This is a genomic window from Paraburkholderia phytofirmans OLGA172 (assembly GCF_001634365.1).
Taxonomy (GTDB): domain Bacteria; phylum Pseudomonadota; class Gammaproteobacteria; order Burkholderiales; family Burkholderiaceae; genus Paraburkholderia.
Genome location: NZ_CP014580.1, coordinates 1 through 113719 on the forward strand (window position 1 = coordinate 1; position 113719 = coordinate 113719).

The 113719-nt window shown below is 60.2% G+C and carries 104 protein-coding genes and 15 pseudogenes (1 of these 119 cut by a window edge); 57 read left to right on the forward strand and 62 right to left on the reverse strand.

Annotated elements, in window-relative coordinates; genetic code table 11:
* Positions 1 to 745: 745 nt before the first annotated feature.
* A complete protein-coding gene (locus AYM40_RS35565; protein WP_063500918.1) occupies positions 746 to 1720 on the reverse strand; it encodes a ParB/RepB/Spo0J family partition protein in 975 nt (324 codons plus the stop codon).
* Positions 1717 to 2934 carry an AAA family ATPase gene (locus tag AYM40_RS35570; protein WP_063500919.1) on the reverse strand — a complete coding sequence of 406 codons (1218 nt, stop codon included), beginning with the start codon at positions 2932 to 2934 and terminating at the stop codon, positions 1717 to 1719. Before AYM40_RS35570 ends, AYM40_RS35565 begins: the two co-directional genes overlap by 4 nt.
* Positions 2935 to 4252: 1318 nt before the next feature.
* On the opposite strand from AYM40_RS35570, the gene AYM40_RS35575 reads away from it, so the two are divergent.
* The 3 genes from AYM40_RS35575 (at position 4253) to AYM40_RS35585 (ending at position 6864) form a co-directional block, all read left to right on the forward strand.
* Positions 4253 to 5749, forward strand: coding sequence for a replication initiation protein (locus tag AYM40_RS35575; protein ID WP_063500920.1), 1497 nt, complete (start codon positions 4253 to 4255; stop codon positions 5747 to 5749).
* A 198-nt stretch (positions 5750 to 5947) separates the two neighbouring features.
* Positions 5948 to 6388 (forward strand): antitoxin Xre-like helix-turn-helix domain-containing protein, encoded by a 441-nt coding sequence (gene parS, locus AYM40_RS35580; RefSeq protein WP_063500921.1) that lies wholly within the window; start codon positions 5948 to 5950, stop codon positions 6386 to 6388.
* Positions 6388 to 6864 carry an RES family NAD+ phosphorylase gene (locus tag AYM40_RS35585; RefSeq protein WP_063500922.1) on the forward strand — a complete coding sequence of 159 codons (477 nt, stop codon included), beginning with the start codon at positions 6388 to 6390 and terminating at the stop codon, positions 6862 to 6864. Before parS ends, AYM40_RS35585 begins: the two co-directional genes overlap by 1 nt.
* A gap of 213 nt (positions 6865 to 7077) precedes the next feature.
* Here the strand turns inward: AYM40_RS35585 and AYM40_RS35590 are convergent, their stop codons facing one another.
* Positions 7078 to 7611: a hypothetical protein gene (locus AYM40_RS35590; RefSeq protein WP_063500923.1), complete on the reverse strand. Its 534-nt coding sequence runs from the start codon at positions 7609 to 7611 to the stop codon at positions 7078 to 7080.
* 141 nt (positions 7612 to 7752) lie between these two features.
* Positions 7753 to 8107: pseudogene (locus AYM40_RS35595) on the reverse strand (ISKra4 family transposase); the annotation flags it as partial.
* 83 nt (positions 8108 to 8190) lie between these two features.
* Here AYM40_RS35595 and tnpA (AYM40_RS35600) point away from each other — a divergent pair.
* The 3 genes from tnpA (AYM40_RS35600) to tnpC (AYM40_RS35610) all read left to right on the forward strand — a co-directional run bounded on the left by tnpA (AYM40_RS35600) (position 8191) and on the right by tnpC (AYM40_RS35610) (position 10715).
* Positions 8191 to 8685, forward strand: coding sequence for an IS66-like element accessory protein TnpA (gene tnpA, locus AYM40_RS35600; protein ID WP_063496046.1), 495 nt, complete (start codon positions 8191 to 8193; stop codon positions 8683 to 8685).
* Positions 8666 to 9016 carry an IS66 family insertion sequence element accessory protein TnpB gene (tnpB, locus tag AYM40_RS35605; RefSeq protein ID WP_063496045.1) on the forward strand — a complete coding sequence of 117 codons (351 nt, stop codon included), beginning with the start codon at positions 8666 to 8668 and terminating at the stop codon, positions 9014 to 9016. The genes tnpA (AYM40_RS35600) and tnpB (AYM40_RS35605) overlap by 20 nt, the downstream gene beginning before the upstream one ends.
* Positions 9017 to 9113: 97 nt before the next feature.
* Positions 9114 to 10715, forward strand: coding sequence for an IS66 family transposase (tnpC, locus tag AYM40_RS35610; protein WP_063500925.1), 1602 nt, complete (start codon positions 9114 to 9116; stop codon positions 10713 to 10715).
* 8 nt (positions 10716 to 10723) lie between these two features.
* Here tnpC (AYM40_RS35610) and AYM40_RS35615 read toward each other — a convergent pair.
* The 4 genes and pseudogenes from AYM40_RS35615 to AYM40_RS39665 form a co-directional block, all read right to left on the reverse strand.
* Positions 10724 to 12109: pseudogene (locus AYM40_RS35615) on the reverse strand (ABC1 kinase family protein); the annotation flags it as partial.
* A complete protein-coding gene (locus AYM40_RS35620) occupies positions 12091 to 13620 on the reverse strand; it encodes a glycosyl hydrolase family 65 protein (protein WP_082855537.1) in 1530 nt (509 codons plus the stop codon). The gene AYM40_RS35620 and the pseudogene AYM40_RS35615, both read right to left, overlap by 19 nt.
* Complete coding sequence (locus AYM40_RS35625; RefSeq protein WP_181448483.1) at positions 13617 to 13994, reverse strand: HAD family hydrolase; 378 nt, start codon at positions 13992 to 13994, stop codon at positions 13617 to 13619. The genes AYM40_RS35620 and AYM40_RS35625 overlap by 4 nt, the downstream gene beginning before the upstream one ends.
* A complete protein-coding gene (locus AYM40_RS39665) occupies positions 13933 to 14343 on the reverse strand; it encodes a transposase (RefSeq protein ID WP_082855538.1) in 411 nt (136 codons plus the stop codon). Before AYM40_RS39665 ends, AYM40_RS35625 begins: the two co-directional genes overlap by 62 nt.
* 435 nt (positions 14344 to 14778) lie before the next feature.
* On the opposite strand from AYM40_RS39665, the gene AYM40_RS35630 reads away from it, so the two are divergent.
* On the forward strand, positions 14779 to 15765 hold the full coding sequence (locus AYM40_RS35630) for a Crp/Fnr family transcriptional regulator (RefSeq protein ID WP_236721146.1): 987 nt from the start codon (positions 14779 to 14781) through the stop codon (positions 15763 to 15765).
* A 125-nt stretch (positions 15766 to 15890) separates the two neighbouring features.
* Here the strand turns inward: AYM40_RS35630 and AYM40_RS35635 are convergent, their stop codons facing one another.
* Together AYM40_RS35635 and AYM40_RS41680 are read right to left on the reverse strand one after the other, a co-directional pair.
* Positions 15891 to 16127: a hypothetical protein gene (locus AYM40_RS35635; RefSeq protein WP_063500927.1), complete on the reverse strand. Its 237-nt coding sequence runs from the start codon at positions 16125 to 16127 to the stop codon at positions 15891 to 15893.
* A gap of 239 nt (positions 16128 to 16366) precedes the next feature.
* Positions 16367 to 16528, reverse strand: a complete 162-nt coding sequence (locus AYM40_RS41680; protein WP_158515386.1) for a hypothetical protein — start codon at positions 16526 to 16528, stop codon at positions 16367 to 16369.
* A 190-nt stretch (positions 16529 to 16718) separates the two neighbouring features.
* Here AYM40_RS41680 and AYM40_RS35640 point away from each other — a divergent pair, with 190 nt between their 5' ends.
* A complete protein-coding gene (locus AYM40_RS35640; RefSeq protein WP_063500928.1) occupies positions 16719 to 18461 on the forward strand; it encodes an IS1634 family transposase in 1743 nt (580 codons plus the stop codon).
* 128 nt (positions 18462 to 18589) lie between these two features.
* Here the strand turns inward: AYM40_RS35640 and AYM40_RS35645 are convergent.
* From AYM40_RS35645 to AYM40_RS35675, 7 genes and pseudogenes are all read right to left on the reverse strand, one after another.
* Positions 18590 to 19003: pseudogene (locus AYM40_RS35645) on the reverse strand (methyl-accepting chemotaxis protein); the annotation flags it as partial.
* Positions 19000 to 20346, reverse strand: coding sequence for an IS4 family transposase (locus tag AYM40_RS35650; RefSeq protein ID WP_063495219.1), 1347 nt, complete (start codon positions 20344 to 20346; stop codon positions 19000 to 19002). The pseudogene AYM40_RS35645 and the gene AYM40_RS35650, both read right to left, overlap by 4 nt.
* Positions 20347 to 20454: 108 nt before the next feature.
* Positions 20455 to 20790: pseudogene (locus AYM40_RS35655) on the reverse strand (methyl-accepting chemotaxis protein); the annotation flags it as partial.
* Positions 20791 to 20865: 75 nt separating this feature from the next.
* Positions 20866 to 22446, reverse strand: coding sequence for an IS66 family transposase (gene tnpC / locus AYM40_RS35660; RefSeq protein WP_063500454.1), 1581 nt, complete (start codon positions 22444 to 22446; stop codon positions 20866 to 20868).
* A gap of 31 nt (positions 22447 to 22477) precedes the next feature.
* The gene (gene tnpB, locus AYM40_RS35665) at positions 22478 to 22831 is read right to left on the reverse strand and encodes an IS66 family insertion sequence element accessory protein TnpB (protein WP_063494893.1); all 354 of its coding nucleotides are present in this window, start codon (positions 22829 to 22831) and stop codon (positions 22478 to 22480) included.
* Complete coding sequence (locus AYM40_RS35670) at positions 22813 to 23322, reverse strand: transposase (protein ID WP_063494892.1); 510 nt, start codon at positions 23320 to 23322, stop codon at positions 22813 to 22815. Before AYM40_RS35670 ends, tnpB (AYM40_RS35665) begins: the two co-directional genes overlap by 19 nt.
* An 84-nt stretch (positions 23323 to 23406) precedes the next feature.
* A pseudogene (locus AYM40_RS35675) lies at positions 23407 to 24228 on the reverse strand (PAS domain-containing protein); the annotation flags it as partial.
* A 418-nt stretch (positions 24229 to 24646) separates the two neighbouring features.
* On the opposite strand from AYM40_RS35675, the pseudogene AYM40_RS43100 reads away from it, so the two are divergent.
* Positions 24647 to 24817: pseudogene (locus AYM40_RS43100) on the forward strand (carboxylesterase); the annotation flags it as partial.
* Positions 24818 to 24922: 105 nt separating this feature from the next.
* Here the strand turns inward: AYM40_RS43100 and AYM40_RS41080 are convergent.
* The 3 genes and pseudogenes from AYM40_RS41080 to AYM40_RS35685 form a co-directional block, all read right to left on the reverse strand.
* The gene (locus AYM40_RS41080; RefSeq protein WP_063500931.1) at positions 24923 to 25456 is read right to left on the reverse strand and encodes a hypothetical protein; all 534 of its coding nucleotides are present in this window, start codon (positions 25454 to 25456) and stop codon (positions 24923 to 24925) included.
* Positions 25456 to 25590: a hypothetical protein gene (locus AYM40_RS43360; RefSeq protein WP_256390508.1), complete on the reverse strand. Its 135-nt coding sequence runs from the start codon at positions 25588 to 25590 to the stop codon at positions 25456 to 25458. The genes AYM40_RS41080 and AYM40_RS43360 overlap by 1 nt, the downstream gene beginning before the upstream one ends.
* A gap of 199 nt (positions 25591 to 25789) precedes the next feature.
* A pseudogene (locus tag AYM40_RS35685) lies at positions 25790 to 26674 on the reverse strand (TIGR00730 family Rossman fold protein).
* A 256-nt stretch (positions 26675 to 26930) separates the two neighbouring features.
* Between AYM40_RS35685 and ftsH the strand changes: the two are divergent.
* From ftsH to AYM40_RS42060, 5 genes and pseudogenes are all read left to right on the forward strand, one after another.
* Positions 26931 to 28832 (forward strand): ATP-dependent zinc metalloprotease FtsH, encoded by a 1902-nt coding sequence (ftsH, locus tag AYM40_RS35690; protein ID WP_082855541.1) that lies wholly within the window; start codon positions 26931 to 26933, stop codon positions 28830 to 28832.
* Between the two features lie 362 nt (positions 28833 to 29194).
* Positions 29195 to 29815 (forward strand): LemA family protein, encoded by a 621-nt coding sequence (locus AYM40_RS35695; protein ID WP_063500932.1) that lies wholly within the window; start codon positions 29195 to 29197, stop codon positions 29813 to 29815.
* A gap of 20 nt (positions 29816 to 29835) precedes the next feature.
* Positions 29836 to 30671, forward strand: a pseudogene (locus tag AYM40_RS35700) (TPM domain-containing protein).
* 2 nt (positions 30672 to 30673) lie between these two features.
* On the forward strand, positions 30674 to 31171 hold the full coding sequence (locus AYM40_RS35705; protein WP_082855542.1) for a TPM domain-containing protein: 498 nt from the start codon (positions 30674 to 30676) through the stop codon (positions 31169 to 31171).
* A gap of 169 nt (positions 31172 to 31340) precedes the next feature.
* The gene (locus AYM40_RS42060; RefSeq protein ID WP_181448481.1) at positions 31341 to 31511 is read left to right on the forward strand and encodes a hypothetical protein; all 171 of its coding nucleotides are present in this window, start codon (positions 31341 to 31343) and stop codon (positions 31509 to 31511) included.
* Between the two features lie 65 nt (positions 31512 to 31576).
* On the opposite strand, the gene AYM40_RS41685 is transcribed toward AYM40_RS42060, so the two are convergent.
* The 3 genes from AYM40_RS41685 to AYM40_RS35715 are packed head-to-tail and all read right to left on the reverse strand — an operon-like array spanning position 31577 to position 34575.
* Positions 31577 to 31732, reverse strand: a complete 156-nt coding sequence (locus AYM40_RS41685; protein WP_158515387.1) for a hypothetical protein — start codon at positions 31730 to 31732, stop codon at positions 31577 to 31579.
* Positions 31733 to 31742: 10 nt separating this feature from the next.
* Entirely contained in the window at positions 31743 to 33038 is a 1296-nt protein-coding gene (locus AYM40_RS35710; RefSeq protein WP_236720939.1) for an IS4 family transposase, read from the reverse strand.
* A gap of 4 nt (positions 33039 to 33042) precedes the next feature.
* Complete coding sequence (locus AYM40_RS35715) at positions 33043 to 34575, reverse strand: phytoene desaturase family protein (RefSeq protein ID WP_063500933.1); 1533 nt, start codon at positions 34573 to 34575, stop codon at positions 33043 to 33045.
* A 266-nt stretch (positions 34576 to 34841) separates the two neighbouring features.
* On the opposite strand from AYM40_RS35715, the gene AYM40_RS35720 reads away from it, so the two are divergent.
* The 4 genes from AYM40_RS35720 to AYM40_RS35735 all read left to right on the forward strand — a co-directional run bounded on the left by AYM40_RS35720 (position 34842) and on the right by AYM40_RS35735 (position 39319).
* Positions 34842 to 36575, forward strand: coding sequence for an ABC transporter permease (locus tag AYM40_RS35720; RefSeq protein WP_063501104.1), 1734 nt, complete (start codon positions 34842 to 34844; stop codon positions 36573 to 36575).
* A gap of 10 nt (positions 36576 to 36585) precedes the next feature.
* Positions 36586 to 37905 (forward strand): nitrate/sulfonate/bicarbonate ABC transporter ATP-binding protein, encoded by a 1320-nt coding sequence (locus AYM40_RS35725; RefSeq protein ID WP_063500934.1) that lies wholly within the window; start codon positions 36586 to 36588, stop codon positions 37903 to 37905.
* A 3-nt stretch (positions 37906 to 37908) separates the two neighbouring features.
* Positions 37909 to 38598 (forward strand): VIT1/CCC1 transporter family protein, encoded by a 690-nt coding sequence (locus AYM40_RS35730; protein ID WP_063500935.1) that lies wholly within the window; start codon positions 37909 to 37911, stop codon positions 38596 to 38598.
* A 235-nt stretch (positions 38599 to 38833) separates the two neighbouring features.
* On the forward strand, positions 38834 to 39319 hold the full coding sequence (locus AYM40_RS35735; protein WP_063501105.1) for a universal stress protein: 486 nt from the start codon (positions 38834 to 38836) through the stop codon (positions 39317 to 39319).
* 145 nt (positions 39320 to 39464) lie between these two features.
* On the opposite strand, the gene AYM40_RS35740 is transcribed toward AYM40_RS35735, so the two are convergent.
* The 6 genes from AYM40_RS35740 to AYM40_RS35765 all read right to left on the reverse strand — a co-directional run bounded on the left by AYM40_RS35740 (position 39465) and on the right by AYM40_RS35765 (position 45935).
* A complete protein-coding gene (locus AYM40_RS35740) occupies positions 39465 to 40115 on the reverse strand; it encodes a BON domain-containing protein (RefSeq protein WP_063500936.1) in 651 nt (216 codons plus the stop codon).
* 202 nt (positions 40116 to 40317) lie between these two features.
* Positions 40318 to 41250: a 1-phosphofructokinase family hexose kinase gene (locus AYM40_RS35745; RefSeq protein WP_063500937.1), complete on the reverse strand. Its 933-nt coding sequence runs from the start codon at positions 41248 to 41250 to the stop codon at positions 40318 to 40320.
* A 40-nt stretch (positions 41251 to 41290) separates the two neighbouring features.
* Positions 41291 to 43696, reverse strand: a complete 2406-nt coding sequence (gene ppsA / locus AYM40_RS35750; RefSeq protein WP_063500938.1) for a phosphoenolpyruvate synthase — start codon at positions 43694 to 43696, stop codon at positions 41291 to 41293.
* A 167-nt stretch (positions 43697 to 43863) separates the two neighbouring features.
* Positions 43864 to 44331: a hypothetical protein gene (locus tag AYM40_RS35755; protein WP_063501106.1), complete on the reverse strand. Its 468-nt coding sequence runs from the start codon at positions 44329 to 44331 to the stop codon at positions 43864 to 43866.
* Between the two features lie 305 nt (positions 44332 to 44636).
* On the reverse strand, positions 44637 to 45653 hold the full coding sequence (locus AYM40_RS35760; protein WP_063500939.1) for a transporter: 1017 nt from the start codon (positions 45651 to 45653) through the stop codon (positions 44637 to 44639).
* Positions 45654 to 45935 (reverse strand): ChaB family protein, encoded by a 282-nt coding sequence (locus AYM40_RS35765; RefSeq protein ID WP_335341246.1) that lies wholly within the window; start codon positions 45933 to 45935, stop codon positions 45654 to 45656. It abuts the gene before it with no gap.
* Positions 45936 to 46379: 444 nt separating this feature from the next.
* On the opposite strand from AYM40_RS35765, the gene AYM40_RS35770 reads away from it, so the two are divergent.
* Entirely contained in the window at positions 46380 to 47372 is a 993-nt protein-coding gene (locus tag AYM40_RS35770) for a hypothetical protein (protein ID WP_063500941.1), read from the forward strand.
* A gap of 112 nt (positions 47373 to 47484) precedes the next feature.
* Here the strand turns inward: AYM40_RS35770 and AYM40_RS35775 are convergent, their stop codons facing one another.
* Positions 47485 to 48075, reverse strand: coding sequence for a hypothetical protein (locus AYM40_RS35775; protein WP_063501107.1), 591 nt, complete (start codon positions 48073 to 48075; stop codon positions 47485 to 47487).
* Between the two features lie 304 nt (positions 48076 to 48379).
* Between AYM40_RS35775 and AYM40_RS43955 the strand changes: the two genes are divergently transcribed.
* From AYM40_RS43955 to AYM40_RS35785, 3 genes are read left to right on the forward strand one after another with little or no spacing between them, the layout of a single operon-like run.
* The gene (locus tag AYM40_RS43955; protein WP_420488531.1) at positions 48380 to 48823 is read left to right on the forward strand and encodes a universal stress protein; all 444 of its coding nucleotides are present in this window, start codon (positions 48380 to 48382) and stop codon (positions 48821 to 48823) included.
* A complete protein-coding gene (locus AYM40_RS35780) occupies positions 48790 to 49356 on the forward strand; it encodes a DnaJ C-terminal domain-containing protein (protein WP_420488532.1) in 567 nt (188 codons plus the stop codon). The genes AYM40_RS43955 and AYM40_RS35780 overlap by 34 nt, the downstream gene beginning before the upstream one ends.
* Positions 49353 to 49682, forward strand: coding sequence for a chaperone modulator CbpM (locus AYM40_RS35785; protein ID WP_063500942.1), 330 nt, complete (start codon positions 49353 to 49355; stop codon positions 49680 to 49682). Before AYM40_RS35780 ends, AYM40_RS35785 begins: the two co-directional genes overlap by 4 nt.
* A gap of 134 nt (positions 49683 to 49816) precedes the next feature.
* On the opposite strand, the gene AYM40_RS35790 is transcribed toward AYM40_RS35785, so the two are convergent.
* Positions 49817 to 50140, reverse strand: a complete 324-nt coding sequence (locus AYM40_RS35790; RefSeq protein WP_063500943.1) for a hypothetical protein — start codon at positions 50138 to 50140, stop codon at positions 49817 to 49819.
* 82 nt (positions 50141 to 50222) lie between these two features.
* On the opposite strand from AYM40_RS35790, the gene AYM40_RS35795 reads away from it, so the two are divergent.
* Complete coding sequence (locus tag AYM40_RS35795) at positions 50223 to 50942, forward strand: IS6 family transposase (protein WP_063500944.1); 720 nt, start codon at positions 50223 to 50225, stop codon at positions 50940 to 50942.
* 26 nt (positions 50943 to 50968) lie between these two features.
* On the opposite strand, the pseudogene AYM40_RS35800 reads toward AYM40_RS35795, so the two are convergent.
* Together AYM40_RS35800 and AYM40_RS35805 are read right to left on the reverse strand one after the other, a co-directional pair.
* Positions 50969 to 53683: pseudogene (locus tag AYM40_RS35800) on the reverse strand (SNF2-related protein); the annotation flags it as partial.
* 35 nt (positions 53684 to 53718) lie between these two features.
* The gene (locus AYM40_RS35805; RefSeq protein ID WP_063500945.1) at positions 53719 to 54897 is read right to left on the reverse strand and encodes a tyrosine-type recombinase/integrase; all 1179 of its coding nucleotides are present in this window, start codon (positions 54895 to 54897) and stop codon (positions 53719 to 53721) included.
* A 181-nt stretch (positions 54898 to 55078) separates the two neighbouring features.
* Here AYM40_RS35805 and AYM40_RS35810 point away from each other — a divergent pair, with 181 nt between their 5' ends.
* The 3 genes and pseudogenes from AYM40_RS35810 to AYM40_RS39685 form a co-directional block, all read left to right on the forward strand.
* Entirely contained in the window at positions 55079 to 56023 is a 945-nt protein-coding gene (locus AYM40_RS35810) for a DNA-binding protein (protein ID WP_035486548.1), read from the forward strand.
* 73 nt (positions 56024 to 56096) lie between these two features.
* A pseudogene (locus AYM40_RS35815) lies at positions 56097 to 59176 on the forward strand (Tn3 family transposase).
* A gap of 119 nt (positions 59177 to 59295) precedes the next feature.
* A pseudogene (locus tag AYM40_RS39685) lies at positions 59296 to 59886 on the forward strand (IS21 family transposase); the annotation flags it as partial.
* A gap of 73 nt (positions 59887 to 59959) precedes the next feature.
* Here AYM40_RS39685 and AYM40_RS35825 read toward each other — a convergent pair.
* The 3 genes from AYM40_RS35825 to AYM40_RS35835 are packed head-to-tail and all read right to left on the reverse strand — an operon-like array spanning position 59960 to position 63127.
* Positions 59960 to 60955, reverse strand: coding sequence for a tyrosine-type recombinase/integrase (locus AYM40_RS35825; protein WP_063500947.1), 996 nt, complete (start codon positions 60953 to 60955; stop codon positions 59960 to 59962).
* Positions 60948 to 61889: a tyrosine-type recombinase/integrase gene (locus AYM40_RS35830; protein WP_063500948.1), complete on the reverse strand. Its 942-nt coding sequence runs from the start codon at positions 61887 to 61889 to the stop codon at positions 60948 to 60950. The genes AYM40_RS35825 and AYM40_RS35830 overlap by 8 nt, the downstream gene beginning before the upstream one ends.
* Positions 61886 to 63127 carry a tyrosine-type recombinase/integrase gene (locus AYM40_RS35835; RefSeq protein WP_063500949.1) on the reverse strand — a complete coding sequence of 414 codons (1242 nt, stop codon included), beginning with the start codon at positions 63125 to 63127 and terminating at the stop codon, positions 61886 to 61888. Before AYM40_RS35835 ends, AYM40_RS35830 begins: the two co-directional genes overlap by 4 nt.
* 145 nt (positions 63128 to 63272) lie before the next feature.
* Between AYM40_RS35835 and AYM40_RS35840 the strand changes: the two are divergent.
* The 6 genes and pseudogenes from AYM40_RS35840 to AYM40_RS35865 form a co-directional block, all read left to right on the forward strand.
* Positions 63273 to 64061 (forward strand): annotated as a pseudogene (locus AYM40_RS35840) (Mu transposase domain-containing protein); the annotation flags it as partial.
* Positions 64058 to 64876, forward strand: a complete 819-nt coding sequence (gene istB, locus AYM40_RS35845; protein WP_063500950.1) for an IS21-like element helper ATPase IstB — start codon at positions 64058 to 64060, stop codon at positions 64874 to 64876. The pseudogene AYM40_RS35840 and the gene istB, both read left to right, overlap by 4 nt.
* 59 nt (positions 64877 to 64935) lie before the next feature.
* Positions 64936 to 65262, forward strand: coding sequence for a tyrosine-type recombinase/integrase (locus AYM40_RS35850; protein WP_082855543.1), 327 nt, complete (start codon positions 64936 to 64938; stop codon positions 65260 to 65262).
* Complete coding sequence (locus tag AYM40_RS35855; RefSeq protein WP_063500951.1) at positions 65259 to 66167, forward strand: tyrosine-type recombinase/integrase; 909 nt, start codon at positions 65259 to 65261, stop codon at positions 66165 to 66167. Before AYM40_RS35850 ends, AYM40_RS35855 begins: the two co-directional genes overlap by 4 nt.
* On the forward strand, positions 66164 to 67153 hold the full coding sequence (locus AYM40_RS35860; RefSeq protein WP_063500952.1) for a tyrosine-type recombinase/integrase: 990 nt from the start codon (positions 66164 to 66166) through the stop codon (positions 67151 to 67153). Before AYM40_RS35855 ends, AYM40_RS35860 begins: the two co-directional genes overlap by 4 nt.
* 104 nt (positions 67154 to 67257) lie before the next feature.
* A pseudogene (locus AYM40_RS35865) lies at positions 67258 to 68271 on the forward strand (IS91 family transposase); the annotation flags it as partial.
* A gap of 1000 nt (positions 68272 to 69271) precedes the next feature.
* Here the strand turns inward: AYM40_RS35865 and AYM40_RS35870 are convergent.
* The 7 genes from AYM40_RS35870 to AYM40_RS35900 all read right to left on the reverse strand — a co-directional run bounded on the left by AYM40_RS35870 (position 69272) and on the right by AYM40_RS35900 (position 75592).
* On the reverse strand, positions 69272 to 69655 hold the full coding sequence (locus tag AYM40_RS35870; RefSeq protein WP_063500953.1) for a hypothetical protein: 384 nt from the start codon (positions 69653 to 69655) through the stop codon (positions 69272 to 69274).
* Positions 69656 to 69845: 190 nt separating this feature from the next.
* Positions 69846 to 71072 carry a hypothetical protein gene (locus tag AYM40_RS35875; protein WP_063500954.1) on the reverse strand — a complete coding sequence of 409 codons (1227 nt, stop codon included), beginning with the start codon at positions 71070 to 71072 and terminating at the stop codon, positions 69846 to 69848.
* Between the two features lie 16 nt (positions 71073 to 71088).
* Positions 71089 to 71961 (reverse strand): hypothetical protein, encoded by an 873-nt coding sequence (locus AYM40_RS35880; RefSeq protein WP_063500955.1) that lies wholly within the window; start codon positions 71959 to 71961, stop codon positions 71089 to 71091.
* A 274-nt stretch (positions 71962 to 72235) separates the two neighbouring features.
* A complete protein-coding gene (locus AYM40_RS35885) occupies positions 72236 to 73396 on the reverse strand; it encodes a PDDEXK nuclease domain-containing protein (RefSeq protein ID WP_063500956.1) in 1161 nt (386 codons plus the stop codon).
* Between the two features lie 230 nt (positions 73397 to 73626).
* The gene (locus AYM40_RS35890) at positions 73627 to 74073 is read right to left on the reverse strand and encodes an SET domain-containing protein (protein WP_063500957.1); all 447 of its coding nucleotides are present in this window, start codon (positions 74071 to 74073) and stop codon (positions 73627 to 73629) included.
* A 73-nt stretch (positions 74074 to 74146) separates the two neighbouring features.
* Entirely contained in the window at positions 74147 to 74500 is a 354-nt protein-coding gene (locus AYM40_RS35895; protein WP_063501108.1) for a hypothetical protein, read from the reverse strand.
* A gap of 48 nt (positions 74501 to 74548) precedes the next feature.
* On the reverse strand, positions 74549 to 75592 hold the full coding sequence (locus AYM40_RS35900; protein ID WP_063500958.1) for a DNA-binding protein: 1044 nt from the start codon (positions 75590 to 75592) through the stop codon (positions 74549 to 74551).
* Between the two features lie 170 nt (positions 75593 to 75762).
* Here AYM40_RS35900 and AYM40_RS35905 point away from each other — a divergent pair, with 170 nt between their 5' ends.
* A complete protein-coding gene (locus tag AYM40_RS35905) occupies positions 75763 to 76938 on the forward strand; it encodes a tyrosine-type recombinase/integrase (RefSeq protein WP_046564501.1) in 1176 nt (391 codons plus the stop codon).
* A gap of 365 nt (positions 76939 to 77303) precedes the next feature.
* Here the strand turns inward: AYM40_RS35905 and AYM40_RS35910 are convergent, their stop codons facing one another.
* Positions 77304 to 77849, reverse strand: a complete 546-nt coding sequence (locus tag AYM40_RS35910) for an arsinothricin resistance N-acetyltransferase ArsN1 family B (RefSeq protein ID WP_052719587.1) — start codon at positions 77847 to 77849, stop codon at positions 77304 to 77306.
* A gap of 186 nt (positions 77850 to 78035) precedes the next feature.
* Between AYM40_RS35910 and AYM40_RS35915 the strand changes: the two genes are divergently transcribed.
* From AYM40_RS35915 to AYM40_RS35955, 9 genes are all read left to right on the forward strand, one after another.
* Complete coding sequence (locus tag AYM40_RS35915) at positions 78036 to 78368, forward strand: ArsR/SmtB family transcription factor (protein WP_046564505.1); 333 nt, start codon at positions 78036 to 78038, stop codon at positions 78366 to 78368.
* Positions 78365 to 78805, forward strand: coding sequence for an ArsI/CadI family heavy metal resistance metalloenzyme (locus AYM40_RS35920; protein ID WP_046564507.1), 441 nt, complete (start codon positions 78365 to 78367; stop codon positions 78803 to 78805). The genes AYM40_RS35915 and AYM40_RS35920 overlap by 4 nt, the downstream gene beginning before the upstream one ends.
* A gap of 27 nt (positions 78806 to 78832) precedes the next feature.
* Complete coding sequence (locus tag AYM40_RS35925; protein ID WP_046564509.1) at positions 78833 to 79354, forward strand: arsenate reductase ArsC; 522 nt, start codon at positions 78833 to 78835, stop codon at positions 79352 to 79354.
* Entirely contained in the window at positions 79341 to 80426 is a 1086-nt protein-coding gene (arsB, locus tag AYM40_RS35930; protein ID WP_063500959.1) for an ACR3 family arsenite efflux transporter, read from the forward strand. The genes AYM40_RS35925 and arsB overlap by 14 nt, the downstream gene beginning before the upstream one ends.
* On the forward strand, positions 80423 to 80845 hold the full coding sequence (gene arsC / locus AYM40_RS35935; protein WP_063500960.1) for an arsenate reductase (glutaredoxin): 423 nt from the start codon (positions 80423 to 80425) through the stop codon (positions 80843 to 80845). Before arsB ends, arsC begins: the two co-directional genes overlap by 4 nt.
* Entirely contained in the window at positions 80845 to 81609 is a 765-nt protein-coding gene (gene arsH, locus AYM40_RS35940) for an arsenical resistance protein ArsH (protein WP_063500961.1), read from the forward strand. The genes arsC and arsH overlap by 1 nt, the downstream gene beginning before the upstream one ends.
* On the forward strand, positions 81578 to 82843 hold the full coding sequence (locus tag AYM40_RS35945) for an MFS transporter (protein ID WP_046564520.1): 1266 nt from the start codon (positions 81578 to 81580) through the stop codon (positions 82841 to 82843). Before arsH ends, AYM40_RS35945 begins: the two co-directional genes overlap by 32 nt.
* A complete protein-coding gene (gene arsN2, locus AYM40_RS35950) occupies positions 82827 to 83333 on the forward strand; it encodes an arsenic resistance N-acetyltransferase ArsN2 (protein ID WP_236721147.1) in 507 nt (168 codons plus the stop codon). The genes AYM40_RS35945 and arsN2 overlap by 17 nt, the downstream gene beginning before the upstream one ends.
* Before the next feature lie 380 nt (positions 83334 to 83713).
* A complete protein-coding gene (locus AYM40_RS35955; RefSeq protein WP_046564524.1) occupies positions 83714 to 84664 on the forward strand; it encodes a universal stress protein in 951 nt (316 codons plus the stop codon).
* A gap of 75 nt (positions 84665 to 84739) precedes the next feature.
* Here the strand turns inward: AYM40_RS35955 and AYM40_RS35960 are convergent, their stop codons facing one another.
* Positions 84740 to 86113: an ATP-binding protein gene (locus AYM40_RS35960; protein WP_082855545.1), complete on the reverse strand. Its 1374-nt coding sequence runs from the start codon at positions 86111 to 86113 to the stop codon at positions 84740 to 84742.
* A complete protein-coding gene (locus tag AYM40_RS35965) occupies positions 86110 to 86772 on the reverse strand; it encodes a response regulator transcription factor (RefSeq protein ID WP_007182765.1) in 663 nt (220 codons plus the stop codon). The genes AYM40_RS35960 and AYM40_RS35965 overlap by 4 nt, the downstream gene beginning before the upstream one ends.
* Positions 86773 to 86987: 215 nt before the next feature.
* Between AYM40_RS35965 and AYM40_RS35970 the strand changes: the two genes are divergently transcribed.
* From AYM40_RS35970 to AYM40_RS43960, 3 genes are all read left to right on the forward strand, one after another.
* The gene (locus AYM40_RS35970; protein WP_035518752.1) at positions 86988 to 87257 is read left to right on the forward strand and encodes a PepSY domain-containing protein; all 270 of its coding nucleotides are present in this window, start codon (positions 86988 to 86990) and stop codon (positions 87255 to 87257) included.
* Complete coding sequence (locus tag AYM40_RS35975; RefSeq protein WP_063500963.1) at positions 87254 to 87805, forward strand: cytochrome b/b6 domain-containing protein; 552 nt, start codon at positions 87254 to 87256, stop codon at positions 87803 to 87805. Before AYM40_RS35970 ends, AYM40_RS35975 begins: the two co-directional genes overlap by 4 nt.
* A 330-nt stretch (positions 87806 to 88135) precedes the next feature.
* Positions 88136 to 88336, forward strand: a complete 201-nt coding sequence (locus AYM40_RS43960; protein WP_408352776.1) for a LuxR C-terminal-related transcriptional regulator — start codon at positions 88136 to 88138, stop codon at positions 88334 to 88336.
* Between the two features lie 119 nt (positions 88337 to 88455).
* Here the strand turns inward: AYM40_RS43960 and AYM40_RS35980 are convergent, their stop codons facing one another.
* Positions 88456 to 88785 (reverse strand): hypothetical protein, encoded by a 330-nt coding sequence (locus AYM40_RS35980; RefSeq protein WP_063500964.1) that lies wholly within the window; start codon positions 88783 to 88785, stop codon positions 88456 to 88458.
* Positions 88786 to 89313: 528 nt separating this feature from the next.
* On the opposite strand from AYM40_RS35980, the gene AYM40_RS35985 reads away from it, so the two are divergent.
* Both AYM40_RS35985 and AYM40_RS35990 read left to right on the forward strand, forming a co-directional pair.
* Positions 89314 to 90336, forward strand: coding sequence for a universal stress protein (locus tag AYM40_RS35985; protein WP_063500965.1), 1023 nt, complete (start codon positions 89314 to 89316; stop codon positions 90334 to 90336).
* A 115-nt stretch (positions 90337 to 90451) separates the two neighbouring features.
* On the forward strand, positions 90452 to 91345 hold the full coding sequence (locus tag AYM40_RS35990) for a universal stress protein (RefSeq protein WP_063500966.1): 894 nt from the start codon (positions 90452 to 90454) through the stop codon (positions 91343 to 91345).
* A 74-nt stretch (positions 91346 to 91419) separates the two neighbouring features.
* Here the strand turns inward: AYM40_RS35990 and AYM40_RS35995 are convergent, their stop codons facing one another.
* The 3 genes from AYM40_RS35995 to AYM40_RS36005 form a co-directional block, all read right to left on the reverse strand.
* Complete coding sequence (locus AYM40_RS35995; RefSeq protein ID WP_082094238.1) at positions 91420 to 92040, reverse strand: hypothetical protein; 621 nt, start codon at positions 92038 to 92040, stop codon at positions 91420 to 91422.
* A 35-nt stretch (positions 92041 to 92075) separates the two neighbouring features.
* Complete coding sequence (locus AYM40_RS36000; RefSeq protein WP_236721151.1) at positions 92076 to 94505, reverse strand: cation-translocating P-type ATPase; 2430 nt, start codon at positions 94503 to 94505, stop codon at positions 92076 to 92078.
* Positions 94506 to 94630: 125 nt separating this feature from the next.
* On the reverse strand, positions 94631 to 95104 hold the full coding sequence (locus AYM40_RS36005) for a hypothetical protein (RefSeq protein WP_063500967.1): 474 nt from the start codon (positions 95102 to 95104) through the stop codon (positions 94631 to 94633).
* Between the two features lie 264 nt (positions 95105 to 95368).
* On the opposite strand from AYM40_RS36005, the gene AYM40_RS36010 reads away from it, so the two are divergent.
* Positions 95369 to 95845, forward strand: coding sequence for a CreA family protein (locus AYM40_RS36010; RefSeq protein ID WP_046564543.1), 477 nt, complete (start codon positions 95369 to 95371; stop codon positions 95843 to 95845).
* A 36-nt stretch (positions 95846 to 95881) separates the two neighbouring features.
* On the opposite strand, the gene AYM40_RS36015 is transcribed toward AYM40_RS36010, so the two are convergent.
* Positions 95882 to 96373, reverse strand: a complete 492-nt coding sequence (locus AYM40_RS36015) for a hypothetical protein (RefSeq protein ID WP_148662447.1) — start codon at positions 96371 to 96373, stop codon at positions 95882 to 95884.
* Positions 96374 to 96867: 494 nt separating this feature from the next.
* On the opposite strand from AYM40_RS36015, the gene AYM40_RS36020 reads away from it, so the two are divergent.
* The 3 genes from AYM40_RS36020 to AYM40_RS36030 all read left to right on the forward strand — a co-directional run bounded on the left by AYM40_RS36020 (position 96868) and on the right by AYM40_RS36030 (position 99336).
* A complete protein-coding gene (locus AYM40_RS36020; RefSeq protein ID WP_052719530.1) occupies positions 96868 to 97293 on the forward strand; it encodes a hypothetical protein in 426 nt (141 codons plus the stop codon).
* An 18-nt stretch (positions 97294 to 97311) separates the two neighbouring features.
* On the forward strand, positions 97312 to 98181 hold the full coding sequence (locus AYM40_RS36025; RefSeq protein ID WP_046564545.1) for an ADP-polyphosphate phosphotransferase: 870 nt from the start codon (positions 97312 to 97314) through the stop codon (positions 98179 to 98181).
* Positions 98182 to 98352: 171 nt separating this feature from the next.
* Positions 98353 to 99336 carry a patatin-like phospholipase family protein gene (locus AYM40_RS36030; RefSeq protein ID WP_063500970.1) on the forward strand — a complete coding sequence of 328 codons (984 nt, stop codon included), beginning with the start codon at positions 98353 to 98355 and terminating at the stop codon, positions 99334 to 99336.
* A gap of 148 nt (positions 99337 to 99484) precedes the next feature.
* Here AYM40_RS36030 and AYM40_RS36035 read toward each other — a convergent pair whose 3' ends face one another.
* Positions 99485 to 101233, reverse strand: a complete 1749-nt coding sequence (locus AYM40_RS36035) for a SulP family inorganic anion transporter (RefSeq protein WP_063500971.1) — start codon at positions 101231 to 101233, stop codon at positions 99485 to 99487.
* A 389-nt stretch (positions 101234 to 101622) separates the two neighbouring features.
* Here AYM40_RS36035 and arsD point away from each other — a divergent pair, with 389 nt between their 5' ends.
* Both arsD and arsA read left to right on the forward strand, forming a co-directional pair.
* Complete coding sequence (arsD, locus tag AYM40_RS36040; protein ID WP_046564547.1) at positions 101623 to 101988, forward strand: arsenite efflux transporter metallochaperone ArsD; 366 nt, start codon at positions 101623 to 101625, stop codon at positions 101986 to 101988.
* A gap of 13 nt (positions 101989 to 102001) precedes the next feature.
* On the forward strand, positions 102002 to 103756 hold the full coding sequence (gene arsA, locus AYM40_RS36045; RefSeq protein ID WP_046564548.1) for an arsenical pump-driving ATPase: 1755 nt from the start codon (positions 102002 to 102004) through the stop codon (positions 103754 to 103756).
* Positions 103757 to 103792: 36 nt separating this feature from the next.
* Here the strand turns inward: arsA and AYM40_RS36050 are convergent, their stop codons facing one another.
* On the reverse strand, positions 103793 to 104653 hold the full coding sequence (locus tag AYM40_RS36050) for an MBL fold metallo-hydrolase (protein ID WP_063500972.1): 861 nt from the start codon (positions 104651 to 104653) through the stop codon (positions 103793 to 103795).
* Positions 104654 to 104739: 86 nt separating this feature from the next.
* On the opposite strand from AYM40_RS36050, the gene AYM40_RS36055 reads away from it, so the two are divergent.
* The 4 genes from AYM40_RS36055 to AYM40_RS36070 are packed head-to-tail and all read left to right on the forward strand — an operon-like array spanning position 104740 to position 106219.
* Positions 104740 to 105057, forward strand: coding sequence for an ArsR/SmtB family transcription factor (locus AYM40_RS36055; protein WP_046564553.1), 318 nt, complete (start codon positions 104740 to 104742; stop codon positions 105055 to 105057).
* A 12-nt stretch (positions 105058 to 105069) separates the two neighbouring features.
* Complete coding sequence (locus tag AYM40_RS36060; RefSeq protein ID WP_046564555.1) at positions 105070 to 105504, forward strand: YeeE/YedE family protein; 435 nt, start codon at positions 105070 to 105072, stop codon at positions 105502 to 105504.
* 1 nt (position 105505) lies between these two features.
* The gene (locus AYM40_RS36065) at positions 105506 to 105937 is read left to right on the forward strand and encodes a YeeE/YedE family protein (RefSeq protein ID WP_046564556.1); all 432 of its coding nucleotides are present in this window, start codon (positions 105506 to 105508) and stop codon (positions 105935 to 105937) included.
* 30 nt (positions 105938 to 105967) lie between these two features.
* On the forward strand, positions 105968 to 106219 hold the full coding sequence (locus tag AYM40_RS36070; RefSeq protein WP_063500973.1) for a hypothetical protein: 252 nt from the start codon (positions 105968 to 105970) through the stop codon (positions 106217 to 106219).
* 2 nt (positions 106220 to 106221) lie between these two features.
* Here the strand turns inward: AYM40_RS36070 and AYM40_RS36075 are convergent.
* From AYM40_RS36075 to ltrA (AYM40_RS36110), 9 genes and pseudogenes are all read right to left on the reverse strand, one after another.
* A pseudogene (locus tag AYM40_RS36075) lies at positions 106222 to 106878 on the reverse strand (transposase); the annotation flags it as partial.
* 68 nt (positions 106879 to 106946) lie between these two features.
* A complete protein-coding gene (gene ltrA / locus AYM40_RS36080) occupies positions 106947 to 108464 on the reverse strand; it encodes a group II intron reverse transcriptase/maturase (protein ID WP_063500974.1) in 1518 nt (505 codons plus the stop codon).
* A 509-nt stretch (positions 108465 to 108973) separates the two neighbouring features.
* Positions 108974 to 110575 (reverse strand): IS66 family transposase, encoded by a 1602-nt coding sequence (gene tnpC, locus AYM40_RS36085; RefSeq protein WP_063496044.1) that lies wholly within the window; start codon positions 110573 to 110575, stop codon positions 108974 to 108976.
* 97 nt (positions 110576 to 110672) lie between these two features.
* Complete coding sequence (tnpB, locus tag AYM40_RS36090; protein ID WP_063496045.1) at positions 110673 to 111023, reverse strand: IS66 family insertion sequence element accessory protein TnpB; 351 nt, start codon at positions 111021 to 111023, stop codon at positions 110673 to 110675.
* Positions 111004 to 111498 (reverse strand): IS66-like element accessory protein TnpA, encoded by a 495-nt coding sequence (gene tnpA, locus AYM40_RS36095; protein WP_063496046.1) that lies wholly within the window; start codon positions 111496 to 111498, stop codon positions 111004 to 111006. Before tnpA (AYM40_RS36095) ends, tnpB (AYM40_RS36090) begins: the two co-directional genes overlap by 20 nt.
* 261 nt (positions 111499 to 111759) lie before the next feature.
* On the reverse strand, positions 111760 to 112242 hold the full coding sequence (locus AYM40_RS36100; protein WP_082855547.1) for a helix-turn-helix domain-containing protein: 483 nt from the start codon (positions 112240 to 112242) through the stop codon (positions 111760 to 111762).
* Positions 112239 to 112538 carry a hypothetical protein gene (locus tag AYM40_RS43965; protein WP_236721148.1) on the reverse strand — a complete coding sequence of 100 codons (300 nt, stop codon included), beginning with the start codon at positions 112536 to 112538 and terminating at the stop codon, positions 112239 to 112241. Before AYM40_RS43965 ends, AYM40_RS36100 begins: the two co-directional genes overlap by 4 nt.
* A 66-nt stretch (positions 112539 to 112604) precedes the next feature.
* Positions 112605 to 112739: pseudogene (locus AYM40_RS43970) on the reverse strand (transposase); the annotation flags it as partial.
* 103 nt (positions 112740 to 112842) lie between these two features.
* Positions 112843 to 113719, reverse strand: partial view of a group II intron reverse transcriptase/maturase gene (ltrA, locus tag AYM40_RS36110; protein ID WP_063500976.1) — the 3' portion only. The gene runs 431 nt beyond the window's last position; only the last 877 of its 1308 coding nucleotides appear in the window; its start codon lies off the right edge, out of view — the gene reads right to left on this strand; the stop codon is at positions 112843 to 112845.

Here is a 113719-nt window from a genome sequence, read left to right on the forward strand (position 1 = left end):
GATGACTGAAATCGTCGGTGCTTCGCAAGAGCGCACGGAGGCCGCCAGGTGACGTCGCGACGAGAGGAAGAAGGGAAGCTCTAATGCGACGCTTCGTCAGCGCTCGGAGATATCAACGCTTCGCTATCCGAGTCACGACGTTCACGCCCGTCCGTTCCACAGAGACCGGGGCGCATACGTGAAATGTCATGACCTATAAAACGATAAAAAGGCCCGGCAGCCGCTACTGCGCCAACAGTCCTCGCTAGAGTTCCTGCGCACGCGACCACTGGTGAGCACATCAAGGAGCACTTCGAACACATCCTCGTGACGCTCGTAGCATTGCTGACCACCGCAGTTTGCTTCGTTGCAATCGGACTGGTCGGAGCTGGCCTTTGCTTCCGCATGCACTGGGCGCAAATCCACTTCACGTGAGCGCCCGGGTGTTTGGGGTAGGTCACGGTGATTAGGCTATCTCTGCGTCTGCGCTAGCGCCTCAACACACGCGCAATTCTAAACAGCCGGGATTCAGCTTGGCTGTTTTGTTTGCGCGCCGACAGTAGTTTGAGAGTGTCAGTAATACTGACACTCCAGCTATTCACCGGAGATCCGCGCAGCACGGCGCTTGGGCGAGCCGCGCAGAAGTGAAACTGCGGGCCGTCCGGTTTGGAGGCTGTGTCAGTATTACTGACACCAACCCTAGCCTCTACTGGGTACAAAAAAGCCCGCTCGAGGCGGGCTCATCTATGGCAGCTACGCCGGATCGTCAGCGAGGCTCACCCTTGTACAGATCACTTATGAGTTGCCGGATTCGAGTCTCTTGCGCCTCGGTCAACGACGCGGTTTTGATTTTGACCGTGAAGTTGTTGACGTCCTTGGTTATGCTTCCAGCTTGGTCCTTGCCAGCGAAAAACTTCTCAATGAGACGCTCCCGAGCCGCCGTCCCGGTCGCGCGGCGTGTGACCATGGCGACAATTGCCGGAGCGAATTTGCCTTGGGCCAACTCGCCTTTCACCACGTCGGGCCACAGTTCTCTCGCTGCCAATTCAGCGTCCGCCCCGTGCTTCTTGAGAGCAGACACAACCTCCTCAGCGGCGTTGCAGCCGAGAAGACCAGGCTGCAAATCGAGGTCATTCTTGATGAAGTCAGGCAAATTTTGAAACGCGAGAAACTGGTACAGGCCCGTGCGCGACAGGCCCAGTGATTCCGCCAACCGCTTTCGGCTCGGAAACTCAGTCTCCGACTGCCGGATGGAGATGGCAACCTCATAGTCAGACAGGTCATCCCGTCCCAGATTCTCGACAAGCGCCAAGACAATCATGTCTTGGTCGGAGCATTCGATCACTACTGTCTTGATGTTCTCAAGCCCGAGCATCTTATGTGACCGCCAGCGGCGTTCCCCGGCGACAATCTGGTACGCCGACTCGACGCGCCGAACAACGATGGGCTGCATGAGCCCCACTTCGCGAATCGATTCCGCCAGCTCAGACAGTTTGGCTTCGTTGAAAACTCGCCGCGGCTGCCAGGGGTTTGGGACGATGGCGGAAACAGGCAATTGCGACGACGTGCCGGTCGACTCGAGTTCCTGCACCCTCAATTGCGCGGCCGCCAATGCCCCGGCCATACCCGGCGCAGTCTCTGTGCGACTCGCGCGCCGGCCAACGTCGGGGGTTCTTTCCGCCGTCGAGCGAAGACCGGCGGTCTTGGCCAGCATCTGGTCACGAATATTGCCGTTGCTCATTGTGCTGGCCTCCATTGTTGGACGAACATGTCATCGACCCATCGGCAGTAGTCGACGAGCGGCTGTCTTACCCGCGCCAAGGACTTGGCCTGGCTGTGTGAGCTGCTGATATCAAATACGGTAGTGAACGCAAGCGCGCCCGAACTCATCACGGAACTAGCTGGAACCTCGAACTGGGACAGCCAGTGCCGGTAAGCGCCCTGCGCCCAGGTGCGCACGACAGGAGCCGCGGAAGTGGTGCTGTAATTCACACGCGTCAGCAAGACGGACACGAAGTCATACTTTTTGTTGGATTCGTATTTGATAAAGGACTTGGCAACGTCGGAGAAAAGCCGCCAGAACGAAAGTGAGCTGAAAAAGTCGAGATTCTCCGGGACCATAGGCATCACCATCGCGTCCGCGGCTAACAGGGCATTCAGATTCAGGTATGAAAGAGAAGGCGACGTGTCCAGAATGATGTAGTCGTAGTGCTTGCGCAAAGGCGCAAGCCCGTCGCGCAGCACCTGCCAGAATTTGAAGCCAGGAATCTTCATCTGCATTGCTGGGAGGTGATACTCCGCACCGACCAGTTCAGTATGAGCAGGGATGATGTCTAGCCCATCCCAATAAGTCTTCTGCACTTTCGCCAGCAGGCCGCCCTCTACCTTCTGGTCATAGATATAAGGGAGTACCGTGTCGTCAGGAAAGACTTCCTTCTCGGCATACAAGCCACACAGCTCCGAAAGGGAAGCTTGGGGGTCGAGGTCAACTACGGCAACCTTTCTTCCGCGCAAGCTCAGCCCTTGGGCAAGACACATAGCTGACGTCGTTTTGGCCGAACCGCCCTTGAGCTGCGAGGTAACGACCACTTTGCCCTCGAAGTCACTCGGACCAACTACCAGCGGCGTCTGGTAAATGTCCGATACCTTCTGTACCCAGTTTCGAGCTTCAACCAATGTGAACAGCCGACTACGACTTCGGCCAGTGCCTGTCGACTGCCCCTCCGGCAAGACACCGTCCCCCTTCGTTGCAAGGTATTGCACTTGCTGCCGCGTCAACCCACACAGCTCGGCGACTTCTCCCGTAGTGAACACGGGCGCTTCCTTGCGCGGGCGCGGCGCTAGTATCTGGTCTCGTAATTCAGTTGCATAATCGGTGACGACGTCCGCGAAATCGGAGATTTCCTCAAGCGTCACGGTTCGGTCTATCGGCATGGGTTGACTGACATTGGCCATTTCTGAGTTTTCCCTGGAAATTGAAGCTAAACGGAGAATACAGGAAAAACGCAAAAACATGCTTGTTTCATCGCCTGAATTCTGAAGAGTCGCGCGTAAGCCACTGTTTTCTATATATTCAATCGCCCAGTCCCAGCGCGGACAGAAGATGAGTCTCCGCCATTGCAGGTACAAAATCTCTCACCTTTGACGAGCTACACGAGCCGAGGTGAGCATATTCCGGTCGAGGTACTAAGAAACGAAGTAATCGGGCTGCTGCCGCAGTTGGGAAAAATCAGACATGTCGAGGCAGAAAGGCGGGCCTGCGGCACGAGAATCGCGTCTCCGCACCGTGTCCATCTCACCTTCGCCTTCACTAACCACGAACCAGAGCTAAAGGTGAAAGATTGTGTACCTGGTTTGCCTAGTTGCCCATGCACCAGCATATTGGGCACAAAGTTTCTCATCCTACCGAGGCACGGAGGCTCGCCACGGAAGCGCATTTCCATTGGCCATCGGCGGCCCAATGAATAGGTGGGAGATTTTGTACCGTGAGTTCCTTGTGCAATCTCAAAGCCAGACCACGCGTACAAAATCTCTCACCTTTCGAAGAGCAACTGCAGCTAGTGTAGTGTTCCACGCTGATAGAAATATATGAAACCTAGCATTCATACGGGTTTCGAGGCGATTTTAAGTTCCGTCGAGAGCCTAACCCTACAGTAGGTCCGAGCAGCCGCTGTGTTGACTGTTCCGGCCTGACTGGCAGCTTGATGACCGCTGCTTTTGTGCCGCGAATTCGGTGCGGCCAATTAGCAATCACCGGTCGTATCTTGCCGAAGCGCCTGTCCGCGACCATCGGCGTCATGCCCTTTCAATAGCGCGATGAACTGGTCACCCGTTTGTAGGTTGTTTTATAAAAAAACGAACCTACAAACAAACAGGGAAGATCGGGATCCTTTAAAATCAACAGGTTAACACGTGTAGGGTGAGAGTTGATGTGTCAAAGGTGAGAGATAATGTACCTCTTAGGTGAGAAATCCGAAGGGTAAAAAGTGAGACTCCGTGGACCCGAAGGTGAGAGAAGGTGCCATAGCCGGTCCAGAGGTGAGAGATTTGACGGCAGGTCTGTGGATAAGCGGGCGGAATCCCGGACGCGCAGAGGTTTGGGCGCACGTGTCTGAGTTGGCGGTGAGACTTGTTGTACCGAAGGTGAGAGATGTTGTACCCGCGGTCGTCGACGGCGCGAAAGGTGAGACGCATCCATTGACATCTCACCTTTATATGCTTAAAGTCTGCTGAAATTTTGGCTTAAGAATAGCTGCATCTTCAGGGAACAGGCATGGCCAGCAGCATCGAACGGCGAGTGACCCCGCTTCAATATGCGCTTGACCTTTTCGTCGAAATGGCGCCGACACGCGGGTCTATCAATGAGGCCGTCTCTGACAAGGATATCGGCTATCAAAAGAACCGGGTCTTTGCCCGCATTATTGGCCTCGGTCTATCCGCTAGGCGTTTCGTTGACGCCGCCTACTTTATCGTCGCGCAGGAACCTGAAATCCAGGAAGCCTACGATGTCACCCTCAGCTTTTTCAAATGGCTGATGCGCTATGACAGTAAAAACAAGAAGCATTTTTCCAGCGTCATTCGTAGCGTCAAATCTTCCATGCTCGAAGTGACAAGCGCGCCAGTCTTGTCGGTCGATTCGGCTGGACGGATGGTGGAAGAGTCCGTTGAAAGCAGTGAGGAAAAGGGCAGGGCAGTCGATGATGAGGCGGATGACCACGACTTGGTGGTCGAGAATGAGGATGGCGACTGGCTTGAGCTGATAGGCCGCGTCAGTGTCAGAAATGGTCGGATTCGATTCAGGGTGCCGGTTGAGCTGCAACGCCTCATCAAGGACCCCGAGAACTCTTACTGGACTAGCCTGTTAATCACCTCGAGATTTACGCTTATCTATGCGCGCGCAATCTACGACCATGTCCTGCCATTTGTTCCGAACGCGGTAACGGAGTGGCTACCGCTGGACCTCGTTAGAAACCTGCCCGGAAAGTCATGGGCAAACAACGCTGAATTCAAATACTTCAAGCGTGATTACCTAGAGCCAGCCGTGAGCCAAATCAACGAGCTGTCTGACATCGAGCTGTCGTATGAAACCCGGGTAGGGACGCCGGGTTCGCGAAAGAAAGACCAGATTCGCTTCAGGCTCAAGCGCAAGGAGGCAGCTGTGGCCTCCAAGGCGGATATGCTCAATTCGGTAGCGCTTTTCATGACGCTGCAGAACGAATTCGCGCTGTCCGAAAAGCAGTTTGAGACAATCGCGCAGAACCGGGCAATGTGGACCGATGAGCGCATTCAACAGGCCATCGAATACACCCGGTGGAGAATCCGACAGGGCGACAAGATTAAAACGGCTGCGGGGTACATGATGAAAGCCCTTTCGGACAACTACCGAGTGTCCGAAGCCGATAAGCAGGTTGAGTTAATTCAGGCTCAACTGGTTGACGCGGCGACGGTTCAACAGGAGTCCAATTCCGACATTCAAAAAGCGGTAGCCGCCAATTTGGCGGCAGCTAATGCCGCAGCCGAACAGCGTCGACACGAAGAGATTCGCCTCGCGCGCGAATACTTTGACACGGCAGACAAGAAGAAACGGGAGGACCTTGTCCGCAAGTTTGTCGCATCGAGCACTATGGGGCTCCGGGCGATTGAACGTCAGATGCTTAAACCTGCCCAGGTAACAGAGGCGAACATCCTGACCTTTCCGGATATCGCCAACACGTTTGGCTCCTTTGTTGCCGGCGAACTTAGAAAGGCCGCGCGCGGGCAACGCAAGTAGGTGCACTTCCTCCATCTCGGGTACAACATCGCGTTCAAATTACAAACACGTTCATCGCACAACCCCCCAAGGGGTTTTGGCGCGATCTCTCGCTGAAAGTAGTCGGCAGTCCCGCCCGGACCGGCGATGCCCCGGCAGCAACTACCGCCTCTGCCATTTTGGTATAAAATAGATGCCAAATGGCAGGAGGTGAAACGAATGAACGTCATCGAGAAGGTATCAGCCGATTCATTACTGGGAGGGCGGTCGGTATTTCCGCGTTCTCCCCGATCCGGCCTTGAATGGGTGGAGGTCGTCCGCCACGGCATTTCGTCGCGGGCGCTGGACGCGATGCTCAAATCCGTCGGACTTTCGCAAGCTGAACTGGCGCAGGCGCTCGATATCCCGGAGCGTACTTTGGCGCGTCGCAAGCGGGAAGGGGTGTTGAGCCGTGAGGAGTCGGCCAAGCTGCTGCGACTCGCGCGTGTCGCCGCGCGCGCTGCCGAGGTGTTTGATGATCTCGACCTGGCACTCGCCTGGCTTAAGATGCCGGTTGCTGCCCTGGAAGACGCCACGCCGCTGAGTCTTGTCGATACCGACATTGGCACCGATAGCGTGATGGATACGCTAGGACGCATCGAGCATGGCGTGTTTGCGTGATGTTCACGGCATGGCGGGTGGTGACTGAACGATATGCGGATACTGCTTTTTCTGGGGAAGGAGCGCGATTGTACGGTGGCCGGTGGAACCCCAAAGGCGTCGCGATGGTGTATACGGCGCAGACGCAATCGCTCGCGCTGCTCGAGATGTTGGTCCAGGATTCACCGCTGCGCGCCCGCTATGTGATGATTCCGGCCAGTATCCCGGAGAAAATCGTCGAACGTATCGATCCCGCCAGTTTGCCTCGCGACTGGCGGGACATTTCAGCGCGGGCCGAACTGCAGCAACTTGGATCGGCGTGGGAGCGGAAGCGAACCAGCGCCGTGCTGGCTGTTCCCAGTGCGGTCGTTCCTGCAGAATCCAATTATTTGCTCAATCCCAATCATCCGGACTTCGCGCTCGTCCTGGTTGGAGCGCGTGATGAGTGGTTGACCGACCCTCGGTTATTGCGGCGCGCTGCTGCGAAGGGATCGTGACGAGCATTTCGTGTGGCAGTGGCAAGCGGACGATGGCGTGTGATCAACCAACCCGCCGGCCATGCTTCGTGGGGTGCCGCCATTCAAGGTGCCTGTGTGTTGTCAAAACCGGTTACGTCATGCGTTCAGGGACGTCGCCAGAAGGAGCACCACTGGCGGAACCGGTCCTGCAGGTTCTTGAGCTGGCTCGTGCCGATCCTGTCAGTGGGTGGATTATTTTTCGTTACGGTCACGGTCGACGTAACGGTTAAATGCGGCTTCGTCGTCGTAAAGTGACCTCGAAAACGTGTCGTCGGCCCAGTCGATCAGGCGCTCGATCACCGCGCGCCGGGACAGGCCGAAGTGCGCGACCAGCCGCTCCAGCGCGAAAAACTGGGTGCCAGTCATCGTCAGGTTCAGACGCCGCTCGCCAGAATCGGCGGCTTCCTGACGCGGAAGCCGTCCGAGGACTGTCGCCACGTCAGAAGGAGCTTGGGCAGACGGCTTCGCCCGTGACACAGTCTCAAGCTCGCGCCGCGCCTGTACCGGTTCCCCACGCAGCTGCTCGCACTCCCGCACCAGGGCGTCATGGGCGTCGGCAGGCGGAGGGGTATTTTTCGTTACCGTAACGGATTTTGTGCGCGCGCCATGTCGGGCTCGCCACGCTGCCTGACGCTCGGCGTTCGACATCGCATCCGGTTTCCGTGGCCGGCCACGGCCACGCTTTTCCGTGGTGCCGGTTACCTTGTCGTTTGCCGGTGAAGGCATGATCCATCCTGGTGCGGTCGACCACGTCTATTTTACGTTATTCATAACGATAAATGCAGTATTTCGTTACGCGTAACGTAAATGTGCACAAGCTGCCTTGCACGGCATTAGGAGAGCGCGTCATTCCGGGGGCTGAAACTTCTATGCCGCCTCCTTTAGCGCCGCAGGTTCTTCCGGTCTCATTCCGGGAAACCAGCGGACGAAGGTTTTCCGCAGATCGTCGTTCAGGACCTGCACACGGGTTTTGCAGCAGCAAATGCGCGCCGCGCTGGGTCCAACGCATCTGCTGCTTTTTCACAAAGCGCTTGCTGACCACATAGTTCACGGTCGACTCGACAAACGCCGTGGAAATCGTCTCATCATGCCGGTAGCGGTCCCCGTAGTTCGGAATGAACGCCTGGTTGGCCCCGATATAGGTGCGGAATTCCCGTGCTGCCTTCTCCAGTTTCTTCCTGTTTGGCGGGTTCTCTTCCCGCATCTCCAGATCGTCGTCCAGGGTAAGCGATCGTTCATTGACGCCCTATCGCCACGCGCCCGGAGAGGCGACGATAGTGTCCACTTAAATCGGAGGTGGACACTATGGCAGCAGACAGCAGCGATCTGAACGAGCGCCTGGTAGCAGGCTTTGAGCGAGGCGGGCGCCGCCGGCGCTTCGATCCACAGGCCAAGCGTGAACTGGTACAGGCGTGCTTGCAGCCTGGCGTATCGGTTGCAAGGATGGCGCTGGAGCACAAGTTGAATGCGAACCTGCTGCGCAAATGGATCAGCCAGCATCAGCAGGAGCAAGGCGGGCACGTTGCGACGACCGTGACAGGAAGCGCGATGCCGGCGTTTGTGCCGGTCGTCGCGGTGGACCGAATCGAGAGCGTCCACACGAAGCCTGAGCATGTCACGCTCGCGCCGACGCGCCCAGAGCCTGACCGTGCATTGCCATACACGCCGGCGCCATCGAGACTGATGGCGGAGTTGCCCAACGGCATCACGCTCAGGCTCGAGTGTGCCGGACAGGACGCGACGCTGGTGTCGGTGATGATCGAAACGCTGGGGCGCTGCGATGTTCCGGCTCGACGCTGACCTGAAGGTGTACGTCCATCGCGACGCCGTGGATTTCCGCAAGAGCATCACGGGTCTGTCGGCCCTGGTTGAGCAGGCGCTGGGACTCGATCCGTTCGCCCGGGCCGTCTATGTGTTTCGCAACCGGCGGGCCGATCGCATCAAGTTACTCATGTGGGAGCGCAACGGCTTCTGGCTCATGTTGAAGCGCCTCGAGGCTGACCGTTTTATATGGCCACGCGAAGCGGCCGTACTTGAGCTGACGGTAGAGCAACTTCATTGGCTTCTTGAGGGCATCGACCTGGCGGCGATACGCAAGCATCCGGCGCGGCACTATGCCCGTGTCAGCTGATGGCGTTCGCTGGGGTGTAGCTCAGACGCGACAGAGGACGGCGACGTTACAAATTTACGTAAACCCACGGCGCCTCGGGATTCGCTATGGTTACGCCATGACACGCGCTTCTGTTCAACCCGCTTCGATCACCGCCGAGGAACTCGCCGCGCTCATCGCCGAGCGCGATGCGGTGCTTGCTGAACGCGACGCGTTGCGTGGCGAACTGCGGGTAACGAAGGTCGAGCGCGATCTTCTGAAGGAGCAGCTCAAGGCGTTCGAGCGCCGGCTGTTCGGGGCGAAGAGCGAGGCACGCAGCGCGGATCAGCGTGACCTGTTCCTGAACGAGGCGGAAGCGCTGGCGCCGACGGCGGCGACGCTCCCGGCTCAGGAAGACGAAGTCGACAGCACGCCGGTGGCCGGCCACCGGCGCAAGAAGTCCGGACGCAAGCCGCTCGATCCGGCCTTGCCGCGCGAGGTGATCCGCTACGAACTCTCTGAAGAGGAGCGCATCTGCCCGCACGACGGCAGCGTGCGGGTGGAGATCGGCGTCGAGGTCAGCGAGCAGCTCGACATCATTCCGCAGCAGGTGCGGGTGATCCGTCATGAGCGCGTGAAGTATGCGTGCCCGAGCTGTGATCAAGGCATGAAGGTCACGCCGGCGCGCTCGCGCATCATCCCGAAGGGGTTGTTCACTGAAGCGGCGCTGGCGTGGTTCGTCATCTCGAAGTTCGTGGACGGCTTGCCGCTGTATCGAATCGCTGCACTGCTGCGGCGCTTCGGCGGCGATATCTCGCGCAATACGCTGGCAGCCAGCGTGGTGCGCCTGGGCGAAGCGGTGCAGCCCGTCATCAACCTGATGCGTGATCATCTGCTGGACAGCGAGATCGTGTTTGGCGACGAGACCACGGTGCAGGTTCTCAAGGAGCCCGGACGGGCCCCGCAGACGAAGAGTTACATGTGGGCGCAAATGAACGGCAGCGGGCCGCCGGTGCGGCTGTTCAGTTATGCGCCCGGGCGCAGCAAACAGCTGGGAGCGGACCTGTGGGTCGGCATGCGCCGTGGCGCCGTGCTGATGACCGATGGCTATGAGCCGTATAACGCGATCGCCAGCGCGAACGAACTCGTGCATTTAGGATGCTGGGCCCATTGCCGCCGCTACTTCGTAGAAGCCGAGGCGGTCTTGCCCAAAGAGGCGCGTGGCCGTCATCAACCCGCGACGCAGTTCATCCATCTGATTGGCAAGCTGTACGCGGCGGAGTCGCGTGCCAGCGAAAAACCGCATCGGCGGGCGCGGCTGCGCCGACGCTATAGCCGCGCGGTGCTCGCGCAAATCAAAGCGTTACTGGATCATCACCTCGAGACGACTGCACCCAAGGGCTTGCTGGGCAAGGCGTTGAATTACCTGGCCGGGCAGTGGCCCAAGCTGAACCGCTATGTCGAGAACGAAGCGTGGCCCATCGACAATAACCCTTGCGAAAATTCAATCCGACCCTTCACGGTAGGCCGCCGCTCCTGGCTCTTCGCGGACACGGTGGGCGGGGCGAAAGCGAGTGCCAACCTCTATTCGCTCGTTGAGTCGTGCAAGGCCAATCGCGTCGACATCTACCGCTACCTGACTGATCTGTTCAAGGCGCTGCCCTACGCAAAGAGCGCCGACGACTACGAGGCGCTGCTACCCTGGAAGCTGGGCAAGCGGGAGCACGAAAAAAACGTCTAGGTCAAGTCTGCGGGAGGGACGTGCTTCGCTGATCGCTTACCAAGCACCGGCAGGAGTTCCTGAGCCATATCGAACTCCGGGTCGAGCTCACGCCCCATGCCCTCCAGACTGATGAAGGCCTTGACCAGCAACGCGAGATCGGCGGGTAGCGTCAAGTGGTGTTGGCGCAAGATCGCGAGGAGGTCGGACAGCATGGCGGCGAGGTGGAGTTGTTTGAGCAGCGCGCGGCGATAACGGTCGACGAACGCGTCAACGTCCTGTACCAGTTCGGCCTCGTCGGCCACGCTCTCGCCAGTCCAGTCAAGCAACACATCCACAACCTGTCGGGGCTGATTCTTGAATACACCTAAAAGCAGGCTCAGCAACTGATCGCGGCGCTCTTCGGTAAGGTGGCCGACCATCCCGAAATCGATGAAGGCAATGCGGTTATCCGGTAGATAGAAAACATTGCCGGGATGCGGATCGGCGTGAAACAGACCGTCGTCGACGATCATTTTCAGCACGGCGCACGCTCCGCGCCGGGCGAGGAGCTTGCGATCCAGCCCGGCCTCTTCAACAGCATGTAGATCGCTGCCGGGGATGCCTTCAATGCGGTCTTGCACGCAGACCCGCTCGGTGGTCCATGGCCAGTAAATGCGCGGGATGACAATCACCGACTGCGCGGCTGGGGTTGACCCCGCCGCCATAGTCGCTGGTGTATCGTCGTCGGTGTAGCCCGCAAAGTTTTCGGCGATGTGCTCGGCGTTGTGGCACTCTTCGGCGAGGTCAAGTTCGCGTCGCAGCGACAGGGAGAACCGCCGCACCACTTCGTGCGGGCGGAAGGCGCGCAGCTCGGGGCTTTGCGCTTCGGCGATCTCGCTTGCGCGCGCCAGGAGGCGCAAATCGGCCTCGACGACAGGGCGGATGCCCGGGCGACGAACCTTGACCACGACGGGTGTGCCGTCCTGGAGACTGGCGCTATAAACCTGCGCAATCGATGCTGCGGCGAGCGGCTGTGGATCGAATCTGGCGAAGACCGTCTCAGGTGACGCGCCCAGATCCTCGATGAGTTGCTGATGAACTGCGTCCCACGGCGACGGCGGGGCGTGGTCTCGGAGCTTGCTGAATTCGGCGATCCACTCCGGTTCGAACAGATCGACCCGGGTCGCAAGAACCTGGCCGAGTTTGACAAAGGTCGGCCCGAGATCTTCGAGCGCCCGCCGCACCCGTTCGGGCGGCGGCATGTGCGCGTAGGCCAGGGTGTCGCGCCAATGCAGAACGCGACCAGCCTGCTCGAGTGCATCGGCCAGCCCGACCCGGCGTACCATGTCGCCAAAGCCGTAACGCACGAGGATAGCAGCGATATCGTGCAGACGCCCCAGATCGCGCACGGAGCTCATCGCTTCCCAGAGCATAAGCGGTCCTGTTTGCCATCGTTGAATCCGGAGGCATTGTGGTGAGTTCGGCTTCTTGCGACATGGAGCGTCGTTGCACGGTCTAGCTGGAATTCCTTGCCTCTGACGGTAAGCTTCGTTGGCTCTCCCGCTTCGAGCGTCGCTTCGAGATTTTCCGTGCCCCTCGCCATGCGGATCCTGATGTGGCGGCCGCGCCACTGCAGGCGGAACGCAAGGCTCTCCCAGGCCGCCGGCAAGTGTGGGTCCAGGCACAGACTGTCACTGCGAAGCGATAGTCCGGCAAAGCCGAAAACCACCATCGACCAGATGCCAGCCAAACCTGCAATGTGCACGCCGCCCTCCAGGGCCGCATGACTATCCGAGAGATCGATGACCGACGTCTCACGGAAGTAATCCAGTGCGGCTTCGGTATCACCCAGCCTGGCCGCAACGATCCCATGCATGGGGCGGCTTAGCGAACTGCCATGGCCGCATCGCGGCGCGTAGTAGTGGAAGTTCTGCGCCGCCGATTCGCGAGAGAACTCATCTGGCAGCAGCGCCAGCAGCGCTACGACGTCGGCCTGTTTGACCACCTGGGCTTTTTGCGTGCGCTCCCGGCCAAGCACCACATCGATCGGCACCGAGCGTCCGGCATAGTGGGCGAGGTCGATATCTTCGAGTGAAAAAAAGCCTGCAAACTGCTCAGTCAGTCCGGTCTCGAGGTCGACGCCGGTCGCTATCGTGTCGGCGACGATGCGCCATTGCTCCAGTTCGTCATCGTGCAACCCGAGGCGAGCCGCCAGGCCTTCCCAGTGCTCCGGCCAGCGGACGCGCAGCAACGCGACCACCTCTAGCGCGCGCCGGATATTCCAGCGTGCCATGACATTGGTGAAGGCGTTGTCGTCGATCGACTCGTGATATTCGTCGGGGCCGATGACACCGCGGATATGGCAGTGACCGTCCTCCTCCGCCTGCACCCGGCTTGACCAGAAGCGGGCGGTCTCAAGCAGGATCTCGGCGCCGGCGTCGCGCAGAAAAACCTCGTCTGCGGTGGCCTGCCAGTATTGCCAGACCGCGTAGGCGATGTCCGCGCTGATGTGCTGTTCCTGTTTTCCAGACTTCACTTCGACGACCGTGCGGTCCGGCCTGACCCCGTGCGAGGGTGTTGTCTCAGCGCCGGTGTCGGCCGACTCCCACGCGTAAAGGGCACCATGCCAGCCCATTGCGGACGCCTTTGCTCGCGCTCCGTCGAGCGTGTGGAACCGGTACATAAGCAGCGCGCGCGCCGCTTTCGGCCACGTCAGGATGTAGAACGGCAGCAGGTAGATTTCGGTGTCCCAGAATACATGTCCGCGATAATCGTCGCCCGTCAGCGCCCGTGCGCCAATCGAGACGTGCTCGTCGTCCGGATTGGCCGCGCCATTCAGGTGGTAGAGCGCGAAGCGAATGGCCTGTTCCGCACCCGGATCACCCTCGATTTCGACGTCGCTGCAGTGCCAACGTCTTGCCCAGGCGGCCTCGTGGGCGCTCACGACACCGGGCTCGGCTTGCCGTGTCGCAGATCACGACCGCAGACATTGGCGCTGAAGGCGTCAAACAGGCTGCCCCCATCGTCGAGGCGAATACGCCGTAACATAGTGTTGGCGTTTTTCGAGGATGATGCGACCGCGATCGGCCAGCCCAGCGCCGTCACCGCCTTGACGAAGCGCAGCGCGTCGGGGAAAGCAGTAACGGCCCCTGCGTCGATTAACGCCTCCAGGTGGTGCTGCTTGCATTCAGCATAGGCAGCGGCCTGCTGTTCGGCATTGGGCACGCACAATGCGCGCAGGGCCGCCAGTGCGCCGCTAAGCCGCGGCTTGCCCGCAACCTGGGACTGATAGATCGCGCAGCTCTGGAGCGTTTGCACGTGCGCTGCTCGCGGTGCCGGCCGAGCAGAACTGGGCGCGCCACTGGACCAGGTGATGGGCAAACAGACCCCGTTCACGGCACCACGCGTTCAGTGCCTCGTCGCTCAGCCCATGGCTCTGCTGCAAGGCCAGCAGGCGCTCTTCCAAAGACCAGTCTTCCGGGCGCCGTGCATCGACTGGCCCCGGGTTGCGGTTTGCGGCGTTAGACACGCGGATCCACTTCCTCAAGGTTAATACGTTCATGTTCAGTTCCGAGGCAACCGTTCCTACGGACCGGTTGCCTCGTTGCAGGACCTTTGCCAGCGCCTGCTCCCTGAATTCGACAGAATACGTCTGTTTCGCATTCAACCTGCACCTCTGAGTTCTTCAAATTAAGAAAATTCAGAGGCGACATCTAGTGTGACGCAGGGGGGGGTGCAATAACCGAATACCTGACGGACAAATTCGACTTGATGTGCTGCGAATTGATCGTCATCGATCGAACCCGAGGCAACAACTGAAGGCTTGTCGACGGTCAACGTATGGGGCAGCCGCACGTACGGTGTGAACTCGCTCAAGCGAAGGCTCCGCTAACAGCTTGAATGTAATATAGAAAGGCGCGCGAACGACCCTCATGCAGCGATCGCATGCTGTGTGCTATAACAGTTGGCTTGGCCTTACACGCTGATTCGAGCGTTTGTATTCGCGGCAGTATTTCATACCGCCTTATCGACGTCAAATGTATTTGACATACCTTTTCGTCCTTCCTGAATGACATTCGATTGGCATGCGCTGTACGACGACGTGAAGCGGCTCGGAGAGTTTGGCAGCGATGCACAACTGGCGGAGAGCCTCGGGCTGACACGCGCCCAGATTTCGGCATGGCGCACGGGCAAGAGCGATCTGGGAACGCTCGCGAAACTCAAGATCCTTGACGCGCTCGGGCACGACACGTTGCGCACGGCAGTGCTGAGTCTGTTGCCCGAGCAGAATCGGGACGAACTTGAAAGGCTGCATATCAATTTGACCGAGAGGGTGTTACGCGGTATGCAGGCACAGGCTCGTGCGACGGACGTGCCTGGCGATGGGCTACGGGCTCGGGATGAGAACCAGTTGCTTGCTGGCCTCCCCGCCGAGGAGTGGGCGCGCATCGTGCCGCATCTCACTCCCGTTTCCATGCCGCTGGGGACGGTGTTGCACGAGCCGGGCGACCGCCTGACGCACTTGTATTTACCCACCACAGCAATTATTTCCACGCTGCATGTGACGGATAGCGGCGGGTTGGCAGAGACGGCGGTCATCGGCAAGGATGGGTTACTTGGCATAACCTTCTTTATGGGGGCGGATACCGCGTCGAATCGTGCCGTGGTCCAGAGCGCGGGCGAGGCTTACCAGCTGAACGCGCAGTTCGCCATGGAAGAGTTTGCACGCGGCGGCTACGTGCAGCGGATTTTCCTGCGCTATGCGCAAGCGCTGATTACCCAGATGGCCCGGACTGCCGTGTGCAATCGGCATCATTCGTTCACTCAGCGATTTTGTCGATGGCTGATGCTGAGTCTTGATCGCCTTGAGGCCAGTGAGCTGCACGTGACACAGGAATTGATCGCGAACATGCTGGGCGTGCGTCGGACGAAGGTGGCAGAGATCGCGAAGCAGCTCGAGGATACCGGCGCGATCCGTTACAACAATGGACGGATCCGAGTCGTCGACCGCGCTGCGCTGGAACTTCAGGCCTGCGACTGTTACGCCGTCATCCAGAGCGAATCTGAACAGCTTTTTCGCAACCTGTGAGGAAGCGCGGCTTGCCATGAGACGTGCGTGACACGGGTTGTTCTAGCAAGCGCGGATCAGCGGGTCATGAACGGCTGAAAAGGGTGATCGGAAAAGACGGCGTTCCGTTTTAGTGCGGCCGGTTTCTAATCGAACGCGGTTTCCCTGGTGATCTCCCTGATTTCGAGCCGACCCTTGAGGGCTGTCCCGTCGGCATACGCGTCCGCCTCCGTTTCTCTCAAGAGTCGGCACTGCAACACATCGTTAAACACTGAGCCGTCCGCAGCAATTGTAACCACTTCCACATAGCCACGAAACGCGCGTCGTTCCAGTTGGTGGGCTCCGGCGGAAACGACACGGTAGATGACACGTAAAGTCTCCATCTTTTTTGCTCTCTCGGTTAAGCGGTAAAGGAGAGGCGGATCCCCTGTCGCCACGGACGTCTGAATTGCAGTTAATCTCCAGACAATAGGTGCATGATGGTCAAACAGCGGCGCCATGGCCCATTTGACGCGCTTTGGAATGGCGAACGTTGAGCCCGATCAACTGATCGCGTCGCCGATTTCAAGCTCGGACTGTGCGTTGAGCCTTCCTTAACTCCATGTACCGTTCGACATTTGCATTAAGCGATATAAATGTCGCGGCAGATCAATTCGCCAATAGAGCGAACCTCGGAATGAGTCTTCAGCGCGCAGTTGTCTTGCCTTGCGCATGCCTGATCGATCGAGCGTGATCCGCGCAGGTTGACGCACGCCGTCACATCGCCATGCAATGTATCTTCCATAGCAGGTCTTTTGAGGCGGGGAATTGGAAGGGTGGCGATGCCACCTTTCACTAATCCGAACTTTGACTTCTCAAATAGCCGGAATCCGCATCAGCGCTGGGTTTCGGCCATTTTTTGGGACTATCGTGTAGCCATGTAAAATAGCATTTATATATTGCTTTTTTGCGAAATTCTGCTTGAATGTGTGTTCATGTATATCGAACACGTCCCCAACCGCAACTCGCCGCCCGCGATCCTGCTGCGTGAGTCCTATCGCGACGGCAACACGGTCAAAAAGCGCACCCTCGCCAATCTCTCGTCGCTGCCCGCCGAGGTCATCGAAGGACTGAAGGTCCTGCTGCGCGGCGGCGTCGCGGTGTCGTGCGCCGATGAGGCCTTCGTGATCGAGCGCAGCCTGCCACACGGACACGTGGCCGCCGTGCTCGGCGCGGCGCGCGCCTGCGGCGCCGAGCAGTGGTTTGCGTCGGCGCCTGCCGCGCTGCGTTCGGTGGTGATGGCGTTGCTGGTGGCGCGGGTCGTCTCGCCTGCTTCCAAGCTCGCCACGCATCGCATGCTGTGCGAGCAGACCGCGACCCACTCGCTGTCGCGGCTGTTGAAGCTGGGGGAAGTCGACCTGGAGCAGGTCTATGCGGCGCTCGACTGGCTGGGAGAAGCTCAGGAAGGCATCGAGAAGCGGCTTGCCCGGCAGCATCTGAGTGGCAGTACGCTGGTGCTCTATGACCTCACCTCCACGTGGGTGACCGGACGCTGCTGCGAGCTTGCCGCCCACGGCTACAGTCGTGATGGCAAGCGCGACGATCCGCAGATCGTGTTCGGTCTGGTTTGTACTCCTGAGGGCTGTCCGGTGGCGGTCGAAGTCTTCGCCGGCAACACCGCCGATCCGGCGACCGTAGCGTCGCAGGTGGACAAGCTCAAGAACCACTATGGCATCGAGAAGCTCGCCTGGGTGGGCGACCGGGGCATGCTCACGCAGGCGCGCATCGACACGGTATTGCGCCCGGCCGGACTGGACTGGGTGAGCAGCCTGCGCGCGCCGCAGATGGCCGCGCTCGCCCATGAGAGGGGGCCCTTCCAGCCGTCGCTGTTTGATGAACGCAACCTGCTCGAAGTAACCAGTGAGGCGTTCCCCGGCGAACGGCTCATTGTGTGCCGCAATCCGCTGCTGGCCGAGGAACGGACCCGCAAGCGCGAGGCCTTGCTGCAGGCCACCGAAGCTGAGCTGATGAAGATCGTCGAAGCGACCACGCGCGCCCGCAACCGCCTCAAGGGTACCGAGGCAATTGCCTTGCGCGTGGGCCGCATCATCGATCACTTCAGGATGGCCAAGCACTTCGAGCTGAGCATCACCGACTCGAGCTTTAGCTGGGAGCGCAAGGCCGGGCAGATCAAAGAGGAGGCCGCCCTCGATGGCCTGTATGTGGTGCGCACCAGTGTGCCGGCGGCGGATCTGTCAGCCGAGGCAGCCGTGTCGGCCTACAAGGGCATGGCGGTCGTGGAGCGGGCCTTCCGTTCGCTCAAGACGGTCGATCTACAGGTGCGACCCGTGTTCCACTGGAACGCCGGGCGCGTGCGCGCGCACGTCTTTCTGTGCATGCTCGCTTACTACGTCGAGTGGCACATGCGCGAGAAGTTAAAGCCAATGCTGTTTGACGATGAATATGTCGAGCAGGCACGTGCTACCCGCGCGTCGCCAGTGGCCAAGGCGCGACGTTCAGACCAGGCGAAAGCCAAGGACGCCACCCGGCTTGGCGAGGACGGCTTGCCGGTCCATAGCTTCCGCACCTTGCTCGATGATCTGGCCACGCTCGCGTACAACGTCTGTCACACACCCCTGAACCCGCAAGCGAAGATCGTCATGATCACGCGGCCGACGCCCGTTCAGGAAAAGGCCTTCCGCCTGCTCAACGTCAGCCCCGTCGCCTGTACCCAGTAATCGCCTCGCTCACGCGCGCATAACCGTGAGAAATCAAAGCATTATGCGCGCCGCGCGCTCAAAGTTCGGACTAATGCGATCAGTCCTAGGGACGAACTTCCCGAGCCACACAAGTTTCGACAGTCGTGTCAGCGGAATACGCTCACTGCCTCCACCAGGCGAGTCGCCTGCTGCTTCAGGCTTTCCGAAGCAGCGGTGCTCTGCTCAACGAGAGCGGCGTTCTGTTGCGTGATGTGATCGAGGTCCCCTACGGCCCGATCGACCTGTGCAACGCCACTGCTCTGTTCTTCAGTTGCCGAACTGATTTCGGCGATCAGGTCCGATACCCGTTTCACCTGCGCAACGATATCGTCCATCGTCTTGCCGGCGTCATCGACCAGTCTGGAACCTGACTCGACCTTTTCGACGCTCGCGCCGATCAGATTCTTAATCTCCTTGGCCGCGTTGGCACTACGCTGTGCCAACGCCCGGACCTCACCAGCAACGACGGCAAAACCGCGCCCCTGATCGCCAGCGCGCGCAGCCTCAACGCATCTCGTTATACAGAAGTGTCGTAGCCGTCGCGCAAGATCTGGATGGTGCTCACAGCATCCATGACTCGCTGCATGCCAATCCACAACGTCTTCGCGCCCGGTTCACCATCGCTCTTGCGCCCGAGGAATCCACCCAGTGACGCGATCATCCGTATCATCTGGTTCAGTGTCGGTGGTTTTTTCGGACGCGCCTTCTTGCAGAGCACGTGAGCACCATGTATCTCGTCAGCCGCGAAGAATAGCGACGCGTTTAGCTCCGGACACGTTCTGCCCACACGCATGAGCCGTGCAATACGCCACGATACGACCATGTACAGCGCAAGTGCCTTCTCTACCCGTTCCATCTGCGAGAGCTGCAGCGCCTCAACCCGGCAGGCGTTCTTCAGGACATTGAAGAACATTTCTATTTCCCATCTCGCGCGGTACCAGTCGATGAGTTCGATGAGCGCATCCGCATCACCCGCTTCGCGGTTGGTCACAAGACGCCAGATGACTGGCTTTACGCCCGCTGGCGCATCCACCTCATACGCCTCGACGCAGGTGAGCGTGACGCTGACGCGACCGGGCAGCGTAATGCGCTGGCTGCGCAGTTCCTGCTTCACTTCACGTGCCTTCTGGCCACTGCGCCCGGGCAGCACGAAACTGATACGGCCGAGCACGTTACCCGCGTGCACCTTGTCCCACAGCTTTTCTTCGTCCTTCAAGGCACGGTTGTGCTGCGAGCGGATCAGCCAGTCCGCCGGTTCACCCAATTCCTGCGCACGCTGCATGAGCGCCGCGATGTCGCCTTCACGATCGGCCACATACACCAGCCGCGCGTCTGGCAGGGCCCGTGCCTGTTCGGCCACGATCTCATAGCTTTCGATCCACCGCGCACTTTCCCTGACTCCGCCACGCCTGCCGTTTGCATCGCGTGACTCGCGCGCCCACATCCAGGCATTCATCACACCCAGCGGCTCCCGATCCGGTGTCACCGCATAAGTCGCGTGAAGATACATGCCCACCTGTGCTTCATAACTGAGTGGGCCGGCCCCTTCGATGTCCTGACCGTTAAAGTTCAGCTCTGTCGTATCGGCAATGCACAGCACCACCGGCAACGCTCCCATGCGCGCCGTGGTGCGATCCCAATGCGGCTGCATCATGTCGCGCCAGTCGATGCGCTCATTGCCTAGAAAGCGATATGCTGCCATCGTCTCGGCCCAGCCTTCGCACGCGCCCGGAATGCTGGCCGTGGGCCGGCTGGCAAACCGTTTGATCAGTTCCTTCGCGCGCCGGTCTCGCCGTGGATCGCCCAAATCCAGAGTCTCAAATTCTTCGTCCACCCATGCTCCCGCGTCGTTTCGGATCTTCATGCTGAAAATCCGAGAGTAAACGCGAAATCCGCATTGTTAACAACCCCCTTCCGGCTACTTTGCTATCCAACATCGTCTCCGGAACTGTCGATTTGTGTATAACGAGATGGCCTCAACGGCCGCATTGAGCGCGAGAATGTTCGTCTGGAATGCGATTCCGTCGATCACACCAATGATGTCTGCAATCTTTCTCGAACTCTCCGTGATCTCGTTCATCGTGTTGACGACTTCCGATACTGCCTGCCCGCCTTTGGCTGCCGCGTGGCTCGCCGTGCCCGAAAGTTGATTCGCCTCGACGGCAGTCTCCGCGTTGCTCTTCACGGTGGCGGTCATCTGGGTCATTGATGCAGCTGTCTGCTGGACGCTCGTGGCAGCCTGCTCAGTGCGAACGCTAAGGTCGTGGTTGCCCTGCGCAATCTCGTTGCTGGCCGTCTGCACATTGATCGTAAGCGATCCATTAGCGCCGTCCCTCTGAGTAGTGGACGAGCGTGGTGTTTGTGAAGTAGATTTGGCGGCGGATCAGCGCAGGGAGAGTGGCATTTTCCAGGGCATCAAGGCGTCGTAATCATCAACGGTCTTTGCCAGGGGGAGCCGTTCAAACAGCCAGGTCAGATAGCGGTACGGATCGATACCATTGGCTTTCGCCGTTTCAACAAGAGAATACAGATTGGCGCTCGCGTTAGCGCCGTCAACGGTATCCGAGAAGAGCCAGCCACGGCGTCCCAGGCAGAAGGGGCGAATGGAATTTTCACAGGCGTTGTTTGAGATTGGCCAGTCACCGTTTTCGATGTAACGAACCAGCTTCGGCCACTGCTCACGCAGATATGTCAGCGCCTTGCCAAGCAGACTCTGCGGCAGCACGCCAGGAGACTGCTTGATCATGAGATCCTTGATGACCGCGAGTACGTGGGCACTATAGCGCTGCCGTAGGCGCAGACGCCGGTCAGCACTCCACGTTTGACTGCGTGCCTCGGCGGCAAACAACTTGCCAAACAGCTTGATGAAGCGTGTTGCGAGCAGATCTGGCGTACGTGCAGCCTTGGGGACGTTTTCTTCTGCTTTGACGAAGTAACGGCGCGCGTGAACAACACAGCCAAGATGCACAAGCTTGTATCGCTCGGCGATACCGTTGTATGGCTCGTAGCCATCTGTCATCAGTACTGCGCCCTCCCGCACACCTGTGAACAACTTGTCGGCCAGTTTCGCACCACGCCCCGGCGTATAGGTAAAGCAACGGATCGGGATTCCCGTGCCCGTCATCTGTGACCACAGATAGCTCTTCGTCTGTGGCTTTCGTCCTTTCTCCTTGAGCACCTGGAAGGTCGTCTCATCGCACAGGATCACCTCGGCATCAAGCAGCGCGTCGCGCATCAGGTTGATCACTGGTTGGGCCGCCAGGCCGACGCGAACCATGCTGGCTGCGATCGTGTTGGATGAGATATCACCGCCGAAGCGACGCAGCAGTCCAGCCTGGCGGTACAGCGGCATACCGAACTGGTATTTGCCGGCCGCGATCCACGCGAGTGCCGATTCGGTCAGTAACCCCCGGGGGATGATGCGCAGCGGCGCCGGCGTGACCTTGATGCCCAGATCACAGCACGGGCAGGCATACTTGACCCGCTGATGCTGGATCACGCGGACCTGTTCCGGAATCACGTCGAGCTGCTCGCTGATTTCAACGCCGAACTCCACCAGCGCATGGCCGTCGTTGCTGCAGAAACGCTCGGCTTCCGGAAGTTCGTGCCGGCGAATCTCACGGGGCAGATTGGGATCAAGCGGCTTGCGGTGACCACGTTTTTTGCGTGTGTGCTCCGCGACCTTCGTCCCGGGAGTCTCTTCCTGGGCAGGTGTCGCATTCGCACCAAGCGCTTCGGCCTCGTTGAACAATCCAAACTGTTCGGAGTCCCGTGCTTCGCTCTTTGCTCCAAACAGATCACGCCGGTAAGCACGCAGCCGTTCCTCGGCCAGGTCGCGCTCCGCAGTCATCAGACGCAGCATGCTGCGGGTTTCTTCATGCGCGCGCTCCAGGGTGGCGTACGCCTCCCGCATGGCGAGTAACGCATTGAGTTCGTCGGCGGAGATCGTGATCTGGGCAGGCATGCCGGGTTAGACCAGCATGCCTGACGCGCGTTCAGCTCACGCGCAGATATTCCCGCCTTGGATGGCGATGGATGGTGGTAATGTCGTCGCCGTCGAGCAGCGCGTGCAGCAGATCGGTTGTCAAGGTCACGACTTCGGTCTTGTTGCCGGGCCAGATGAAGTGCTCTGCCTCAAGTCGCTTCGTCATAAGCCAGAACCCGCTGCCATCCCAGCCGAGGATCTTGATGCGGTCGCGACGCCGGTTCCCGAAGATGTAAAGAGAGGAGTCCATTGGATTGAGTCGCATGGCCTGCTCGACGAGGATCGAGAGACTGTTCATGCCGTAGCGGAAATCAACCGGATCGCGGTGGAGGTAAACTTTCAGGCTTACGTCGAACCGGAACATGGCAGCCTCCCCAGCATCTGTACGACGGTGGTCAACTCATCAATGCTTGCCTTGCCGAGGTCGAACTCAACGCCGTTGGACAGGCGCACGTGTAACGAGAGCGTCATCGCCAACGCTGGTGCCATTGGCAACGGCGCCGGCATGACCGGCACAAAGGCGCCGGGAGGTTGCTCTGTCACCGGGTGCCTCTGCGAATTGACAATCTCAACCGGTACACTGTCGATGACTTGCCCAGCACTCAGTCCATGCGGTTCGTCGGCGCCGCTATCCTGCGGCGCCTGCGTGAGTGCCTTCTCGCGCGCCATCAGGTACTTGGTGATCCACTTGCGCAGCAGATTTGCGTTAAGCCCGTGCTCCTGCGCAACACGGGCAACGGATACGCCGGGCTGCAAGGCTGCCTCGATGAGCGCGCGCTTTCCTTTTTCGTCGTAGCGCCTGCGCCCATCGCGGCTCTGGAACACGACTCTCAACTCAGGATTATTGTCAGCCATAGGTGTCCACCTCAATGTTAGGTGGACACCTATGCTCCTCGCTCAGAGCGTCAGTTGGTAGACGCCGAAGATGGATCGCTTACCATTGATCACCTGTTCGCTGACATCGTCGATCAGCCAGCGGAACATCAAGCCAAGCTGACTGATCGTGCGCAGCGTCATGCCGATCTCGTCAACGCGATTCATGTGGACGGCCTTCTGGCTTTCGCCAGACGCGACACGCAAGGCCTGTTCGCGCACCTGCTCGAGCGGTCGCGAAATTTGTGCTTCCAGCCAGAGCGACGCGAACATAGAAACTGCGGCGCTCACGCCCGCAAAACCCGCGAGTGCGACACCCTTCAGTCCCAGCAGCCACGCAGCCAGAGCGACCGTCGGTGCGACCGACAGTAAGGCCGAACGGATCCTCGAGCGCACCGGCATGGTCTGAAACACCGAGGTCCAACCCATCAGGCCGGTCCGGACAATCAGCCCCTTGTGGAAGCGACGGTTGCCAGCTTTGCCTTCGCGGAAATCCCGGTAAAGCGCCTCTGCCGCTGCGATCTCCTCGCGTGAGGCCTTGGTTCGCACTGACATGTAGCCTGCCGGCTGTCCGTTGCGTACCACCGGCGTCGCGTTGGCACGAACCCAGTAGTGATCGCCATTCTTGCGCCGGTTCTTGACCAGTGCGGTCCACGGCTCGCCCCCTTTGAGCGTCGACCACATGTCGGCAAACGCCTCTTTAGGCATGTCCGGATGCCGCACGACGTTGTGAGGTTGACCTTGAATTTCTTCGTGGGAAAAACCGCTGACCTGCATGAATGCGGCGTTGGCATAGGTGACGTAACTCTCTGTGTCGGTGGTCGACATCAGTGTCGCGTTGTCAGGGAACTCGAATTCCTGCTGGGTGACGGGTTGGTTGTTACGCATATTGTGGCCCTCGGAAGGCGGGTCGGATGTTCGACTCCGGTTTAGTGCATTGCCAGAGCGTCAAATATATTTGACACTCTGGCAATCTCCACGCAATATCGGCAAATATTGAGAAACCTCTAGGGATGCCCTGGGTAAACATGTATTACGCACGTCTGTTTAAGAGCTGCCGCAGCCCCGGCGTTATCTACAGATGTCTGCTCAGACAGCTTGAGTTTTGTCCTCAGCCACTATCGAAACATTCGCGGATAGCGAGTGATGGGATTTGGGGCTGCACACTTTCATCGCGGACTCGCGAACGCTCGTCGTCCCGCATCATCCGCTGCGGTCGGCGGTGCACAGTCGGTAAGATGAACGACAGCTTCTCGGCAGCGCTGAGACGTTAGAAGAAGCTCACTGGAGGGCAAATCGGGGTCGCTATGCAGAGGTTAGTACAGACGACGATGTGTTACCGATCGAGTTAGGGGAGGCCGCGTGCGACTTTGCGATTGCGCGAGGTTGCAAGGTCGACTGGAGCGCGTATCCGATGCCGCATTCAGTGTGCGAGGAGGAGATATCGGCGCTGCGCGCGTCGCTCGGTGCGCGCCTGAAGCGTCCCGCAGAGGGGCTTTCTATAGGACACAGGCGGCTCCCGTGCGTCCGAGCAGATGAAGAGCGTCTACACTTCGCGACGGCCGCCAATCTGGACAGAACGTCAGGGCAGACGCACCGGATAACGGTGTCGCGCGCGGGCCAGCAGATACGAGGTGCGGGGTAGGGCAAGCGCGACGGCTTCGCAGGAAAAGGGTGGCACACCGCCTTGCGAAGGCGCGTACCGGCGTGTTCGGTGCAGCGGATCCGGCTGCCGTTCGCGACGATTGCGAACCCGCGTTGGCTTTGGCACAGCTTTCGCACGCTGCGAATAGTGCGGACGCTGCAGATGAATGATGTCGACGAGCGTGCCGGGTATGTTTGCCGTCCGGTCGTTGCGTGTCATGTGCTCGATCAATCCCAGCAGGCTTACCGCTTTGCGCAGGCACGCGGCACTGAGCCTGCCGCTCGACAGCGGGGGCAGATCATCGATGATAGCGGCGGCATGACGGATTTCGACCCGGCAAGCGCGCGCCGTGTCGTCGAGTACGATCAGCACGTCATACAGCCTCGCGTGGTGACGTGCGTGCCGGTAACGGAAACAGAAGCGAGTGACGGCGGACTGACGGCCACGCAGCCGTGCTATCGGCGTAAGCATCACACGCCACCGCTATAACGGTCCGGCGGAATACTGCCGAAGAACGATGCGGTGTCCGGCTCCGGTATGCCCACCACCATGCAACCGGTGGCCCGCAGCAGCGATGCACGAAAGACCCGCGACTTGGCCGACACAGTTCGCCTCCAGATAGATAAAACGCCTCACGGCATGCACGAGCGCCCGGTACTGACCGGCAGCATGGGCCTCACTGGGCCGGGCCGCACGCGGCGGCCTGCACTGATTCGATAGCGAGCAAGCTTCACAAGGTTTGTATTCCACACCCCTGCGCGCCATGAAGCGTTGATATCAGTCAATCCGTTCCGCGCGCGGCCGCTATGCCTGACCACTCGCCCGTTCGTACCAGTGCTCAATGATTTGCCAGATCTGTGAAGCGGTTTCCGCAACGCAGAACAGGTCCGCATCGCTCGCGGCGATCATGCCCTCGTCGATAAGAAACTGGACGTCGAAGGCCTGGCGCCAGAAGCGCTCCCCCACGAGCAGCACGGGAAGCGGCTTGATCTTGCCTGTCTGCAGGAGCGTCAACACCTCGAACAGTTCATCGCAGGTGCCGTAGCCGCCCGGGAAAAAGACTGCAGCCTTCGCCCGCTCGAGCAGATGCAGCTTGCGGATCGCAAAATAGTGAAAGCGAAAACAGAGATCCGGGCTCAGGTACGGATTCGGCAACTGCTCGTGGGGCAGCGAGATGTTGAAGCCGACGCTCGCCGCGCCGGCTTCGAACGCGCCGCGATTGGCCGCCTCCATGATGCCTGGCCCACCACCTGTGACGACAGTCAGCTTCGGCAGCGTGGACGACGCCTGCGCGCCTCCGATGAGACGGCCAAGCTCGCAGGCGACCGTGTTTTACGCGCTCTTTTCGAGAAGGCGCTGCGCGAGTGCGACCTCGCGCCTGCCGACCGGATCGCCGGGGGCGGCGTCTAGCGCGCGCTGTGCCGCCTCAAGCCGTTGCTGCGCCGCGCCGGGTTCGATGAGGCGCGTGCTTCCGTAGACGACGACGGTGTGGTCGATCTGGTGACGCTGCAGCAGTTCTTCAGCCTTCCAGTAATCCAGTTGCAGGCGCACGCCGCACATTTCGGGGCGCTGCAGGAAAGCAAGATCTTCATCAGCCTGCTGGTAGCTCGGGCTTTCGACCAGGCGCTGAACCCGGAGGTCGGTGCGAGGCGTGGACGGCAGCGATGCGACAGCGGGTTGTTCAGTCATGAAAAGCTCCGTATGGAGGAAGAGGCGTTGTCCCCGTATTCCAACCAGCTTCATGATTGACGCGCGCCGGGTGCACTTCATGATCCACATCAAATGCGATCGAAAGTCAGAGCGCAGACCTGACAATTGTGGCACGACGCCCACGTCCTGGCTTGCTGCGGGCGTGGCGGTGCGCCGGGCGCCAGCTTGATCTGGATCATGAAGCGCGCTGCGGGCACCCCTATTCTGACCACATTAACGGTCGACGCTGAAAGCAATGAACAACAAATCCAACTTAACCGGCGTTTGGTTCACGGTCGGCATGATGCTGCTGTTCGTGGCGCAGATCTTCCTGTTCCGTGAGCCATCTGAGACGATCGCCTACAGCGATTTTCACCGGCTGCTGGTCGCGCGGCAGCTGGACAATCTGGAGATCGGCCCCGCACAGATTACCGGTAGCGTCCGGATGCCCGGCGCTGCGCCCTTGCTGCCTGCGTCCGCCGCCAGCGACCTCGCTGCCAGTGGCGCGCCGTGGCGTTTTTCCACCGTGCGCGTCACCGACGATCATCTGATCGACGATCTGGCGAACTCGGGTATCCGCTATATGGGCGTTGCGGACAGTACGTGGCTCGTCACGCTGCTTGGCTGGCTCGTGCCCGTGTTCGTGCTCGTCGCCGTCTGGAGCGTCTTCATGCGGCGCGCGGGCGGTGGTCTGCGTGACTTCGGCGGGATTGGCAAGAGCAAGGCCAAGCTATACGCGCAGCAGGACACCGACGTCACGTTCGACGATATCGCCGGCATCGACGAAGCGAAAGCCGAGCTGAAACAGATCGTCGAATTCCTGCGCAACTCGGAGCGCTATCGGCGCCTCGGCGGCAAAATTCCGAAGGGTGTGCTGATCGTCGGCGCTCCCGGCACCGGCAAAACGTTGCTCGCGAAAGCTGTCGCGGGCGAAGCGGGCGTGCCGTTTTTTTCCATTAGCGGCTCGGCGTTTGTCGAAATGTTCGTCGGGGTCGGTGCTGCGCGCGTGCGGGACCTGTTCGAACAGGCGCAGCAGAAGGCGCCGTGCATCGTCTTCATCGACGAACTCGATGCGCTCGGCAAGGTGCGCGGTGCGGGTGTGACTTCCGGCAACGACGAACGCGAGCAGACGCTCAACCAACTGCTGGTTGAAATGGACGGCTTTCAGCCGAATTCAGGCGTGATCATTCTGGCGGCCACCAATCGTCCGGAGATTCTCGACCCAGCCTTGCTGCGCCCCGGGCGCTTCGACCGGCACATTGCAATCGACCGTCCGGACCTCAACGGGCGCAGGCAGATTCTGCAGGTCCATGTCAAACACGTGACGCTCGCTGCGGACGTCGATCTGGGCGAACTCGCATCGCGGATGCCAGGTTTTGTCGGCGCGGATCTCGCCAACGTGGTCAACGAAGCCGCGCTGCATGCGGCCGAACTCGACAAGCCGGCCATCTCCATGACCGATTTCGACGAAGCGATTGACCGTGCGATGACCGGCGCGGAGCGCAGAAGCCGCGTCATGAACGAGCAGGAGAAGATCACGATCGCTTACCACGAAGCGGGTCACGCGCTGGTCGCGCAGAGCCGGGCCCATTGCGATCCCGTCAAGAAAGTATCGATCATTCCGCGCGGTATAGCAGCGCTCGGCTACACGCAGCAGGTGCCGACCGAAGACCGCTACGTGCTGCGCGAGAGCGAGTTGCTGGACCGGCTGGACGCGTATCTCGGCGGACGTGTGGCGGAGGAGATCGTGTTCGGCGACGTCTCGACCGGCGCGGAGAATGATCTGGATCGGGCGACCGCGCTGGTGCGGCATATGGTGACACGTTGTGGCATGAGTGCGGCTCTCGGGCTCGCTACGTTCGATGGCAGCAGTCCCGATCCCGGCTATTTCCCGCCGGTAGGTCGCGGCGAGCACTACAGCGAAAGCACGGCGAAGCTCGTTGATGACGAAATCCGGCGCGTGCTTGCTGCGGCGCACGAACGGGTCAGGCGCACGCTGGGTGACAGGCGCACGCAGCTCGATCGCATTGCGAAGCGGCTGCTCGAATGCGAAGTACTCGATCAGCAGACCTTACTCGGGTTGATCGCGGGCGACGGCGCGCCAGCACCGGGCACGCAACACCGTGCCCCCGACGCGGCCATCGCGTCGAACGGCTAGTCGAACGGCGAGTCGGGCCACGCAGCGCCGCTTTCCCTTCCCAACACGTCAGCACGGGCCATGGGTGGCTTGAATACATTGGCGATATCCAGACCGCCTTCGCCGCCCTCCTGTTGAACACCCTGCGCAAGCAGTGCCGTTCCGTAAAGAGATTGTCCTTTCGTTCTGACGCGGCGAGTGCACGGTAGTGCGCCCGAACGGATTTTCGCCTGACGGGTCACTTGATTTGGGTCAACGTACACCGGGTCCTTGCGCGTAGTCTGAAGTTGCCAGCGTCGGCGACGCAAGGACGCCGTTGTGGTCCACCGCGGTCCTCGTCAGAGGCGTACTCGGGGCAGTTTTCAGAAGAACAGGAAGGTTCAATGCGCACCCTATGTCTAGCATTGCTTGCGGTCATCGTGTTATCCGTCTCCGGATGCGGTTACAACGCTATCCAGACTCAGGATGAGCAGGTGAAGGCGAGCTGGTCGGAGGTACTCAACCAGTACCAGCGTCGTGCCGACCTCGTGCCGAATCTCGTGAACACCGTGAAGGGCTACGCGAGCCAGGAGCGAGAAGTGTTCACGAGCGTGACCGAGGCGCGTGCCCGGGTCGGTTCCGTGCAGGCGACTCCGGCGCTCATCAACGACCCGCAGGCATTCGCCAACTTCGAAGCGGCCCAGGCACAGTTGTCGTCTTCGCTATCGCGACTCCTCGTCGTCTCTGAGAATTACCCGCAGCTGAAGTCCGATGCCAACTTTCGCGACTTGCAAGCGCAGCTCGAAGGAACCGAAAACCGCATCACGGTGGCGCGTAACCGCTATATTAAGGCAGTGCAAGACTACAACACGACCGTTCGGTCATTCCCGTCCAATCTCACTGCAAGCCTGTTCGGCTACAAGGAAAAGCCTAATTTCTCGGTGTCGGACGAGGCGGCGATCGCGCGTCCTCCACAGGTCGATTTCAGCACGGCCCCCACGCCGGCCAGTGGAGCCGCCAATTGAACATCCTCAAACCCGCCAGCATGCTGCTGCTCGCCGTCCTCGCATTCTTGCCGTACGGTGCCGGCGCGGAGGTGGCGATTCCCGCATTGACCGCGCATGTCACCGACGAGACGGCTACGCTCACCAGCGAACAGCGCGCGGCGTTAGAACGGACATTGCAGGCGTTCGAGGCGAAAAAGGGCAGCCAGATCTCCGTACTCATTGTGCCCACGACCCAGCCGGAAACTATCGAACAGTATTCGATCCGCGTCGTTGAGCAATGGAAGCTGGGACGCAAGCGCGTTGACGACGGCGTGCTGGTGATCGTCGCAAAGGACGACCGGACGCTGCGTATCGAAGTCGGCTACGGGCTCGAAGGAGCGCTTACCGACGCAACCAGTAACCGCATCATCGACGAGACGATTGTTCCACGGTTCCAGCAGGGTGATTTTTACGGCGGTGTGGCGGCCGGCGTCGACAGCATCATGCACGTCGTCGATGGCGAACCTTTGCCGCCTCCGCAGCAGCATGCAGGTAGCGCGTCCGGGCAACTCGCGCGCTATTTACCGATTCTTTTCGTGCTCACCCTGGTGGCGGGCGGCGTGTTTCGCGCGGTACTGGGGCGCTTGCCCGGTTCAGTGGTGACGGCGGAGCCGTCGCGGCCGTCGCGTGGCTGTTGTCGGGCACACTGTTCATCGCCGTCGTGGCAGGCGCGATCGCGCTCGCTTTCACGTTGCTCGGCAGCGGTCTTGGCGCCTATGCCGGAGGCCTCGCTATCGGCGGCCCGCCGGGCAGATTCGGCAGCGGCGCCGGACGCACGATCTTCCGGGGCGGTGGCGGCGGATTTGGCGGCGGTGGCGCATCGGGCAGGTGGTAGCCATGAATCTCCAACGCATCATCAGACATCTGTTCGTGACACGCTGGCATGTGAATCGTGCGTTTCCGCCGCAGACGCTGCGTGCCATCGAGCACGCCATCAAGCAAAGCCATCGCGCGCACATCGGGCAGATCCGGTTTGCGGTTGAAGGCGCGCTTACCGATTACGGCTTTATCTGCAGGGATGTCGGAGAGAGAACGTGCGATCGATGTCTTTTCCGAACTGCGGGTCTGGGATACCGAACACAACAACGGGGTACTCGTCTATCTTTGCTGGCTGATCATGACGTGGAAATCGTTGCGGATCGCGGGGTGCATGCCAAGGTGAGGTCCGGCGAGTGGGAAGCCATTTGCCGGCAGATGGAGGCTGATTTCGGGATCGGCAAGTATCAGGCCGGCATACTCCGCGGTGTCGAGGAGATCACGGCCTTGCTCGCAAGACATTTTCCGGCCCAGCAGGAAAGGCTCAACGAGTTGCCGAGCAAACCGGCTGTGCTTTGAGCGGTTCCCAGCCGATGCCAACGTCGAAGATGATCAGGCTTACCAGATAAAAGATTTTTGCCGCATGCGTCTACCGTGAAGACCATCACGGCAGCGTCACACACGCAACGATTCCCCTACGGGGGCACGTTGATCCGGAAGTCCCCCACCAACCCTGCAAGGAAGAGCCATGAGTGCCACTACTGTCAGCAAACTACTTTCTGAATTTGACGACCTTGCCTCAAAAAGCGATGACGTTAACGTTCAGGCCCTGATTCGAGCAATGAAGCTTCATGCCGAACTCACGAATCTGCGTCTCGGCGCATTGGAACAAGCGATGCTTGCCTTACTGAAAAAGTGAGGAATACGGCAAGTTGAGAGCGTGAGCGCAGGGTGGTTCCGCGGCCACGCCTTACCCCGGTCGCCCTAGCTGCCGAAGCGCCTGAGCAGCGCCGGCTCGATGACGGCCGCCGACATCAGACCGCCCATGAAGGCCCCGGCGACGCCGGGCCCTGTCAGGTCCTGGCCGGCAAGCAGCAAGCCGTGGACGGGTGTGCGCACCCGTAATGCCGGGGTGGTCAAACGCATCTCGTTATACAGAAGTGTCGTAGCCGTCGCGCAAGATCTGGATGGTGCTCACAGCATCCATGACTCGCTGCATGCCAATCCACAACGTCTTCGCGCCCGGTTCACCATCGCTCTTGCGCCCGAGGAATCCACCCAGTGACGCGATCATCCGTATCATCTGGTTCAGTGTCGGTGGTTTTTTCGGACGCGCCTTCTTGCAGAGCACGTGAGCACCATGTATCTCGTCAGCCGCGAAGAATAGCGACGCGTTTAGCTCCGGACACGTTCTGCCCACACGCATGAGCCGTGCAATACGCCACGATACGACCATGTACAGCGCAAGTGCCTTCTCTACCCGTTCCATCTGCGAGAGCTGCAGCGCCTCAACCCGGCAGGCGTTCTTCAGGACATTGAAGAACATTTCTATTTCCCATCTCGCGCGGTACCAGTCGATGAGTTCGATGAGCGCATCCGCATCACCCGCTTCGCGGTTGGTCACAAGACGCCAGATGACTGGCTTTACGCCCGCTGGCGCATCCACCTCATACGCCTCGACGCAGGTGAGCGTGACGCTGACGCGACCGGGCAGCGTAATGCGCTGGCTGCGCAGTTCCTGCTTCACTTCACGTGCCTTCTGGCCACTGCGCCCGGGCAGCACGAAACTGATACGGCCGAGCACGTTACCCGCGTGCACCTTGTCCCACAGCTTTTCTTCGTCCTTCAAGGCACGGTTGTGCTGCGAGCGGATCAGCCAGTCCGCCGGTTCACCCAATTCCTGCGCACGCTGCATGAGCGCCGCGATGTCGCCTTCACGATCGGCCACATACACCAGCCGCGCGTCTGGCAGGGCCCGTGCCTGTTCGGCCACGATCTCATAGCTTTCGATCCACCGCGCACTTTCCCTGACTCCGCCACGCCTGCCGTTTGCATCGCGTGACTCGCGCGCCCACATCCAGGCATTCATCACACCCAGCGGCTCCCGATCCGGTGTCACCGCATAAGTCGCGTGAAGATACATGCCCACCTGTGCTTCATAACTGAGTGGGCCGGCCCCTTCGATGTCCTGACCGTTAAAGTTCAGCTCTGTCGTATCGGCAATGCACAGCACCACCGGCAACGCTCCCATGCGCGCCGTGGTGCGATCCCAATGCGGCTGCATCATGTCGCGCCAGTCGATGCGCTCATTGCCTAGAAAGCGATATGCTGCCATCGTCTCGGCCCAGCCTTCGCACGCGCCCGGAATGCTGGCCGTGGGCCGGCTGGCAAACCGTTTGATCAGTTCCTTCGCGCGCCGGTCTCGCCGTGGATCGCCCAAATCCAGAGTCTCAAATTCTTCGTCCACCCATGCTCCCGCGTCGTTTCGGATCTTCATGCTGAAAATCCGAGAGTAAACGCGAAATCCGCATTGTTAACAACCCCCTTCCGGCTACTTTGCTATCCAACATCGTCTCCGGAACTGTCGATTTGTGTATAACGAGATGGGTCAAACGGGCTGCCGTCATCTCAAGTCCATACATGGCGCCACCTGGCGAGCGCAAGTAGCGTTGCTGCGTCAAGGGCGTCGACAGCTCATGGAAGCGGATCAGTGGTGCGAGAGCCGGGAAGTGTCTGCAGAACCGTGCCAGCAGCCGTTTTTCGATTCGTCCCTTCAGCTCGAGGTACTGCTCGGAGCGCCTCCCGTCTGCCGTATCCAGCCACGGGGCGAAAGCGCGTGCATCGCACAGTGCAATCACCTCGGCCGTCGGCTTACCGGTCCAAGTTCGGTCTTTCATTGAGGGGAATGACACGAACAACCCCGGCGGGTCATCTTCTTCCACGTTGTGCCACACCCGCCCAATGTCTTCACTTTCGTAGATCCAAACATTGGCACCGGATGCGCCCGCCGCAGCGATATCGCCGTCGAGGCCGACGTACAGCGCCAGGTGCGCGAGGCCCGGGCGCAACCCGCGCAGCGTTTCCTGCCATGCGGGTGCCGTGGCGGCGTCGAGGCAGGATACGGTGTTGGCGATTCCCATCGCCGATATCACGTGGCTCGCGTGCTCAGTCCGGCGCGTGCCGCCTTGGCTAAACGCCACACCAGCCACATGGCCGCCGGTCACGAGGATGTGTTCTACGGCGGCCCCCAGTTGCACCTCGCCACCGGACGCTTCAACAACCGGAACGAGCGTGTGCCCGATGCGGGTCGGACCACCTACCGGATAGTACGCACCGGCATTGTATGAACCGGTAACCAGCGCGTGCTCGAGCATCGGCGCGCTGTCGGGGGGCGCGCCGTAGTCGCCCCAGCGGGCGCCAAGCACCGCACGCAGTTGCGGATCGGGCACTGCGGCCAACGTGCTGGCAAGCGTGCGTTGCGCCCAGTGCTCGACTTCGTCGCCGTGAATCAGGTGCATTCCCCAGGCGAGCCACTGAGGCATGCCGCACATCGCGAACCTCGCAAAGGCCGAATGCAGCGCGGCCTCGCACGCGGCGAACCAGCGCCCGATCGCCTCGTGCTGCGCCGGGAAGCGCGCGAGCAGAGCCTCGCGGTAACGCTCTTTCGGATACAGGATGCCAAACTCGATACCAGGCAGCCGGACGATGTCGTAGGGATTGCCGCAGGAGACGAATCGCAGTGCACCATCGGTCAGCCACGCAAGGATCCGGCCGATCTGCCCGCTTGAGCCTGCGATGTCGCCGACGCCGCCAATGTAGTGCACACCTGTAGCGAAGGTCCAGTCTTCCCGCGTAAAGGTCTGGGTGAGGCCGCCGGCCACGCTGTGCTGCTCGAGCACGAGCACGCGCCGCCCCTGACGGGCGAGCGCCGCCGCGGCGCCGAGGCCGCTAATACCGGAACCGATCACAATCACATCCCACATGACATCACCCTCCGTCCTGTCGCACTCGCACTCGCACCGCTCGCGCAGCGGGCCGCATGAATGACATCAAAGCGCACCGCATCGCAGCGCGCTTGATACATGTCAACGATTTGCTCCAGTAGCACGGTATTTGTCAGCGCCTTGACACACGGCCTGTCAACACTGGGGCTATCCACCCGAGTACTGGGCATCGCATGATGCAGGTCAAACGGGATGTGCCCGATTCGGACACGATAGTCAGGGTACCTATCAAATGGGGAAGCACCGTGGAGCACCACGCCGAGGTTCTGCAAGGGGGAAGATGGCACCAGCACGGTCCGAGCTGGCAGGATCTTGCCGCGGTGCTGCTGGTGTTGGGCATGGTGATCCTGATGGGTGTGGGCGTGCGGCAGATGGTGGCCCCGCTTGTGGTCGCTCATCAGCCTGGCATCTCGCTCTCGCCGGCCGCGCTGCCGCTTTACACGCTGCGAACCATCACGCGGATGCTGGCCGCGCTTGTCGCATCGTTGATCTTTACGTTCACGTACGCGACGCTCGCCGCCAAGAGCCGTCGGGCCGAAATGGTCCTGATACCGTTTCTGGACGTCCTGCAATCGGTGCCTATTCTGGGCTACCTATCCTTTACGGTGGTGTTCTTCGTCTCGCTGTTTCCCGGCAATGTACTGGGCCCGGAACTCGCGGCGATCTTCGCCATCTTCACAAGCCAGGCCTGGAACATGGCGTTCAGTTTCTATCAGTCGCTCAAGACGATCCCGATCGGCCTCGACGAAGCGAGCCGCAGCTTCCGTTTGTCCGCGTGGCAGCGCTTCTGGCGGCTCGAAGTGCCGTTCGCGATGCCGGGGCTGATCTGGAACATGATGATGTCGATGTCGGGAGGCTGGTTTTTTGTCGTAGCCGCAGAAGCGATCTCCGTCGGCAACCTGCAGATCGCGCTTCCGGGTGTGGGATCGTATGTCGCAACGGCGATCCAGCAGCGCAGCCTCGCTGCAGTGGGATGGGCGATCCTCGCGATGACCATTGCTATCGTCCTGTACGATCAACTGCTGTTCAGGCCGATGGTTGCCTGGGCCGACAAGTTCCGCCCCGAGGATACCGCCGCGCAAACCGTGCCGCGAAGCTGGGTGCTCGATCTGTTTCGCCGCTCGAGGGTCGCCGCTCGCCTTTCCGGCCCAGTTGGAGCCAGGTTGCAGAGGGCGGCACGCGCGAGGCTGGTGTTGCCGCATGCCGTTCATCTGACCCGCTGGTCCGCGCCTCGCCGCGTGGCGGACGCGCTCTGGCTCGTTGTCATCCTCGCGGGCGTCGCCTACGCTGCGTGGCGGCTCGCAGGATTCGCCCGCGGCTCGCTCTCGTGGGCCGATTTCCGGATCGTTGTGAGCAACGGGGGGATTACCCTCGCGCGCGTCGCGTTCCTCGTGCTGCTCGCCTCTGTAGTCTGGGTGCCGATCGGCGTGGCAGTCGGCTTGCGGCCGCGCTTGACCGCCCGGGTCCAGCCGGTTGCGCAGTTTCTGGCCGCCTTCCCGGCCAACCTTCTGTTTCCGGTGTTCGTTTATTTCATCGTGCGCTTCGGTCTCGCACCCCGGATCTGGCTCGTTCCCTTGATGATTCTGGGCACCCAGTGGTACATCCTGTTCAACGTCATTGCCGGTGCGAGTGCGTTTCCGAGCGACTTGCGGGAAGCGGCCACGAGTTTTCGCGTGCGTCCATGGCGCTGGTGGCGCGACGTCATGCTGCCTGGCATCTTCCCTTACTACGTGACCGGCGCGATCACCGCATCGGGCGGCGCATGGAATGCGAGCATCGTCTCCGAGGTGGTCAGCTGGGGGCCGACGAGGCTGAACGCCGGCGGCCTCGGCGCTTACATCGCCCAGATGACGGCCGCTGGGGACTTTCCCCGTATCGGACTCGGTATCGCTGTGATGTCAGTGCTCGTCATCGCCATCAACCGCCTGGTATGGCGGCCGCTGTACGCCTTTGCAGAACGCCGCACACGGCTTGATTGAGGGGCAATCCATGGACAGAATCGCGCCTGCCGTCATCCACGCACCGACCATTGCGTTCGACAAGGTCTGCATGGCCTTTGCAAGACCTTCTGGCGGTCCGCTGCCGGTGTTGTCGAATATCGACCTGGCCGTGGGCGAAGGTGAGATTCTCGGCTTGCTTGGACGCTCGGGGTCGGGCAAGTCCACCCTCCTGCGCATCGCCGCCGGGCTGATCAAGCCGACCTCGGGGCAGGCGCTCTACCGCGGGGTGCCGTTGACGGGTCCATCGGAGGGCATCGCCGTCGTGTTCCAGACGTTCGCGCTCTATCCGTGGCTCAACGTGCTCGAGAATGTGGAGTTCGGCCTCGACGCACTCAAGCTGTCGCACGATGAAGTGCGCCGCCGCGCGATGGCGGCGATCGACCTGATCGGGCTCGACGGTTTCCAGTCCGCATTCCCTCGCGAACTCTCCGGCGGCATGCGCCAGCGGGTTGGCTTCGCCCGGGCCATTGTCAGCGAGCCGACGCTGCTGCTGATGGACGAACCGTTTTCAGCGCTGGACGTGCTGACGGCCGAAACCTTGCGCACCGATTTCCTCGATCTCTGGACCGAACATCAACTCTCCACCCAGGCTGTGCTGATGGTGACGCACAACATCGAGGAGGCGGTCATGATGTGCGATCGCATTCTGGTGCTGGGTGCGAATCCCGGTCACATTGCGGCTGAAATTCAGGTGCCGTTGCCGCAGCCGCGCAACCGGCTCGACGCGTCGTTTCTCGCAATCGTCAACGAAATCTATTCGATCCTGACCTCGCGCATGGCCGAAGCGATCGACAGGCAAAGCCAGATCCACGGAGGCCTCGCGCTGCATTTACCTGATGTATCGATCAACAGGATCGGCGGATTCATCGAGAACCTTGCTTCATCCGCGTTTGGCGGCCAGGCAGAACTGGCGAAGATCGCCGCTCCGCTTGGCCTGAAAAGCGGCGATGTGTTTCCGATTGCGGTGGCCTTGCAAATCCTGGAGTTTGTCGACGTCAAGGCCGGCGCGATCAAGCTCACGCCGGCCGGCCGCGTGTTCGCGCACAGCGAAATGGATGAACGCAAGCGGCTTTTCAAGGAACACCTGCTTCGCTTCGTGCCGCTTGTCGCCCATATTCATCAGGTACTCGACGAGCGTGAGGCGCACCGCGCACCGCGGGAACGCTTCGAACTCGAGCTTCAGGATCATCTGAACCGGAACGACGCCGACAACACGCTGCGCATCGCAATCGACTGGGGACGTTACGCGGAACTCTTCACCTACGACGACCGCACACGAACGTTCGGCCGCGACGAGGCAAAGGGATAGACGATCGTGTATCCCCATACCCATCGTACGCATCGTTCCGGCTGGCTTCGCGCCGCTGTGCTCGGGGCCAATGACGGCGTGCTGTCCATGTCGGGGCTGATGGTCGGCGTGGCCGCGGCGCAGACGCAGCCACACGGCGTTCTGGTGTCAGGCGTGGCGGGCCTCGTCGCGGGGATGCTGTCGATGGCCGCAGGCGAATATGTTTCCGTCAGTTCGCAGGCCGATGTCGAGCGTGCCGACCTCGAAGTCGAGCAACTGTCCCTGCGAAACGAGTTCCAGAAAGAGCAGGCTGAACTGGCGGGCATCTATGTGCGGCGCGGCCTCGACCCGGAGCTCGCGCAACGTGTGGCTGTGCAACTGATGGCCTTCGACGCGCTCGGCGCCCATGCGCGCGACGATATCGGTATATCGGATGCGACGACGGCGCGACCCATCGTTGCGGCAATCACCTCGGCGTTGAGCTTCGCGAGCGGTGGCGCCGTGCCGCTGCTTGCCGCGACCCTGGCGAAGCGTGCGGCGCTCATACCGGTGGTTGCCGCTGTGTCTCTGCTTCTGCTGGCGCTGGTGGGCGCCCTCGCTGCACACATTGGCGGCGCGCGTATCGTACCGGGCATGCTGCGGGTGCTCGCATGGGGTGCGATCGCGATGAGTGTCACAGGCTTCGCGGGCACGCTGTTCGGTGCGCTCGCGTGAGAACGGCGCGCATCGGGCGACGCTTGCGCGCGCAGCGCTTCATAGGGACTCGGCATTGACCTGCGTCAACAGGGCGGCCGCGGCATTGCATAGTCTGAGGCGTAGGGGTGACGGCGTGGCCGGAACCCGCATCCGGGATGCGGACGTGATGACTCAGGGTGTGGTTTCCGTCGACGAAACCACACCGTTGAGCGAGCTGGCGAACGGAATACAAGCTTCGGGGGAACGGAACATCATGTATCACAAGATTCTGTTAGCGGTAGACGGAAGCGACGCGTCGAAACGAGCCGGAGAAGAGGCATTCCGGATCGCGGCGTTGGCGCGCGCTCGCGTGCACGCCTTATACGTCGTCAGCAAATGGGGGCTCGCGCCGTATGCCGGCTACTATGAACCGGAAGCGCTCGGCACAGTGCTGCGAGAAGACGGCCGGCTAGCGTTGGAAGCGGTGCGCGCGGCGATGGCCGAACGGGGGATCGCGGGCGATATCGAAATCGACGAAACACAGAATGCCGCCGACGATATCCCGAGCTGTCTCGAACGGTGCATTCAGCGGCAACACATCGATCTCGTCGTGATGGGAACACACGGCCGGCGCGGCGCGAGCAGGATCGTGCTGGGTAGCGTGGCCGAGGGTTTGCTGCGCATGTCGACCTGTCCTGTGTTGCTTGTGCGCTCGCCCCGAAACGAGACTGCGCAGGGCGGGCAGGGCACCCACGGTTAAGCCAGGCCCACGGAAGAAGGACGGGTCGCGGCAGGTCGCCGCTGCTCGCGGCGTTGCAACGTTCGGGCGCCTCCTCCCGATGACGAACCTGCCATTTTGGACGGCGGGGCGTTGTCAGAAACAGCTCGTATGCATGACGCGATCTTCAGTTGACGCTCAGTTCATCCACCACCCACCGCACGCCTTTGGCTGCCCACGCCACGCCGCATGCTGCCCGCTTTTCCGCCAATGAATCGACGGTTCCGGTCAACCTGACGACGCCATCGTGCACATTCACGTTGACGCGCGCCGACTCGCGCTGCGCCCGCCGCGCCAGCGCCTTGGCGATCTGCGTGTGGATATCGGTGGCAACTTCAGCGCCGCGCACGGTGATCTGATTGGACAGGCCAACCACACCGCGCATGCGGCTCACCGTCGTTTCGGCCGCCTGGCGTTGATAGCCATGGTCAACTTCCCCGCTGAGCGTGATGCAGCCGTGCTCCACGACAACGTGTATCACGTTCTCCGGTACGCCGTCCTGCCATTTCAAAGTCGACATGACCGCCTGGGCCAGCTCTTCGTCCGTGTGCTTCGAAGGCGAGGGCAGCCGCACGACGAGTTCCAGCACAACCGCGCGGCTGTCAGCCACACGTTGTGTGGCTTTCTGCGCGGCGAGTTTCTGCGCATAGCTCGAAACCGAGCCTTCGAGCGTCACGACACGACCGTGAACGGTTACGGTGACATTGCGGGCGTCGACGGCGGAATCCCACAGCAACTCCTGCTCGACGTCATGTTTGAGCGCCTCATCCGACTTCATCTCTTTCTCCTCTGGCAACGCATCCCGCAACCCTGCGCGATGCACAGCTTATGGGGTCGCGCAGCGCGTGCTAAATGTCTTGATACTGGTCAAGCACGTGCCGTATACCCCTGCGCGAAGGCTCTGTAGTCGACTACCGCTCTCATCTGACCGGGCGGATGATCGGACATGCTGCCGGGTCGTGCGGGAGTGGGTGGACATCTCAGCGGCTCTGCACTTCACGATACAGCCGTTCGACGTCGGCCCGCTTGCAAAGCGCCGTACCGGCACTCAACAGTGTCGCCGATGCGGCAGCCACGCCATAGTGAAAAGCCTCATCGAGACTGGCATCACGGTGGAGCGCCCAGACCATCGCAGCCACAAAGCTGTCGCCCGCCCCAATGGAGCTGGACACCTGCACGGGGAGCCCCATTGCCCGCAGGAAGCGCTCGGCCGTCACCAGCACTGCGCCTCGTTCGCCGAGCGTCAGGGCCACAATCTGTGCGCGCCCGTCGCGGACGATTTCCTCTGCTGCGGCAAGCCATTCAGGCTCGCTGTCAAGGGGCTGACCGGTCAGGGACCGCAGCTCATTCAGGCTCGGCTTGACGAGCCACACGCCTGCGTCGAGTGCGGCGGCGAGCGCGGGGCCCGAGGTGTCCAGAACGACACGTGTACCGGGCGCGCAAGTCGAGCGCGCGATCCGCGCATAGCTATCGACTGGCGCGCCGGGGGGCAAGCTGCCACTCATCACCAGATAGCGCGGGGGCGCCCCCAATGCATTGATCTGGTCGATGCACCTTTGGAGGTCGCCTTCCGCGACGGTGGGCCCCGGCATCACGAAGCGGTACTCCCGGCCGGTCGACGTCTCATGAACCGAAAAATTTTCGCGTGTTTCGCCGGTGATCTCGACGCCCTGGCTGGCTACATGTTCCGCATCGAGCAGTTGCTGCAGCACCTGACCTGTTGCGCCTCCGTGGAGATAGAGCGCCACGCAGTCGCCCCCCAGCCGTTGCACCACGCGCGCCACGTTGATCCCGCCGCCGCCGGGATCGCGCTGCGCGGCGCTGCATCTGAGCTTGCGCGTGTCGATGATCTGCTCGACAGACGTTGCCACGTCTACCGCGGGATTCAGCGTTACCGTCACAATTTCTGTCATGATCGTTCCTGTTGTGGGCCTGCGGCGAAACGGGCATCGCCTACTCAGCGATGTCGGAAAGTACAGTCTGTTCAGCGGTCGCAACGCGGCGCTTGACCGCGATGAAACTGTCAGGACTCACCGACATCGAATCGATGCCGCATTCCACGAGAAAGCCGGCGAACTCTGGTTGGTCGCTCGGCGCCTGTCCGCATAAGCCGACATCGGCGCCGACCTTGTGCGCCTGGGTGATGATGCTCTGAATCATCCACCGCACGGCGTCGTCCTGTTCGTCGAACAGTTCGGCGAGTTCCGCCGAGTCACGATCTACACCGAGAGTCAACTGCGTCAGGTCGTTGCTGCCGATCGAGAAGCCATCGAATCGCTGTGCGAACGCCTTGGCCAAAATGACGTTGGAGGGGATTTCGCACATGACGTAGACCTCCAGCCCAGCTTCGCCGCGCCGGATGCCGTTCTCGGCCATCACTTCGAGTACCCGGTCGGCTTCCTTCGTCGAGCGGCAGAACGGAATCATGACGACGACGTTCCTGAAACCCATCTCGTTGCGCAGACGTTGAATCGCCCGGCACTCGAGCGCAAATCCTTCCCGGTAGCGCGGCGAGTAATAGCGCGACGCGCCCCGGAATCCGAGCATCGGATTGTTTTCCTTCGGCTCGAATTCGCTGCCGCCTATCAGATTCGCGTACTCGTTGGTCTTGAAGTCGCTCATGCGGACGACGACGGGGTGAGGGTACTGAACCACCGCAAGCCGCCCCAATCCACGCGCGAGCCGATCCACGAAATACTCGGTCCGATCCTCGTACCCGGCGGTCAACTCGTCGATGGTGCGCTTCGCAGCGTCATCCTTGAGGGAGTCGTACCGTACAAGCGCCATCGGATGGATCTTGATATGGTTACTGACGACGAATTCCATCCGCGCGAGCCCGACGCCGTCGGCGGGAAGCCGCCACCAGCGTAAGGCTGCCGCTGGGTTCGCGAGGTTCAACATGACCTTGGTGCGGGTCGTGGGAATACTGTCAAAGTCGATGTCCTCGACTTCGTAGTCGGCAATGCCTTCGTAGACAAAACCCTCGCGACCTTCCGCGCAGCAGACGGTCACCTCCTGCTCGTTGTGGAGGAGGTGAGTGGCCCTGGTCGCCCCCACGATGGCCGGCAAGCCTAGCTCACGGCTCACGATCGCCGCGTGCGAGGTGCGCCCGCCGTGGTCGGTGACGATGGCAGAGGCGCGCCTCATGATGGGCACCCAGTCGGGGTCTGTCGTGCGCGTGACCAGAATGGCGCCGTCGACGAAGCGCCCCATTTCGCTCGGATTTTCGATGACGCAGACCCTGCCGCTCGCCACCGCTTCGCCGATGCTGACCCCGGCCAGCAGCTGGCGACCCTTTTTCTTGATGTGATAGGTCTTCACCGCACTTGCTTCGCGCCGTGACTGAACCGTTTCCGGCCGCGCCTGCACGACGAACATCTCGTTGGTCTGGCCGTCCTTGGCCCATTCGATGTCCATCGGCTGCCCGTAATGGCGCTCGATGACACAGGCCCAGCGTGACAAGGCCAGGATTTCCTCGTCGCTCAGAACGAAGGCAGCGCGCTCCGCCTTCGAGGTCGGGACATTCCTGGTCGGCTGCCCGCTATCGCTCGTGTAGAGCATCTTGAGGGCTTTCTCGCCGCGCTTCTTGCCGATGATCGGCGACAGGGACGGGTCGGACAGCAGCGGCTTGAATACCTCATATTCGTCGGGGTCGACCGCGCCCTGAACGACGTTTTCCCCGAGGCCCCAGGCCGCGTTGATCAGGACTACCTTGTCGAAGCCCGTCTCGGTGTCGATGGAGAACATCACGCCGGCGCCACTGAGGTCCGACCGGACCATGCGCTGCACGCCAACGGATAACGCCACTTTCAGGTGATCGAAACCTTTCGCCTGCCGGTAACTGATTGCTCGGTCCGTGAAAAGCGACGCGTAGCAGCGCCGGCACGCATCGAGCAAGGCTCGCCCACCTCTGATGTTGAGAAAGGTTTCCTGTTGCCCGGCAAAGCTCGCGTCCGGCAGATCCTCGGCCGTCGCACTCGAGCGCACCGCAACGTCCATTTCATGCTGTGCGGTGCGGCGGTTCAATTCGTCGTAAGCGGCACGAATGGCTTGCGCAGTCTCCTCTGGCCAATCGCCGCGCAGGATGGCACGACGAATGGATTCTCCCGCTTCGGCCAGAGAAAGCTTGCCGTCCGCGAATTCACCGAGCGCAGAGGAGACGGTCTTTTGCAATCCATTCGCGTCGATGAATTGCCGGTAAGCATCGGCTGTGACGGCGAAGCCCGGCGGAACCTTTACACCCTGTCTCGAGAGGTTGGCCACCATCTCGCCGAGCGATGCATTCTTGCCACCGACCCGAGGGACGTCGGCACGCCTCAGTTCCTCGAACCAGACAACCTGTGAAGTGTCATTGGGCATTTGATGCTCCTCTACAGTGGTGGTGCGCCGGAACCTGCCCACTGAGGGGGCAGCGTGCCGCTTCGAACGTTGCAAGCAGTGCGAATCTGCGGTCAGCTAGTCGAGAGCGAAACCGGCCGGGGCGCCTGAAGCCGGTTCGTCGGCGGGAACGTCGCCCGCACGTGCTTTCAAATGCTGATGTAGCCGTGGAACGTCCACGGAAGCCTCATTTGGGAGGGCGGCTGGCTTTCTTCGGCTATGTCCATGCTTAACCCGAAAAAGCCCGGGCTGCCGTCCGACGAAAAGACCGGCACGAAAGAAAAGACCCCGTTGATTGTGACCAGAAAGTCGGGGTTAAAACGAGACGGTGCGTAAATCGTCACTTCACGAAAGAACTGCGGTTCCCCCTCGGGCAATCCAGCAGCTGACATCGTGAGTGGCTGCACAGCATCGTAGTGAGCCGGTAGCTCATAGCGCCGATTTCCCGCTTCAACCAGGTGTGCTGGCGTCAAGGCGAGTTGCACGCCTGGATAGGGGAGAACGTATGCCGGTTGTGCGACCGGGCCATCGGGTCCCAAAACAAGGGGCGGGTGAGCCCACAAACTCAGAGTCAGCGGACTGGTGCGCTGCGCAAAATATTCTGCTAGCCAGTTCATGTCAACCTCCTGGTAGTGCATCGTTTCAACAACGCGCACGCTGTGCCTGCACGACGTTCAGAAGTAGTGCAAACACGTCATTCCCGAAAGGCGGACGAATTCTCAGTGGGCCCGGATTAAAGGGCCTGCGCGATAGTCGATCATTCCGCCTCTCGATGTCTCCGCGTAGTCTTGTCTAGCGTTATTTCAATATATGTGATTGCTTTTGCTGCCAGTTGATGTGCATCAATCCCGCTGGGACTACGGCTGAGACAGATAGGTGCGCCGCAAACCAGGCACTGGCCGGTGATCTGGGCGTGACGATTTCAATCACGTCGCGGGCGGAAAATCAGCCAGGCGGCAACACAGGTCAGCAGCACAGCAATCAGCGCGACGATCCAGAATCCGTGGTTGTCGTATTTCAAGGGCAAGCCGCCTATATTCATGCCCAACAAACCGGAGATCAGGTTGACCGGTAACGCGATAACCGTGACAGCGGTGAGGATCAGCACGCTGCGGTTAGTGTGCTCGGCGACCCGGTCGGCGATTTCCTCTTCGAGCAACTTGATACGCTCCTGGAGTCCGGCCATGTCCCGCAATGTCAGGGAAAACTCCTCTGCGGATTGTCTGAGCGATTGCGCGTCTTCTTCCAGCACCCAGTTCGGCGGTCGGCTGACGAGGCGGAAAAGCGCGGCGGGTTCAGGTGCCAGCAGACGGCGCAGGCGCACCAGATCGCGGCGAATGCCGCCGAGGCTCGACCGGGTTGGCAGTCTGCCGGCGAGCAGCGTTTCATCCACGTCGTTGGCGGCCTGCGCTGCCGTGCGAACAATGCTGATAAGTACATCGGCCTGTTCCTGCAACAGATGGATCAGGAGAGCCATCGGGCTGCGGAAGGTTTCCCCCGCCTCGACCGCCTGTCTTAACTGGCTGACTGAACGCAGCGGGGAACTGCGCACGCTAATGAGACAACGTACGCCGACGTTCACCCACAACGTCGCGACCTTGAGCGGCTTCTTCCGCTCAAGGTCGTACTCGACATCGTTAAGGACGGCGATGAGGGTCTGGTAGACGTGCGTAATTCGTGTCGAGCGAGAGCCTTCCCTAAGGGTATCGCCAAACGCTTCGGGTAGTTGCACATGTTGCAGTGGCCAACCCTGCAGCACGGTAGGGATGTCGTGAAAATGCAGCCAGATGAATTCCGCACTGCCTTCGTCACGATGCTTTAACCATTCGACGGCTGTGTTCGCGTCGATCTCGCGGCCCACGCCGTTCCCCGAGAACAGATAGCCACGGTCCAAAGGGAAATGATCAGTGTTTTGCACCGACAGAAGTTCGGTGGCCATTCAATCCTCCATCTTGCCGGGGCGCGGGTCGCGCGGCATCCATGTATCGGCTTGTTTGACGTGTGAGCGCTTAACCGCCGTCCATGCAATCCGATGAGCGATTTCTTCCTGACGTGACTCTCCGGCATGCGCTGAATAGGCCACGTTGAACGCGTTGCGATAGATATCCTGCGCATGCCCGGGAAGATGATTGCGTAAGGGCGCAGGCAGATCGGCATTGAAATAGTAGGGCATCGGCGTGCGGGGAAAGGCAGGGTATCCCCGATGCGGGTTGAGGTACAACCAGACTAGGTTTAGCGCAGAGGCTAGGGATTGACATGTATCAACCTCCAGAGATCGGTCCGCCCGGCTAACATCCACTGTGCACGCGAGATTCGTTCATCATCCAGTCGAAGTCGCTGGTGCGGTATCTGCTTGACATGGGTCAAGAGCCTGGGCCTTGAGCGGGCTATCGTGCAGGGAGACATGCACCGCAGGCAGGATCGGAATCTAAGGAGACTACGGTGACGAACTCGACGAACCGTAGTTTGCTCCTGGTTGCGTTCGCCGTATGACCTGCGCTTTGGAATCGGTCACGCCCGGCGCGGCCGGTCGGGGAAGGGCGACGTGCTCAATTCCCGATCGCTCGCAGAACTGCGGCCATTGCTGGCGCGCACGCTCAGCGTCGCGGAATCGACCTGACACAGCCACGGTGTGGCGACCCCAATTCGTAATCGGTGAAAGTGCATGAAGCATTTCGATGTGTTCAACGGTGACGCCGACGGAATCTGCGCGCTGCACCAATTGCGTCTCGCTAAGCCATTGCGGTCCTTGCTGATCACGGGTGTTAAGCGCGACGTGACGCTCCTCAGCCGCGTTCCCATCAGACGGGGCATATCGGTGACGGTATTGGACATCTCTCTCGAAACCAATCGAACCGCGTTGCTTGCATTGCTTGAGCATGGCGTCAAGGTTGAATACTTCGATCATCACTTTGCCGGCGTGATTCCCGAACATTCTGACCTGAGCACGTACATCGAGACGACACCCGATATCTGCACGAGCATGCTCGTGGACCGTCATCTGGGAGGACAGCACCGTCTCTGGGCTATTGTTGGTGCCTATGGCGACAACCTCGCGCACGCGGCACAAACACTTGCCGCTAGCAGCAGGCTCCAACCTGGCCAGGTCGAACAACTGCGTGAACTGGGAGAAGCGATCAATTACAACGCCTATGGAGACTGTGAGGCGGACCTCCTGATCCCACCTGCGAGACTTTACGAAACGCTGCGCGCTTATGCCGACCCATTCCAGTTCGTGGAGAATGAGCCGATTGTGCGGGCGCTGTGCGACGCAAGAAGGCACGACATGGAACTGGCGCTGGGACAGTATCCCACTGCTGTCCTCTCTGGCGGGTCAATGTATGTGTTGCCCAATGAGGGATGGGCTCGAAGGGTGCGGGGCAGTTTCTCCAACTTTCTGGCGAGAATATCACCTGATCGTGCTCATGCCGTCCTTACCGTGGATGTGCAGGGCGACTATATGGTGAGCGTGCGTGCGCCGCTCGCCAATCCTTACGGCGCGGACGAGTTATGCAGACGGTTCGCAAGTGGCAGCGGCCGGGTCGGCGCGGCCGGCATTGGTCGGCTTCCGCATGATCGCCTGAGGGACTTCATGCACGCGTTCGACCAAGCCTTTGACGGAGGCGTTGCCGTGACCGGCGACACGCCGCCATCCTGACTGCGTGTCCGTCCACTCGACTACATGGCCGGAGGCGCTCTCAAGCTCATTCGGCGTGGTAAGTTGCCCACCAGGCTGCAAAGGCAAGCGGACAGCCTCCCGGACTACGCCGTCAGTCGTTCTGCTTGCGCAGGGCATCGCGAAACTGCTTGAGGCGGGCCTGATATTGCTCTGACTCGCCATAGAGCAGGAAGCGCTGGTACCTCGCGTGCGTGCCGAGCACCTTGTGAGCGTGCTTGATGGGGCACCAGTACTGTTCGGTGCGTGCGGCGATCTCGGTCGCGTAGGCGATGAGCCCGTTGGCATATTCGCAGTACGCGCAGTGGAATCTTTCCATAACGTTCAGGTATCGCAATTGCCATCGGTCCATCACGATGTAGTCGGCTCGCCTGACTTTCACCATGCCGTAGATCGGAAAGCAGATCGTCTGGTAAACGGATAGGCAGATGTCGAGAAATGCAAGTGGGATGATCAGCCCGTAGATGAACGGCGCCGCCACAAAGTTCAGCGGCGCGCTGTCAAGAAGCCACCGGCCGATGCTGGTTTTCGACTCCTGATGAAGCTTTCTGACCGCCGCGTCGAACTCGACCCGTTTGCCGCTCACCCGATAGAAGAGCCTGGTTTCCTTTTGATGCAACTCGGCTCTCAGATCATCTTCCAGTGTGCTGATCTGATTCAGAATATGCTGGATTTTCTTATCCACATCGACTCCGCCGAAGTGAAGAAACTGCATGTGTTGCCGGCTGTGCGTCGCTCAGCCTGCTTCCGGTCGATCTTCAGGAACGGCGGGTAACCGAGCACTTGACCGCGACTCTAATCTATTGCCCCCCGCCAACCACCGGTTGATCCAGGTCAACCCCACAGTCATACGCGCGCGACTACCGCCATAATTGGCACGGAAGGTACGATAACCCCACGAAGCGCTCAGCATCACCGATCTCGCTCAGGCGCAGCTTCATGCCGTCCATCCCCTGGCCGCAGCAAGTAAGGCGACGGCCGAACGCGGCATGTCGGTTGACACTGAAATCGACGAAACAGAACGGGCGGCGGAGGACCTCCCGAGTCGCCTGCGGCGCTGCGTGCGACGTGAGGGTGGCAACCTTGTCGTGATGGGCACGCAAGGCAGACGTGGCGTGGGCACGGTCGTGCTTGGCAGCGTCGCCGACCGGTTCCTGCGCATGCCGACTTGCCCAGTCATGCTGATCCGATCCGAGACAGGCCTGTCACAGCGGCCTACGACCGCATGGGCAGCGAGCGGCGCAATGGCCAGGACTTCCAGCCGCCGCCGAACTGGGACGAGGGCTTCGAATTCCGCGGCGCGGGGCAACGAGGCCGGCGAACAAGCCGATTTCCACGATCTCTTCGAGAAGATATTCGGCGGCGCGCGTGGCGCGCATCCGCGCATCGGCCTTTCGATGTGCGCGGCGAAGACCATCACGCGAAGGTACTGATTGATCTCGAAGATTCCTATCGCGGCGCCCAGCGCTCGATTTCGCTGCAAATGCCGGTGATCGATGAACGAGGCCATGTTTCGCTAGAAACGCGTACGCTCGATGTATCCATTCCAAAGGGGATTCGCGCGGGGCAGCACCTGCGGCTGAGCGGGCAGGGAGCCGCAGGCGCCACGCCCGGAACTGCCGGCGACCTCTACCTGGAAATCGCCTTTCGGGAACACCCGCGCTTTCGCGTGGACGGGCGCGACGTCTCGCTCGAATTGCCGGTGGCGCCGTGGGAAGCGGGCCTCGGCGCGCAGGTTACCGTGCCGACGCCTGACGGTTCGGTCGAGATGACGGTGCCAGCCGATTCTGCCGGCGGCAGACGCTTGCGGCTCAAAGGCAAGGGCATTCCAGGCAAGCCGCCTGGCGATCTGTATGTGATTCTGAACATCGTGCTGCCGCCGGCGGATAGCGACGCTGCGAAGGCTGCTTACGATGCGATGCGGCAGGCGTTCAACTTCAATCCTCGCGCGCACTTCTATCGGTGATCATCGTGAAAGAGACGAGTAAAACGACCTATTTGCAAGGGCAGATTGTCGACGAGAACGTCGAGTTCACCTTGGTTGAATTGAGCCGGGTGAGCGGGGCATCGGAGGAGGAATTGACGCTCTGGGTGTCGGAGGGCGTGTTTGAGCCACGAGGCGAGCGACCGCAGGAGTGGCGCTTCAGCGGCGCGGCGCTGCGGCGCGTCCGGACCGCACAGCGGCTGGCACACGATTTTCAGATCAACCCTCCCGGAGTCGCGCTAGCCCTCGATCTGCTCGACGAGATCGACGCATTGCGCGCGCGCGTGAAGCGCCCTCGTGGAAACTAGGCGAGCCTGTGCGTGATGTTCTGCTGCACGGCGACCGCCGGGGCCGATCCGAATGATCCGGGCATCAGTCCTGCAAACGCGGAGCTCTGAATCTGAAGTTCGACGCAGCTATTCAGGACAATTGCCTGTGTTTCCTACCTCTGAGCAAGTTGGGTCGATTGGGCCGCGAAGGCGTCGTTGATAACCAGGTTATACGTTACCTCGCTGAATCCGGGATTATCATCCAGCAGTTTTCTCTCCAGGGTTTCGCAATCAGGACGCTTGTCGAGTGCTGCCGAGACATATGCCCGTGCGTCCTGGTTCAGACGGCTGACACGCGCTATCGCCTCGTCTATTTGTTGCAGGGTCTGGTTCGGGTAGATCTCCGAAACAATGATCGCCCCGGAGGATGATGAAGATCCCAGCGGTGTGTCGACGAGGCTATGGTTATAGCGCTCGACACGAAAGACACCATCCATGAACTCTCCCTCTGAGGCTCTGGTGCAAATAGCGTGGTCGAAACGGTTACAGTCTCGGGCCGAACGAGTTTGAGAGCCGACGATGAGTAAGTTTAAGGGTCTGGAGGAGTTGTTCGCGGGGCGCCACTTTGATCGCGAGGTGATCATCCTGTGTGTTCGCTGGTACCTGCGCTACAAGCTCAGCCTGCGAGATCTGGTGGAAATGATGGCCGAGCGAGGACTGTCGCTGGCGCACACCACGATCTTGCGTTGGGTGAAGCGCTATTCGCCCGAATTCGTCAAACGCTGGAACCGTTTTGGCACGCCCACCGGTCAGTCCTGGCGTGTCGATGAGACGTATATCAAACTGCGTGGCCAATGGGTCTACCTTTATCGCGCGGTGGATCGGGCAGGCCAGACAGTAGACTTCATGCTCCGCGCCAAACGCGACGTGGCCGCAGCAAAAGCATTTTTCAAGAAGGCCATCAAGCATCAGGGCCAGCCCCCGAAAACCATCACTCTCGATGGCTCCGCGGCTTCGCATCGCGCGATTCGTGAGATGAAGGAAGACGGCGTGCTTCCCGAAGACACCAACGTCCGGTCCTCGAAGTACCTGAACAACCAAGTCGAGCAAGACCATCGCAACATCAAGTCAAGGACGAACGTCATGCTTGGTTTCAAGCAATTTAAGAACGCCACGATCACGCTTGCGGGCGTTGAATTGATGCATCGCATTCGCAAAGGACAATTTAGCCTCACCCAACTGCGCGTCAAGGATATCACTGTGCCTGCGGTTTGGAATGCGGTCCTCTCGGCTCAGTGAGGCATCCTATCAAAACCATCTTGCTCGACAACCTCCGCTATTTGCACCAGAGCCCGCGCGAGTCCCTTTGCGGTGACGGCGGCACGAACCTTTTCGTGCATCGCGGCGCGTACGGTCTCATACAGGTCGCGCTGCGCGCCTTCGAGTTCGACGGTGCGCACGATGATCGTTTTCGGCGGCAGTTCGGTGGCGACCTCGTCCTTGCGCCGTCGCAGCATGAAGGGACGAATGCGCCGCGCGAGCAGATCGCGACGCACGGTGTCGCCGCCTTTTTCAATGGGCGTGCGCCAGCGCTGCGTGAAATCCTTGTGGGCGCCGAGGAAACCGGGCAACAGGAAGTCGAACTGGGCCCACAGTTCGCCGAGATGGTTCTCGAGCGGTGTGCCAGTCAGGCACAGGCGGTGCCGGGCACGTAGTTCGCGGATCGTGGTGGCGGCCTTGGTGGCGGCATTCTTGACGTACTGGGCTTCGTCGAGGATCAGCAGGTGGTACTCGTGTTCGGCGAGCGCTGACTGGTCGCGCCACAGCAGCGGGTAGGTCGTGAGAATCAGGTCGTGTTTGCGGATCTGGTCAAAGCGCTCGTGGCGCTGCGGGCCGTGCAGATCGAGCACGCGCAGCTCCGGTGTGAAGCGTTGCGCTTCCTCACGCCAGTTGTGCATCAGTGTCGTCGGCACAACGATCAGCGCGGGCCGGTCGAGCCGGCCGGCTTCCTTTTCGGTCAGGATGTGAGCGAGGGTTTGAACCGTTTTGCCAAGTCCCATGTCATCGGCAAGCACGCCCGACAGGCTGTGTTCACGCAGGAACTGCATCCAGCTGAGCCCCTGGCGCTGATAGGTACGCAATTCGGCTTGCAGTCCTCGCGGCACCGGCGTTTCACCCACACCGGGTCCCGCCATCAGGCGCTGCGCAAGCTGCCGGATCGATGCGTCTCCATGAAACTGCCAGCGGCCGGTCCGGTCGAGCGCATCGAGCCGGGCGGCATCCAACTGCGAAATGCGCAGGCCGCCTTCACCGAGTGAATCGAACAGATCGATAAGCACGCGCACAACGGGTTTGAGCCGGTCGGCACGCAGGCGCAGCCGTTCATTGCGGTCGGTCTTCAGATCGACCGGTTCATCGTCGGCAATGGCGTCAAGTCCACCCGACAGCCAGCGGGAGTCGCGCCGGAACAGATCTGCCAGCAGTGGTTCGAGGCGAACCCTCCGGTCGTTGACCGTGATCCCCATCTCGACATCGAACCAGCCGTCACCGGCCTGATGGAGCGCACCGTCGATCGCCTCGATCTCGATGACATTGTGGCGAAACACTTCGGTCATCGCTACCTGCCAGCCGTTTTCGCGTAACCGGGGCAGAGCCTGCTTCATGAAGACGGCCCAGTCTTCGGCATCGTTGGGCCCTAGCATGCCATCCGGAAATGGACGTGGGCCATGGACACGACTGGCTGGAATTTTTCGCAGCCCGGCCTTGTGCAGCTCTGCCAGACGGCGCTGCTCGATATCGAGAGACCGTTTGATCTGCATCACTTCGCCGCTGGCGGTTCGCACGAGTGTGGTGTTGCTTTGCGCGTCGATGTTGACCCCCGTATAATCGAAGCTGACGGTGGCAAAATCGAGCATGTTGGGTGTGTCGGACATCCAGCCCGATCCGTAGGTCGGCAACGTGTTGAGCGACAATGCGGGTACCGGGGTGGTGTCGATGACGCGCACGGCCGATACGTTGTGCGCAGGCGGCAAGGGCAAATCGGGTGCAACTTCGCGCAGCACGTTACCGACCAGTGCGGCTTCGTCGAGCGAAATCGATGGCATCGCCAGGTACTCCGCGAGATCTTCAGCGGGCCACGGCATGTCTACTGTCCCGGCTTCTCCCGAATGAGGGTCCACGTACCAGCAGGGCTGCGTTGTCGTCAACAGCATCGTTGCGGGTGGCTCAGTCTGCAGTACCGGTCGCACACGTGTGTCGGGCTGCGATCGCCAGGCGATCTGTCCGCGGCGCGAAGGCCCGGGATGCAGTACACATGGCGTCCCGGAATGCATGGTGCTCGCGCCCGGCGAGGCAAATGCACGCCCTGTGGCGATAAGTTTTTCCAGGATTGCCGCGCCGGTTGTGCCTTGCAGTCCAAAGCTGCTCGTGTACTCGCGGGAGCGGTCCAGCCACAGCCCTCGCAGGATAGGCAGATCATCTTCGGCAACAAACTTCGGCGGCTTGACGAGCGCGTTCTCCACGTTCTGCCACGCGTCGTCGAGTGAGCGGATCGTGCCGTCGGCACTTACCCTTGCCTTGTAGAGGAAGATTTCCGGATATCCGCGATACGATCCGGCAATCACGTAGGCAAGCGCATGCGTGGCCCTGGCGATCGCGGGCTTCTTGCCTCTGGGAGGTTTGGCCGTGCGTTTCGCCCGAAAGCCTTCGAGCCACGTCACCAGTTCGGGGCGCACGCCGGTGGCGGGCTGCGTCGGGATCAACTCAAGACCCGCGATCAGGAGCGCAGCCACGTGCTTGCAGTCGACGCCGACCGGGCACGTGCATTCGCCTTCAACCCACATGTCGCGATGATCGTCAATATCGTGAAAATGCACACACACGTCATACGGACGGGTCCTTGTGCCTTGCACCTGGCCACTCAGGGTGTCGGCGCTTCGCCAGCGCAGCTCGGAGACGGCGTGGGCGTACTCGCGTGCCTTGGCGAGCGTGTGGGGACCTAACCAGTCCGTGAGTTGCTTGCGATTATAGGAGACAGACATGCTGATGGATTCGGGTTGACGACGCGAGGGGCATTTTACGCGGGCCGGTTGCCGGGTGGCCCGCTCGTTTCCTGCGCGGACGGCACGTGAGTCGTCTGTGCATGGCGGCGATCATCTTCGGCATGCAGATAGATGCCGGTCGTCTCGATCGACGCATGCCGCAGGTTTTTCTGGATGAAGCGCAGGTCGGTGCCGGCGTCCGCCTGATGCGAGGCCGCGCTGTGGCGCAGCCAGTGGGTCGAGGCGCGACGTAGCGTGGTGGCGCCAATTGAATCGATTGCATCGAGCGCGTCAGCGGCACGACGAAAGACGTCCCTGACGATCAGGTAGATCGCCGCGGGTGTCAGATGCCGCGCATCGTCGCCGGCGATGCTCATCACGGCAGGACCGGTCTCGCTCGCGGCCGGTACCGGCGACAGGCCGTGAAAGGCGCGATAGCGCGCAAAGTCGGCCATCAACGCATCGCCAACCGGTACCTCGCCCTCGGCGCCGCCTTTGCCGATGACGTGCAACCACCATTTGCCGCGGCGCTGATAGAAGTCGGCCGCCTTCGCGTGGGCGGCTTCCGAGACACGCAGCGCGGTGTGATACAGCAGGCGGATCAGCCAGCGGCTGCGCTCGTAGTGCTGCTCGTCGCGTTCGGTCAGACGCGGCCACTGCTCGACGCTCGCGAGCACGTGGTCCCACAGCGCGTGCTCGAGATAGCGCTCGACGCGGCGGGACCGCCTGGCTGAAGTCGTACGCCCACGGCGCAGCGCGAGCGGATTGCCGGCCAGATAGCCGGCGCTCACGAGGTACGTCATCAGGCCCGACAGGATGCCCAATGCCTGATGCTGGCTGCGCTCCGACAGCGGCCCCTCGAACAGCCGCCTCGTGCGTCCGCGGCGCGGCCGTTCCGGATCGGCCCAGTCGCCGGTCGGTGCAGCCAGGAAGCGCTCGTAGAACAGGAAGTCCTCGCGCGTGAGACTCGACAGCGGCTTGCCCAGCGTCTGGGTGGCCCACAGCAGCAGGCGTATCGCCTCCTTGCGGTAGCTGCGCAGCGTATGCGGCGACGCGCTGTATTCGGCAAGCCACAGGCGCACCGCTTCGACGTCGGTGTCGGCGGCGATCTGCCTGTGTCCACCGCTCGCGCGATTGGTGCCGAGGCTGCCGTCGAGCGCGGCCGGCAGCACGATAGCGAGAACAGGTTCGGTGGGCGCGACGGCAAGGTTCATGGTGTGACGCGTTCGGGAATCAGGTTTTCGCAGCGTACAGCGAAATAACTTGCGATTATGCGGATTATCATAAATTTCAAACCGATATCATTATGCTTATACCGTTATACAGTAATATACGATTCGATTTTCTCTCCAAACCCATCCACTTCGACCGATTTCACCGGTTAAAACGCATCCTATGAGCCGCATCAGCGATACCCGTTTCCGTACCCGCGAAGCCGCCGCCCGCCTCGTGGCCGCCGGTCGGCTCCCGCATGAGCTCACCGTCGACCTGATCTACGCCGAGATCCGGCAAGGCAGCCGCACCACGATCAACGACGAACTCAAGCTGTGGAAGGACGAGCAGGCGCGCATCGATGCACTGAGCGCTGCGCTGCCGCCGACGGTTGCGAACGCGATGCTGTCGGTCTGGGCGCTCGCGGTCGAACATGGCGAACAGGTCTTCGCCCAGCGCGGCGAAGAGCTCGAGACCGAAGCGACGGCCGCGGCGATACGCGCCGAGTCCCTGGTGACGGCCAACGCAGGTCTTCAGGCCGAAACGCACACGCTGCGCGTCCAGCTTGAGGATCAGCAGACACGTCTTGCCTCGGCCCTGGCCGATCTTGCCCGCGCCCAGGCCGAGCGCGATGCCGCCACCCGGCAGAGCGAAGCCGCCACGATCGAGCGCGATACCCTGCGTGCGCAATCGGAGCAGGCACTGCGCGATGCGCAGTCCGCGCATGCGCGCGAACTCGAAGGACTGCTGGCGGCCCGCACCGAACACGAATCCACCTTGCGGGCGGAAGTCGACCAGGCAACCACCCGGCTCGAAAGCGTCCAAAAGCGCGTGATGATGCAGGCCGATGAAGCACGCGAAGCGCAGCGTCGCGCCGAAGCTGCGCTGTCAAAGACCCAGCAGCGCAACGAACAGCTCGTCGGTGACGTCCAGCGCCTGTCAGCCGAGGCCGCCGAGCAGCGGCGGCTCGCCGAGCGGCACGACAAGCAGCTCGCCAGCGTCATGGATGAAGCACGCGAGCTGCGGCGGGAGCGTGATGCGCTCGCCCAGCAGGTCGCGTCGCTACAAGGTCAGATCAAGACGCACACCAATCCTTCGTCAACGCGCCCGACGAAACGGCCGCGCTAGACTCCAAGGATCACTTCAGCGTAGCTGTGCGCCGCGGAATGCCCAAACATCAAAGAACAAATACACGCTTCCCATGGCAGCCAATTCGCATCGCCTGTCGATCCTGACACGCCACGAAATCGACGAACTGTACGCACTTCCACACTTTACCGACGAGGAGAGGCGCGCCTACTTTGAACTGGGCGAGGCCGAGCAACAGCTCGTTCAATCACGCACGACTTCGGTCGCCGCGTACCTGACATTGCAGCTCGGCTATTTCAAGGCAAAGCAGCAGTTCTTCGAATACGACCAGGATGCCATCCAGGACGATTTGCGGTACATCCTGTGCCGACACTTCCTGGATAAGGGGGCGGCCTCCATCAGTCCGCCTTCGACGCCAACCCGGCGCCTACTGCAGCACAGCATCCTCGATCTGTTTGGCTTCCAACTCTGCGACAGCGCCGCAAAAGCCGAGCTCGAGCGTCGCGCGCAACGCCTCGCCATGCTCTCCACGCAGCCTATCTTCATTCTACGAGAGACCCTCCAGTACCTGAAGCAGCAGCGCATCGTTGTGCCCATTTACACGTTTCTGCAAGACATGATCGGACGTGTCGTGAGTGCGGAGCGCCGGCGCGTCTCGAACCTGCTCAGCGATGCACTCACCACGGAGATCTCACAGCAGCTCGATGCAATGCTGTGCGCCGATGAATCGATGTACCGGATCAGCATCCTCAAGCACGAGTCAAAAGACTTCAGCTACAAGGAACTTCGTCAGGAATCGGGGCGTAGGGAATTCTTCGCGCCGGTGCATGAGTTCGCCAGGCACTTTCTCGAGACCACCGGAATTTCCACGGAAAGCGGCCGGTATTACGCGTCGCTCGTGAAGTTCTACACGGTGTACAAGCTGCAACGCATGCCAGTCGCCATCACGCGCCTGTACCTGCTGTGTTTTGCCTACTACCGGTTTCGCCAGATCAACGACAATCTGATCGAGGCCTTCATTTATCTGGTCGACCAGTATGAGCAGTCGGCCCGCCAGGCCGCTGAGGAGGCCGCGCAAAGCGCGCTCACCGACGCCAGCACCCATCTGAAGGCCGCCGGCCAGGTTCTCCATCTCTTTGTCGACGACTCGATCCCACGCAACGCGTCGTTCGCCAGCGTCAGGAAAAAAGCCTTCGCACTGCTCCCGCCCGAACGTTTCGAGCCGGTCTCCAACTACATGCGCAACGTCACGTTCGACAAGGTCAGCTTCGAATGGTCGCACTACACTGCGTTGTCGGCCGTTATCAAACGCAATGTCCGCCATCTGTTTGCCGGCCTCGAGTTCGCCGGCCGCGTCGAGGACGCGCCGTTGCTGGAGGCTGTCGCTTTCCTACAGGAGCTGTTCGGCAATGGTAAATCGCCCCGGCAGAGCAAGCCGTCCGCGTTTCCCACCGCGTTCATTCCGAAGAACCTGCAGCCCCACCTGTATCGCACTGAGGTCGGAAAAAAGAAACAGCTCGACGTCGATCGCTACGAATTTCTCGTCTATCGCCTCCTTCGTAACGCGCTCGAGGCGGGCGATGTGTTCAGTAATGACAGCACCGAGTTTCGCCGCTTCGAGGACGATCTGATCAGCGACGCGCGCTGGCAGCACAAGGACGATATCCTGCGCGAGATCGGTTTGCCGGTCCTGCTTGCGCCAATCGAAGAAACCCTCGCCACCTTGCACGACGACATCGAGGCTCAACTCAAGCTCGTCAACCACCACATCGAGCACCGCGACAACCCGCATATCAAGGTGCGCCAGCAGGGCAGCAAGCGTCGCTGGGGCCTGGTGTATCCGGACCCCGACGAGTCAGTCAACCATTCGTTCTACGGCCAGAGTTGCCCGGGATCGACGTCGCGAGGCTGTTATGGTTCGTCTCTGAACGCACCGGTTTCCTGAAGACGTTTACCCACGTGCTCGACCGCTATGTTAAACACGACGCCGACCCACGCGAAATCCTCGCCTGCGTAGTCGCCATGGGCACCAACATGGGGTTGCGGAAAATGGCCGAGGTGTCAGGCATCAGCTACGCTTCGCTCGCGAGCACCGCGCGCAACTATCTGCGCCCCGAAACCCTGCATGCCGCCAATGACGCGATTAGCAACGCGACCTCAGGCTTGCCGGCGTTCCATCTGTTCGACATCGGCGACCAGATCCATTCGAGCAGCGACGGTCAACGCTTCGAAACCCAGATCGACACCTTCAACGCACGGCACTCGCCCAAGTATTTCGGCCTCGACAAGGGCATCAGCGCCTGCACCGTCATCGCCAACCATGTGCCGATCAACATGAAAGTCATCGGCGCGCACGAGCACGAGAGCCATTACGTGTTCGACCTGCTCTACAACAATACGTCCGACATCCGACCGCAGGTCCATTCCACCGACACGCACGGCACCAACCAGGTGAACTTCTGGACCCTGTATACGTTCGACTATCAGTTTGCGCCGCGTTATCGCGATCTGCACAAGAAAATCGGCAGCCTCGTCGGCCAGCATCCACCGGGCCACTATGGAAACTGGGTGATCAAACCCTCGCGCAAGGCCTACGACGAGCTGATCGTCCGGGAATGGCCCAACGTCCAGCGCATCATGGTCTCGCTCGCACAAAAGGATGTCACGCAAGCCACGATCGTGAGGAAGCTCAGCAGCTACGTGCGTCAGAACCAGACAAAAAAGGCGCTCTGGGAACTCGACAACCTGTGCCGTACGCGCTATATCCTCCGGTTCATCAATGACGTCAACCTGCGTCAGGCCGTGCAGAAGGCCCTGAACCGCGGCGAAGCGTACCACCGCTTGCGTCGTGCGATCGCGTACGTCAACGGCGGCAAGCTGCGCGTCCATACCGAGGCCGAACAGCAACTCTGGAACGAGTGTTCACGCCTGATCGCCAACGCGATCATCCACCACAACACAGCGCTCCTTTCACGTGTGCACGAGCAGAAGCGTGCCGCAGGCGACCACGCCGCGATGGAACTGATCGCCAGCATGTCGCCCGTCGCCTGGCAGCATGTCAACCTGTTCGGCTCGTTCGAATTTGGCCCAGCGGGTACCCCCATCGACATCGACGTGCTCGCCGCGTATTACGACGATCCGGCGTATTGGGCCAAGGTACTGGAAGCCGCGTCTGAACCCGACGAGCGCTGAATTACTGCGGCGAAAATCCCTCAGTCCAGCGCGTTTCCCGCGCTAATACGCCTCTGAAAACCACGCCTGGAAAGGGTTTGGTGAAGATCTTCAGTTTTCGGGGGATGGGCAAAAATAGCCAACGTCAATGGCGCACGCGCGCCAATCCGTTCGCTGATGTTTGGGATAGCGAAGTCGTGCCATTACTACGCAGTTTCCCGAAACTCAAAGCGGTCACCTTGCTGCGCAAACTGCAGGAAGACCATTCTGGTCGCTTCCCCGACGGAATGCGGCGCACGCTGGAGCGGCATGTCAGCCAGTGGCGTGCGCTCGAAGGGCCCAGCAAGGAAGTGTTCTTCCCCCAGACGTATCAGCCCGGCGTACGGGGCCTGTCCGACTTCACGCATATGGAGAAACTGGGTGTGACGATCGCCGGCGTCGCGTTCGGACACATGCTCTATCACTTTGTGCTGGCGTTCTCGCGCTGGGAGTACGCCAGCGTCGTTGATAGCGGAGAGAGCTTCCAGGCTCTTGCGGCAGGTTTGCAGAACGCTCTATGGCAGGCGGGGGGCTGCCCGAGCGAACACCGCTCTGACAGCCTGTCGGCCGCCTTTAAGAATCTTCAGGAAAAAGAAGACTTCACGGTTCGCTATAAGGCGTTGCTTGAGCATTATGGGATGGAAGGCACGCGCAACAATCGAGGCCTGGGCCACGAGTATGGTGTGGTAAAAAAAATGTGCTGGTCGATAACCAACGAGGCGAAGGCAGCGTCTTTGCGGAAATCGAACAGCACATATTATTCGGCTACAGGGTGCGGAGGAAGGCCATCAGGTCGGGCTGATCACGCCATTGTTTTTGTACTTCGGCATTGCCTTGCACTTCGCATGTCGCCAGCGCCCGCGCCTTTGTTTCCAGGTTGATCTCGGCATAGATGTTGGTCGTCTCCAACGACACGTGCCCAAGCCAGCCGCGTATCGTATTGATGTCGACACCGGCCTGCAGTAGTAGCGAAGCGGTTGTATGCCGAATCACATGTGGGTGCACATTCTTGCCGGCGAGTGACGGCGCGCTGGCTGCAGCACGAATAGCGCAGCGCTTCACCAGAGCATGAATGCCGGAGCGCGTCATCGTCTGGTGGAAGCGGTTGAGGAACACAGGTTCGGCGGCGGCCCTGCCTTCAGTCTGTGAGCGCAACGCCTCGATTGTGGATTTCCAGAGCGGGCAGCGGCGATGTTTGTTCCCCTTGCCGACGATGCTGGCCGAACGCGTGTGCCAGTCAATGTCGCCAATCCTGAGCTGCGCGGCTTCGCTTGCACGCGCTCCTGAATTAAACATGAAGAGCAGTAACGCATGTTCGCGCTGCCCCTGTGCTGTATTCATGTCAGAGGCTGCGAGCAGGGCGTCCATTTCCTGCCTGCTAAGGTAGCTGATCTCCGGCCGACTGGTTCTCTTGACGGGAATCAGATGAATCTGTGCCCACCATTCGACGTATTCCGGTGCATGTTCGCCGATGAAACGAGCCAGCGCATGGATGCCGCCGAGCCGCTGATTTCGTGTGCTGACCATACAGTGGCGCTGTTCTTCCATGTGCGTCAGGAACAGGCGGACCATTTGCGCGGAGAGATCATCAACGCTCAGGCGGTCGATCCGTTTGTCGACCTTGGCGGCCAGATACGGAAGCAACAGCATGAGCATGTCGCGGTAACTTTTTTGCGTATTGATTGCAAGGTTACGTTCGCCCACCAGATACTCGATCAGGAACCGCCGGATCCACGGACCCAGCAGAGATGAGTTATTCATGATGCACCTCAAGGAAGTAAGTTTCAAAGCGCGTGCCCGCTTCATTCAGCAACTCGGGCGTCAGAGTGAGGTAGCGCTGGGTGCTCGCGAGATCGATGTGGCCGAGATAGGTGGCCAGTTGCGGTAACAACAGTTGCAACTCCACGCCACCGCGATACCAGGCGATTAGCCGGTGCACTGCGCCTGAGTGCCGCAAATCATGCAGCCTCGGCTGGCAGGACGCACCGCCTTCGCGTTGGATGTTTGCCAGGGCGCGCTGTCGCTGAAAGGCCTTGCACACAGCTTTCTGGGTCACAGGGCGACCATCGCGGAAACAGAAGAACGGCGCAGCCGGTGCCTGCCCAAATCTCTGGTTGCGTTGCCGGGCATAGGTTCGCATCGCACTATTCAGATCTGCGCCTAGCGGAACCAGCCTCGATTTATAGAATTTGCTCTCGTGCACATGCAGGACGGCTTCGTCGAGATTGACGTCCTGCATGGTTAGCCGCAAGGCTTCGCCATGGCGCAGGCAAGCGCCATACAGAATCAGAATGAGTGCACGCAAAACATATGCATCCAGCAGACCGTATGGACTGCATGCCGCCGGAGCCACGTCGAGCAGGCGCTTTAATTCCTGCTGCGAATAGATATAGGGTATCAGCGGTGGCGGCAATTCCGGACTGTAGGGAGAAAGTGGAGAAGCCGAGACATGCCCACGCGAGAGGGCAAAACGAAACAGGCAGTCAAGTACCGACCTTCTCTTGCGCCAATGGTTAGTCAGCGGCCTGTTGCCAGTCAGGAAGTCATGTACATGCCTGAGCGTGACCGACGTCACATCAATGTTGCCATCAACCCGGCGGCAGAATGAGGCAAGCGTGGCCGCTTCGGAATCAAAGCGCATGCCCAACGCCCGTTTGTGGCTCACGTATTGGGCGACAACTTCGGAGAGCGTCATAGCAAACTCCCCAGATCGATTTCGGCCACACGCCTCAGTCCGCTCAGGTCAACCTTCGCATAGGTTCTCGTCGACGAAGCGCTGCGATGGCCGAGATGATCGCCGATCTCCTTCAGGGCAAAACCAGCATCGAGTAAGTGCCGGGCATTGGCATGCCTCAGGCAATGTGCGCCACGCCGCGGGATGTCGATGCCAAGCACTGCGAGACGCGATCGGACAATGTCGCTTACGCGCGCAGGTGACAACGGTCGGATCGGCGCCTCAACCGACAGGAACAGCTCACGATGAGCGCTTCGTGGACGCGCCTCCTTCAGGTAACGCAGAATGGCATTCCCAACTGTTGCCACCAGCGGATATTGCTGTGTGCAACGCTGCTTGGGACGATGGACATGAAGGATCTCGCCGCACCAGTCTATATCCTCCAGACGGAGCAGTACCACCTCGCCGCGCCTCAGTCCGTAGACAACCAGCAGCATGATCATCGCACGGTTGCGTAGATCGATCGCACTGTCGCCGACAAAACTGGCGACGAATCTTTGCACGTCATCCCAATCTGGCCCGAGCGGCAAACCCTCCTCCCTATACACCACGGGTGCTTCAATGCCGCACGCAACGTCGGTAGCCCAGCCTTGTCCTTCTGCATACCGGAAGAAATTGCGCAGCGTGCTCGCAAGCGCGTGCAATGACACTCTGGACCAGCCATGGTTGCCCTGGTACGCGAGGTAGGTGTCGACGTCGTGGATAGTGAGAGCATCAATTGCCCTGTCAGGGCGGCAGACCATCGCCAGAAAATGACCGATCTCATCACGACAGTTTGAAATCGTAGCAGGAGAGAGTCCTCGCTGGTCGCGCATGAAATCGACGTAGTGTTCGACATAGCGAACAAATGGTTCTCTCGTGGGATGCCGTTCCTCCAGACGCCCCAGAAAACACAGCCAGGCCGTGGCGGTATGGATGAACAGAAGCCGCGAGCTGCGGGACTCGTTCGTGCGCTCACTTCGAACGAGACGAATCCGGTGGTCAACCGCAAACGCGATTTCCTCGTGCGTTATTAACCGCGGGCGGGACAGATCCATGCTCTGCGAAAAAACCAGCAGGACCCACGCGATCTTGCGGATCGACTTAGGCGGATAACCCAGTTCCTGACAATGTACGAGGAAGCGTTTCCTGGATTCCACGCAGGGCGCGAGCGTGTGGGCAGCAAGAACATGCGGACGCGTAAAGAGAGTCTCAAACATGATATTCCCCCAATGTGGATCAGTGGAATATCAGTATCAGCCTGAAATTATGTCGCCATGGACGCGTCAACCTGACAGGCAATACAGGGTCATTAAGAGGCACCGCGACATTTTTTTTACCACACCATACTCATTTTTATGGGCTCGAGCCCATAACAACGAGAACGGCAGTGTCGAATCCTCGCATCGATGGCTGAAGGAAGCGGTCGATCAGGCCTTGTTACTGCGCGGTCATCGGGATTTCGACGACCGGCCAGCCTATGACGAATTTGTGCGCAGTGTGGTGATGCGCCGCAACCGGCGCAATGCCGCCGCATTCCAGGTCGAGCGTGAGTACCTGCGGGATCTGCCTGAGCACCGTACCACCGACTTCGTCGAGGACGAGGCGCGCGTGACGCGCTGTGGCACTTTTACGGTGGACAACAGCCTCTACAGCGCACCGTCACGCCTGATCGGACATCGCCTGAAGGTGCGGCTCTATAACGATCGGCTTGACTGCTATCTGTCTGGCGCGCTGGTACACAGCACGGCGCGCGTCACACGCACGAGCAAAGGCCGCGGACGCGCCATTGACTACCGGCATTTTATTGAGTCGCTCAAACGCAAACCTCAGGCCTTCAGGGGCCTCGTGTTTCGTGACGATCTGTTTCCGCGCGAAGCTTACCGCCGGACATGGGAACGCCTGGATCAAGCGCTGAGCCCGCGCAACGCCTGCAAGGCCATGGTGGGCCTGCTCGATCTGGCCGGGAACCACGGCGTGGAGGCTCAACTGGCAGAACGGCTCGACGCCTTGCTCGCGCTCGGGAATCTGCCCGATCTGAAGGCGCTCTTCGACGAATTCGCGCCGCGTGAGGCCGAATGTCCCGTTGTGTCGGTCGAGATGCCGGACGCCTCGATCTACGACGCGTTGCTTGATGAAGAGGTGTTCGCATGAGCGCACCAACTTACGACATCGGCCGCATGGGACTGATGCTCAATGAACTGCGTCTGCCAACGATTGGTCGGCTGTGGTCTGACTTCGCCCAGCGCTCGGATAAAGAAGGCTGGCAAGCCTCGCAACTGTTGGGCGTATTGTTCGAGCATGAACTGGCTGAACGGGCGAAACGCAGACTGGAACGTCATCGTGTCGAATCACAATTGGACCCGACCAAGACTCTTGCCACGTTCGACTTCAGTGTCGTGCCCATGGTATCGAAGGCACACGTCATGGCGCTGGCCACCGGCGATGCGTGGCTCGAGAAGGGCGCCACGATCCTCCTGTTTGGGCCACCTGGCGGGGGCAAGAGCCATCTTGGAAGCGCCATCGGACACGCGCTGATCGATGCAGGGTACCGCGTTCTATGCACGCGGACCAGTGACTTGGTGCAGAAACTTCAGGCTGCGCGAAAGAGTCTGCAATTGCCCTCGGCACTCGCCAAACTCGACCGCTTCGATCTGATCATCCTGGACGATCTGTCCTACGTCAGGAAGGACCAGGCTGAAACCAGCGTGCTGTTCGAGTTGATAGCTGAAAGGTATGAGCGCAAAAGTCTTCTCATAACGGCAAATCAGCCGTTCTCGGGCTGGCATAACGTCTTCCCGGACCCCGGCATGACGGTGGCCGCCATAGACAGGCTTGTTCATCACTCGACGATCTTCGAGTTGAATGTCGAAAGCTATCGGCGCCGCAACGCCAGCGACAAACAGAAAGAGCGGCGGCGTCAACTACCAACCGACGACCACAACGGAGCGACAACTATAGCCAATTGACAGCGACAATTACCCCCGTCGACCGGCCATCGTAGTTGTCGCGCAACCGGACATCGTAGTTGACGATATCCACGCGACCTCGAGTTGCCTGCAGCGACCACGTCTTTGTTCGAAACATCGCCCCCTTCAAGCCGTTTATCTCAGGCGATTGCATATCGTCGGTAGTGAAGCGTGCACTAAAACGGGCCGGGGTGAGTTCGCCCGCCAAAGGCGCACATCTGCTGCGCCACACAGCGGCGACCGAGATGTTGCGTCATGGGCTTCCCCTCGACCAGATTGGCCAGGTCCTGAGGCATCGCGGCATCGATACCACGGCCTATTACGCCAAGGTCGACGTCGCGCTGCTCAGGCAAATCGCGCAGCCATGGCCGGAGGTGATGAAATGATGCCGGCCGTGGAGTCCTATCTTGCCGCGCGGCGTGCCGCCGGCTTCAAATTACTGAACGCAGACTATCTGTTGCGCAGCTTCGCGTGCTTTGCCGTCAAGCGCGGTGAAACGCACGTTCGCGCGCAAACCGCAATCGACTGGGCCGCCGAGGCTGCGTCGGTGGCCCAGCGTGACGCGAGGCTAAAGACCGTGTGTCGGTTCGCCCGGTATCTGCGTACCGAAGATCAAACCCATGAGCTGCCGCCCGCCCGGTACTTTGGCTACCGAAAGACACGCCGTGTCCCGTTCATCTACTCGCGCGCCGACATCGAGCGCCTGGTCAACGCAGCCTTGCAATCGGGTCCTCGCGATACGTTGCAACCACAGACGTATGCGACATTAATCGCCCTGCTGTCCGCCACCGGCATGCGGATCTCTGAGGCCCTGAACCTGCGGCGTGCCGACATTACCCCCGAAGGATTACTCATACGAAAGAGCAAATTCCAGAAGAGCCGTCTGGTTCCACTGCACGAGACGGCGGCGGAGGGTTTGCAGAGGTACTTGACCCTGCGGCGGCGGGCCCGTCCGGGTGACGACCATGTGTTCGTTGATGACGATGGGCGCCCGCTCAGATATACGGTCGCTTATTGGATGTTCCAGAAGCTGCTGAAGATCGCCGGCATCGGCACCACCCACAACGGTCACCGTCCCCGCCTACATGAGCTCAGGCACACGTTCGCCGTCAGGGCACTGGAGGTGAGCCCGGAAGGGCGGGACCGTGTTGGGCGGCACATGCTGGCCCTTGCGACCTACATGGGTCACGTCAACATCAACGCCACCTATTGGTATCTGGAGGCAACTCCCGAGCTTCTGCATGACATTGCTGTTGCCGCAGAAGGGTTTCTCACTGGAGAACAGAAATGATCCCGATCGCGCCGCACATTGTGGCATTTCTTCGTCAAAACCTTGCTCATGAGAGAGGCGCTAGCCAACACACCTGCGACTCCTATGCTTGCACCTTCCAGCTCCTGTTCGAGTTTGCCGCCGGGAGACTCAGGATGACGCCGTCGTCGCTAGCGCTGGAGCAGCTCGATGCGAGACTGATCAGCGACTTCCTGGAATATCTGGAAGATACGCGCCAGAACTCGCCCGGGACTCGCAATGTCCGGTTGGCTGCAATCAGGTCCTTCTTCCACTTCCTTGAGTATCGCGAGCCCGCGATACTCGAACAGGCGCGACGAATCCTGGGCATTCCCTACAAGAAAACTGATTCACGGTTAGTGCCGTATCTGGGCGAGGAAGAGGTTCAGGCCCTGCTCGATGCGCCCGATCCGTCAACGCGCGAGGGGATCCGGGACCGGGCGATGCTGCATCTGGCCATCTGCGCTGGACTGCGTGTATCGGAACTGACGGGTTTGCAAGCCGCCGACGTTGTGTTCCCGTCGATGAGCATCCGTGTTCACGGCAAGGGTCGGCGGGAGCGCGCATTGCCCCTGTGGAAAACGACTGCTAATGCATTGCGTGCCTGGATAGCGGTACGGGGAGCTGTTGCAGTACCGGAATTGTTCGTCAATGCTCGCGGTGAAGCAATGAGTCGCTGGGGTTTCGCGTATATCCTTAAATGCCATGCTGAGACAGCTCGTCATACGTGTCCCTCGCTATCGAAGAAGCAGGTATCACCACATGTATTGAGGCATACCTGCGCAATGATAGTACTACGAAGCACTCAGGATATCCGGAAAGTGTCCTTATGGCTCGGGCATAGCGATCTGGCGACCACTGAAATCTACACTCGCGCTGACCCAACTGAGAAGCTCGAAGCCCTCAATGCGATCGTCCCACCACATTTGCGCAGGGGTTCGTTTCGGCCGTCCGACAAGGTAATCGCCATGCTCAGGGCCAAGCTTTAATGGAGAGTTAAACGGGCGCGTAGTCCGCTCCGCGCTCGCTCCGAGACATCTTCTCCCCATATGGAACCACTTCCCATAAGGCAGGTAACGGAGTGCACTCCGTTACGTGCCGGAATCGCCACTGTCCCAGGTGCCAGTCGCTAGCCCGTGCACAATGGCTTGACGACCGTCAGGCCGATCTGCTGCCGGTACCGTACTTCCACGTGGTGTTCACGGTGCCGCAGGAGATCGCTGCGATCGCCTACCAGAACAAGGCGGTGGTCTACGACATCCTCTTTCAGGCCACTGCCGAAACACTGCAGACCATCGCTGCTGATCCGAAACACCTCGGCGCTGGCATCGGCTTCATCGCGATCCTCCATACCTGGGGCCAGAACCTGCTCCACCATCCTCACCTGCATTGCGTGGTCCCGGGCGGCGGTCTGGCGCCGGACCACTCACGCTGGATTGCCTGCCGTCCTGGTTTCTTCCTGCCGGTGCGCGTGCTATCACGCCTGTTCCGGCGTCTGTTCCTCGAGCGGCTGAGGCGTGCCTTTGACACTGGGCGCCTGCGGTTCTTCAACTCCCTCGCGCCCCTGCAGCACGTCCAGGCATTCGCCCGCTATCTGGATGGCCCGCGACGCGCGGAATGGGTGGTGTACGCGAAGGAACCGTTCGGCGGCCCGCAGCAGGTACTCGACTACCTCGGGCGTTACACGCATCGCGTCGCCATCTCGAACAATCGCCTGATCGATATCACTGATGGACAGGTCACGTTCCACTGGAAGGACTACCGCCATGAATCCGCACAGCGCGTGATGCAGCTCGATGCGCCGGAGTTCATCCGCCGCTTCCTGCTTCACGTGCTGCCGCGCGGACTGCAGCGTATCCGTCACTACGGATTCCTCAGCAACCGGCGCCGCGAAACCGGACTCGCCGAATGCCGGCGGCTGCTCGACGTCATACCACCGCGCGCGACTGCCACTGATGAGATCAGCCAGGACTATCGTGACCACTACGCCAGACTCACCGGTCGATCCCTGCGTGACTGTCCAGCGTGTGCGCGCGGACACATGGTATGCATCGAACTACTACCGCATCACGCCCGGCCGCGGGCACCTCCCGCTGGTGTGCCGTGACGTCCGCGCCTTCACGCTCCGCGCACCTGTCCGGACAACCGTTCGCCCGGTTGCGGCAGCGCTTTGGCCACGCCGCGGCGATCACGGTGCCACTGCGCACATCGTACCGTCCGTCACGATCGTACAAGCGTCCTCGCAACCTTCACACGCAGCAGCGGCACGTCTTCCACGACGCATCCAGCACCGCCATCTGCAACATCACGGTCATCACCCTGATTCAATGCCCATAGCCGCTGACGCCGGCGGAGCGGTTTAGCTCAAAGAATTTTTAGCGAAGCGGACGCGGATTTCGCGCCGTGCCTGCGCGCATCCCCGTGCGCCGCTTCCGCTCCGCTAAAAATCCTCTGCCTTATCAGCATTGCATTTAATGGGCTAAAATGGGGGCAGGGCGCACCGCGCCCCGCTGGCTATGGCCTTTCCGTCGCCGGCATCCCCATGGTAACGAGGCGTGAATGTCGCAAGTGCCGGTCGATGTACGTCAGCTGCTCAGAGCCACGGCGTCAAGCCTCTGGGCCACCGTGCAGTGAAGTGGAAGTAGAAGCGTTTTGGAAGTAAAAGTAGAAGCAGCCTGGGCGCAAGTGGTCCACGTCGCCCACCCAGATGGTCATCAGGTCCGTTCCGTTCGTACCCTATTCACCGCCCCGTGCGCAGAGTTCCGGCAACTTTTCGCTCGATCCGTCATCGCTACGTTGCGGCCCCGCCGGTGGAACCGCTCTGTTCGTTTTTCTTTCCCGCCGCGCGCTGCGCCGCCGTTCCGCACGCTTCACGACGTCCTCCAGAGATTGAACGTGTTCTGGCGTAGTACGACCAAAGCGCTTGTGATAACAATGCGCGATAAATTCCGAGAGGGGGCGCTTCCACGGTTCCTGCTGCCCGTTAGCCAGTGACCCGAATTTTCGGGGATTCAATCCCAGTTCGCGCGCCATCTGTATATGAGCATGGCTCAATCTGAAACGCTGCCTCGCTTCAAACCACGGCTGAAGTTTCGATGGTATCGGCATCAGTGTTCACCTTTGCGCCAGCTTGCGGCGGTCAACCGCTCCACCGCCGCGTAATAACGCGCCTGCGAAGTCGCAGCATCGTCGTTCTGATCCGTCTTCAGAATATCAAACAGATGCTCTGCGACGACTGAGCCGATCGCGTGAACCGCGTCGTGTCGCGCAAGCCCTTCTTTCCCGAGGCGATCCATCGCCCGGACCACGGGTTCAAGATTCAGGGCGATCTGGTTTTCGACGATCGCATGTAGCGCAGCGTGTGCCGCGACGTTGGGAAGCTTGATCCGGGCAACGCGGTGATACATTTCGACGAGAGCAATTCGCTCCTGCTCATCGAGTTCGAGCCACGATTCAGGTTCGGGTGCGCACCCGGGGTTGTACTCTTTCATGATGCTAGTCCTGTACTAATTCTGCCTGCCGTAAAACTACCGTCTACAGCTGCGTTGCGCTTCAGTCCGGTCATCGGCGGCATAAACGGGCACCCGTCCCACACGACCCGGGGCGACCCGTTGACGACAACACGCCGGGCCGCGGGCCGTTCGGGAACCGTCCATCCCGCGACCTGGATGCATCGCGACGTCATGCCGACAGATGATGCGCCAGCACCGTGGCGACGAACGAATGCCCCAGAATGGCCGCAAACTGGTCCCGCAGACGCCTGTTGAGCTGGTCTCGTTCCATGCCAGTGGCAAAGGCCGCATCCGCCAGCGCATCGTAAGCATCCAGCACATCGCTCCCCGTGATTTCGTAACCGAAGCCTGCGGCCATCCAGTGCAACGCCGCTGTGCCACAGGCCATCGCGAATGCAGGCTTGCACTGCGCGAAAGCGCGTGTGGCCCGCGTCAGGGTTCGCGGGTCGGTGGGGCCGCGCATCGCGAGCGACGCCGCCAGATCGAACATGCCGGCGTCCTTCGCAGCGGCGAACCATTTCCCCTCCGCGCCGGGACTGCTCGCGACCAGATCGTGGAGGATGCTGTCGGGACTCCTGCCCGGATATTTTTTCGCGATGGCACGGAACGTTGCGAGATGCGTGGTGGCCTGATTGGCCTCGATCGCATAGCGCCGATAGGCCTCGTCCATCATGCCCGACGACAGAAGGATCGCTTCGCATTTGCGGGCGATGGCGGCAGTGGGCGCATTCAGCCCCCTCGACGCTTCCGCGTAACGCAGTGCTTCAGCCGAACGATTTAATGCGATCAGTGCATCCACCCCGTACTGGCGATACCCCCACCAGTTCAGGCGCGCGCCATTCACGAGAGCAAGCAGTTCCTCATGGCGCCGGGCGGCATTCAGCGCGGTGAGGCAGGCGGTGGTACCCGCGAAATGCTCGCCCAGACCTTCAGCGCCCATCACGCGCGCTGTTATTGGCAACAACCGGTCCGCCCATGCGGACGCGATGGCAGGCGACGTACACAGGTCGCCCCAGCGATCGCCCAGCTGTTCGATATACGGCATCGGGTCGTCCTGGAGCGCGTCAAACAGCCGATCCAGCCAACGCATCCGGACCGGAGCAGGCACGTCCGCCCCGGCGATAACCGGCACAAGCGCATCGATTGCGCGATTCACGGCGGTGCCAATTGCCCCCGAAGAACTGTCTACGTGTTCAAGCGCCGGCGAAAGCTTTTCGAGCAGGGCGACCGCGCCGTCCGCAGCGAGAACAGGATCGGCGCGGGCGATCTGCCGGATTTCGATCAGGGCCTCCTTCAGACGCTGGATCGGCAACGCGGATTTCCAGCCGAAGGCGCCACGCCGGAACCGCGTGGCGAAAGCCCACTTGTGAGCGGTGTGAGAGGTTGTGAGTGTCATGCTCCGGGCTAGCAGCTCAGCGCGTCTTCATGTAGGCCGCGTACAGCGCCGCGTTGAGCGCCTGCAGTTCACGGCGGGTTTCCAGCAGTTCGTGATGCCGGCCCTGTCGCTCCAGGCTGAGTAACTCGAGCATCACCTTCGCCGCCCGCTCGGGCGCGTTGCGTCGCGAAGGCTCTGCCTGTTTGAGCAGCGGCGCGAGGCCGGCCTTTTCCGTGAGTACCCACGCCGGAAACCATGCGAGATCGTCAATGTCGCCGGCGCCGTCGAACGACGTATCGAAGTTGCGCCGCAACGTATTGACGCACGCGTCGCCAAGCCGGCTCAAAAGCTGGTCAAACCGGGATGGAGAAAGCCACGCAAGCTCCACCAGCAATCGCCAGGCCGCGTCCAGGCCATCGAGTCGGTAACGTGCCTCCGTCATCCAGCAAAGCGGCGCTGGAATCCGTCGCCAGGACGCGATGCGCGATACCGCATCGGACGCCTCGGCCCACCGCGCAGCAAGCAGGAAGAGCGGTGCCGCGTGCGCATCCGCGTGGTCCGCACGGAAAGGCAGCGCAGAGGCGCGCCCGGCCAGTTCTGCCCAGAGCGACGCGAGCCAGGTCGCCCCGCTCTGCCCCGGGAACGCACGCGCGACTGCGGGCTGGACTTCGTGAGATAGTGCCTGGCGAGCCTGCAGGGCGGCTTCGTGACGGTCAAACGGTACCGTCGATCGACCCTCGAGAGCATTGACGATCGACCCGAAATACACCTGGGCGACATCGTCCGGATACTCGTTCTCAAGGGCCTGTAGCGCGCGCCGCGCGCCCGCGGCATCGTACTGCTGCAATGCTGACAGGACGTCATTGCGCAGCATCACGTCGCGGCTGTCGTTGAAAATGTCGAGCTGCATCCGTCGGATTCAGAACAGTTGGCTGGTCGGATTGACGAGATTATTCCATTTGACCGTGCGTCTCAATTTCCTGTCGTGCTCATCGACTGACTCGACGATTGCGCGCCGACCGCTCGCGTCGGCGACCGCACGCACCGTGTCATGCTCTGGCTCCCATCTTGTACAGCTCGCCGAACCGCCAAGGAGATGTATTTCCGCACACAGATTGCCACAGTAACAAGCAGTCAGTCTCTGAATGGTTGTTGATGCTTAACCGGGCGTGATGCAATCCCTGTCACGACAGTTGACCGTCTGAACCGTCAGCGCCCTCTTCCGACCGATGTTGGGCCTCCCATGCACGTCGGGTTCTGGCCAGTTCTTCGGCGAGGAGTTTTTCATCCGGCAGGACCATATGGTACTCAGCCGCCAGCACTTTGTTTGGCAACCCTTCTAATGCATAACGCGCCACCGCGGCATTCGTTCGCGCACACAGGATCAGCCCAACGGGCGGGTTCTCTCCTGGCAGCGTCCAGTGCTCGCGCGCGTAATTACAGTACATGTGCATCTGACCCACGTCGGCGTGATTGAGCTCCGTGAGCTTGAGATCGACGATAACAAGGCATCGCAGACGCCGATGAAAGAACAGAAGATCTACCCGGAACCAGCTTTCACCAATCCGAAGGCGACGCTGGCGGCCCACGAACGTAAAATCACCACCCAACTCAAGAAGGAAGTCTTCGAGCCGATGGACCAATGCCTCCTCCAGTTGACTTTCTGAATATTCGTCCTTGAGATCCAGGAACTCAAGAACGTAAGGATCCTTGATGGCCTCCTCTGCGGTCACAAGGTCGCCCGGTTGCGCCTTGCCCGCCTTCTGTAGCATTGCCGGCCTGTTCTTCGACAGCATCGCACGGGTGTGAAACTGGCTGCTGATCTGCCGATCCAATTGTCGCACGCTCCAGCCGCCACGAAGCGCTTCGGCTTCGTAAAACGCTCTTTCTTCAACTGAGCGGGTTCGCCGCATGAGGTGGACGTAATGCGTCCAGGACAGCTGGAATGTGGTCGCGAGCTGGTCGAGATCGAAATTCCGAATCGCCGATTCGGAATTTGCCGGATGGCCTGAGGGCGCGGATTTCCGAATCAGTGATCCGGAAATCGCGGCTGGCGGGTAGGTCTGGTAGAACATCCTCATCAACTCCAGGTTGTCAACCCCAAACCCCCGCCCGAAGCGGGCTGTCAGGTCGACCGACAACCGCTCTAAAAGGGTCTGACCGTAGGCCGCACGCCCCTCCCCGCCCTGTCTGAATTCGACAATACGACGACCAATCTCCCAGTAGGTAGCCGTCATCAGTGCGTTGACACTTCGGGCCGCAGCACGACGACCGTGTTCCAGAAGCGCAACGATGTCGCCATGTATGCCACTGTAATCGGCACCGCTTAATGCGATATCAGTCATTTGTACTGTCAACAGGTAGCTTCAGCGTTAATGAGTTCACGGTGGACATTACCTACCATGGTGCTGCGCTGACCGCACTCAGTCCATCAATGAAAATCCATGTTGGCAACCGATCGGCTCGAAATCGCCCACTCGAGCCCTTAGCGCCACGTTGCCGATCCTTCCGATGCATATGAAGTAGGACCGGCATTGCGACCAGCGCCCGGCTGCGGTCGACGAGTCGACGCATGTTAACCGCTCGCCGGGGCCAGCATCGAACCGGTGCACCGCTTCGTCCCACAGCGGCAGGCATAGTCAGCGATCAGTTCGGGAGTCGTCTCTTCATCAATAGTGAGTCCATAGACGATAGAAAGCTCGTCGCCCGGCATCACGTCTCTGAGCGTTTCGATGAAAACCCGCCCCCGCTCGTCCTCGATCGCCTCACAGTTCGGCTGGCAGGAGTGGTTCAGCCAGCGGGCGCTGTTGCCGCCGACGCTGCCGTCGATCACGCGCCCGTCAGCCAGTCCAAAAATGAAGGTGTGGCCGGGCACTCCCGATCGCCGGTACCGGGCAGAGGCCCGTCGCCACGACGTCACCTCACCGCGATATTCGAAGATCCGCTGGCCGGCTGGAATCGCCCGTAGCGCGAAGACACCTCGCCCATGAACCGATGATTTTCTGACCGTTACGCGCCGCACGTCGAAACTCCTGATCCGTTGAAGGCTGCGAGCATAGCGAGTAGCGCGTTGCGCGGCAACCGCGACGGTCGTGTCAGAACAACCGGGTCTGCCTGGGATCGCGTGGAGGGGGTCGGGATACGTCAATCCGGCTGGTTTGCCGGCGCTTACCGTGCCTGGCTCCGACCCGCTGTAGCCGTGCCAGCATCAGGCATTCCACTGCCCCATCGTTGAAGCGCAATTCGAAGACGCCGGTTTCGCCGGACCGACACCGCGCCGTTGGGCGGAACGACAGGCGCAGCCCCCGCCGTTTCGCCCGGCCCATCATCTGCGTGCGACTCATGCCGTGCCAGCAATCCGAGATGAAACGCGACACGGTCCCGGGCAGGGACTCATGCGCGACGCCCTGCGGAAGCGTCAGTCCGGCGAGCAGGTAGATATCAGCCATGCAGCCCATTTCCCTGGTGGCGGATTACTCGGTGTTGTTACCCTGTGTTTATACCGTTTTCTTGCGACGCGTTGCTGGTTTGGCGGTCGGCACGGCGCGGGACGAACGGGTCGGACGTGGTGCCTTCCGGGCTCCGGCCGAGGCGGCCAAAGCAGCCGACGGCCGGGTTTCCCGCGCGCGCGTTTCCGCTTCCCGCAGCGTCATCATCTCTGCCTGCAGCCGCAGGCTCTCCGCCTGAACAGCATCCAGCCGCCCCTGCAGCACGCCCGCCTGATGACGCGCGTCGCCCAGTTGCGCCTGCATGGTTTCAGACGCACGCCGGTGGTCGTCGTCCTTCCGGTCCGCCCGGCGTGTGGCGTCGTCGAGCTCCTTCTGCAGCTTCGTTGCGGTATTCCGCTCGCGGTCAATCTCCAGCAGGGCGCGCTTCTCGGATGCACGAAGCCGCTCCTCCGCGCGTTCGGCCGCTTCCCGCTGCTTTGCCAGCTCGCGCGCAAAACCTTCCCTTGCCTCCACCAGCTCGCGATCGCGCGCGGCCAGCCCCGCCCGCATCCGTTCAAGCTCTGCCTCGAGCGCTTTCCGCTGTGCATGACCTTCGGCCTGGGCCTTGTCCAGTTCGCGGATCTCAACCTGCGCGGCCAGCAGCGCGGCGGTGCGCTGCTCAAGCGCGGTCTCGGTGCGACCCAGCTCATCGCGGGCGGCAACGACCGACTGCTGTGCCTCGACCTGCTGCGCCTCGAGTTCGGCGCGCAGCGCGTCGAGCGCCGCCTCCGCTGACGCGGTCGCGCGTGTCCAGAGGGTGGCCACTAGCTCGCCCGCGGCCGCACCGAGATCGGTGGGCAGGTCGGGATGGTCGATCCGTACCCGGCTCTTCTCGCGCAGTTCCGCCCAGAACTCGCCGAGCACGGCGGTCGGCGTGCCCATGCTGCCGCGCCGGACCAGCTGATAGAGCCGGTTCGCGGTTGGCGTGATGCCGTGCCGGAAAAACAGCAGCGCGCAGACCTCGCGATACAGCTCGCGGGTCTTCGGAAATGCCCCCTTCAGGCGCTCGATTTCGGCGGCCAGCGCTGCGTCGGGGGACAGGACGTCACTCATGAGGTTTTTCGCTGATGAATTTTCGTAAATATTACTACATAAACCGCCTACTTTCCAACGCCGCCCTGCTAGGATTTTGACATTAATCCTATAATGTTGAAATTCAATAGCGGGAGTGCGACAATCGCCACGCGACACCCCGAACACCGCCCGCACCGGTCCCGATGCCCATGAAAACCGCCCTGATCGCACCGCGCCCGCTCGATGTGCTCGAACTGCCCGCCGATCTCGACGGTCGCGACGGCACCAACCGCGCGCGCGGCCACTCGCAGATCGCCGCATGCGACGACCTGGCTGCAGTGCGCGCGTGGCTCGCGCGGGTCGCCGACAAGAAAACGACCTTCGAGAATTACCGCAAGGAAGCTGAACGGCTGCTGCTGTGGGCAATCGTGCAACTGGGCAAACCGCTGTCGTCACTCACGCACGAGGACCTGCAGCTATTCCGGCAATTCCTGAATGCCCCACAGCCGCACGCGCGTTGGGTCGCCGACGATGGACGCAAATATCCGCGCCACGATCCGCGGTGGCGACCGTTCTACAGAACGCTCGGGCCGAGCAGCCAGTACCAGGCGATGGTGATCATCAACGCACTGTTCGCGTGGCTGGTCGAAGCCGGCTATCTGGCGGGTAACCCGTTGTCGCTGTCGCGCCAGCGCGCGCGCCGCTCAAAGCCACGCATCACACGCTATCTCGACCGCGAGCTGTGGCAGGAAGTGAAGCTGTATATCGATAGCTTGCCGAAGGACACGCCGCGCGAACGGGAGCGCTACCTCCGTGCACGGTGGCTGTTCACGCTGTTCTATCTCGGCGGCCTGCGCATCTCCGAGGTCAGCGGCAACACGATGGGATGTTTCTTCTGCCGGCGCGATGCCGACGGTCACGAGCGCTGGTGGCTCGAAGTGCTCGGCAAGGGCGACAAGGAAGGGCTCGTGCCCGCCTCCGCGGAAATGATGGTCGAACTCGGACGCTACCGGCGCGAGCGCGGCCTGTCCGCCCTGCCCTCCCGCCATGAGGACACGCCGCTCGTGCTGCCGCTGGGAAAATCCATGAAGCCGCTAACGCGCGCCGCGCTCCACACGATCGTCAAGGGCATCTTTGCCGGTGCAGCCGAACGCCTCCGACTGCGCGGCGACGGCTTCGCTGGCCAGCCGGATCTGCTCGACCAGGCCTCCGCACACTGGCTGCGCCATACGGCAGGCTCGCACATGGCCGACGGCGGCGCCGATCTGCGGACAGTTCGCGACAACCTGCGTCACGCGTCGCTGACGAGCACCAACCCCTACCTTCACACGCCGGACGAAGAGCGACACCGTGAAACCGAGGAAAAGCACCGCATCGACTGGTAAGGTCTCGCCCGCCCCCCCCCCACCGACCTCCCGAGGCCACGCTGTTTGTTGCAGAATACCCCGTCCAGAGTCCCTCCGTTCTTGCCGATTGTCGCGTTCAACCGCTCGTGAGCGAGGGTGCGCCGATGCAGCGTATCTGGCTCCAAGGTTAGGTACGGGGTGAATTGCGCGTGTTCATTATTTTGGTTGTTCTTGCTCGTGAAAACCCAGAGATCCCCTGGCGCAGCGTCAGATACCGAAATTCTCGTCCGTAGTCAGGACAAGGGATATAAGCCGTTCCCAGATTCGTCGCATATGCTCACGAGCGCCGAACGATCGTCCAGTATCACGCCAGACAGTCTCCCACCGTTATCCAATCGAAGCATTCAGAAGTTGCCGGTTGCGCCGAAAGCTCTCGGCGCGACAGGTTCACTCGCATAAGAACGCAGCGTCTTTTGCCACCAACCGACATCTCGCCATGCACCGAGCTTGAATCCGACCTTTTCATAGACACCGATATGCTTGAATCCAACTGCTTCATGCAGCGCGATACTCGCGGCGTTGGGTAGCGCGATGCCTGCGAACGCCTGCGCGTAGCCCAGCTCCGTTAGCTCCGCCAGCAAGGCTTCGTACAGTCCGCGACCAACACCTCGCCCCCGACTGGCAGCGCGGACATAGACTGTCGTATCGACCGACCATTGGTAGGCCTGCCTCTCACGATGCGCGCCGGCATAGGCGTAACCATTCACCAGACCCGCATCATCGAGACTGACTAGCCATGGGAGCCGTCGCAATGTCGCGATCAATCGCCGCTGCATCTCGTCCGCTGTCGGTGGTTCAAGTTCGAAAGAGATGGCGGTGCCTGTGACTACTGGGGCGTAAATCGCTGAAATGGCCTCAGCATCGTCAGGCGTCGCGAGGCGTAGTCGCATGAGAGCCTCCATGTCTGATGGGTAGAAAGGAACTGATTCTGTAGCGCCAATTATCGGACGTACATTCCGTGTCCTGCCCTGCCGAACCTCCGCGCAACGGAGGCGGCACGTTGTCGCCCCGTAGCGCTCCACCCATCAATTCAATAATACTTGAAATGTTAAAATGAATGATCTATTGTTCAGGGCATGGACTCAAACCTCGTTGTACGCGCCCTTAGCGCGCTCGCCCACGAATCGCGCCTCGCGATCTTTCGTGCCCTGGTCGTGGCCGGTCCAAACGGTATGGCCGCCGGTGAAATCGCACAGCAGTTGGAGCTTTCCCCTTCAAGCCTGTCGTTTCATCTGAAGGATCTGTCACATGCAGACCTGGTGAAGCCGCGACAGCAGGGGCGTTTCATTATCTACACGGCGAATTTCGATGCCATGACGGGCCTGATCAGTTTCCTGACGGAGAACTGCTGCGCGGGAGCAACCTGCGCCGCGAGCGATCTCCCCAACTGCTGCGGAGACACACCATGAAGCGTATGCACATCCATGTCGCTGTCGAAAATCTAAGCGACAGTATTCGGTTCTATAGCGCGATGTTCGGCAACGCCGAGCCCACTGTTCTCAAGACCGATTACTGCAAATGGGAACTGACAGACCCCGCGGTGAATTTCGCGATTTCGCAGCGTGGTGCAAAACCAGGTATTGATCACGTCGGCATTCAGGTCGAAACCGATGCGGAGTTGGCAGAGATGAATGCGCGATTCGCGACGGCGCAACTGCCGGTTGCAGCGCAAACCGGCACGACGTGCTGCTATGCCAGGTCGGACAAGGCGTGGACCATTGATCCGCAGGGCGTCGCCTGGGAAACGTTTCGAACACTCGAAACCGCGCCGGTCTACGGTCACTCGCGCGACCAATCACAATCACATCCGCAATCGTCGGCTGCATGCTGCACGCCGGCTAATTGATCCTATCGTGACTTTCCGGAGCCGCCCGTGAGCGACAAACCTTACTCGATTCTCATTCTCTGCACGGGCAACAGCGCGCGCAGCATCATGGCCGAAGCGCTTTTCAACGTACTTGGGAAGGGCAAATTTCAGGCGTATAGCGCCGGCAGTCATCCATCCGAGACGGTGAATCCGTTCGCCATTGAACGCTGTGAAGCGCTGGGTTACGACACAGCGGAACTGCGCAGCAAGAGCTGGGACGAGTTCGCGACGCCTGCCGCTCCACACATGGATTTCGTCATCACGGTCTGCGACCAGGCTGCGGGTGAAGTCTGTCCAATCTGGCCTGGCCACCCGATGACGGCACATTGGGGTTTCGAGGACCCGGCGGCTTTCGCGGGTAGCGACGACGAGAAACGCAAGGTATTCAGCAAGGTCTATCGGCAGATCATGAACCGGGTGAGCCAGTTCGTGAATCTGCCTCTGCATGTGCTGGACCGAAATGCGATTCAGCGCGAAATGCGCGCGATCGGTGACAAGCCCCCAGAGGAATCAAATGAGCAGCACTGATACAGCGATCGGCACGGCACGGCCGGCAATCGGATTTTTCGAGCGTTATCTGACGGTCTGGGTCGCCCTCTGCATCGTAGGCGGCATCCTGGTCGGGCAACTCCTGCCCCAGCTCTTCCAGGCGATCGGCCGGATGGAAGTGGCGCACGTCAATCTTCCTGTCGGTGTGCTGATCTGGGTGATGATCATTCCGATGCTGATCAAGATCGATTTCGGCGCGATGACCCAGGTCAGGAACCAGTGGCGCGGCATCGGCGTTACGCTGTTCGTGAACTGGCTCGTCAAGCCCTTCTCCATGGCGTTGCTGGGCTGGATCTTCATCCGTCATGTGTTTGCGTCGTGGCTTCCCGCCGACCAGCTCGACAGCTATATTGCCGGCCTGATCCTGCTGGCCGCGGCCCCCTGTACGGCCATGGTGTTCGTGTGGTCACAACTCTGCAAAGGCGATCCGTATTTCACGCTCTCTCAGGTGGCGCTGAATGACTCCATCATGATCGTGGCATTCGCGCCCCTTGTAGCGCTCCTGCTCGGGCTGTCCGCGATTACGGTGCCGTGGGATACGTTGATCATTTCGGTTGGGTTATACATCGTCATTCCCGTCATCCTTGCCCAATTGCTGCGCCGACACCTGCTGGCCAGAGGAGAAGCGCATTTCCGGCAGGCGGTCGTACATCTCGGCCCGTACTCGATCAGCGCGCTGCTCGCGACACTCGTCCTGCTGTTTGCCTTTCAGGGACAGGCAATCGTCAAGGAGCCGCTCGTTATCGCCATGCTCGCGGTGCCGATCCTGATACAGGTGTTCTTCAATTCCGGCCTCGCTTACCTGTTGAATCGCAGGCTCGGCGTTGCGCACTGTGTAGCTGGGCCGTCGAGTTTGATCGGTGCCAGCAATTTCTTTGAACTGGCGGTTGCGACGGCAATCAGTCTGTTCGGGTTCCATTCTGGTGCAGCGCTGGCCACAGTGGTTGGCGTGCTGATTGAAGTGCCGGTGATGCTGTTCGTCGTCGGCATCGTCAACCGCTCCCAGCACTGGTACGAAACGAAACACAGCATAGAGGGGCGGCAATTATGAGCGTCACGATTTATCACAACCCCGACTGCGGTACGTCGCGCAATACGCTGGCAATGATCCGCAATGCCGGAATCGAGCCGGAAATTGTCGAGTATCTGAGGACTCCGCCTGATCGGGAGACATTGAAGGAACTGATTGCTCGAGCTGGCCTGACGGTACGCGCCTCGCTGCGTGAAAAGGGCACGCCTTACGCCGAGCTTGGTCTGGGCGATACGTCCCTGACTGATGCGCAGTTGCTTGATGCCATGATGGAGCATCCGATCCTGATTAACCGCCCGCTGGTCGTGACACCGCTTGGCGTCCGCCTGTGCCGGCCGTCCGAACTCGTACTCGACATCCTGCCTGCCGGGCAGAAGGGCTCATTCAAGAAAGAGGATGGGGAGCAGGTTGTCGATAGCGAAGGGAGGAGACTTCTCTAATGACGCAGGACACGCCTAACGTCAGCGCCCCGCATCTCGACTCGCCTGACCTGAAGAAGCTCGAACCGCGTGCAGTTTCGCAGCACGCGCCGCGAATCCTGTTGCTCTACGGTTCGTTGCGTCCTACGTCGTACAGCCGACTTCTCACGCTCGAAGCCGAACGCATCCTGCGCCATTTCGGCGCGGAAACGCGTGTCTTCGATCCGCACGGCCTGCCGCTTGTTGACAGCGTGCCGGCCGACCATCCGAAGGTGGTCGAACTACGGAAACTCTCGGAGTGGTCGGAAGGGCATGTCTGGTGCAGCCCGGAACGTCACGGAACCTTGACGGCAGTATTCAAGAACCAGATCGACTGGCTACCACTGGAAAGCGGCGGCGTTCGCCCCACGCAAGGCCGCACGCTCGCGGTAATGCAGGTGTGCGGTGGATCGCAATCGTTCAACGCGGTGAACGCGCTGCGCATTCTCGGCCGGTGGATGCGTATGGTGACCATCCCGAATCAGTCTTCGGTGGCGAAGGCCTGGCAGGAGTTCGACGCAAACGGTCGGATGAAACCCTCGGCATATTACGATCGCGTCGTGGACGTGATGGAAGAACTGTACAAGTTCACGCTGCTGGTACGTGACCGCTCGGACTACCTGACAGATCGTTACAGTGAACGGAAAGAAGCGCACCCGGAGCTTGCAACGACACTGGCGGCCGCCGCCATGAACCAGGAAGCGGTGACCGCCAATGCAGACACCGACGACAGCGAAACGGAGTGACGGGCGCAACAATGGTCGCGACACTATCGCAACGTGGGCGCTCGCAGTTGCGCAACTCGTTTCCTGGGGATCGATCTATTACGCGTTTTCACTCTTTGTCGTGCCCATGGAAGGAGCGATGGGATGGAGCCGGACGGCGACGAACGCAGCGCTCTCAGTCGGTCTGTTGATTTCAGGTTTGGCGGCGTATCCGGTCGGAAAGTGGATCGACCACGGCCACGGCCGGCGTGTCATGGTCTGCGGGACCCTGTTGGCCGTAGCGATGCTGACGTTGTGGTCGCAGGCACATAGCCTCGTGACACTGTTCGTCGTCTGGATCGGCCTCGGTGTCGCAATGGCCGCGACGCTTTACGATCCGGTTTTCGCGGTAATCACACGAGACTTTCCAGGCAGCTTTCGCACAAAGATTACATTGGTCACGTTGGTGGCCGGCTTCGCCAGTACCGTCTTTATCCCCCTGACACAGGTTCTGATCGACTTGCTCCAGTGGCGAGACGCGCTGCTCGCGCTTGCCGGATTCAATCTGGCAATCTGTCTACCCATACATGTTTTCGCAATCGGTCGTGATGCGCCCCGCGAAGACGATCGGGACTACAAGGCCGCGCTGAAGGCGACCAACGCAGCGGCAACCGGGCGCGCTTTACGGACGCCGACATTCTGGGCGCTTGCGGTCTGTTTCACGGCCTACTATGCGACATTTGCGGCGCTGACCTTCCACCTGGTCCCGCTTATGGCGGAGCGGCGAGTGTCGCCAGCACTGATCCTGATGACAATGGCTGTGATCGGTCCGGCTCAGGTGCTTGCGCGCGTGCTGTGGTTCACGATCGGCCGCAATGTTCGTCCGTCGATTGTCGGCATCGTTATTACAACAGCGTTTCCCGCGTCGGTTGTTGTTCTCATGTGCGCAGGCACGTCGCCTGCGTTGCTGATCCTGTTTGCGGTCGTCTACGGTGGCGCAAACGGCATGATGACGATCCTGCGCGGGACGATTGTGCAGGACGTGATGTGGACGGAAGGCTATGGAGCCGTGAGCGGACTGCTATCGATGCCCTCGAACATTGCCAAGGGGATCGCACCGATTTCAGCCGCGGCGATCTGGACGGTCGGCAGCAATTATGTGCCTGTCGAATGGACCGTTCTGTTGGTGTCGCTGATTTCGGCTGCCGCGTTCATTCTCGCCATACGCTTCGCCTCCGGCAAAAATTTTGGCGAACATCATGCCAGTTTCGAGTGAGCATACTGCCATGCAGATAAGAAACGCCAACGAAGCCGACCTCGGTACGATCCGAAACCTGTTGAACGCGAACGATCTACCTGTTGAAGATGTCTCGACGACGCTCATCAAAGGATTCCTCGTTGCCGAAGACGCAAGCGGAACTGTTGTCGGTAGCGGCGGCCTTGAACAGATTGGTTCGAGTGTGCTTTTACGATCGCTAGCCCTCGCGCCAGAATGGCGCGGGACAGGCGTCGCAAGGAAGCTGGTCGAACTGCTTGAAGACAACGCACGCTCACTCGGTCAGCAGGATGTCTGGCTGCTAACAACGACTGCTGAACGCTTTTTTGAGCGAGCCGGCTATGAGCGGGTAAACCGTGATGAGGTCTCCAGCGACGTGCGGTTGTGCACGCAGTTCGCGGTCCTGTGTCCGTCAACCGCCCTTTGCATGCGAAAGAGGCTCCTACCGAGATCCTCACCAACTGTGGTCGAACCGCCGGTATCGAGCTGATTTCCGCCACGCGACATCTGTTCATCAACGGCCCCTTTTTACATCTGCGCCAATCCCGGTCCAACGACAAACTTCCGTAGTCGACCTGTTGCGGCCGCCCGGGGGGCTATGCCCGCTGACCGCTGCTGTCATTGAAACGAACGGCCACCAACGGAGGCGCCTGTTTTGATGCGCTCGACGCAATCTAATGAACGCTGGTCAATGTCGTCACGGTAGGCCGATGTGAGCCAATTTGGTCCCAGATTGCGTTGGATAGCTTCGATTTCGCCACTTCTGCCGCATCAAACATCGCCTTGATCACGATCAAATCGCGACGACAAGGACGATACACACTGCAATCTCGTCGTCGTGGACAATGGATTTGATATCGAGGCGGAATTGTGAGTACCTCATACACCAGTCAGAATGCTCCGTCAGGAATCGATCGTATATTGGTCGCGGTGGATTTGTCACCTGCCTCACTGCGAGCAGCGGAGTTCGTTCGAAACATAGCGCGAGCTACTGCGCACATTCGCCTCGTGAGTGTCGCCGACAATCCTCGGGCGCTTAGTCCCATGCCTCCGAAGGCGAGTGCCGAACTGTATGCCGCGCGGGCTGAGCTTTTGCGTGACGCAGCGGATGCACTCGTTCAGGCAAAGCACGTCTTCGCGGGTTGTGATTTTCGCCTCGAAGAGGATGTAGTCGACCTTTCGAAGCACGGTGGCGATATCGCCACGGCATTGATCGATGCTGCCGACGACTGGCATGCCGATCTTCTGGTCGTCGGCGCACGTCAGCATCATGGACTACTGCGCTGGGTCGAAGGCACGGTGTCCAAGCCACTGGCAACACACTCCCGATGCTCGCTCCTGATCGTGCCGCCTTCCCACGAGGAAAAGTTGGCGCGCCCCCCGCAACGGGTTCTGATCGCGATCGACGGAAGCGCGCCGTCGTTCGAGGCTTTGAGGTACGGCATGCGGTTTGCGAAGCCGGAAGTCAACATGCGGGCGGTCTATGTCGTCGATCGCGCGGTGCGTCTGACGGATTTTGTACCCATTCATGTGCTTGAAGACGCGTTTGTCGAAGAGGGCAAAGCGGCGCTTGCCACAGCGGCGGAAGTATTTGCGGGTTCGTCCTGTCACTGCGATACCGCACTCATCAGTACCAAGCAGACAGGAGACGACATCGCCCACGCGATCGTTCGCGAGGCAAGTCACTGGAATGCTGACCTTCTGGTCATGGGCACGCATGGCCGACGTGGAGTAGCGCGATGGCTACTGGGCAGCGTCGCGGGCCGTGTCGCGCATATTACGCAGACGCCCTTGCTGCTCGTTCATGCCCAAGACTCGTGACACAACGTGTCGACGAGGCGCTGCGTATGAAGCGATATGCCAGCCTGCTCCAATGGATCGTGCAATGCTGCGCGTTTATGGCGAGCTGGGGGAACGGGTGACCGGGAAGCGGACCTCGACGCCCAACCCCCGGCCGTCAATGCCCGATGTATAGGTTAGATGTCCCTCAAGGCGAGCCACAATCCGAGCGACGATCGAGAGCCCCAATCCACTACCGCTTTGACGGCTTCCCCCACCCCGGAAAAAGCGATCGCTCAGACGCAACCGGTCCTGCTCCGACACACCTGGGCCGTTATCTCGCACAAGCAGTAGGGTCGCCTCCGACGTTCGCCGGGTGACGACCTCGACACAACCTCCCGTCTCGCCATACTTGATAGCGTTGTCCACCAGATTGTCCAGCAGGATACGCACGAGTGCGGGCTCCGCTAACGTCGTCACGTGTGTATCCCCGTTCAGGACTAACCCGATGCCTTTGGACGACGCATTCGCTTCGTGGGCAGCGATGCATTCGCGGGCAACGGCATCCAGTTCCACGGTCGACGCTGGTGCGGGTACACCTTCGTCAAGTCTCGCCAGCAACAGAAGTTGATCCGCCAGATGTGTGCTCCTGTCGACACCTTCAACGACCCGCTGCATTGCGAGGCGTTGTTTTGCGGGATCACGGGTGGTAAGCGCGACCTGAGCCTGAACCTTGATCGCCGCCAGTGGCGACTTGAGTTCGTGTGCCGCGTCGGCCGTGAAGGCCCGCTCACGGTCGAGCGACCCTCGCAGCCGCGAGAACAAAACGTTGAGCGCGTCGACCAAGGGGCGCACTTCGGCCGGAGTGCGACGCATATCGATGGGGTCCAGATTGCCTGCGTTTCTGGCACCGATGGCCCGCGAGAGTGTTTTAAGCGGCGCGAGGCTGCTGCCAATGCCCACCCAGATGAGCAGCGCGAGAACCGGCAGCGCATAAGCAAGCGGCTTCGCGATGCGGCGCGCCACTCCGGCGCCCAGATCGGCGCGGCTATCGCTACGTTCAAATACCCGCACACTCCTGCCACGCGCCGCGTCATGGAGCACGTAGGTATTCCATTTGAGCGAGTCGTATTTCGCCACAGCGCCCGCCGCCGCCTGAGACGACGGCGGCTCCTTCGCGGCGGCACGCGGCAAACCGGGGCTCGCTGCAAGCAGGCGCCCTTCGGCGTCGCGCACTTCATAAAGGAGCCGGCGTGACAGGTCATCGTCGCCGTCATCGTCGGACGCATGAAACCCATCTTCGGTGAGCGCCGCCAGATCATTGGTATCCACCAGCGTCAGTGTTCGAGCAGCCTGTTCGATTCGCGCGTCGTCCCATTCGCCGGCTTCATGGACGGCTTGCCTGTAACTTGAAACGAGGGCTGCCACCCAGACGACCGAGACGCTTGCTAGCACCAGTAGCATCAGGCGTTGACGGATTGACCCTGTCACGATGTCTTCTCCACAACGTACCCAACGCCCCTGATTGTCCTGATCAATCCAGGTCCGAGCTTTTTGCGCAGATTGGAGACGTGCACCTCGATGGCATTGCTCTCTACCTCTTCCTGCCAGCCGTAAAGACTTTCCTCGAGGCGGGCGCGGGATAGCGGAGTCCCTTGATGCGTCAGCAGCTCGACCAGCACAGCACATTCCCGTGAAGTCAATGGCTGGCGCAGACCGTTCCGTGTGACCGTGAACGTCGAGGGATCGACGCTGAGATCCTGATACTCGATCGTCTCGACGCTGCGCCCATGCGCGCGGCGCAAAAGCGCCCGGCAGCGCGCAATCAGTTCAGTGAGATCAAAGGGCTTGCCGAGGTAATCGTCGGCGCCCGCAGTCAGACCTCCTACCCGGTCTGCTACGGTGTCCCTCGCCGTCATGACCAGAACGGGCGTATCGTCGCGACGGCCTCGCAGCCAATCCAGCAACTCGGTTCCAGATAGTTTCGGCAAACCGAGATCGAGCACCACAAGTTCGTACTCTGTTGTAGTCAGTGCCAGCATCGCCTCCCGGCCATCGTGAGCCCAGTCGACCGTCATTCCGGCATCGCGCAGACCTTCTTCGACGCCGCTTCCTATCAAATCATCGTCTTCGACCAGTAACACACGCATTTCGTCGCACTCCAAAAGGAACAGGCAGCAAAGCTCGCTGCATAGTAACCGTCGTGACTATCAGCTTCGATCGTCAAGTCTAATCCCGCTCGGCATGCCTGCGCGAGGGTGTTCTGCTTAAGATTCCCTTCAGGCTCGCGTTGCAGCATGCATCTGTAAATAGCACCGTCGATATTGATTCAACCCACCTGACTATGGAGTTCCAAGTGAAAACGATGAATGTTCGCCTCGCCGCTGCCGTTGCCCTGATTGCGTTGCCGTTTGCCGCACATGCAACTGGGTCCTGCACCACCGAACCAAAAACAAAGTGGATGCAGGACAAGGAAGTTTCGAGCCAACTGGAGAAACAGGGTTACCAGGTCAAGCGGGTCAAGACTGAGGGAAGCTGCTATGAGGTCTATGCATTGGACAAGAAGGGTAATCATCACGAGATGGTTGTCAATCCTGTCGATGGCAAACCTGTTAGCGAGGAGGTCAACGAATGAGTTCCCTGAGCCGAGGGGACGGCGACGCCTCCCGATCAACGCTAGTGTGGGACCTGTTCGTACGGGTGTTCCATTGGGGTCTTGTGGGTGCATTTGGTGGTGCATACGTTTTGAGCGAAGACGGCGGAACCATCCATCATGCCCTCGGCTACGCGGTTCTTGGGTTGGTCGCGGCTCGTATCCTGTGGGGCTTCGCGGGAAGTTATCACGCCCGCTTCGCCAACTTCGTACCGACGCCGCGTGCATTTGCCGAATACACAAGAGCCATGCTGGCGGGCCGCGAGCGGCGGTACCTCGGGCATAACCCCGCGGGTGGGGCAATGATCATTGCCCTTCTTATGCTACTCACCGCGACGGGCGTGACTGGATGGTTGCTTACGACCAATGCATTCTGGGGTTCCGAGGCGCTGGAAACTCTGCACGGCGTATGTGCCAACGCAGTACTGGTGTGTGTCGCACTTCATGTCGGAGGCGTATTGCTGGCGAGCTGGCGTCACCGGGAGAATCTCGTCAGCGCGATGCTTACCGGCCGCAAGCGCAATGATTGAAGACTTCGCTGGCTGGTACACGTGCACCGGCCGGCTCTTCGCGGTTGGGTAAGTTCGCCTGGAAATGCCCTCAGGCTTCGCCTATGTCTGCAGGTCCGGTCCGGCGCTCAAGTCCCCCAGTCTCCGGCTCCTTTTTACTGTCGCCTGAAGCGGAACCTATGCTCGTTAAGCAGGTGTGCCCAGTCGAGCTTCATGAAGATGAACACCAATCCCAACAGCACCAGTTGGGAAGCGATGAACAGGTAGTTCGATGGAAGCTTAACGGCAGATTCAACCGGTCGATGTAACATCTCTCCAGTTTCATATTGGAACAGAGAGCCGCATCACAGGCTGTCCTTACGCGAACTCGATGTATTTGTTCCAATAGCATCCGGCGAGCCGCAATCTGCGGCTGCGAAACCAATCGGCGTAAGCGTGAAGAGAGTTACTACACACCGAACGCGAGTTCTCGACAAGATGACGATGCGCCACAATGTGGCAGTTGTTCGGTACACGCTGTTGCACAAACATTTCGAAGACGACGCTGCCTGAACAGCAAAGCTGTTTGACATCATTGCCGACAGCTCACCGAGGAGAAATCTGTTCAACAGTAAGGCATTCAGGAGGTCCTTGTCCGCATAACCCCGCACCCCCTTGCCTCTTGGAACGATCTATCCGCGCGCCCTGACTTCAACCGCGTCATCGGCCGCGCGCAAAGCAGCGTTGGCTATCACCAGCAGGCCGGCATCGTGATCGCGGAGCGCGGCCTCGATTTCGACGAAGGCGATATTCAATTTCTTCCGTTCGGGCTTGCTTGACTTGCCGTTTTCCGAAATCAGGTCAGCCTCCCTTTTCAGGCGCTTGACCAGTTTCGCTGCGCACCGACTATCGAGGGTGCCGTCGTGCACAAACGCGTTGATTTGCGTCGTTAGTGTCGTCAGCGTCGCTTCCGTCGATTCGTTCAGGATGACAGCCTCATCAGACTCGGATTTCTTGCTCATTTGCGTTCTCCAGCTTGCACCCGGTATGCATCGGGCCGGTTAGAAAGTCCCGTGCTGCGCTTCGAATTGAACCACGCGCCGCAGCGCTGACCCTATGCACCGCAGTACGGCTCCCTTCCGGGCCACACTCACCGATTCTTCTACGGCCGCTATCGTTATCCTGCCAAACATGCGGGTCTATGCGGCATGTTGTGTGTGCAGGCAGCGTGACGATGGTCCTGACTGTCTGGCCCCCTCTGAACGTGGCCGGTATCGTCATGGTTTTGCCGAACGCCTGGCTTCTTTCCGGTCCCGTCATTTACCGGTGCGGACTGCCGCTGGACCCACCAGAAAATGAAGAGGCGGCGTCCTCCATCCATAGACCGCCATTGCACAACCAGTCTAGTCATGCAGACACGCCGGGGGTTGACGTAAATCAATTGAAAGTGAAGCAGGAGCTCTTATACCTGGGACATCGATTGCCTTTCGAAGGCTGTGCCTACACGGCGCTTCAGCCGGCGTTTTCCGCGATCAACACGGAGTCTTTCCATGAACCAGCAAGTCAGCTCCAATTCACCTTTAGCCCGTTTCAGTCGGCTTCTGCTGTGCGTAGATTCAAGTATCGCGTCCATCCATGCTGCTACCTACGCCTGTCAACTCGGCGTCACTGGCATTCAGGTCCGTGTCGTAAGCGTGCTCGAAAACCCCCGGGCGATACTCTCCGCGCACTCGGCAACCGGGCTGAATATCGCGGCATTCTCCGACGAATTGCGGGAATCCGCGAACGTCGCGTTATCGGATGTTCGACGCATTTTTGAAGACCATGGTCTGACGGTCGAGGCCGAACTGATGGACCTCGCCAGGTACGGAGGCGATGTGTCCCATGCCCTCGCATCGGAGGCGCAGAGATGGAATGCAGATCTGGTCGTCCTTGGGACGAGACAACATCATGGCCTGTTGCGATGGGTTGAGGGCGCCGTCTCAGGACCCGTGAGCAAGCTGGTTAAATGCCCCGTGCTCGTCGTCCCGGAGAGCTACGAGCCGCAACTCCAGCACGGACCGACGAAGATTCTCTTCGCTATCGACGGAAGCCCGGCGTCTCATCAGGCTTTGCTGACAGGCATGACGCTCGCCGCGAAAGGGGCGCATCTAAGGGCGCTGTTTGTCGTAGATCGGACCATCAGCTTCACCGATCTGGTTCCAATGGACGTGCGGGAGGCGGCACTGGTCGACGAGGGGAAACGGGCCCTCGCCACGGTGGCTGAGGTATTTACATCACTTGCCCCCGATATTTCCACCGACTCCGGTTTTCTGCATACGAAGCGGAGCGGCGATGATGTCGCACACACCATAGTTCGCGAGGCTATTCGCTGGCCCGCAGACCTGCTCGTCATGGGCACGCATGGGCGGCGTGGCGTTGCAGGCTGGGTACTCGGCAGCGTCTCCAACCGCGTCGCGCGTATCACTGCAACGCCGCTGCTGCTCGTTCGAGCTGCAGCCGATCACGCAGAGAACGATGGCGAGAAAGATACTTCGACACTAGAAATCAGATCCTTGTGGAACCAGTCTTAGACTGGCGGCGCACACTTGAGTATTCCGATTTTGTGTTCGCCCAATATCGTACGCACGTCTAGTTGCCAAACACCACCAACGCATGTGAGATCGCGCTTTGCACGGAGAACCAACCATGACTGCATCGAGTGCCAGTAATCGCCTTAAATCAGGATTCGAGCGGATCATGATTGCTGTCGACTCGTCACCTATGTCTGCACGCGTGGCGAAGTACGCATGCGGGCTCGTGAGCCCAGGCACTGAGGTGCGTATAGTAAGCGTCGCCGAAAACCCGCGTGCGCTCGTGCCGCTTGGATTGTTGGCGGATGCTGTATTCGAGACCATACAGGAGGAACTTGTACGGGATGCCAGCGATGCGGTTAAGCAGGCAAACGAAGTTTTCGCTGATGCGAACATCGACGTCGACGCCCGCGTGGTGGAACTTTCGAGGCTAGGTGGCTATGCGGGAAATGCGCTGATCGATGCTGCAAGTGAGTGGCACGCCGACCTGCTCGTGGTCGGTGCCCGTCAACATCACGGCATGTTGCGCTGGTTCGAAGGAACGGTGTCCGAATTCGTCACAAACCAGACTCCGTGCTCAATTCTCATCGTGCCCGCCAGCTATGTGGCCGCGATACATGCCTATCCGCGGCGAATCCTGTTCGCGCTCGACGGCAGCGAGGCTTCATTCGATGCCCTGCGGTCTGGCCTGCATCTGGCAAGACCCGATTCGTCCATACGAGCTGTCTACGTCGTCGATCGCGCTGTTCGATTTCTCGAGGATACGTTCATCGAAGAGGGGGATAAGGTGCTCGCCGCGGCGGCCGAGGTTTTTGCCAATCAGATTAACCCCGTAGAACTGGGGCTGGTCAAAACAGACCCTGCAAGCGATGACATACCCCACACGATTGTTCGCGAGGCTGAGCGATGGCACGCGGACCTCGTAATCGTCGCAGGCCGAACGGCCCGCATTACTCAAACTCCGCTGTTGATGGTTCGCCCCCGGCTGAATTCTTCATCGTTATCCTGACACATGCAGAAAATGATCCTCTCCTGAATTCTATGCGTTCACCTGGGTGATGCACGACCGCGCGGTTGCGTTAGTCAGGTACGGGCATTCTCACCCGGTCTGTGGCGCCTGAAACGGAGCATGTGCTCGTTGAGTGCAACGCTCCAGTCGACTCGCATCAGGGCAAAGACGAGGCACAGCAATGCCAGTTGGGTAAGAACGAAGTAGGCTCCCAGATACCCGCCCTCGAGATCGAATTCAGGGTCCATATACGAGTGCGCGACCTGCGCAAAATGTGTCCAGGCTGCATAGCTCGCGAGGCGTCCTAAGAAGAATGGCACGCCGATCAGCCACAGTCTCAGCCGGGTTAGCCCATATGCGATGAAAAGATAGTTCGATGGAAAGGGACTGAATGCATACAGCAGCAGCGCGCCGGCAGTCACCACCTTCCTCTTTTCCAGCCAGGCCTTCACAACGTCGATGTTTTGCCGGTCCGCTTCGCGCATCAGATGGCCGCGTACGAGCCATGTGGAGCATCGCGCAAGAATCAGACGCCCCGATGTGGCGGCACAGGCAGCAACTACGGCCAGCAGGAAGGGGTTCTGGTCGGGCTGATTGAAGCCTATCCACGACATTGCCATCCACGTCGGAGGGGCGAAGGCCGGAATGACGTTGAGCAGCAAAATGGCTGCGAAGAGTCCCGCCATCATGATCACAGGAACATTCTCCAGGTTTTTTTGTATCCGCACCGTCAGACGCTCAGCAACGCGACCAGTCCAAACAGCCGCGCCAGTGCAGGAACGGTCATGAGAAGCAGTAACCCCGCGCCGGCGGCACTTAGTACCACCCAGAGGTAGCGATTCTGCTGACGTGCGCGCGCATGGGTCCCCGACTGCGGAAGTAATCGGATCACAAAGATCAAGGCCACATTACACGCCACGAGCGCCATGAATGACAATGTGCGGGCGAAGGTAAGGTCGTAGCCGTGGCTCAGCAAGCCGGCATACAGACCGAGCACCAGCATGGCGGCCACCGCGCCTGCCGCCGCCCCTTGAGCCAGTGCGCGATTCGATAGCAGCCGCGCGCCGGCGCCGCGCGGTGGCAAACGCATCAGGTTCTCGCGTTCAGGCTCGTTCTCGAACACGACCGAGCACACTGGATCGATAACCAGTTGCAGAAAAACGATATGGACCGGCGCAAGCATCGGCGGCCAGCCAACAAGAACCGGAATCATGGTGGCGGCTATCATCGGAATGTGAACGGCAACCGTGTAGCTGATCGCTTGCACGAGATTGGCGTAGATACGCCTTCCCAGCCGGATCGCTGACACGATTGGCGCGAAGTCGTCACGCAACAGGACCAGCGAGGCTACCTCGCGCGCAACTTCGGCGCCGCGCAGCCCCATTGCAATGCCGATGTGCGCCGCCTTTAGCGCAGGCGCGTCGTTCACACCGTCACCGGTCATCGCGACCACCTGGCCGCTTTCCCTGAGCGCGTTGACGAGCCGTAGCTTCTGCTCCGGTTTGACGCGGGCGAACGCGTCAACGTGCTTTATGACATCGCGAAGCTGTGCGTCGTCCATCGCTGCCACTTCCTGGCCGGTCACGACCCGTGCGCCGTCGATGCCGACTTCAGTCGCAATAGCCCGCGCCGTTGACGGATAGTCGCCGGTGATCATCACCACGCGGATGCCGGCTGCCTGGCATTCTGCGATAGCGGTCGCGACCTCCGGCCGGACCGGGTCCAGCAGACCGACCAGCCCCACGAAGGAGAACTCGAAGTCGTGCTGCTTTTCAGGCCACTCGGGATGTGAGTACCGTGCCTTGGCCACCCCAAGTACCCGCAGCCCGCCCGACGCCATCTGCTCGGCCTGATCAAGGACAGTCTGCGTGTCCCGCTCGCCCAGGTGACACAAAGCACAGACCGCCTCTGGCGCGCCCTTGCAGGCCACTGCGTGATGATCGAGTTCTGGCGCGTGCCATACGTGGGACATGGCCGGCAACTCCGATGTTAGCGCGTACTCATGGGCCAGCGACCAGTGCTTGTGGAGACGTCCGGTGCCGACGAGCCCAACCCGGCCTGTTTCGTGAAACGCACGCTCCATTGGATCGACCGGCTCGATTTCGCTGGCGAGTACCAGATATTCGATGAGTTCGTGATACGCCTCGTCAATGCGCTGAGTGGCCTGATCGATGACTTGCCGCTTTCCTTGCGCGAACAGCACGCGCACCGACATGCGGTTTTGCGTCAATGTGCCCGTCTTGTCGACACACAGTACTGAGGTCTGGCCAAGGGTTTCGATGGCACTCATGCGGCGCGTCAGCACGCCTTCGTTGGCGATGCGGCGAGCCCCTAGCGCCATGAATACGGTCAATATCACCGGAATCTCTTCGGGAAGAATCCCCATGGCCAGCGTGATCCCGGCGAGCACGCCCGGAAGCCATTCCCCGGAGCGCCAACGATAGGCCAAGACCAGCAGCACACACAGTGCGATTGCAGCCAGCGCAAAGCAATTGACGAATGTTCTCGTCTCCATTTGCAATGGCGAGCGGGCTTCCGTGATGGCGGTCAACGACTTTCCAATGCGACCGAGCGTGGTATTCGACCCCGTCGCCGTCACGACCATCTGCCCCTGGCCCTGCACCACCATTGATCCGAAGAAAAGCTGCCCGCCGGACTCTTCCTCCTGATTTGCATTGGGTCGCGCCACGGACTTGCTTACCGAAATGGACTCGCCTGTCAGTAGCGACTCGTCTACGCTCAGTTCGTGAGCTTCCGTCACGGAGCCGTCAGCGGGCACGCGTGCGCCTTCGTCGACGAAAACCACGTCACCGGGCACCAGTTCGGCAGCGGAAACGAGTTGCCGTTGCCCGTCCCGGAGGACCTGCGCGCGGGGCGCGGACAGCTCGCGAAGAGAGTCGAGAACCCGCGCGGTGCGGTGACTCTGAAACACCGTGAGAAAGACGATCCCCATCACGAACGCGAGGAGCGTCAGCGCCTCCGAAACGTCCCCGAGGACGAAGTAAATACCGCTCGCAGCGAGCAACAGAAGGAACATGGGCTCACGGAGTACCTCCCCGAGCGTTTGCCACCAGGTGCGCCGTGCCGTTGAGTCCACAACGTTGCGACCGAATCGGACACGCTGCTCCTCCACCTGCGCGCTCGACAACCCGCGCTTCATGCCGGCATGCCCGGCCGGCGGCGCCAATTCGACGTGGCCAGAGACTACGTCCGGTCCGGGCTCAACGGGATTTGTCTGCATTCTGGTGCCCATTAGGACGCGGATTGAGTAACGAAACAGGCCGCTCAGGGACGAGCCGTATCCGGACAGCTTTTACAGACGCGCATGACTCCGTGACGATCCGGATCTTCCCAGTAGAAACGCAAATCAGCGCCGCCGTGTGCGGGCACCTGGATCTTTCTGGTTTCCGTGATGTGACGCGTTTGCGCTCCGATCTGGTAGCGCCCTGCCGGTAGCCGGACAAACAGGAACGGGCCCTCTGTCCGAACGGACAGGACGGATCGTCCGGCTCCCGACGTTATCGTCACATCGATGTCGGACAGATAACTCCCTGTCTTCGACGCAAACGTCATGCGAAGGTTGTAGCCTGGAGCTGCGGCGCGAAATGCCTGAACTTCGTCTTCGCCCACACCGCCGGTTATGTAGGAGATGCCGTTTTGCGAAGCAGGTTGCGGTAACGATTGCGCGAGCGCAGCACCGTTTGCACAGACGCAGACAAGGAAAGGTAGAAACAACGAAAGACGGGCGTTCCTGAACATGGCAATCCTCGATATGCGAACTTTCTGGCGACGCAGGCGACCGAAGTCGTGATTTGTTCTCGCCTGGACAAGGAATGGTCAATCCGCTGCCGGCAGGTGCCCTGTACGGACAACGTATCCATTTCAGAATGACGCCGGGTGAACACGTAGGCGTTGACCTACGTCAAGTAGATGACTTCCGGCTGAAATAGCCTGAAGTCACGTATCCGTCGCTGCGGCGTTGCGCGACCGAAGATCGGCATATCGAATACCCGGAGGTGGATCATGATCAAGCTGGTTCCAGGGCGGGCGAGCATCCTGGGCGCGCTGCTGATACTTTTGTCTTCCGCTCTAGTAGCAAAAGAGCTGGCGACGATCGAAACCCATACTCAGCGATATGGTTCTCACATCGCCATTTCGGCTTACGACGATCCCCTCGTGAAAGGCGTGACCTGCTATGTCTCAGAGTCGCATTCCGAGGGCGCACTGGGAAGTGGACGAATCTCCCGCGGGACGGATCTGACGGCATCCTGCCATCAGACAGGCAACATCCGCATTGCCGAAACCGTTCCCAGGCAAGCGCAGGTATTCACGGCCGAGTCAGATCCAACTTTCGACTCGCTCCACATAATCCGGGTGCTGGACACTGAACGTCACTCGCTTGTCTACTTCACGTACAACGAAGACGAGGTTGCGGGTGACTTGCCGGGTCGCATCAATGTGATACGGTTGCCAGCAGGTCCCAGGATGCCCGCCAGATAGGTAAGTGCTCGCGCCGACTTCGCCGGAACGCTGAAATCAGAACTGCTGATCAACGTCGAAACTGACCTTCACGGGTTTTGACTCATTTTTCTGCGTGACAGCGAGGCTTACGTGATACACGCCTCGCCAGCCCATGTCGAAAAAGTTTCCATAGGTGACCGTGTCGCCGATCACCAATGGCCGGAGCTGCTTTGTGACGGGGCGTGAATGGGCGTTGCCTTTTGGCCCCTTGGGCCCCTTGACCGTAGCGAGCACGGTCGCATCCTTGATGCGTTCGTCGGTGCTGCTACGGAAAAGTGCAACCACCAGGTGATAACTGGACAGTCCTGGCTTGGCGTCCGCGCCTTTTTGGGAGGCATCGGTGCCTCGCTCGACCATTTGAGCTTTCGTGGCAGGCATCACGCCGTAGTGGACCTTCAAGCCACTTTCCGTGACGCTTTGCGTCGGCTCATCCGCATATGCCGCAGCAGTTGTTGCAGCGAACAGGCTGATCAGGCTCGCCATAATCAATGTAACGCATCGATGCATTGCACACCTCCACATTTGTCGTGCCTGATTGCCGCCGACCGGGATCAACCTCCCCAGACAGGATGTCTCGCTCAGCGAACCCGGCTTAGGTCTTCCGTCGATCGCAAGAAACTTCACTTGCGACTGACCGGCTCTGTCCGCACGCGAAGGTCGTTGCTCGCCGGTATTCCTGCATGGTCTTCCCCGCTTGCGTGCGCGCCCTTGATTAAGGTCAACCCTTCGCTGTGCGCGTCGCCACAGATCCGATCACGCAAATTCACACCGGAGAGATAACGGCGAGTGCAGATCTGGAGGGCCGGAAACGGCCCTCCATTTGGAAGGGCCGCCGAACAGGTTGATATAGATCAATCCCCTGGCCCGCGGTCACGACTACCGTAATGATCAGTTGCTGCGGGTCCGGACGGCATCGCCGTCGACGGATCCGCCGCCCCCGCCAGACCTGGCATGCGAAATGCCAGTGCGAAATTGGCTCGTGCCGCGCGGACGTAACTGCCATGAACTCCACTTCGCTCGGCGTACGGGGACGCGCCCCATGGGTAAAGGCGGGGACCGCGTATGCTCTCATAGTCTTTGTGATCGGATTCGCTCTCGGTGCAGTACGCGTGCTGGTGCTGGTGCCGCATCTCGGCGCAACTGCCTCCGTGGTACTGGAAACGCCAATCATGCTTGCGGCCAGTTGGAAGGTTGCGCAATGGAGTGTGCAGCGGTTCAATCTGCAACCCGATAGGCGCAGTTGTCTCCTGATGGGGATCGTGGCCTTCATCGTTCTGATGGTCGCAGAACTTGGGGTCGCCGTGTTCGCGTTCGATGAATCTCCTGCACAGTATGTTTCGGGTATCGGGTCGATCGCTGGCGGGATCGGCTTTGCGGCACAGATCTGCTTTGCCGGATTCCCCTGGCTACAAGCCTACCGACATTGAGCGGTAACGAGGATCAACATGGAAATCAATTCGCGAGATTTTCGTGTCGCGGAAGGTGGAAGGGTCAAGCTCGACAAGTGGCCGACGAATGTGGAGCCCGTGTACAGGTCACGGGAACACTACCAGCAATTGCTCGGTGAGCACGTCGCCCGCCTGATCTCTCTGCAGCAGTTGCTCTATGCCTTCAACCGCTATGCTGTTCTGCTTATCTTCCAGGCAATGGATGCGGCCGGTAAGGATGGCGCCATCAAGCATGTCATGTCCGGCGTGAACCCACAGGGTTGTCAGGTGTTCAGCTTCAGGCATCCCAGCCCCATTGAGCTGCAGCACGACTTTCTTTGGCGCACCACACGCGATCTGCCCGAGCGTGGACGGATCGGCATCTTCAACCGGTCCTATTACGAAGAAGTGCTGATTGCTCGCGTTCATCCCGAGATTCTCCATAACGAAGGCCTGCCGGATGCACTGCTCGACGAAAAGACAGTGTGGCATGACCGCTATCGTTCGATCGTGGACCTGGAGTTACACCTTACCGGGAACGGCACTCGGATCGTCAAGTTCTACCTTCACATCTCGAAGGAAGAGCAGCGCAAACGCTTCCTGCAACGCATAGACGACCCTGAGAAGAACTGGAAATTCAGTGTTGCCGATGTCGAGGAACGGCAGTACTGGAACCAGTACATGAAGGCCTATGAGGAATGCTTCAATGCAACTAGTACCCAGCATGCTCCCTGGTACATCGTGCCGGCCGACGACAAGGAGAACGCGAGGCTGATCGTGTCGAGGATCGTACTCGAGACGCTTGACGAACTTGAAATGACCTATCCGAAGGCAAACGCGGAACGCAGAAAGGAATTGCAGTCAATTCGTGCTCAGCTCGAGAAATGAGGAATGGGAATTGAGCGACGTCAGGACTACAAGCGGGGCCCGCTCCGGGAGTGCGGTAAGTGATTGCCCATCCACCCACCTGGAAGTGTGTCATGCTCAACCCTCCCGACTTTAATCGACGCTCGATGACCTTGCGGTGTCGCCATGTCTAGCACACTTACGGCTCTCGTCTTGCAGGGCGGCGGCGCACTGGGAGCATACGAATTCGGCGCGATCAAAGCCATCTTCCAGCGCCAGAACTTCCGCTCGCATGTGATAACCGGCGTATCCATCGGCGCCCTGGCCGCGGCTGTCCTCGCCGGAGCAAAGGGCGATCCTATCGAGACCCTGGAGGACATGTGGGACAGATTTTCCGTCTCCGCTCTTCCATCGATGCCCGGTCTGGACGCATGGTTGGCGATGTTCGGTGCGCACGGAATGATCCGAGTGGCCCCGACTTTTCTCCTGGCGCCTTTGATCGCCACCAGTATTATGGACATGGCACCGCTAAGAGAATGGCTGACGGAGTCGGTAGATTTCGACAAGCTGAACGCAAATGCGACGCGCGTGATCATCACCGCGGTGAATGCTGCGACGGGCGCCTATGAGGAATTTGATAACAGGGACGGCTTGACTGTCGACCATGTCATCGCGAGCGCGAGTCTGCCACCGGCATTTCCGATGACTTTCATCGACGACAAGCCGTATTGGGATGGTGGCCTTGTCTCCAACACTCCGTTGCGGTGCGCCATCAACGCGCTGGAGCAGATCGACGCGGATGATCCCGAGGTGAAACGCGAACTGATCGCGATGGATGCAAGTCATATCTCGCCGTCGACACCTCAGACGATGTCGGACGTGGTGGGCCGTCTGTTGCAGATCTATTTCTTTGGAAAGTTGCGGCTCGATCTCAAGCTTTTCGAACAGTTCAACGGCTATCTCGATCTGATTGAACATCTCGATCAGGAACTGCCGCCAGCGAGCCCGTTGCGTCAACACCCGGCGTACAGACGCCTGATGGCGCACCGGAAAATCGACCGTTTCGTGCTGATATCCGGCGATGGGCAGGAATCGATTGGTGCGGCGACTGACTTTTCCCGCTCGTCCACACGACGCCGGATCGAGCGCGGCTACCGGGATGCAATGCGCACCTTGAGTTCCGGCGAAGCCGCATAAGTGCCCCACGCGCACGAGGATGTGACATACACATATGAGCGAACCGGCAAGTTGACCGGCACGAGTTGCCGCAGCGACCAGTCATCAGACATGGCCTGTTGTGACGCCGTTCCTTGCAGACCGGGCGGATGGCGAACGGGCCGGCCAATCACTCGCCCGGCCAGTCAACGCGATGCTGTGCGGTATAACTGCGAACGGCATCCGCCACAGTCTCGAAGAAATGTGTATCGTCAAATATTTCGAAGAGCCCATAGGCTCGCAGCCGGTCCTTCACCGGGCCTTTCATCTCTGCAAAATACAGTGCGATGCCCGCAGTTTCCAGCTCGTGATCAAGCCTGGAGAGCATGTCAGCAGCAGTCACGTCAATATCGGTGATCGGCTCCGAGGCAACGACCAAGCATTCAGGTGGCTGCGCCGCTTGTGCGATACCCCGTCGCACGTGCTGGCTAAAAATCTCCGCATTCGCGAAAAAGAGTGGCGCATCCCAGCGAATCAGCAGAAGGCCGGGGACCTGTTTTGCGTCCGGGTGCCGTACAACATCGTGATAACCAGGCCTCCCCTCGATCTTGCCCAGAATGGCGTCGTAAGGGTGCCACGCGCGCCAGACAAATGACAGCAGCGAAAGGCCGATAGCAATGAAGATGCCCTGTACGACACCGACCATGAGAACGCCTGCAAAGCAAACCATGGACAGCACGAACTCGCTGCGGCGCATTCGATAAAGACGTGTCACGTTTCCGAGATCGAAGAGCGAGACGGCGGCAGAAACAATGACCGCGGCGAGCGCGGCGTTCGGCACGTGCGTTAGCAACCCAGGAGCCACGATCAGCAGAAAGGCGATACAGAGCGCGGACACAACGCAGGTCAACTGTGTCTTTGCGCCGGCTGCCTCGGCAACCGGCGTTCGTGACGCACTGCTGCAGACTGGGACACCCTGCAGCAGACCAGCCGCGATATTGGCGATGCCAAGCGCCACGAGCTCCTGGTTCCGGTCGACCGTGTAGGCGCCACGCAGGGCAAACGCGCGCGACAACACGCTCATATCGGCAAACGATACGAGAGCGATAGCGATCGCGGCGCCACTCAACTCCCGTACGTCATGCAGCGACACGGCGGGAAGACGAACCGCCGCCAAACCTTCAGGCAGCCGGCCTACGACAGCGATACCGACACGCACTTCCGGTTCCAGAAGCCAGACCGCCACGGTTGCCGTGGCCACGGCAATCAGGGTGGCGGGAAGCGCAGCCGCATACCGCTTGAGCAATGCAATTGTCCCCAGGCACGAAACGCCAATGGCGCAGGCAACCCAGTTTATCTGCCCGGCGACGACACCCTGGAAGACCCTTGTTACCTCGTCGAGGAACCTGCCGCCCGGAACCGCGAAACCGAGCAATCTCGGAAACTGGCTCACGAACAGTGTGAGCGCAATCCCGTTGAGATAGCCATACTGGATCGGTTTCGACAGAAGATCTGTGATAAAGCTCAGCCTGAGCAGTCCGATCAACGCACAGCAGATTCCAGACAGCATCGCCAGCGTACCAGCAAGCGCGAGTGCCGATTCCGGCCGGCCGTCGGCGAGAGGGACGACGGCAGCGGCAATCAGCGCAGTCAGTGCGGAATCGGGGCCGAGAACGAGGATCCGGCTGGGTCCGAAAATAGCGTAGGCGAACAGAGCGGCGATGCTTGCATACAAGCCGCCGACGCCGGGCAGCCCGGCGGCCTGCGCAAAGCTCAGTCCGGTTGGTACGAGTACGGCGGTCAGCACGATGCCCGCGAACACGTCCTTTGCGAACCAGTCACGCTTATAAGTTCGCAACGTAGCGACAGCCGGTATCCAGTGCCATACGCCCGGGGAAGCCGGAGCAGGGTCACGCGGCGAGAGCGGAAGACGCTTCATGTTCGGAGCTGTAGATGGGGCTTCAGGGCTGGCGTCGATCGGCACAAGCGCATGCCGGCATAACCCGGCTTTCGCAGCAACCACGCCACTTGTGTGTGTCTGGACAGGTCATCGCGGGGGCGGCCTCCGTTTGACGTGAGCTATAAGGGCGCCTCTACGCTCGATCTATCTGGCGCCTTGGTAGATAGTGACAGGTTTCCCCATTCATGCATGGAATTCGTCGTTTGAACGGGGCTGGTGCGCTCATTGCGGGTGGCGGTCGCGGAAACTCCACTTCGTCGTCTCCACCTTGACCGATGTCAACGACTGGTTCCACTGCAGTGCCAACATGGACTGTAAAACGCGGCTGCAGCTTTGCCGCACGAACGGATCTACCCGCAGGAGGGAAGATGAGCAAGCTTGAAGTGTTTGAGCCGGCGATGTGTTGCCCGACCGGCTTGTGCGGGGTCGACGTCAATCCGGTACTGGTTCAGTTCAACGCCGACTTTCAATGGCTGGCGGACCACGGTGTCGAAGTTGTCAGACACGGTCTCGGACACGATGCGGCGGCGTTTGCTGCCAATCCGGAAGTGGTCCGGGAAATGCAGGCCGGTATGGACCGTCTGCCCATCGCGATGGTGGATGGCGGGATCATCTCGATCGGCGCCTATCCATCGCGTGCCCAATTGACTCAGAAAATTGGCCTGAAGGTTTCCGCCGCCGAAAAGCCGCACATCAGAGCGGGTGCCTGTGGCTGCAAGCCCGGCGAATGTTGAGGGACACACTGACATGACGCTACCTGTCGCTAACACCCGCCATCTCTTCTTTACCGGAAAAGGCGGCGTTGGTAAGACATCACTTGCCTGTGCAACGGCCCTGCGATTGGCCGAAGACGGCCAGACCGTGCTGCTGGTCAGCACCGACCCGGCATCCAATCTCGACGAGGTTCTCGAGACCCCGCTCTGCGGGCAACCAACGCCCGTCAATCAGGTCCCCAACCTCCATGCGCTGAACATCGACCCGGAGCGCGCTGCAAGCGCATACCGCGAACGCATGGTCGCCCCCTATCGAGGCATACTCCCCGATGCAGCCATCCGCAGCATGGAAGAGCAGTTTTCTGGCGGCTGCACCGTTGAGATTGCCGCGTTCGATGCGTTTGCCAACCTGCTCGCAGGTAGCGTCATCACGAACGCTTATGACCACGTCATCTTCGACACGGCGCCTACGGGGCATACATTGCGCCTGCTGACGCTGCCGTCCGCGTGGAGCAATTTCCTGTCGACGAACACGACGGGAAATTCATGCCTTGGACCGCTTGCAGGTCTCGAGCCCAACAAGCAACTGTACGCAGCGGCCGTTGCCGAACTGACCGACCGCGACCACACCACGGTGGTCCTTGTCGCCCGTCCAGATACGTCGGCATTCCGTGAAGCCGAGCGTACCCGTATCGAATTGGCGGACCTCGGCGTCAGGAACCTGGTGCTCGCTGTCAACGGTGTGTTCAAAGCGACTTCACCTGACGACGTCATCGCCCGCGCGATGGAAGCGCAGCAGGCTGCCGCCATCGAGGCCATGCCGCGGGGGCTCGCAGCACTGGAGCGAAGTCAGACAGGATTCATTCCGATGGGACTGGTTGGCCTGCGCGCGCTAAAGGCCTATCTGCACCCCGAGCAGATTGCCGCCCCCCAGACGGTTCCCGGCTTAAGCGTCGAGTTGCCAGGCGGCCTTCTGCCACTCATCGACGAGCTCGAGAAGACCAGACATGGCCTGATCATGACGATGGGCAAGGGCGGCGTCGGCAAGACAACGGTGGCAGCTGCGATAGCGCTTGAACTTGCACAGCGCGGCCATAACGTCCTGCTTTCGACGACAGACCCCGCTGCTCATGTGGCATGGACGCTGCAGGAGTCACTGCCTGGTTTGAGCGTGGATCACATCGACGCGGCGCTAGAAGTCGACCGTTACCGCAATGAAGTTCTCGCCAGGGCCGGCGCTTACCTCGATGCGCAGGCGAAGGCAATGCTCGAGGAAGACCTGCGCTCGCCATGCACTGAGGAGATCGCGGTGTTCCGTGCCTTCGCTCGCACGGTGGACGAGGGCCGGGACTCCTTTGTGATACTGGACACGGCACCGACCGGACACACCATTCTGCTGATGGACTCAGCCGAGGCCTACCATCGCGAAGTCATGCGCACACAGGGTGACATGCCGGAAGCCGTCCGCCAGCTTCTGCCGCGGCTGCGTGACCCTGAGTTCACGCACGTGCTGATCGTGACGCTCGCAGAAGCGACGCCGGTGCATGAAGCGGAGCGCCTGCAAGCCGACCTCCGCCGGGCGCAGATTGAGCCGTATGCGTGGGTCATCGACCAAAGCCTGCTTGCAAGCGGAACGCACGACCCGGCACTCGCTGAGCGAGGGCGTTATGAAGCGCCATTCATCGAGCGAGTGATCAAGCAGGACGCAAAGCGGTCGGTGTTGCTGCCGTGGCAGGCCACCCCACCCGTTGGCCTTCACGGGCTCGAAGAGTTATCGCGCGGACATTGACTGGTATGCAAGGTCTGCTTCGCGCAGCAATTGCTGCTACAGCGCATTCAGCGGAATCTTCAGATAGCTGATGCCATTTTCCTCGGCGGGTGGAAACTCGCCACCCCGTATGTTGACCTGCACCGACGGCAGAATCAGCGTGGGCATTGCGAGGGTCGCGTCACGCGCTTCGCGCACGTGTACGAAGTGTTCTTCTGTTACGCCGTCATGCACATGGATGTTATGCGCACGCTGCGCTAGCACCGTGGTTTCCCACTCGGGTTCCCGGCCCTCGGGTGGATAGTCGTGGCACATGAAGAGCCGGGTGTTGCCCGGCAGGTCCAGCAACTTTCGAATCGATCTGTATAGCCTGTGCGCATCGCCGCCCGGGAAGTCGCAACGCGCTGTGCCGACATCCGGCATGAATAGCGTGTCGCCCACGAAGACGGCATCGCCAATCTGGTAGGCCGTGTCGGCAGGCGTATGGCCTGGCACATACAGCGCTTTTGCAGTCACATCACCAATGGAAAACTCCTCGTCTTCGCGGAACAAAAGGTCGAACTGGGAGCCGTCAAGGCGGAATTCGGGCTCCAGATTGAAGAGTTTCTTGAAGACGCCCTGAACGGTGCGAATGTGCTCTCCAATCGCAATCCTGCCGCCAAGCTCGCCGCGCAAATAATGTGCTGCGGAAACGTGGTCAGCATGCGCGTGCGTTTCCAGAATCCACTGCACCCGCAGGCCGCGCTGGCGAACGAACTCGATGACTTTGTCGGCATTCGTCGTCGAAGTGCGTCCTGCCTTGGGGTCGTAGTCAAGAACGGGGTCAATGACTGCACATTCCTGATGCCCGGACTGGAAAACGACGTACGTGACTGTGCCGGTGACCGGGTCGAAGAACGGTTGAACGATGGGCAGCATCCTGACCTCCTCAGATGTTACTCATTCTATTCACAACTAATATACAATGCAATATAATGTTTGTGTGTAAATTATAGGATGGTGAGATGAGGAAGAAGTCCGTCCCAATCGACCTGTCGGTGATGCAGGCATCGGCAGAGAAAGCCTGTGCGCTACTGAAGGTGCTGGCCAATCCCGACAGGTTGCTTCTGATGTGCCAGTTGTCGCGGGGCGAGTTATGTGTGAGCGACCTCGAGGAACAGTTGGGCATACGTCAGCCGACGCTTTCCCAACAGCTCGGCGTGCTTCGCGATAACGAACTCGTGGCGACACGGCGGGAGGGAAAGAGCATCTTTTATTCCATCGCGAGCAAGGAAGCGATTGCCGTCATGAACGTGCTGTACGACCAGTTTTGCGCTCAATGAAGGTGAGGAGAGATGTCGATTGATATCGCGAGTTTTACGCCGGGCCTGTCATTGACTGGCGGTCTGGTGATTGGCGCTGCGGCTACCGTGCTTGTTTTATTCAACGGACGTATCGCTGGCATCAGCGGCATCCTCGGTGGCCTGCTCGGCTCGCCACACAAAGATTCAGGATGGCGCGTCGCTTTTCTTGCAGGGCTGATAGGGGCGCCTGTGCTGGCAAGCCTGCTCGGAAACCCGGTATCGCCTGATATCCAGGCTGGGTGGGGCGAAATACTCATTGCAGGCTTTCTGGTAGGCATCGGCACGCGTTACGCGAGCGGTTGCACAAGCGGCCATGGTGTCTGCGGCATCTCGCGCGGGTCCATCCGTTCGCTGGTCGCGACGGCAACATTCATGGCAAGCGGTTTTGTGACCGTGTTCGTGTTCAGACATCTGCTGGGAGGCTGAAATGGGTTTGATCACTGCTCTAATTTCCGGGCTTCTGTTCGGCGTCGGTCTGATGGTGTCTGGCATGGCCAATCCGGCGAAGGTGCTGGGATTTCTCGACATCGCGGGGCGCTGGGACCCGTCTCTTGCATTCGTGATGGCCGGGGCGATAACCGTCGGCTCTATCGCGTTCCTGTTTGCAAAACGCCGCAGAAAATCACTGCTGGGTCTGCCGATGCAGATTCCCGCCAACTCATCCGTGACATTGAGACTGGTCCTGGGAAGCGCGGTGTTCGGCGTCGGCTGGGGGCTTGCAGGATTTTGCCCGGGACCCGCGCTGGTCGCGTTGGGTGCTGGTTTTCCGAAGGCATGGGGCTTTGTGGTCGCGATGCTGGCCGGCATGGCTGCGTTCGAGTTCCTTAAGCGCGCGAAGCTAAGCCGTCAGCGTGCCTGACCTGTTGCGCATACGCTCAGGAGGTGTTTAATGAAAGCGGCTACGTTGCTTACCTCTGCTATGGTGATAGCTGGGCTGAACACGCCGTTGCTGGCGTTCGCCGCAGACGCAGAACGCCAGGCTGAGGTGCAGCAGCGCGGTGCAGAGGTTATGCCCTTCAACCTCAAGGCCACGACTCACATTTTCACGAAATCGGACAATGGCGGGAGCCAGCGCGTCGTTGCGATGGATCCATCCGATGTAGCGGAAATTTTCAAGCTAGATGTCGCCTCAACGATTTAGATTCAGGCGGCTTTTGGTTCCTGTTGGTGGGGGCGTTGGATGAGTTCAGAGTTGTCGGTCTGGTCGGGATTCAAATGGACCGTGTGTACGCGCTTCCAGTTTCGGGTGGGGCCTTTCCATCGTAGCGGGTTGCGCTGCCTTGCCACCTCATAGAGCGTCGCACGGCGATCCAGAATCTGCTGGTCGAGGTTGGCGTGCCGCTGGGCAGGCGTGACGAAACGGATCGCGCTGTGACGATGTTCGTGGTTGTACCAGCGCACCAACCCGGTGACCCAGGCGCGCGCGGCAAATAGAGTGTCGAACGCCTGCAGAGGATAGGCCGGCCGATACTTCAGTGTTTTGAACAACGATTCCGAGAACGGGTTGTCGTTGCTCACGCCCGGTCGACTCAATGACGGCATGACACCGAGAGCCTGCAGAGTGGCGAGCATCGTGGCGCCCTTCATTGGGCCGCCGTTATCCGAATGCAGAATCACCTGGCCCGGTTTGATCGCTTCACGCACACATAGATCCTTCAGGAGCTCGCTGGCCTGGGCGCTGCACTCTTCGGCGTAGACCTGCCAGCCGACGACCATCCTGCTGAACACGTCCATGAACAGATAGAGATAGAAATACTGCCCGCGGACTGTCGTCGGCAGTAGAGTAAGAGGCAGGGCGTAGTCGAACTATTTCCCTGCCTCTCCTCTCCGAACCGGACTTGCACCTCTCGATGCATCCGGCTCTCCATTTAAGTGTTGCTCATAGCAAAGGCGACTTCGTCGTAGCGCGACTCAATGGTTCGCCGCGCCTCGCCGCACGCAATGTATGGATTTTCCTTCGGGGTCCGCCATTTGAATTGCCCCTTGCGGCTTGTGATGAGACGCCGAAGCGCTATCGCCCCATACCAGCCACGACTGTTTCTGCCTTCTACTACCCATGTCTTTGCTTGCCCCGGTTCTGGTTCACGGACATGCTCACGCATCAGTGACGGGAAGCCCCGTCGATATTTATGCGCGAGCCAGTATCCGAATTTCCAAAAGACGGTGCGATCCAGCTTGCTAAACATGGTGGCCGTGAAGTCGGTGTACTGATAAAAGTTTGCCCATCCCGCAAGTTGCCGATTCAGGCTTTCCACTAGGTCCATCCGATTTGCACCGTAATCGCCCGACAGTTGCTTGATCAGTTTCTCGGCAAAGCGTCGGTATTTCTCCCACGGTATTGTGCTGACAGGCCGCATGCGGCCGCGTGGACCTCGCTTACGTATGATGCGATGGCCGAGGAATACGAAGCCATCGTTGACATGCGTAACATGGGTTTTCTCCATGTTCAGCGTCAGTTTGAGTTGACCTTCAAGGAAACCTCGGCATGCTTCCCGCATTGCTTCCGCGTGCGCCCTGGTTCCTTTTACGATCACCACAAAATCATCAGCGTAACGGCAGTACGATATTGCAGGTATCCACTGTCGGTTCTCCCGCACGGCAATAGGTCGCCGATTGGAGATACTGAAGTTCCACACCCACCGGTCTTGGCGCACTTTCTTGCTGAGGTAGTTCGTCTCCATCCAAGCATCGAATTCGTGCAGCATGATGTTGGAAAGCAACGGTGAAATCACCCCGCCTTGCGGAACGCCTTCGCTTGCGGCTCGAAACAGACCGTGATCAACGCATCCTGCCTTGATGAATTTCCAGAGCAGTGCCAGCAAGCGTTGATCGGCGATACGTTTTCGGATTCCCTTCATGAGAGGACGGTGATGAACGGTGTCAAAGTAGCTGGCGAGATCGCCTTCGATCACCCAGCGGCCCGACGTGCTTTGTTCACCGCTGTCCTGCAACTGAAGCTTCACCGCACGAATCGCGTGGTGCACGCTGCGGGCCGGTCTGAATCCATAAGACGCCGAATGGAAATCACTCTCCCATATCGGCTCCATCACCATCAGAATGGCCCTCTGCACAATTCGATCGCGAAGACAAGGAATGCCCAAAGGCCTCATTTTGCCGTTCGCTTTCGGGATTAATACACGTCGAGCTGGCAGCGGGTTGTACGACCCCGCCAACAGCTCAGTACGGATCACCGCGAGTTCAGCTTGGAGATTCTCTTCCATCTGAACCTTGTCGATACCGTCGACGCCCGGCGTCTTGGCTCCGCTGGAAGCCAGCGTAATACGAGCCGCCTCACTAAGCCATGCCCTGTCGGCGACCAGCCTCAGGAGACGATCGAACTTGCGTTCTTTGTTCTCCGTTGACCATGTCGCCAGTTTGCTTTGCATTTCACTGATTATCAAAGGTCTTCACCTCATTGTGGTCAGTTAATCGACCCAAGCAAACCACTTAAACTGCCCCCCTTCGCCATGTGGCCGGCTTTCCCGGTCTCGGACTACTACGAGGGCTCCGCCAGCTCGCACATCATCGGGGGCACACTCCCTTGGCATCTGTGCAAGCCTTCCCCAGTTCACATGCTGGACTCAACGCATGGGCGAGGTTGCCTATCGCAGCCTTTATCCTTGCTTTCCGCAAGTCGTCGCGGATGTCATGGTCTAGCTACGCGCTCTCCAGGACCCCATGCCGATCAGCTTATATGTCTGATCGACACTCGCGATTTCAGTTCATACCTGTAACTGAAACCGATCCACGTCCTGCCTGTTAAACGGTGTAGGCAGGGGTGACATTTCAACCCTCAGGTACGGATTAATAGGTTCGTGTTCCTCAACCGTCCCATGCTCAGCCTAGAGATTCATCGTAAGCGATCAGCGAAGCACGTCCCTCCCGCAGACTTGACCTAGACGTTTTTTTCGTGCTCCCGCTTGCCCAGCTTCCAGGGTAGCAGCGCCTCGTAGTCGTCGGCGCTCTTTGCGTAGGGCAGCGCCTTGAACAGATCAGTCAGGTAGCGGTAGATGTCGACGCGATTGGCCTTGCACGACTCAACGAGCGAATAGAGGTTGGCACTCGCTTTCGCCCCGCCCACCGTGTCCGCGAAGAGCCAGGAGCGGCGGCCTACCGTGAAGGGTCGGATTGAATTTTCGCAAGGGTTATTGTCGATGGGCCACGCTTCGTTCTCGACATAGCGGTTCAGCTTGGGCCACTGCCCGGCCAGGTAATTCAACGCCTTGCCCAGCAAGCCCTTGGGTGCAGTCGTCTCGAGGTGATGATCCAGTAACGCTTTGATTTGCGCGAGCACCGCGCGGCTATAGCGTCGGCGCAGCCGCGCCCGCCGATGCGGTTTTTCGCTGGCACGCGACTCCGCCGCGTACAGCTTGCCAATCAGATGGATGAACTGCGTCGCGGGTTGATGACGGCCACGCGCCTCTTTGGGCAAGACCGCCTCGGCTTCTACGAAGTAGCGGCGGCAATGGGCCCAGCATCCTAAATGCACGAGTTCGTTCGCGCTGGCGATCGCGTTATACGGCTCATAGCCATCGGTCATCAGCACGGCGCCACGGCGCATGCCGACCCACAGGTCCGCTCCCAGCTGTTTGCTGCGCCCGGGCGCATAACTGAACAGCCGCACCGGCGGCCCGCTGCCGTTCATTTGCGCCCACATGTAACTCTTCGTCTGCGGGGCCCGTCCGGGCTCCTTGAGAACCTGCACCGTGGTCTCGTCGCCAAACACGATCTCGCTGTCCAGCAGATGATCACGCATCAGGTTGATGACGGGCTGCACCGCTTCGCCCAGGCGCACCACGCTGGCTGCCAGCGTATTGCGCGAGATATCGCCGCCGAAGCGCCGCAGCAGTGCAGCGATTCGATACAGCGGCAAGCCGTCCACGAACTTCGAGATGACGAACCACGCCAGCGCCGCTTCAGTGAACAACCCCTTCGGGATGATGCGCGAGCGCGCCGGCGTGGCCTTCATGCCTTGATCACAGCTCGGGCACGCATACTTCACGCGCTCATGACGGATCACCCGCACCTGCTGCGGAATGATGTCGAGCTGCTCGCTGACCTCGACGCCGATCTCCACCCGCACGCTGCCGTCGTGCGGGCAGATGCGCTCCTCTTCAGAGAGTTCGTAGCGGATCACCTCGCGCGGCAAGGCCGGATCGAGCGGCTTGCGTCCGGACTTCTTGCGCCGGTGGCCGGCCACCGGCGTGCTGTCGACTTCGTCTTCCTGAGCCGGGAGCGTCGCCGCCGTCGGCGCCAGCGCTTCCGCCTCGTTCAGGAACAGATCACGCTGATCCGCGCTGCGTGCCTCGCTCTTCGCCCCGAACAGCCGGCGCTCGAACGCCTTGAGCTGCTCCTTCAGAAGATCGCGCTCGACCTTCGTTACCCGCAGTTCGCCACGCAACGCGTCGCGTTCAGCAAGCACCGCATCGCGCTCGGCGATGAGCGCGGCGAGTTCCTCGGCGGTGATCGAAGCGGGTTGAACAGAAGCGCGTGTCATGGCGTAACCATAGCGAATCCCGAGGCGCCGTGGGTTTACGTAAATTTGTAACGTCGCCGTCCTCTGTCGCGTCTGAGCTACACCCCAGCGAACGCCATCAGCTGACACGGGCATAGTGCCGCGCCGGATGCTTGCGTATCGCCGCCAGGTCGATGCCCTCAAGAAGCCAATGAAGTTGCTCTACCGTCAGCTCAAGTACGGCCGCTTCGCGTGGCCATATAAAACGGTCAGCCTCGAGGCGCTTCAACATGAGCCAGAAGCCGTTGCGCTCCCACATGAGTAACTTGATGCGATCGGCCCGCCGGTTGCGAAACACATAGACGGCCCGGGCGAACGGATCGAGTCCCAGCGCCTGCTCAACCAGGGCCGACAGACCCGTGATGCTCTTGCGGAAATCCACGGCGTCGCGATGGACGTACACCTTCAGGTCAGCGTCGAGCCGGAACATCGCAGCGCCCCAGCGTTTCGATCATCACCGACACCAGCGTCGCGTCCTGTCCGGCACACTCGAGCCTGAGCGTGATGCCGTTGGGCAACTCCGCCATCAGTCTCGATGGCGCCGGCGTGTATGGCAATGCACGGTCAGGCTCTGGGCGCGTCGGCGCGAGCGTGACATGCTCAGGCTTCGTGTGGACGCTCTCGATTCGGTCCACCGCGACGACCGGCACAAACGCCGGCATCGCGCTTCCTGTCACGGTCGTCGCAACGTGCCCGCCTTGCTCCTGCTGATGCTGGCTGATCCATTTGCGCAGCAGGTTCGCATTCAACTTGTGCTCCAGCGCCATCCTTGCAACCGATACGCCAGGCTGCAAGCACGCCTGTACCAGTTCACGCTTGGCCTGTGGATCGAAGCGCCGGCGGCGCCCGCCTCGCTCAAAGCCTGCTACCAGGCGCTCGTTCAGATCGCTGCTGTCTGCTGCCATAGTGTCCACCTCCGATTTAAGTGGACACTATCGTCGCCTCTCCGGGCGCGTGGCGATAGGGCGTCAATGAACGATCGCTTACGATTCATCTTGGCGTAACCGATTCGCCGCAAATCCCGTTTCCCACGGACTACGTCACCTTGCCAGTGTCAGCAAGTCACCGCCGCTTCGGCTCACTTTCTCTCGTAGCAGAGAAAGGGCATTCCCGGCATAACATCAACAAATTGCCGGGCCCTGCATTCCAGACATGCTCAAGCAGCTTCACCCCCTTGCGGGCGGGCTATGCTGGCTGGGCGTACGGTAAGTAATATCCCAGCTGAACAACTGATCGGGCCCGTCGGCACATACTGCGCGAGGCTTGCTGCGGGCGCGGGCTGGTCGTTCACTGCGCCGATGAGCAAGCTGATTCTCTTCACGCAGCACCCGGTAGAACGTCGATTCTGAGGCGATGTAGCGGCCCTGGTCGGCCAGGCGAGGGACGATCTGGCTCGGTGGCAAATGACCAAATTCGACAGAGTTGGCCACCGCCAGCAGTTCAGCGCGCTCCTCGGTCGACAGCTTATGGACAGCAGCATGATGGCGTAAGGTGCGCCCATCCACTGCTTCAGGACCGCCGCCTTGCCAGCGCTGCACGGTGCGCGCGCTTAGTCCGAGCACGGCACATGCGCGTGCCTGACGAGCCCCGGCTGTCGTCGCCTCACCGATCAGCTCCCGCAATGTCGCGCGCTCTTCGGGGGAGCTCATTCGTCCTCGTCCCCGAACAGCGCCTGATACTTTTTTGAAAGTACCAGCAACGCGGCCGCCTCCGCTAACGCCTTTTCCTTGCGTTTCAGTTCGCGCTGCAATTGCGCATTGGCCTGTTTCAGCTCGCGCAGCTCTGGAGCGTTTGCACGTGCGCTGCTCGCGGTGCCGGCCGAGCAGAACTGGGCGCGCCACTGGACCAGGTGATGGGCAAACAGACCCCGTTCACGGCACCACGCGTTCAGTGCCTCGTCGCTCAGCCCATGGCTCTGCTGCAAGGCCAGCAGGCGCTCTTCCAAAGACCAGTCTTCCGGGCGCCGTGCATCGACTGGCCCCGGGTTGCGGTTTGCGGCGTTAGACACGCGGATCCACTTCCTCAAGGTTAATACGTTCATGTTCAGTTCCGAGGCAACCGTTCCTACGGACCGGTTGCCTCGTTGCAGGACCTTTGCCAGCGCCTGCTCCCTGAATTCGACAGAATACGTCTGTTTCGCATTCAACCTGCACCTCTGAGTTCTTCAAATTAAGAAAATTCAGAGGGTCGAGTGGCCCGAGGGAACTGCCCCCTCAGGCTCTCACAGATCCGTACGTGAATCTCTCGATTCATACGGCTCCTCTTGTCCGCCGTTCTGCGAAACAGAAATCCCAGTGCGCGAACAACTGTGGAAGACTTTCCCGACATCGCTTGAGCCACGCCCAAGATCGTCGTTTATGTCCTCTCAGTCGCTTGTACTTGTTTCGCGCCCACCCTCCAAGCCGCAAGTCTATTCTGACCAGGAACCGTTTTAGCGGCTCCGGATAAAAGGCACCGTAGTAATTCACCCATCCCCGTACCATTGGGTTTATGCGCCGCGCCAACTCGCGCAGTGTCAATGAGGTACTCCGATTAAGACTCATGCTTCGGATGGCCTGAGACATACGCTTCAGCGCCTTTTGACTCACCGCGGGTCCGAAACCTGTGAACAACTGCCCCGCTCGGTCTTGCACTGTCCGAGCGTGAAAGCTGAAACCAAGGAAGTCGAACTTAGTGTGGGTATGTTCCTCTCGACGTCGTCCATCTCTGCAGTAAACCAAGCGCGTCTTTTCCGGGTGTAGCGAAAGCCCACAAGCGGTAAGCCGCGCCCGCAAGGCAGACAAAAACTTTTCCGCCTGCTGCTTCGTCCTGCAATGACAGACAACATCGTCGGCATACCGTTCAAACGGCACCTCCGGATGCTCAGTCTGAACCCATCGATCAAACGCGTAGTGAAGAAAGAGGTTAGCCAATAGCGGACTGATCACTCCACCTTGCGGAGTGCCTCGATCCCGGGCAACCAGCTCCCCGGTTTGCTTCTGTACCGGACTCTCTAGCCAGCGTCTGATATAGAGTCGTGCCCATGGCTCCGAAACGTGCTTTTCTACCGCACGCCTGAGAAGCCCGTGGTCGATGGTGTCAAAGAAGGATTTCAGGTCAATGTCGACTACCCAGTCGTAGCGCCAG

Excerpts from the sequence above, each read along its gene's own strand:
- AYM40_RS35565 (WP_063500918.1), bottom strand. The coding sequence starts at position 1,720 with ATGAGCAACGGCAATATTCGTGACCAGATGCTGGCCAAGACCGCCGGT.
- AYM40_RS35570 (WP_063500919.1), bottom strand. The coding sequence starts at position 2,934 with ATGGCCAATGTCAGTCAACCCATGCCGATAGACCGAACCGTGACGCTT.
- AYM40_RS35575 (WP_063500920.1), top strand. The coding sequence starts at position 4,253 with ATGGCCAGCAGCATCGAACGGCGAGTGACCCCGCTTCAATATGCGCTT.
- parS (WP_063500921.1), top strand. The coding sequence starts at position 5,948 with ATGAACGTCATCGAGAAGGTATCAGCCGATTCATTACTGGGAGGGCGG.
- AYM40_RS35585 (WP_063500922.1), top strand. The coding sequence starts at position 6,388 with ATGTTCACGGCATGGCGGGTGGTGACTGAACGATATGCGGATACTGCT.
- AYM40_RS35590 (WP_063500923.1), bottom strand. The coding sequence starts at position 7,611 with ATGCCTTCACCGGCAAACGACAAGGTAACCGGCACCACGGAAAAGCGT.
- tnpA (WP_063496046.1), top strand. The coding sequence starts at position 8,191 with ATGGCAGCAGACAGCAGCGATCTGAACGAGCGCCTGGTAGCAGGCTTT.
- tnpB (WP_063496045.1), top strand. The coding sequence starts at position 8,666 with ATGTTCCGGCTCGACGCTGACCTGAAGGTGTACGTCCATCGCGACGCC.
- tnpC (WP_063500925.1), top strand. The coding sequence starts at position 9,114 with ATGACACGCGCTTCTGTTCAACCCGCTTCGATCACCGCCGAGGAACTC.
- AYM40_RS35635 (WP_063500927.1), bottom strand. The coding sequence starts at position 16,127 with ATGGAGACTTTACGTGTCATCTACCGTGTCGTTTCCGCCGGAGCCCAC.
- AYM40_RS41680 (WP_158515386.1), bottom strand. The coding sequence starts at position 16,528 with ATGGAAGATACATTGCATGGCGATGTGACGGCGTGCGTCAACCTGCGC.
- AYM40_RS35640 (WP_063500928.1), top strand. The coding sequence starts at position 16,719 with ATGTATATCGAACACGTCCCCAACCGCAACTCGCCGCCCGCGATCCTG.
- AYM40_RS35650 (WP_063495219.1), bottom strand. The coding sequence starts at position 20,346 with ATGAAGATCCGAAACGACGCGGGAGCATGGGTGGACGAAGAATTTGAG.
- tnpC (WP_063500454.1), bottom strand. The coding sequence starts at position 22,446 with ATGCCTGCCCAGATCACGATCTCCGCCGACGAACTCAATGCGTTACTC.
- tnpB (WP_063494893.1), bottom strand. The coding sequence starts at position 22,831 with ATGTTCCGGTTCGACGTAAGCCTGAAAGTTTACCTCCACCGCGATCCG.
- AYM40_RS35670 (WP_063494892.1), bottom strand. The coding sequence starts at position 23,322 with ATGGCTGACAATAATCCTGAGTTGAGAGTCGTGTTCCAGAGCCGCGAT.
- AYM40_RS41080 (WP_063500931.1), bottom strand. The coding sequence starts at position 25,456 with ATGCTTACGCCGATAGCACGGCTGCGTGGCCGTCAGTCCGCCGTCACT.
- ftsH (WP_082855541.1), top strand. The coding sequence starts at position 26,931 with ATGAACAACAAATCCAACTTAACCGGCGTTTGGTTCACGGTCGGCATG.
- AYM40_RS35695 (WP_063500932.1), top strand. The coding sequence starts at position 29,195 with ATGCGCACCCTATGTCTAGCATTGCTTGCGGTCATCGTGTTATCCGTC.
- AYM40_RS35705 (WP_082855542.1), top strand. The coding sequence starts at position 30,674 with ATGAATCTCCAACGCATCATCAGACATCTGTTCGTGACACGCTGGCAT.
- AYM40_RS42060 (WP_181448481.1), top strand. The coding sequence starts at position 31,341 with ATGAGTGCCACTACTGTCAGCAAACTACTTTCTGAATTTGACGACCTT.
- AYM40_RS35715 (WP_063500933.1), bottom strand. The coding sequence starts at position 34,575 with ATGTGGGATGTGATTGTGATCGGTTCCGGTATTAGCGGCCTCGGCGCC.
- AYM40_RS35725 (WP_063500934.1), top strand. The coding sequence starts at position 36,586 with ATGGACAGAATCGCGCCTGCCGTCATCCACGCACCGACCATTGCGTTC.
- AYM40_RS35735 (WP_063501105.1), top strand. The coding sequence starts at position 38,834 with ATGTATCACAAGATTCTGTTAGCGGTAGACGGAAGCGACGCGTCGAAA.
- AYM40_RS35740 (WP_063500936.1), bottom strand. The coding sequence starts at position 40,115 with ATGAAGTCGGATGAGGCGCTCAAACATGACGTCGAGCAGGAGTTGCTG.
- AYM40_RS35745 (WP_063500937.1), bottom strand. The coding sequence starts at position 41,250 with ATGACAGAAATTGTGACGGTAACGCTGAATCCCGCGGTAGACGTGGCA.
- ppsA (WP_063500938.1), bottom strand. The coding sequence starts at position 43,696 with ATGCCCAATGACACTTCACAGGTTGTCTGGTTCGAGGAACTGAGGCGT.
- AYM40_RS35755 (WP_063501106.1), bottom strand. The coding sequence starts at position 44,331 with ATGAACTGGCTAGCAGAATATTTTGCGCAGCGCACCAGTCCGCTGACT.
- AYM40_RS35760 (WP_063500939.1), bottom strand. The coding sequence starts at position 45,653 with ATGGCCACCGAACTTCTGTCGGTGCAAAACACTGATCATTTCCCTTTG.
- AYM40_RS35770 (WP_063500941.1), top strand. The coding sequence starts at position 46,380 with ATGAAGCATTTCGATGTGTTCAACGGTGACGCCGACGGAATCTGCGCG.
- AYM40_RS43955 (WP_420488531.1), top strand. The coding sequence starts at position 48,380 with ATGTCGGTTGACACTGAAATCGACGAAACAGAACGGGCGGCGGAGGAC.
- AYM40_RS35790 (WP_063500943.1), bottom strand. The coding sequence starts at position 50,140 with ATGGATGGTGTCTTTCGTGTCGAGCGCTATAACCATAGCCTCGTCGAC.
- AYM40_RS35795 (WP_063500944.1), top strand. The coding sequence starts at position 50,223 with ATGAGTAAGTTTAAGGGTCTGGAGGAGTTGTTCGCGGGGCGCCACTTT.
- AYM40_RS35805 (WP_063500945.1), bottom strand. The coding sequence starts at position 54,897 with ATGAACCTTGCCGTCGCGCCCACCGAACCTGTTCTCGCTATCGTGCTG.
- AYM40_RS35810 (WP_035486548.1), top strand. The coding sequence starts at position 55,079 with ATGAGCCGCATCAGCGATACCCGTTTCCGTACCCGCGAAGCCGCCGCC.
- AYM40_RS35825 (WP_063500947.1), bottom strand. The coding sequence starts at position 60,955 with ATGAATAACTCATCTCTGCTGGGTCCGTGGATCCGGCGGTTCCTGATC.
- AYM40_RS35830 (WP_063500948.1), bottom strand. The coding sequence starts at position 61,889 with ATGACGCTCTCCGAAGTTGTCGCCCAATACGTGAGCCACAAACGGGCG.
- AYM40_RS35835 (WP_063500949.1), bottom strand. The coding sequence starts at position 63,127 with ATGTTTGAGACTCTCTTTACGCGTCCGCATGTTCTTGCTGCCCACACG.
- istB (WP_063500950.1), top strand. The coding sequence starts at position 64,058 with ATGAGCGCACCAACTTACGACATCGGCCGCATGGGACTGATGCTCAAT.
- AYM40_RS35855 (WP_063500951.1), top strand. The coding sequence starts at position 65,259 with ATGATGCCGGCCGTGGAGTCCTATCTTGCCGCGCGGCGTGCCGCCGGC.
- AYM40_RS35860 (WP_063500952.1), top strand. The coding sequence starts at position 66,164 with ATGATCCCGATCGCGCCGCACATTGTGGCATTTCTTCGTCAAAACCTT.
- AYM40_RS35870 (WP_063500953.1), bottom strand. The coding sequence starts at position 69,655 with ATGAAAGAGTACAACCCCGGGTGCGCACCCGAACCTGAATCGTGGCTC.
- AYM40_RS35875 (WP_063500954.1), bottom strand. The coding sequence starts at position 71,072 with ATGACACTCACAACCTCTCACACCGCTCACAAGTGGGCTTTCGCCACG.
- AYM40_RS35880 (WP_063500955.1), bottom strand. The coding sequence starts at position 71,961 with ATGCAGCTCGACATTTTCAACGACAGCCGCGACGTGATGCTGCGCAAT.
- AYM40_RS35885 (WP_063500956.1), bottom strand. The coding sequence starts at position 73,396 with ATGACTGATATCGCATTAAGCGGTGCCGATTACAGTGGCATACATGGC.
- AYM40_RS35895 (WP_063501108.1), bottom strand. The coding sequence starts at position 74,500 with ATGGCTGATATCTACCTGCTCGCCGGACTGACGCTTCCGCAGGGCGTC.
- AYM40_RS35900 (WP_063500958.1), bottom strand. The coding sequence starts at position 75,592 with ATGAGTGACGTCCTGTCCCCCGACGCAGCGCTGGCCGCCGAAATCGAG.
- AYM40_RS35905 (WP_046564501.1), top strand. The coding sequence starts at position 75,763 with ATGAAAACCGCCCTGATCGCACCGCGCCCGCTCGATGTGCTCGAACTG.
- AYM40_RS35910 (WP_052719587.1), bottom strand. The coding sequence starts at position 77,849 with ATGCGACTACGCCTCGCGACGCCTGACGATGCTGAGGCCATTTCAGCG.
- AYM40_RS35915 (WP_046564505.1), top strand. The coding sequence starts at position 78,036 with ATGGACTCAAACCTCGTTGTACGCGCCCTTAGCGCGCTCGCCCACGAA.
- AYM40_RS35920 (WP_046564507.1), top strand. The coding sequence starts at position 78,365 with ATGAAGCGTATGCACATCCATGTCGCTGTCGAAAATCTAAGCGACAGT.
- arsB (WP_063500959.1), top strand. The coding sequence starts at position 79,341 with ATGAGCAGCACTGATACAGCGATCGGCACGGCACGGCCGGCAATCGGA.
- arsC (WP_063500960.1), top strand. The coding sequence starts at position 80,423 with ATGAGCGTCACGATTTATCACAACCCCGACTGCGGTACGTCGCGCAAT.
- arsH (WP_063500961.1), top strand. The coding sequence starts at position 80,845 with ATGACGCAGGACACGCCTAACGTCAGCGCCCCGCATCTCGACTCGCCT.
- AYM40_RS35945 (WP_046564520.1), top strand. The coding sequence starts at position 81,578 with ATGCAGACACCGACGACAGCGAAACGGAGTGACGGGCGCAACAATGGT.
- arsN2 (WP_236721147.1), top strand. The coding sequence starts at position 82,827 with ATGCCAGTTTCGAGTGAGCATACTGCCATGCAGATAAGAAACGCCAAC.
- AYM40_RS35965 (WP_007182765.1), bottom strand. The coding sequence starts at position 86,772 with ATGCGTGTGTTACTGGTCGAAGACGATGATTTGATAGGAAGCGGCGTC.
- AYM40_RS35970 (WP_035518752.1), top strand. The coding sequence starts at position 86,988 with ATGAATGTTCGCCTCGCCGCTGCCGTTGCCCTGATTGCGTTGCCGTTT.
- AYM40_RS35975 (WP_063500963.1), top strand. The coding sequence starts at position 87,254 with ATGAGTTCCCTGAGCCGAGGGGACGGCGACGCCTCCCGATCAACGCTA.
- AYM40_RS35980 (WP_063500964.1), bottom strand. The coding sequence starts at position 88,785 with ATGAGCAAGAAATCCGAGTCTGATGAGGCTGTCATCCTGAACGAATCG.
- AYM40_RS35985 (WP_063500965.1), top strand. The coding sequence starts at position 89,314 with ATGAACCAGCAAGTCAGCTCCAATTCACCTTTAGCCCGTTTCAGTCGG.
- AYM40_RS35990 (WP_063500966.1), top strand. The coding sequence starts at position 90,452 with ATGACTGCATCGAGTGCCAGTAATCGCCTTAAATCAGGATTCGAGCGG.
- AYM40_RS36000 (WP_236721151.1), bottom strand. The coding sequence starts at position 94,505 with ATGAAGCGCGGGTTGTCGAGCGCGCAGGTGGAGGAGCAGCGTGTCCGA.
- AYM40_RS36005 (WP_063500967.1), bottom strand. The coding sequence starts at position 95,104 with ATGTTCAGGAACGCCCGTCTTTCGTTGTTTCTACCTTTCCTTGTCTGC.
- AYM40_RS36010 (WP_046564543.1), top strand. The coding sequence starts at position 95,369 with ATGATCAAGCTGGTTCCAGGGCGGGCGAGCATCCTGGGCGCGCTGCTG.
- AYM40_RS36015 (WP_148662447.1), bottom strand. The coding sequence starts at position 96,373 with ATGCATCGATGCGTTACATTGATTATGGCGAGCCTGATCAGCCTGTTC.
- AYM40_RS36020 (WP_052719530.1), top strand. The coding sequence starts at position 96,868 with ATGAACTCCACTTCGCTCGGCGTACGGGGACGCGCCCCATGGGTAAAG.
- AYM40_RS36025 (WP_046564545.1), top strand. The coding sequence starts at position 97,312 with ATGGAAATCAATTCGCGAGATTTTCGTGTCGCGGAAGGTGGAAGGGTC.
- AYM40_RS36035 (WP_063500971.1), bottom strand. The coding sequence starts at position 101,233 with ATGAAGCGTCTTCCGCTCTCGCCGCGTGACCCTGCTCCGGCTTCCCCG.
- arsD (WP_046564547.1), top strand. The coding sequence starts at position 101,623 with ATGAGCAAGCTTGAAGTGTTTGAGCCGGCGATGTGTTGCCCGACCGGC.
- arsA (WP_046564548.1), top strand. The coding sequence starts at position 102,002 with ATGACGCTACCTGTCGCTAACACCCGCCATCTCTTCTTTACCGGAAAA.
- AYM40_RS36050 (WP_063500972.1), bottom strand. The coding sequence starts at position 104,653 with ATGCTGCCCATCGTTCAACCGTTCTTCGACCCGGTCACCGGCACAGTC.
- AYM40_RS36055 (WP_046564553.1), top strand. The coding sequence starts at position 104,740 with ATGAGGAAGAAGTCCGTCCCAATCGACCTGTCGGTGATGCAGGCATCG.
- AYM40_RS36060 (WP_046564555.1), top strand. The coding sequence starts at position 105,070 with ATGTCGATTGATATCGCGAGTTTTACGCCGGGCCTGTCATTGACTGGC.
- AYM40_RS36065 (WP_046564556.1), top strand. The coding sequence starts at position 105,506 with ATGGGTTTGATCACTGCTCTAATTTCCGGGCTTCTGTTCGGCGTCGGT.
- AYM40_RS36070 (WP_063500973.1), top strand. The coding sequence starts at position 105,968 with ATGAAAGCGGCTACGTTGCTTACCTCTGCTATGGTGATAGCTGGGCTG.
- ltrA (WP_063500974.1), bottom strand. The coding sequence starts at position 108,464 with ATGCAAAGCAAACTGGCGACATGGTCAACGGAGAACAAAGAACGCAAG.
- tnpC (WP_063496044.1), bottom strand. The coding sequence starts at position 110,575 with ATGACACGCGCTTCTGTTCAACCCGCTTCGATCACCGCCGAGGAACTC.
- tnpB (WP_063496045.1), bottom strand. The coding sequence starts at position 111,023 with ATGTTCCGGCTCGACGCTGACCTGAAGGTGTACGTCCATCGCGACGCC.
- tnpA (WP_063496046.1), bottom strand. The coding sequence starts at position 111,498 with ATGGCAGCAGACAGCAGCGATCTGAACGAGCGCCTGGTAGCAGGCTTT.
- AYM40_RS36100 (WP_082855547.1), bottom strand. The coding sequence starts at position 112,242 with ATGAGCTCCCCCGAAGAGCGCGCGACATTGCGGGAGCTGATCGGTGAG.